General features: G+C 62.8%; 96 protein-coding genes and 1 pseudogene (1 of these 97 cut by a window edge). 65 read left to right on the forward strand and 32 right to left on the reverse strand.

Features of this window, described 5'->3' with window-relative positions:
* The 3 genes from ACFSNN_RS32320 to ACFSNN_RS32330 all read right to left on the reverse strand — a co-directional run.
* The coding region (locus ACFSNN_RS32320; protein WP_377779208.1) for a lipocalin-like domain-containing protein at positions 1-1,052 on the reverse strand (1,052 nt) is incomplete at its 3' end.
* Positions 1,053-1,537: 485 nt separating this feature from the next.
* A complete protein-coding gene (locus ACFSNN_RS32325; protein ID WP_377690428.1) occupies positions 1,538-4,111 on the reverse strand; it encodes an FtsX-like permease family protein in 2,574 nt (857 codons plus the stop codon).
* On the reverse strand, positions 4,098-4,835 hold the full coding sequence (locus ACFSNN_RS32330; RefSeq protein ID WP_134464881.1) for an ABC transporter ATP-binding protein: 738 nt from the start codon (positions 4,833-4,835) through the stop codon (positions 4,098-4,100). The genes ACFSNN_RS32325 and ACFSNN_RS32330 overlap by 14 nt, the downstream gene beginning before the upstream one ends.
* A 698-nt stretch (positions 4,836-5,533) precedes the next feature.
* Between ACFSNN_RS32330 and ACFSNN_RS32335 the strand changes: the two genes are divergently transcribed.
* The 6 genes from ACFSNN_RS32335 to cysS all read left to right on the forward strand — a co-directional run bounded on the left by ACFSNN_RS32335 (position 5,534) and on the right by cysS (position 13,004).
* Positions 5,534-7,090: an NADH-quinone oxidoreductase subunit M gene (locus tag ACFSNN_RS32335; protein ID WP_134464879.1), complete on the forward strand. Its 1,557-nt coding sequence runs from the start codon at positions 5,534-5,536 to the stop codon at positions 7,088-7,090.
* A gap of 368 nt (positions 7,091-7,458) precedes the next feature.
* Positions 7,459-8,358 (forward strand): ubiquinol oxidase subunit II, encoded by a 900-nt coding sequence (gene cyoA / locus ACFSNN_RS32340; RefSeq protein WP_134464877.1) that lies wholly within the window; start codon positions 7,459-7,461, stop codon positions 8,356-8,358.
* Positions 8,359-8,361: 3 nt separating this feature from the next.
* Positions 8,362-10,350, forward strand: coding sequence for a cytochrome o ubiquinol oxidase subunit I (gene cyoB, locus ACFSNN_RS32345; protein WP_134464875.1), 1,989 nt, complete (start codon positions 8,362-8,364; stop codon positions 10,348-10,350).
* Positions 10,350-10,955, forward strand: a complete 606-nt coding sequence (cyoC, locus tag ACFSNN_RS32350; RefSeq protein WP_012426886.1) for a cytochrome o ubiquinol oxidase subunit III — start codon at positions 10,350-10,352, stop codon at positions 10,953-10,955. Before cyoB ends, cyoC begins: the two co-directional genes overlap by 1 nt.
* The gene (cyoD, locus tag ACFSNN_RS32355; protein ID WP_134464873.1) at positions 10,956-11,288 is read left to right on the forward strand and encodes a cytochrome o ubiquinol oxidase subunit IV; all 333 of its coding nucleotides are present in this window, start codon (positions 10,956-10,958) and stop codon (positions 11,286-11,288) included.
* A gap of 327 nt (positions 11,289-11,615) precedes the next feature.
* The gene (gene cysS / locus ACFSNN_RS32360) at positions 11,616-13,004 is read left to right on the forward strand and encodes a cysteine--tRNA ligase (protein WP_134464871.1); all 1,389 of its coding nucleotides are present in this window, start codon (positions 11,616-11,618) and stop codon (positions 13,002-13,004) included.
* A gap of 108 nt (positions 13,005-13,112) precedes the next feature.
* On the opposite strand, the gene ACFSNN_RS32365 is transcribed toward cysS, so the two are convergent.
* On the reverse strand, positions 13,113-13,361 hold the full coding sequence (locus ACFSNN_RS32365) for a hypothetical protein (protein ID WP_134464869.1): 249 nt from the start codon (positions 13,359-13,361) through the stop codon (positions 13,113-13,115).
* Between ACFSNN_RS32365 and ACFSNN_RS32370 the strand changes: the two genes are divergently transcribed.
* Together ACFSNN_RS32370 and ACFSNN_RS32375 are read left to right on the forward strand one after the other, a co-directional pair.
* Complete coding sequence (locus tag ACFSNN_RS32370) at positions 13,360-13,509, forward strand: hypothetical protein (protein ID WP_166799374.1); 150 nt, start codon at positions 13,360-13,362, stop codon at positions 13,507-13,509. The two genes, ACFSNN_RS32365 and ACFSNN_RS32370, sit on opposite strands and share 2 nt — an antisense overlap.
* Before the next feature lie 173 nt (positions 13,510-13,682).
* Positions 13,683-14,075 (forward strand): carboxymuconolactone decarboxylase family protein, encoded by a 393-nt coding sequence (locus ACFSNN_RS32375; protein ID WP_134464867.1) that lies wholly within the window; start codon positions 13,683-13,685, stop codon positions 14,073-14,075.
* Positions 14,076-14,169: 94 nt separating this feature from the next.
* On the opposite strand, the gene ACFSNN_RS32380 is transcribed toward ACFSNN_RS32375, so the two are convergent.
* The 4 genes from ACFSNN_RS32380 to ACFSNN_RS32395 form a co-directional block, all read right to left on the reverse strand.
* On the reverse strand, positions 14,170-14,862 hold the full coding sequence (locus ACFSNN_RS32380; RefSeq protein WP_134464865.1) for an HAD family hydrolase: 693 nt from the start codon (positions 14,860-14,862) through the stop codon (positions 14,170-14,172).
* A 111-nt stretch (positions 14,863-14,973) separates the two neighbouring features.
* Positions 14,974-16,416, reverse strand: coding sequence for a cytochrome-c peroxidase (locus tag ACFSNN_RS32385; protein ID WP_134464863.1), 1,443 nt, complete (start codon positions 16,414-16,416; stop codon positions 14,974-14,976).
* 201 nt (positions 16,417-16,617) lie between these two features.
* Positions 16,618-18,384, reverse strand: a complete 1,767-nt coding sequence (locus ACFSNN_RS32390) for a phospholipase C (RefSeq protein WP_134464861.1) — start codon at positions 18,382-18,384, stop codon at positions 16,618-16,620.
* A 194-nt stretch (positions 18,385-18,578) separates the two neighbouring features.
* Positions 18,579-18,785, reverse strand: a complete 207-nt coding sequence (locus ACFSNN_RS32395) for a hypothetical protein (RefSeq protein WP_134464859.1) — start codon at positions 18,783-18,785, stop codon at positions 18,579-18,581.
* On the opposite strand from ACFSNN_RS32395, the gene ACFSNN_RS32400 reads away from it, so the two are divergent.
* From ACFSNN_RS32400 to ACFSNN_RS32430, 7 genes and pseudogenes are all read left to right on the forward strand, one after another.
* A complete protein-coding gene (locus ACFSNN_RS32400) occupies positions 18,784-19,104 on the forward strand; it encodes a YXWGXW repeat-containing protein (RefSeq protein WP_134464857.1) in 321 nt (106 codons plus the stop codon). The two genes, ACFSNN_RS32395 and ACFSNN_RS32400, sit on opposite strands and share 2 nt — an antisense overlap.
* A gap of 332 nt (positions 19,105-19,436) precedes the next feature.
* A pseudogene (locus ACFSNN_RS32405) lies at positions 19,437-20,024 on the forward strand (RNA polymerase sigma factor); the annotation flags it as partial.
* The gene (locus tag ACFSNN_RS32410) at positions 20,021-20,449 is read left to right on the forward strand and encodes a hypothetical protein (protein ID WP_134464854.1); all 429 of its coding nucleotides are present in this window, start codon (positions 20,021-20,023) and stop codon (positions 20,447-20,449) included. The pseudogene ACFSNN_RS32405 and the gene ACFSNN_RS32410, both read left to right, overlap by 4 nt.
* Positions 20,446-20,964, forward strand: coding sequence for a periplasmic heavy metal sensor (locus ACFSNN_RS32415; protein ID WP_134464852.1), 519 nt, complete (start codon positions 20,446-20,448; stop codon positions 20,962-20,964). Before ACFSNN_RS32410 ends, ACFSNN_RS32415 begins: the two co-directional genes overlap by 4 nt.
* Positions 20,965-21,037: 73 nt before the next feature.
* Positions 21,038-22,618, forward strand: a complete 1,581-nt coding sequence (locus ACFSNN_RS32420) for a DUF1800 domain-containing protein (RefSeq protein WP_134464850.1) — start codon at positions 21,038-21,040, stop codon at positions 22,616-22,618.
* A 5-nt stretch (positions 22,619-22,623) separates the two neighbouring features.
* Positions 22,624-23,772 (forward strand): DUF1501 domain-containing protein, encoded by a 1,149-nt coding sequence (locus ACFSNN_RS32425; RefSeq protein WP_134464848.1) that lies wholly within the window; start codon positions 22,624-22,626, stop codon positions 23,770-23,772.
* Between the two features lie 231 nt (positions 23,773-24,003).
* Positions 24,004-24,219: a YXWGXW repeat-containing protein gene (locus tag ACFSNN_RS32430; protein ID WP_134464846.1), complete on the forward strand. Its 216-nt coding sequence runs from the start codon at positions 24,004-24,006 to the stop codon at positions 24,217-24,219.
* 23 nt (positions 24,220-24,242) lie between these two features.
* Here the strand turns inward: ACFSNN_RS32430 and ACFSNN_RS32435 are convergent, their stop codons facing one another.
* The 3 genes from ACFSNN_RS32435 to ACFSNN_RS32445 all read right to left on the reverse strand — a co-directional run bounded on the left by ACFSNN_RS32435 (position 24,243) and on the right by ACFSNN_RS32445 (position 27,669).
* A complete protein-coding gene (locus ACFSNN_RS32435; RefSeq protein WP_134464844.1) occupies positions 24,243-25,487 on the reverse strand; it encodes an MFS transporter in 1,245 nt (414 codons plus the stop codon).
* Positions 25,488-25,537: 50 nt separating this feature from the next.
* A complete protein-coding gene (locus tag ACFSNN_RS32440; protein WP_134464842.1) occupies positions 25,538-26,083 on the reverse strand; it encodes a flavin reductase in 546 nt (181 codons plus the stop codon).
* 194 nt (positions 26,084-26,277) lie between these two features.
* Positions 26,278-27,669: an LLM class flavin-dependent oxidoreductase gene (locus ACFSNN_RS32445; protein ID WP_134464840.1), complete on the reverse strand. Its 1,392-nt coding sequence runs from the start codon at positions 27,667-27,669 to the stop codon at positions 26,278-26,280.
* A gap of 239 nt (positions 27,670-27,908) precedes the next feature.
* On the opposite strand from ACFSNN_RS32445, the gene ACFSNN_RS32450 reads away from it, so the two are divergent.
* Entirely contained in the window at positions 27,909-28,478 is a 570-nt protein-coding gene (locus ACFSNN_RS32450) for a helix-turn-helix domain-containing protein (RefSeq protein WP_134464838.1), read from the forward strand.
* 138 nt (positions 28,479-28,616) lie between these two features.
* Here the strand turns inward: ACFSNN_RS32450 and ACFSNN_RS32455 are convergent, their stop codons facing one another.
* The gene (locus ACFSNN_RS32455) at positions 28,617-28,979 is read right to left on the reverse strand and encodes a BON domain-containing protein (RefSeq protein ID WP_134465625.1); all 363 of its coding nucleotides are present in this window, start codon (positions 28,977-28,979) and stop codon (positions 28,617-28,619) included.
* A gap of 314 nt (positions 28,980-29,293) precedes the next feature.
* Positions 29,294-31,099, reverse strand: a complete 1,806-nt coding sequence (locus ACFSNN_RS32460) for an acyl-CoA dehydrogenase (protein ID WP_134464836.1) — start codon at positions 31,097-31,099, stop codon at positions 29,294-29,296.
* 269 nt (positions 31,100-31,368) lie between these two features.
* Here ACFSNN_RS32460 and ACFSNN_RS32465 point away from each other — a divergent pair, with 269 nt between their 5' ends.
* From ACFSNN_RS32465 to ACFSNN_RS32475, 3 genes are all read left to right on the forward strand, one after another.
* Positions 31,369-32,142 (forward strand): SDR family oxidoreductase, encoded by a 774-nt coding sequence (locus ACFSNN_RS32465; protein ID WP_134464834.1) that lies wholly within the window; start codon positions 31,369-31,371, stop codon positions 32,140-32,142.
* An 86-nt stretch (positions 32,143-32,228) separates the two neighbouring features.
* A complete protein-coding gene (locus ACFSNN_RS32470; RefSeq protein ID WP_134464832.1) occupies positions 32,229-33,926 on the forward strand; it encodes a long-chain fatty acid--CoA ligase in 1,698 nt (565 codons plus the stop codon).
* 171 nt (positions 33,927-34,097) lie between these two features.
* Positions 34,098-34,415 (forward strand): hypothetical protein, encoded by a 318-nt coding sequence (locus tag ACFSNN_RS32475; RefSeq protein WP_208949623.1) that lies wholly within the window; start codon positions 34,098-34,100, stop codon positions 34,413-34,415.
* Positions 34,416-34,548: 133 nt separating this feature from the next.
* Here ACFSNN_RS32475 and ACFSNN_RS32480 read toward each other — a convergent pair whose 3' ends face one another.
* Entirely contained in the window at positions 34,549-35,460 is a 912-nt protein-coding gene (locus ACFSNN_RS32480; protein WP_134464830.1) for a LysR family transcriptional regulator, read from the reverse strand.
* A gap of 113 nt (positions 35,461-35,573) precedes the next feature.
* On the opposite strand from ACFSNN_RS32480, the gene ACFSNN_RS32485 reads away from it, so the two are divergent.
* From ACFSNN_RS32485 to ACFSNN_RS32525, 9 genes are all read left to right on the forward strand, one after another.
* The gene (locus tag ACFSNN_RS32485) at positions 35,574-36,704 is read left to right on the forward strand and encodes a tartrate dehydrogenase (protein ID WP_134464828.1); all 1,131 of its coding nucleotides are present in this window, start codon (positions 35,574-35,576) and stop codon (positions 36,702-36,704) included.
* A gap of 102 nt (positions 36,705-36,806) precedes the next feature.
* Entirely contained in the window at positions 36,807-38,102 is a 1,296-nt protein-coding gene (locus ACFSNN_RS32490; RefSeq protein WP_134464826.1) for an MFS transporter, read from the forward strand.
* 130 nt (positions 38,103-38,232) lie between these two features.
* Positions 38,233-39,363 (forward strand): VIT1/CCC1 transporter family protein, encoded by a 1,131-nt coding sequence (locus ACFSNN_RS32495; protein ID WP_134464824.1) that lies wholly within the window; start codon positions 38,233-38,235, stop codon positions 39,361-39,363.
* A 434-nt stretch (positions 39,364-39,797) separates the two neighbouring features.
* On the forward strand, positions 39,798-40,976 hold the full coding sequence (locus tag ACFSNN_RS32500) for a quaternary amine ABC transporter ATP-binding protein (RefSeq protein ID WP_012426915.1): 1,179 nt from the start codon (positions 39,798-39,800) through the stop codon (positions 40,974-40,976).
* Positions 40,969-41,871: a choline ABC transporter permease subunit gene (gene choW, locus ACFSNN_RS32505; protein ID WP_134464822.1), complete on the forward strand. Its 903-nt coding sequence runs from the start codon at positions 40,969-40,971 to the stop codon at positions 41,869-41,871. Before ACFSNN_RS32500 ends, choW begins: the two co-directional genes overlap by 8 nt.
* 7 nt (positions 41,872-41,878) lie before the next feature.
* Positions 41,879-42,877, forward strand: coding sequence for a GlxA family transcriptional regulator (locus tag ACFSNN_RS32510; RefSeq protein WP_134464820.1), 999 nt, complete (start codon positions 41,879-41,881; stop codon positions 42,875-42,877).
* Between the two features lie 77 nt (positions 42,878-42,954).
* Positions 42,955-43,890 (forward strand): choline ABC transporter substrate-binding protein, encoded by a 936-nt coding sequence (locus ACFSNN_RS32515; protein WP_134464818.1) that lies wholly within the window; start codon positions 42,955-42,957, stop codon positions 43,888-43,890.
* Between the two features lie 320 nt (positions 43,891-44,210).
* Positions 44,211-46,679, forward strand: a complete 2,469-nt coding sequence (locus ACFSNN_RS32520; RefSeq protein WP_134464816.1) for a DUF6531 domain-containing protein — start codon at positions 44,211-44,213, stop codon at positions 46,677-46,679.
* Entirely contained in the window at positions 46,676-47,176 is a 501-nt protein-coding gene (locus ACFSNN_RS32525) for a hypothetical protein (protein ID WP_134464814.1), read from the forward strand. The genes ACFSNN_RS32520 and ACFSNN_RS32525 overlap by 4 nt, the downstream gene beginning before the upstream one ends.
* 102 nt (positions 47,177-47,278) lie before the next feature.
* Here ACFSNN_RS32525 and ACFSNN_RS32530 read toward each other — a convergent pair whose 3' ends face one another.
* Positions 47,279-48,361: a GlxA family transcriptional regulator gene (locus tag ACFSNN_RS32530; RefSeq protein WP_012426921.1), complete on the reverse strand. Its 1,083-nt coding sequence runs from the start codon at positions 48,359-48,361 to the stop codon at positions 47,279-47,281.
* A gap of 300 nt (positions 48,362-48,661) precedes the next feature.
* On the opposite strand from ACFSNN_RS32530, the gene ACFSNN_RS32535 reads away from it, so the two are divergent.
* The 7 genes from ACFSNN_RS32535 to ACFSNN_RS32565 all read left to right on the forward strand — a co-directional run bounded on the left by ACFSNN_RS32535 (position 48,662) and on the right by ACFSNN_RS32565 (position 57,318).
* Positions 48,662-50,056, forward strand: coding sequence for an L-serine ammonia-lyase (locus tag ACFSNN_RS32535; RefSeq protein ID WP_134464812.1), 1,395 nt, complete (start codon positions 48,662-48,664; stop codon positions 50,054-50,056).
* A gap of 111 nt (positions 50,057-50,167) precedes the next feature.
* Complete coding sequence (locus tag ACFSNN_RS32540) at positions 50,168-51,412, forward strand: sarcosine oxidase subunit beta family protein (RefSeq protein ID WP_134464810.1); 1,245 nt, start codon at positions 50,168-50,170, stop codon at positions 51,410-51,412.
* A 28-nt stretch (positions 51,413-51,440) separates the two neighbouring features.
* Positions 51,441-51,791 carry a sarcosine oxidase subunit delta gene (locus ACFSNN_RS32545; protein ID WP_134464808.1) on the forward strand — a complete coding sequence of 117 codons (351 nt, stop codon included), beginning with the start codon at positions 51,441-51,443 and terminating at the stop codon, positions 51,789-51,791.
* Positions 51,788-54,790, forward strand: coding sequence for a sarcosine oxidase subunit alpha family protein (locus ACFSNN_RS32550; protein WP_134464806.1), 3,003 nt, complete (start codon positions 51,788-51,790; stop codon positions 54,788-54,790). Before ACFSNN_RS32545 ends, ACFSNN_RS32550 begins: the two co-directional genes overlap by 4 nt.
* Entirely contained in the window at positions 54,780-55,436 is a 657-nt protein-coding gene (locus tag ACFSNN_RS32555) for a sarcosine oxidase subunit gamma (protein ID WP_134464804.1), read from the forward strand. The genes ACFSNN_RS32550 and ACFSNN_RS32555 overlap by 11 nt, the downstream gene beginning before the upstream one ends.
* Before the next feature lie 57 nt (positions 55,437-55,493).
* Positions 55,494-55,757 carry a hypothetical protein gene (locus ACFSNN_RS32560; protein WP_134464802.1) on the forward strand — a complete coding sequence of 88 codons (264 nt, stop codon included), beginning with the start codon at positions 55,494-55,496 and terminating at the stop codon, positions 55,755-55,757.
* 142 nt (positions 55,758-55,899) lie between these two features.
* Positions 55,900-57,318, forward strand: coding sequence for an MFS transporter (locus ACFSNN_RS32565; protein WP_377689591.1), 1,419 nt, complete (start codon positions 55,900-55,902; stop codon positions 57,316-57,318).
* A 45-nt stretch (positions 57,319-57,363) separates the two neighbouring features.
* On the opposite strand, the gene ACFSNN_RS32570 is transcribed toward ACFSNN_RS32565, so the two are convergent.
* The 5 genes from ACFSNN_RS32570 to betI all read right to left on the reverse strand — a co-directional run bounded on the left by ACFSNN_RS32570 (position 57,364) and on the right by betI (position 62,903).
* Positions 57,364-57,765 (reverse strand): cupin domain-containing protein, encoded by a 402-nt coding sequence (locus ACFSNN_RS32570; RefSeq protein ID WP_134464798.1) that lies wholly within the window; start codon positions 57,763-57,765, stop codon positions 57,364-57,366.
* 17 nt (positions 57,766-57,782) lie between these two features.
* Positions 57,783-58,949: a class C beta-lactamase gene (ampC, locus tag ACFSNN_RS32575; RefSeq protein WP_134464796.1), complete on the reverse strand. Its 1,167-nt coding sequence runs from the start codon at positions 58,947-58,949 to the stop codon at positions 57,783-57,785.
* A gap of 156 nt (positions 58,950-59,105) precedes the next feature.
* Complete coding sequence (gene betA, locus ACFSNN_RS32580) at positions 59,106-60,791, reverse strand: choline dehydrogenase (RefSeq protein ID WP_134464794.1); 1,686 nt, start codon at positions 60,789-60,791, stop codon at positions 59,106-59,108.
* A 12-nt stretch (positions 60,792-60,803) separates the two neighbouring features.
* Entirely contained in the window at positions 60,804-62,273 is a 1,470-nt protein-coding gene (betB, locus tag ACFSNN_RS32585; protein WP_134464792.1) for a betaine-aldehyde dehydrogenase, read from the reverse strand.
* A gap of 42 nt (positions 62,274-62,315) precedes the next feature.
* Positions 62,316-62,903, reverse strand: coding sequence for a transcriptional regulator BetI (gene betI, locus ACFSNN_RS32590; RefSeq protein WP_134464790.1), 588 nt, complete (start codon positions 62,901-62,903; stop codon positions 62,316-62,318).
* Between the two features lie 308 nt (positions 62,904-63,211).
* On the opposite strand from betI, the gene fdhA reads away from it, so the two are divergent.
* The gene (fdhA, locus tag ACFSNN_RS32595) at positions 63,212-64,411 is read left to right on the forward strand and encodes a formaldehyde dehydrogenase, glutathione-independent (protein WP_134464788.1); all 1,200 of its coding nucleotides are present in this window, start codon (positions 63,212-63,214) and stop codon (positions 64,409-64,411) included.
* A gap of 134 nt (positions 64,412-64,545) precedes the next feature.
* On the opposite strand, the gene ACFSNN_RS32600 is transcribed toward fdhA, so the two are convergent.
* Positions 64,546-65,541 carry a GlxA family transcriptional regulator gene (locus tag ACFSNN_RS32600; protein WP_012426937.1) on the reverse strand — a complete coding sequence of 332 codons (996 nt, stop codon included), beginning with the start codon at positions 65,539-65,541 and terminating at the stop codon, positions 64,546-64,548.
* Positions 65,542-65,983: 442 nt separating this feature from the next.
* On the opposite strand from ACFSNN_RS32600, the gene ACFSNN_RS32605 reads away from it, so the two are divergent.
* From ACFSNN_RS32605 to ACFSNN_RS32650, 10 genes are all read left to right on the forward strand, one after another.
* Positions 65,984-67,258, forward strand: a complete 1,275-nt coding sequence (locus tag ACFSNN_RS32605) for a serine hydroxymethyltransferase (protein WP_134464786.1) — start codon at positions 65,984-65,986, stop codon at positions 67,256-67,258.
* 18 nt (positions 67,259-67,276) lie between these two features.
* On the forward strand, positions 67,277-68,248 hold the full coding sequence (locus ACFSNN_RS32610; RefSeq protein ID WP_134464784.1) for a dipeptidase: 972 nt from the start codon (positions 67,277-67,279) through the stop codon (positions 68,246-68,248).
* A gap of 53 nt (positions 68,249-68,301) precedes the next feature.
* The gene (locus tag ACFSNN_RS32615; protein WP_134464782.1) at positions 68,302-68,838 is read left to right on the forward strand and encodes a DUF5943 domain-containing protein; all 537 of its coding nucleotides are present in this window, start codon (positions 68,302-68,304) and stop codon (positions 68,836-68,838) included.
* Between the two features lie 49 nt (positions 68,839-68,887).
* Positions 68,888-70,951, forward strand: coding sequence for an NADH:flavin oxidoreductase (locus ACFSNN_RS32620; RefSeq protein WP_134464780.1), 2,064 nt, complete (start codon positions 68,888-68,890; stop codon positions 70,949-70,951).
* A gap of 2 nt (positions 70,952-70,953) precedes the next feature.
* The gene (locus ACFSNN_RS32625; protein WP_134464778.1) at positions 70,954-72,867 is read left to right on the forward strand and encodes a (Fe-S)-binding protein; all 1,914 of its coding nucleotides are present in this window, start codon (positions 70,954-70,956) and stop codon (positions 72,865-72,867) included.
* A 4-nt stretch (positions 72,868-72,871) separates the two neighbouring features.
* Positions 72,872-74,050 carry an electron transfer flavoprotein subunit alpha/FixB family protein gene (locus ACFSNN_RS32630; RefSeq protein ID WP_134464776.1) on the forward strand — a complete coding sequence of 393 codons (1,179 nt, stop codon included), beginning with the start codon at positions 72,872-72,874 and terminating at the stop codon, positions 74,048-74,050.
* Positions 74,047-74,823 carry an electron transfer flavoprotein subunit beta/FixA family protein gene (locus ACFSNN_RS32635; RefSeq protein ID WP_134464774.1) on the forward strand — a complete coding sequence of 259 codons (777 nt, stop codon included), beginning with the start codon at positions 74,047-74,049 and terminating at the stop codon, positions 74,821-74,823. Before ACFSNN_RS32630 ends, ACFSNN_RS32635 begins: the two co-directional genes overlap by 4 nt.
* A gap of 73 nt (positions 74,824-74,896) precedes the next feature.
* On the forward strand, positions 74,897-76,210 hold the full coding sequence (locus ACFSNN_RS32640; protein WP_134464772.1) for an aromatic ring-hydroxylating oxygenase subunit alpha: 1,314 nt from the start codon (positions 74,897-74,899) through the stop codon (positions 76,208-76,210).
* A 33-nt stretch (positions 76,211-76,243) separates the two neighbouring features.
* Positions 76,244-77,491, forward strand: a complete 1,248-nt coding sequence (locus ACFSNN_RS32645; protein WP_134464770.1) for an FAD-binding oxidoreductase — start codon at positions 76,244-76,246, stop codon at positions 77,489-77,491.
* A gap of 137 nt (positions 77,492-77,628) precedes the next feature.
* A complete protein-coding gene (locus tag ACFSNN_RS32650; protein ID WP_134464768.1) occupies positions 77,629-78,486 on the forward strand; it encodes a glycine betaine ABC transporter substrate-binding protein in 858 nt (285 codons plus the stop codon).
* A gap of 96 nt (positions 78,487-78,582) precedes the next feature.
* On the opposite strand, the gene purU is transcribed toward ACFSNN_RS32650, so the two are convergent.
* Positions 78,583-79,458, reverse strand: coding sequence for a formyltetrahydrofolate deformylase (gene purU / locus ACFSNN_RS32655; protein ID WP_134464766.1), 876 nt, complete (start codon positions 79,456-79,458; stop codon positions 78,583-78,585).
* 136 nt (positions 79,459-79,594) lie between these two features.
* Positions 79,595-80,509, reverse strand: coding sequence for a choline sulfate utilization transcriptional regulator (locus tag ACFSNN_RS32660; protein WP_134464764.1), 915 nt, complete (start codon positions 80,507-80,509; stop codon positions 79,595-79,597).
* A 163-nt stretch (positions 80,510-80,672) separates the two neighbouring features.
* On the opposite strand from ACFSNN_RS32660, the gene betC reads away from it, so the two are divergent.
* The 3 genes from betC to ACFSNN_RS32675 all read left to right on the forward strand — a co-directional run bounded on the left by betC (position 80,673) and on the right by ACFSNN_RS32675 (position 84,632).
* A complete protein-coding gene (gene betC, locus ACFSNN_RS32665) occupies positions 80,673-82,211 on the forward strand; it encodes a choline-sulfatase (RefSeq protein WP_134464762.1) in 1,539 nt (512 codons plus the stop codon).
* Between the two features lie 51 nt (positions 82,212-82,262).
* The gene (locus ACFSNN_RS32670; protein WP_134464760.1) at positions 82,263-83,213 is read left to right on the forward strand and encodes a choline ABC transporter substrate-binding protein; all 951 of its coding nucleotides are present in this window, start codon (positions 82,263-82,265) and stop codon (positions 83,211-83,213) included.
* A gap of 270 nt (positions 83,214-83,483) precedes the next feature.
* Positions 83,484-84,632, forward strand: coding sequence for a porin (locus ACFSNN_RS32675; RefSeq protein WP_134464758.1), 1,149 nt, complete (start codon positions 83,484-83,486; stop codon positions 84,630-84,632).
* Between the two features lie 66 nt (positions 84,633-84,698).
* Here the strand turns inward: ACFSNN_RS32675 and ACFSNN_RS32680 are convergent, their stop codons facing one another.
* Positions 84,699-85,619 carry a LysR family transcriptional regulator gene (locus ACFSNN_RS32680; protein WP_134464756.1) on the reverse strand — a complete coding sequence of 307 codons (921 nt, stop codon included), beginning with the start codon at positions 85,617-85,619 and terminating at the stop codon, positions 84,699-84,701.
* 110 nt (positions 85,620-85,729) lie between these two features.
* Between ACFSNN_RS32680 and ACFSNN_RS32685 the strand changes: the two genes are divergently transcribed.
* Both ACFSNN_RS32685 and ACFSNN_RS32690 read left to right on the forward strand, forming a co-directional pair.
* A complete protein-coding gene (locus ACFSNN_RS32685) occupies positions 85,730-86,371 on the forward strand; it encodes a glutathione S-transferase family protein (protein WP_134464754.1) in 642 nt (213 codons plus the stop codon).
* Positions 86,372-86,404: 33 nt separating this feature from the next.
* On the forward strand, positions 86,405-88,453 hold the full coding sequence (locus ACFSNN_RS32690; protein WP_134464752.1) for a pyridoxamine 5'-phosphate oxidase family protein: 2,049 nt from the start codon (positions 86,405-86,407) through the stop codon (positions 88,451-88,453).
* A 27-nt stretch (positions 88,454-88,480) separates the two neighbouring features.
* On the opposite strand, the gene ACFSNN_RS32695 is transcribed toward ACFSNN_RS32690, so the two are convergent.
* A complete protein-coding gene (locus ACFSNN_RS32695) occupies positions 88,481-89,158 on the reverse strand; it encodes a TetR/AcrR family transcriptional regulator (protein ID WP_134464750.1) in 678 nt (225 codons plus the stop codon).
* Positions 89,159-89,228: 70 nt separating this feature from the next.
* On the opposite strand from ACFSNN_RS32695, the gene ACFSNN_RS32700 reads away from it, so the two are divergent.
* Complete coding sequence (locus tag ACFSNN_RS32700) at positions 89,229-89,873, forward strand: glutathione binding-like protein (protein WP_134464748.1); 645 nt, start codon at positions 89,229-89,231, stop codon at positions 89,871-89,873.
* Between the two features lie 79 nt (positions 89,874-89,952).
* Here the strand turns inward: ACFSNN_RS32700 and ACFSNN_RS32705 are convergent, their stop codons facing one another.
* Entirely contained in the window at positions 89,953-91,308 is a 1,356-nt protein-coding gene (locus ACFSNN_RS32705) for an epoxide hydrolase family protein (protein WP_134464746.1), read from the reverse strand.
* 322 nt (positions 91,309-91,630) lie between these two features.
* Complete coding sequence (locus ACFSNN_RS32710) at positions 91,631-92,119, reverse strand: Lrp/AsnC family transcriptional regulator (protein ID WP_134464744.1); 489 nt, start codon at positions 92,117-92,119, stop codon at positions 91,631-91,633.
* Between the two features lie 116 nt (positions 92,120-92,235).
* Between ACFSNN_RS32710 and ACFSNN_RS32715 the strand changes: the two genes are divergently transcribed.
* Positions 92,236-93,267 (forward strand): histone deacetylase family protein, encoded by a 1,032-nt coding sequence (locus ACFSNN_RS32715; protein WP_134464742.1) that lies wholly within the window; start codon positions 92,236-92,238, stop codon positions 93,265-93,267.
* A gap of 142 nt (positions 93,268-93,409) precedes the next feature.
* The gene (locus ACFSNN_RS32720) at positions 93,410-94,294 is read left to right on the forward strand and encodes a bifunctional helix-turn-helix transcriptional regulator/GNAT family N-acetyltransferase (RefSeq protein WP_134464740.1); all 885 of its coding nucleotides are present in this window, start codon (positions 93,410-93,412) and stop codon (positions 94,292-94,294) included.
* A gap of 200 nt (positions 94,295-94,494) precedes the next feature.
* Here the strand turns inward: ACFSNN_RS32720 and ACFSNN_RS32725 are convergent, their stop codons facing one another.
* Positions 94,495-94,740, reverse strand: coding sequence for a hypothetical protein (locus ACFSNN_RS32725; RefSeq protein ID WP_377689611.1), 246 nt, complete (start codon positions 94,738-94,740; stop codon positions 94,495-94,497).
* On the opposite strand from ACFSNN_RS32725, the gene ACFSNN_RS32730 reads away from it, so the two are divergent.
* Together ACFSNN_RS32730 and ACFSNN_RS32735 are read left to right on the forward strand one after the other, a co-directional pair.
* Complete coding sequence (locus ACFSNN_RS32730; protein ID WP_134464738.1) at positions 94,671-96,182, forward strand: sensor domain-containing diguanylate cyclase; 1,512 nt, start codon at positions 94,671-94,673, stop codon at positions 96,180-96,182. The two genes, ACFSNN_RS32725 and ACFSNN_RS32730, sit on opposite strands and share 70 nt — an antisense overlap.
* Positions 96,183-96,455: 273 nt before the next feature.
* Positions 96,456-96,941, forward strand: a complete 486-nt coding sequence (locus ACFSNN_RS32735) for an aminoacyl-tRNA deacylase (protein WP_134464736.1) — start codon at positions 96,456-96,458, stop codon at positions 96,939-96,941.
* Positions 96,942-97,159: 218 nt separating this feature from the next.
* Here the strand turns inward: ACFSNN_RS32735 and ACFSNN_RS32740 are convergent, their stop codons facing one another.
* Entirely contained in the window at positions 97,160-98,710 is a 1,551-nt protein-coding gene (locus ACFSNN_RS32740; RefSeq protein ID WP_134464734.1) for a bifunctional AfsR/SARP family transcriptional regulator/alpha/beta hydrolase, read from the reverse strand.
* A 118-nt stretch (positions 98,711-98,828) separates the two neighbouring features.
* Between ACFSNN_RS32740 and ACFSNN_RS32745 the strand changes: the two genes are divergently transcribed.
* Both ACFSNN_RS32745 and ACFSNN_RS32750 read left to right on the forward strand, forming a co-directional pair.
* Positions 98,829-100,211, forward strand: a complete 1,383-nt coding sequence (locus tag ACFSNN_RS32745; RefSeq protein WP_134464732.1) for an FAD-dependent oxidoreductase — start codon at positions 98,829-98,831, stop codon at positions 100,209-100,211.
* Positions 100,212-100,495: 284 nt separating this feature from the next.
* The gene (locus ACFSNN_RS32750) at positions 100,496-100,810 is read left to right on the forward strand and encodes a DUF3303 domain-containing protein (RefSeq protein WP_012426969.1); all 315 of its coding nucleotides are present in this window, start codon (positions 100,496-100,498) and stop codon (positions 100,808-100,810) included.
* A gap of 96 nt (positions 100,811-100,906) precedes the next feature.
* Here ACFSNN_RS32750 and ACFSNN_RS32755 read toward each other — a convergent pair whose 3' ends face one another.
* Positions 100,907-102,034: a formylglycine-generating enzyme family protein gene (locus ACFSNN_RS32755; RefSeq protein ID WP_134464730.1), complete on the reverse strand. Its 1,128-nt coding sequence runs from the start codon at positions 102,032-102,034 to the stop codon at positions 100,907-100,909.
* 56 nt (positions 102,035-102,090) lie between these two features.
* The gene (locus ACFSNN_RS32760; protein ID WP_134464728.1) at positions 102,091-103,743 is read right to left on the reverse strand and encodes a sulfatase-like hydrolase/transferase; all 1,653 of its coding nucleotides are present in this window, start codon (positions 103,741-103,743) and stop codon (positions 102,091-102,093) included.
* Between the two features lie 371 nt (positions 103,744-104,114).
* Here ACFSNN_RS32760 and ACFSNN_RS32765 point away from each other — a divergent pair, with 371 nt between their 5' ends.
* A complete protein-coding gene (locus tag ACFSNN_RS32765) occupies positions 104,115-105,815 on the forward strand; it encodes an AMP-binding protein (protein WP_134464726.1) in 1,701 nt (566 codons plus the stop codon).
* Between the two features lie 92 nt (positions 105,816-105,907).
* Here ACFSNN_RS32765 and ACFSNN_RS32770 read toward each other — a convergent pair whose 3' ends face one another.
* A complete protein-coding gene (locus ACFSNN_RS32770) occupies positions 105,908-108,610 on the reverse strand; it encodes a winged helix-turn-helix domain-containing protein (RefSeq protein ID WP_134464724.1) in 2,703 nt (900 codons plus the stop codon).
* Positions 108,611-108,794: 184 nt separating this feature from the next.
* Between ACFSNN_RS32770 and ACFSNN_RS32775 the strand changes: the two genes are divergently transcribed.
* From ACFSNN_RS32775 to ACFSNN_RS32800, 6 genes are all read left to right on the forward strand, one after another.
* Positions 108,795-109,565, forward strand: coding sequence for an enoyl-CoA hydratase/isomerase family protein (locus ACFSNN_RS32775; protein ID WP_134464722.1), 771 nt, complete (start codon positions 108,795-108,797; stop codon positions 109,563-109,565).
* Positions 109,566-109,592: 27 nt separating this feature from the next.
* Positions 109,593-110,834, forward strand: coding sequence for a thiolase family protein (locus tag ACFSNN_RS32780; RefSeq protein WP_134464720.1), 1,242 nt, complete (start codon positions 109,593-109,595; stop codon positions 110,832-110,834).
* A 26-nt stretch (positions 110,835-110,860) separates the two neighbouring features.
* The gene (locus ACFSNN_RS32785) at positions 110,861-112,003 is read left to right on the forward strand and encodes an acyl-CoA dehydrogenase family protein (protein WP_134464718.1); all 1,143 of its coding nucleotides are present in this window, start codon (positions 110,861-110,863) and stop codon (positions 112,001-112,003) included.
* Positions 112,004-112,327: 324 nt separating this feature from the next.
* Positions 112,328-113,509 carry a lipid-transfer protein gene (locus ACFSNN_RS32790; protein WP_134464716.1) on the forward strand — a complete coding sequence of 394 codons (1,182 nt, stop codon included), beginning with the start codon at positions 112,328-112,330 and terminating at the stop codon, positions 113,507-113,509.
* 13 nt (positions 113,510-113,522) lie between these two features.
* Complete coding sequence (locus ACFSNN_RS32795) at positions 113,523-114,722, forward strand: acyl-CoA dehydrogenase (protein WP_134464714.1); 1,200 nt, start codon at positions 113,523-113,525, stop codon at positions 114,720-114,722.
* A 15-nt stretch (positions 114,723-114,737) separates the two neighbouring features.
* Positions 114,738-114,907 carry the start of an acyl-CoA dehydrogenase family protein gene (locus tag ACFSNN_RS32800; RefSeq protein WP_134464712.1) on the forward strand. The gene runs 985 nt beyond the window's last position, so 170 of the gene's 1,155 nt are visible here — the first part of the coding sequence; its start codon is at positions 114,738-114,740; its stop codon lies beyond the right edge, outside the window.

Consider the following 114,907-nt stretch of genomic DNA (forward strand, 5'->3'; position numbering starts at 1 on the left):
AACGCGTTCGCGTAGCCCGTCAGTTCCAGATAGGCCCGTCCGACATCCACACCTTCGCGGCTTACCCGCACCGCGCCTTCCCAGTACACCGCGCCCGTCGATTGCCGCGAATCGAGCTCTTGATCGTCCATCAGCGGATCGAGTTTCCAGGTCAGCAGACCGGTCTTGACCGCCATCGAGACGGGATAAGAAGTGTTCGTGCGGGGCGAGCGCCATGTGCGAAGCGGCGTAAAGTCGACTTGATCGGGACCGAATGTCGTCACCTCGCCGTCGGGTTTGCGAAATGCCGCATGCGCCCAGACGGCATGTCCGTCGCGACTTCGCACCTTGAATGCCATCAGCGCAGAGCCGTCGGCGAGGTTGGCGCCCAGCCAATCCCAGCCTACCGCGTTGGCGTCGAGCAACGTGCTCGACCATTCGTGATCGAGCCAAGCCATTCCCGTTACAGCAGTCTCGCCACGCGACGGACCGCCTGCCGCGACCGGTCGAACCACGCCGCCCGTTACGCGCAATTGCGGCTCGCTGTAGTAATAACTCGCCTGCTCAGGCCGCGGACCTTTGCGTGAATAGCCGCGTTCGCCCTGAATCAACGGTCCCTGCGTCGGTGTCAACTTGAGATGCAGCGAAAAGCCGTTCGCATCCGCAACGACATCGTAGTGACCGTCGGCAGCCCGAATCATTTTCCATGCATCGAGTTTGACGTCGGTGTTGACCGGCTTCGCATACGCCAGACCGAAGCCTTGACGGGCAATGCGCTGCTCATGCGCAAGATGGCCGAGAGAGGGATCGCTTAACGCGGCATGGGCAACGATCAATTGCGAAGGCGCGAAAGCACTCGGATCGGCGGCATCATGCCCGGTTGCGGAACGGAAGAATGTGATCTGAAATCCGAGCGGCTGATTGTCCGGCGTGGTGAGCCAACCCGTCGTATACCACCACTCGGTGCGAAAGGCCGCGTGCGCACCGGTGTCTTGCGGCAGGGAGATTGCGTGATCGGATGTGACCGCTGCGAATTCGGGCGACGCGGCGAACGTGGGCGACGCACTCAGCATCAAGATGGACAGCAAGCCGCAAATACGCCGACCTATGCGCCGATTCGCCATGCGAGCGGGCTTAACCGGCGGCTTGCGTGCAATCGACATGCAGTCCGGCACGTTCCGGTCCGACGCCGCGCGCGTCAGCCGCGGCGCACGTGATCGCAGGGCGACATCCAATCCGCCACTGGCGACAGCCAGGCAAGCCGAAATCCATGACACTTCGCGCCCCATAGACCCGTCGCCCGGTACATTCTCCCCCCAAACCACGCCCATCATCCACAACTCACGCACCTGCAGAGCGACGCAATACCCGCCGCCAGAGGCCAAATCGAAGCGCGCTCCCGCCCAAGACACCTCGCGCCCAATCAACGCGTCCTTCGACGAATTCCCGTCCAAAACCACAACCACCATCCCCGACTCACGCCGCCGCAAAACGCGATCGAAGCGCGCCGCCACCGCCCGCATAACCCACCGCGTCAAATCGCGCGACAAAAACCGCATCACCAATCCTCCTTCACGGCGCGCACGGCATCCACCGATACCGCGCCGCGTCCCGCGATCACCGCCGTCGAACACGACGAAGCGAGCATCACCACCGCGACGGTAGCAAGCGCCATCCACGGCACATGCAGTGACATGCTCCAGTGAAACGACTGCGGATTGACGACGAACACCAGAATCAGACTGATCGCAAATCCAAGCGCGAAGCCCAGTGCAATGCCGCACGCGGTGAGCATGCCGCCTTCGAGCGCGAGAATGGCGAGCACCTGCGAGCGCGTCACACCGACATGCCGCAGCATGCCGAACTCGCGCGAACGAGCGAGCGTCTGCGCGGAGAACGTCGCTGCCACGCCGAACAGGCCGATCACGATAGCGACCGCTTCAAGAAGATAGGTGACCGCAAAGCTGCGATCGAAAATCACCAGCGTGCGCGCGCGGATTTCACCGGGTAGCGACAAATCCAGCGATGCCCCGAAGGGCAGTGCGCGCAACGCCGCGGCCACCTGATCGACACTCGTCCCCGGCTGAACGGTGACGGCGACATCGGTCGCACTCATGTCACCGGTCAAGCGCCGGAAATCGGCAAGCCGAATCTGAATGGCGCCGGTCTGCCGCACGTAATCGCGCCATACGCCTGCCACCACGAACACGTGGCCGCGTTCGCCGAACGGCAATCGAACTCGCTGAGCCAGCTTATATCGATACAGGTCGATCATTGCTTCGGATACCCAAACAGGTGTTTCGCCGGCGTGAAGTTCGGCAGGGGGCAGGACGGCTCCGGTCATCTGCAGATTCGCGCCTGGATCGGCCGCATCGATCTCGCGCGCGAGCAGCGCAATGTCCGGCCGCGCAGGGTCGAGCGTCAAATGCGAAGTGCGGGCGAATGCCGCTGTCTTGATGCCGGCAACGGCCGCGAGCCGGCTCTGTTCGTCCAACCGCAAACCGCCAGTATCGCCGTTCGGCGCCACGCGGACATAGAGATCGGCGGAGAGCAGATGAACCAGCCAGTCTTCGACGGAAACCCGGAAGCTGGCAACCATAATGGCCATCGCGACGATCAGCGCAAAGCTCGACAGCACGCCGCCCATGGCGATCGACGCATGCCCAGGCGCATTCGCGAGACGCGCGAGCGCCAGCGTGCCGGCCGCGCCGGTCCGGCGCCGCGCGGCGAAAGCACGGCTCGCCGTGCCGAAGACGAGCGCGGTCACGCGCGGCATCAGCGCAATTCCGCCGACCAGCAGCAATGCGACGGCCAGATAGCCGCCGATCGGCGCATCGAACAGCGGCGGCAACTGCGTGAGCGCTGCGGCGGCCAGCAGACACAGCAGGGCGGGCCACGGTGTGGCGAGCCGTGCCAGCGCGCCTTCTTCAGCGCCCGCCTTGAGCGCCGTGGCCGGCCGCGCACGCGCTGCTTCCAGCGCGGGGGCGAGACTGCCCAATACCGATACGGCCAGCCCGAGCATCAGAAACAACGCGCTCGCCAGCGGTTCGAAACCGACTTGCGGTTGCACGCCGGGAAAGTAGCCGCCGCCCAGATCGCTGCCGAAAAAATGCAGCGCGCCGCTCGCCATCGCGTAGCCGAGCGCGAGCCCCGCGAACGAGCCGAGCAGGCCGAGCAGCGCGCCCTCCATCAGGATCTGGCGCAGCAGTTGGCCGCGCGTCAGCCCAAGCACGCGCAGCATGGCGAATTGCGCGCGGCGTCGCACGACGCTCAGCGCCTGCGTCGAAAACACCAGAAACGCGCCGGTAAACAAGGCCACCAGCGCGAGCACGTTCATATTGATCCGATACGCCCGCGAAAGGCGATCGGTGCGGCTTTCGGCATCGCGCGTTTCGGCAATGATCCACTGGTTGCCGAGCCGCGCTTGCAGCTCACGTCTGAAACGCTCGCGATCGACGCCGCGTTCGAGTTGCACGTCGACTCGCGACAGCTTGCCCAATTTGCCGAATTTCCACTGCGCGGCGGCGATATCCATGACGGCGAGCCGCTGGCCCGGCCGTGTTCTCACGATGCCGCCCGCCACGCGCAAATGCACGATCGAGGTGCCGCTTCGCAGCGGCACCTCGTCTCCCGCTTTCACCTTCAGCCATTGCTGGGCCGCTGTCGAGAGAAATACGGTGTCGGCCGCGAGGCTGTCGAACGGCTTATCCGGCGACGGCACGCCGATCAGATCGGGCGCAATACGGCCCGCTTTGAAAACGTCGATGCCGAGCACCGGCAGTGCGGCGCTCCGGTTGGGTACGGTCACATCGAGTGCGAGCACGGGACTGGCCAGCGCGACTCCGGGCGCATTGGCGAGCAGCGGATAGATGGCTTCGTCGACTAACGGTTGGGCGCCGCGCACCTGCAGATCGGCTTCGCCCGACAGGCTGCGGGCCGCCGCGGAGAACTCACTGAAGGCCGCGCTGTTGATCAACTGCACGGCGTAACCCAGCGCAACGCCGAGCGCGATCGTTGCAATCGCAACCAGGGCGCGCCCGCGATGGCTGCGCCATTCGGCGCCCAGCAGCCAGCGCGCGAGAACACGATGGCCTCGCAAGCGCGGCAGAGGGCGAGAATCAGCGGACATCATCGGCGGAAGGCGTGCGGGTATGGGAGTTGAAGGTCGAGGCTGTAGAAGGAGGCGCCGCATGCAGACCGCCGTCGCTCAGGATCAGAATGCGGTCGGCGACGGCCGCGGCGGCTTCCGAGTGCGTCACCATGATCGTGGCCGCGCCCGTTGCCTTGCTTTGCGCGCGGAACAGGCCGAGCACTTCGTGCGCGGTATCGGGATCGAGGTTGCCCGTGGGTTCGTCGGCGAGCAGCAGTTTCGGGCGATGCACCAGCGCTCGCGCAATCGCGACTCGCTGCAATTCGCCGCCCGAGAGCTGACGCGGAAAATCGTCGCCGCGTCCGCCCAATCCGACCGCCGCGAGCATGTCGAGCGCGGCGGCTGTGGGCAGTTCGTTGAGCAGCAGCGGCAGCGCGACATTCTGCGCAAGCGTCAGATGCGGCAGCACGTGAAACGCCTGGAAAACAAAGCCGAGTTTTTGCCGTCGCAGGCGCGTCGCCGCGTTGTCGTCCAGATGCGAAACGGCGCTGCCGTCGATGATCACCTCGCCGCTGTCCGCACTGTCGAGGCCGGCCACCAGATTGAGCAGCGTCGATTTGCCGACGCCGGAATCGCCCATGATCGCGACGAACTCACCCGGTCCGAGTATGAAATCCAGTCGCGCCAGCACGATCCGGCCTGCGCCGTAGGTCTTGCTGAGCCCGCGGCACTCTAGAGCGGGAACGACGCCTTCGTCACGTAGCATGCGTTTTCCGAAAAGTGTGGCCGGCGAGGGCGGCGTCCGGGCGGGCGAAATGCGGACCGGCAAGCGGTGCACGCGTGCACGAACATCGGTCCTTGAATCGCCGAAGTATATTCGGCTTCTCTAAGGCACGCAGACGGCCACGTGCACAGGGTCCGGCCTAAAAAAACCGAACCTCGCTCAACCGTGCTCGGAAAAATTTCAGCGTCGCGATGCAAATTATTTAGAGCGCGCGATCAAAAAATTTTTCTGCGCGTCGACGAGGAAAATTTTCTCTGGACGCGTGAAACCCGTGCCTCCACAGCACCATACGTCAGCATGTTCCATTCCGAGCCAAGATGCTCACCGACGCACTGGCGCAACGGTTCCCAAATCATCGTCAATTGCGCGCTTTTTCGCGCAAAATTTGCCACTGCGAAACCACGCCGACGTGTTTGTGCATCTGCACATTTTTATCCATTTCGCAAGCGTGGGCGTCGCAACAATACATTGCCAGTGGCTTTGCAGCATTGTTGCGCTGCAAAAGTATTCTTATCTTGGTAATCTCCCACCCTTGGTCATTCGACTGCGGGTAAACGTGTAGCGGACAACCCCGACTCCACGTCAATTTCAGCGAAATCCAGCCTACATATCCATTTCAGCGCTTTTCATTTTGAAAGCGTTGATGCGGCGTTTTGTACTTCAAGTTTTCGATAGAGCACATGCCATTGCCTCTTCTTAGCCTTCTAATCTGGATTCCTATTGTCGCCGGCGTGGTGGTTTTGCGTGCCGGATCCGACGCGGCACGCAGTCGCACCCGGTGGCTCGCGCTGATCGGCGCGATTGCGGGTTTCCTGCCGGTGATTCCGCTGGTGTCGAATTTCCGTAACGACGTCACGTCGATGCAGTTCGTCGAGAACGCACGCTGGTCGCCCAGCTTCGATATCGCCTGGCATGTGGGCGTGGACGGAATCTCGCTGTGGCTCGTCGCGCTGACCGCGCTCACCACGATCATCATCGTGGTCGCCTCGTGGGAATCGATTACCGAGCGAACCGCCCAGTATTTCGGCGCGTTCCTGATGCTGTCGGGTTTCATGCAGGGCGTGTTCACCTCGCTCGACGGCATGCTGTTCTTCATCTCGTTCGAAGCGACGCTGATTCCGCTGTATCTGCTGATCGGCACGTGGGGCCAGTCGAACCGCTCGTACGCCGCGGTGAAGTTCTTCTTCGTGTCGTTTCTCGGCTCGCTGCTGATGCTCATGTCGATGCTGTATCTGTACAGCCAGACGCACAGTTTCGACCTCGCGCTGTGGCGTGAGACGCACCTCGGCACGTGGCCGCAGGTTCTGATCTTCCTCGGTTTCCTCGCCGCGTTCGGCGTGAAGGTGCCGATGTGGCCGCTGCACACGTGGCTGCCAGACGTCCACCTCGATGGTCCGACGGGCGCCGCCGTGATGATCGGCATGCTGAAGCTGGGCGGCTACGGTCTGCTGCGTTTCGCTTTGCCGATCGCACCGCAAGCCAGCCACTTCTTCGCGCCGATGATGATCACGCTCTCGCTCGTCGCTGTGATCTACGCGAGCCTGCTCGCACTCGTGCAAACCGACATGCGCCGCCTGCTCGCCTATTCGACGGTCGCGCACATGGGCCTCGTCACGCTCGGCCTGTTCGTGTTCAACCGCATCGGCCAGGCCGGCGCGATCGTGCAGATGCTGTCGTACGGCGTGGTGTCGGGCGCGATGCTGTTGTGCACGGGCATGCTCTACGACCGCACCAAAACCGCGTCGATCGCCGAGTACGGTGGTGTGGCCAACACCATGCCGCGCTTCGCCGCGTTCGTGATGCTGTTCTCCATGGCCAACATCGGCCTGCCGGGCACCTCGGGTTTCGTCGGCGAATTCATGGTGCTGATGGGCGCGATCCGCTTCAATTTCTGGATCGGCGCGATGGCGGCCACCACGCTGATCCTGAGCGCGGCCTACACGCTGTGGATGTACAAGCGCGTGATCTTCGGCGCGATCGCCAACGCGCGCGTCGCGAGCCTCAAGGATCTCGGCAAACGCGAGTTCGTGCTGCTTGGCGCGATGGCGCTGCTGGTGCTCGCCATCGGCATCAATCCGAAGCCGTTCACCGACGCGATCGATCCTTCGGTCGGCACGCTGCTCGCGCAGTCGGAGCGCTCGGCGCATCCGTCGGACAATGCGCCGGCTGATGGCGGTGAGCATCTGCAAGCCGCAGTGCCGGCACCGGCGGCTGCGACGGCCCGCTCCCCGGGCTGATCGAACGAGGATTGCGCAGGCGCAGCATTCACTCGGCGAATGCCGCGCCGTCAACGCGCTTTTCCCTTATGGATCAAGTCTCTGTGCACGCATGACACGCGGCGCGGCCACTCAGGCCGCGTTGCGTTTTCGCGCTTGTTTAAAGGGGTTTTTCGCGTTTCGTCGGCATTTCGATACTCGGCAAGTGGCATTGCAAACGCTCATCCGCGCGCGGCTATGCGGCAACGTGTCGCACGGTGCTGCGACGCAATAGATCGTTGCTAAATCGAGTGTTTATTACGGCCTTGCGTGCCCCTATTATGCGAGCGCTTACTATTGGAGAGCGGTCGAATGACGTTCGTTGAAGACGTAAAAAAGAGGCAATGGATATGAAAGGAAAGACTCTGCGAGGGTCGATGAGTTTCATTTCCGCGAGCCTCGTGTTGTTGCTCTCGGGTTGCAGCAACCTCGATATTCTGAATCCGAAGGGGAGCGTGGGTCTGGCGGAACGCGAGCTGATCGCCACGTCCACCTGGGCCATGCTGATCGTGGTCGTTCCGGTGATCGCGCTCACGCTGCTGTTCGCGTGGCGTTATCGCGCGTCGAATAAAGCTGCCGAATACCGCCCGGGCTGGGTGCATTCGACCGGTATCGAAATCGCCATCTGGACGATTCCGACGCTGATCATTCTGTTCCTTGCCGTGCTGACGTGGAAGACCACGCACGAGCTCGATCCGTACAAGCCGCTCGAGTCGCAGGTCAAGCCGATCAACGTCGAAGTCGTCGCGCTCGACTGGAAGTGGCTGTTCATCTATCCGGACCTCGGCATTGCGTCGGTGAACCAGTTGGCGTTCCCGGTCGGCACGCCGGTGAACTTCACGATCACGTCGGACACGGTGATGAACTCGTTCTTCATTCCGCAACTCGGCGGCCAGATCTACGCGATGGCGGGCATGCAAACGCGCCTGCATCTGATCGCGGACGAAGCCGGCAACTACGCGGGCGCCTCGGCGAATTTCAGCGGCAAGGGCTTCTCGGACATGAAGTTCCGCGCGCTCGCCACCTCGCCTGACGAGTTCAACGCATGGGTTGCGAAAGTGCGCGCTTCGTCGGACAACCTCAGCATGGACCGTTACCACACGGTGTCCGCGCCGACCGAAAAAGAGCCGGTGCGCTACTTCTCGAGCGTCGATCCGAAGCTCTTTCACAACATCATTGCCCGATACAACAACGGCAACGTCCTCGACAACATGAAGGACGCCAACTGTGCGCCAAAGGGCAAGGGGTAACGCATGTTCGGTAAACTTTCACTAGACGCGATTCCGTACCACGAGCCGATCATCATGGTCACGGCCGCGATGATCGCCATCGGCGGTGCGACGCTGCTGGGTTTGATCACCTATTTCGGCAAGTGGCGCTATCTGTGGACCGAGTGGCTCACGTCGGTGGACCACAAGAAGCTCGGTGTGATGTATATCGTCGTGGCGCTGATCATGCTGTTCCGCGGCTTCGCGGACGCGATCATGATGCGTCTGCAACAGGCGCTCGCTTATGCGAACCCAGGCTACCTGCCGCCGCATCACTACGACCAGGTGTTCACGGCGCACGGCGTCATCATGATTTTCTTCATGGCGATGGCGTTCATGATCGGCCTGATGAACATCATCGTGCCGCTGCAAATTGGCGCACGCGACGTCGCGTTCCCGTTCATCAACTCGCTCTCGTTCTGGATGACCGCGGTCAGCGCGATCCTGATCAACATCTCGCTGGTGATCGGTGAGTTCGCGCAAACGGGTTGGCTGGCGTATCCGCCGCTCTCCGAACTGCAATTCAGTCCGGGTGTCGGGGTCGACTATTACCTGTGGAGCCTGCAGCTCTCCGGTATCGGCACCTTGCTGACCGGTGTGAACTTCTTCGCGACGATCGTGAAGATGCGCGCGCCGGGCATGACGTTCATGAAGATGCCGGTGTTCACATGGACGGCGCTCTGCACCAACGTGTTGATCATGGCTTCGTTCCCGATCCTGACCGTGACGCTCGCGCTGCTGGGTCTGGACCGCTACCTCGGCATGCACTTCTTCACGAACGATGGCGGCGGCAACGCCATGATGTACCTGAACCTGATCTGGGCCTGGGGTCACCCCGAGGTGTACATCCTGATCCTGCCGGCGTTCGGTATCTTCTCGGAAGTCGTGGCGACCTTCGCCAAAAAGCCGCTGTTCGGCTACAAGACGATGGTGTGGGCGACCTGCGCGATCATGGTGCTGTCGTTCCTCGTGTGGCTGCATCACTTCTTCACGATGGGCTCGGGCGCGGACGTCAACGCGTTCTTCGGTATTGCCACCATGGTCATTGCAATTCCGACCGGCGTGAAGGTGTTCAACTGGCTGTTCACGATTTATAAAGGCCGGCTGACATTCACGCCGCCTATCCTGTGGACCATCGGCTTCATGATCACCTTCACCATCGGCGGCATGACCGGCGTGATGATGGCGATCCCGGGCGCGGACTTCGTGCTGCACAACAGCCTGTTCCTGATTGCTCACTTCCACAACGTGATCATCGGTGGCGTGCTGTTCGGTTATCTGGCCGGCTTCAACTACTGGTTCCCGAAGGCGTTCGGTTTCAAGCTGAACGAAAAGCTGGGCAAGGCATCGTTCTGGTTCTGGCAGATCGGTTTCTGGGTGGCGTTCACGCCGCTGTACGTGCTCGGCTTCATGGGCATGACGCGCCGTATCAACCACTATGACAACCCGCTGTGGCATCCGTGGCTGATCCTGGCCGCGGGCGGTGCGGCGCTGATCGCTATCGGTATCGCGTTGCAGGTGTTGCAGATCGTCGTCAGCATTCGCGACCGCAATCTGCCGCAGAACCGCGACGTCACGGGCGATCCGTGGAACGGCCACACGCTGGAATGGGCAATGAGCTCGCCGCCGCCGGTCTACAACTTCGCGATCATTCCGACGGTGCACAAGCTCGACGCGTTCACCGACATGAAGTCGCGCAAGGATACGCAAGCGAAGCCGGTGTATCGCGACATTCACATGCCGTCGAATACGTCCGCGGGTGTGATCGCCGGTCTGTTCTCGCTGGTGCTCGGCTTTGCCGGTGTCTGGCACATCTGGTGGCTGGCGATCGTCGGCCTGGTCGGCGCGATCGGCACCGTGATCGTCTATAGCTTCCAGAAGAACGAAGGCTATTACATCCCGGCCGCCACGGTCGCGGAAATTGAAGAGAAACGCTCTGGCGCTGGCGCGCGGGTCGCGTTGGAGGTGGATTGATGTTGACCAAGACTATGGATGCGCACTCGCATCACGACGCGGACCACGTACCGTCGCAATCGGTGTTCGGCTTCTGGCTGTATCTGATGACCGACTGCATCATCTTCGCGGCGCTGTTCGCCGTGTTCGCGGTGATGGGCCACCAGTTCGCGGGCGGTCCGAGCGGCAAGGATCTGTTCGAGATTCCGGGCGTCGCGCTCGAAACGACCATGCTGCTCCTGAGCAGCATCACGTACGGCTTCGCGATGCTCGGCGCGCACAAGAACCGCAAGGGCGTGCTGCTGTTCTGGCTCGGCGTGACCTTCCTGCTCGGTCTCGCGTTCCTCGTGCTGGAACTGCGCGAGTTCTCGCACCTGATCGCTGAAGGCGCCGGTCCGAGCCGCAGCGCGTTCCTGTCGTCGTTCTTCACGCTGGTCGGCACGCACGGCCTGCACGTCACATGCGGCCTGATCTGGATGGTGGTGCTCGCCATTCAGGTGATCAGCCATCGTGATCTGACCGAACGCGACATGATCCGCCTGACGTGCCTGAGCCTTTTCTGGCACTTTCTGGACGTCGTGTGGATCGGCGTCTTCACCTTTGTCTATCTCGCGAGCGTGATCTAAATGGACCATAGCCATAACGCCGACGCAGGTGAAAATCACGGCAGTATCGGCAGCTATACGACGGGCTTCATTCTCTCCGTCGTTCTGACCGTCGCCGCTTTCGGCCTCGTCATGACCGGCACGTTGACGGGCGAGAACGCGCTGCTCGCGATCGCGGGCCTCGCGCTCGTGCAGATCGTCGTGCACCTGATTTTCTTCCTGCATCTGAATACGTCGTCGGAGCAGCGCTGGAATGTGATGGCGTTCGCCTTCACGCTGCTGACCGCGATCATCGTGATCGGCGGCACGTTGTGGGTCATGCACAACGTCAGCATGCACATGATGTCGCGCTGAACGAACGAGCATTCCGTTCGAAGCGAAGCCCCGCAAGGCGAAAGTCCTGCGGGGCTTTTTTCATGCGACGAACGCGAGCACGCTGGCGGCCTGACGCGCGCTGAAGATTGACCGAACCGGCAAACCCGCGTTAGGATCGTTGCCATGATCGCTTCTATCCTTTCCCGCCTGCATTCTTTGCGCGCATGCTGTCACGGCCTGCCGAGGGGAGCTTGCGTCTAGCAAGTCGATCTGCGCGCATTCGCATCCCTGAGGCCACCCGTCACGCGACCGGTGGCCTTTTTGCTTTTGAACGCTTTTTGAACACCCGGCGCCTGGAGACATCACATGCCGCTTCGTCTGTACGACACCTGGACGCGCACCGTGCGCGAATTCACGCCGATTCATCCGGGTCACGTCGGCCTGTATTGCTGCGGCCCGACGGTGTACGACCACGCGCACATCGGCAATCTGCGGACCTACGTGTTCGAAGACTTACTGCGGCGCGCGCTGGTGTTGAACGGATATAACGTGCGGCACGTGGTGAATATCACCGACGTCGGCCATCTCGTATCCGACGCCGACGAAGGCGAGGACAAGATGGAGAAGGGCAGCCGGCGCACCGGCGAATCGGCGTGGGCGATCGCCGAGCGGTACACGGCGGCGTTCATGAACGACTGGCGCGCGCTCAATCTGCTGGAGCCCGCGCTCTGGTGCCGCGCGACGGATCACATTGCGGAGCAGATCGATTTCATTGCCGAACTCGAGCGCAACGGCTTTACGTACCGCACGGCCGACGGCGTCTATTTCGACACCAGCAGGCAGGATGACTACGGTTATCTGGCGCGTCTGGATGTGGCGGGCTTGCAGGCGGGCAAACGTGTCGCGTCCGGCGAGAAGCAGCGCGCGACCGATTTCGCGCTGTGGAAATTCAGTCCGCCCGGCGCCACGCGGCAAATGGAGTGGGACAGTCCGTGGGGGCGCGGCTTTCCCGGCTGGCATATCGAGTGCTCGGCGATGTCGGCGAAGTATTTGAGCCCATGGTTCGACATCCATTGCGGCGGCGAAGATCACATTCCCGTGCATCACAGCAACGAGATCGCGCAAACCCAGGCGCGCCACGGTACGCGTCTGGCCAACTTCTGGATGCACGGCCATTTCCTGTTGCTGGACGCCGGCAAGATGTCGAAGTCGGGCGGTGACTCCTTACGTTTGCAGACGTTGACCGAACGGGGCAACGACCCGCTCGCGTATCGCTATTTATGCCTGAGCGCGCATTACCGCAGCAGCTTGCGTTTCAGCGAGGCCGCACTAGATGCCGCGCAAGCCGCACTGGACCGTTTGCGCCGCAGCTATGCGCGATGGCCGCAAGGCGGCACGCCGGACGCCGCGAGCTTGGCGCGCTTCAAGGCAGAGGTCGATCACGACCTGAACCTGCCGCGCGCGCTCGCAGTGCTGTGGGACGTGGTCAGAAGCGATCTGCCGCCGGCAACGCGAAGGGCGAGCGTCGATTGCTTCGACGCCGTGCTTGGACTGGGTCTCGCCGATTGGAAGGACGTCGATACGCCCGAGCTTCCGGCGGAGATCGCGGCCCTCGCGGATCAACGCGAACGAGCCCGCGCCGCGAGGCAATGGAGCGAAGCGGATCGTCTGCGCGACGTGATGACGGCGGCCGGCTGGCTGGTGGAAGACAGCGCGGGTGGCCAGATATTGCGGCTGCGTGATCAGACCGGGTAGCACGAAAAAAAGGCGTGGTGAGCGCGTTCAGGCTTGCGCGCTCGCCACGCCACGGCGCAAACAGGCGGCGCCGTTTGCCTTTCGGCCTGCTGCGGCACTACAGCGGCACTACAGCGGCACCACCTTCAGTTCCTTGTGCGGAGGCAAGCCGTCCAACGGGAAGTAGACCGGTCCGCAGCCGAAATGAACCGGCGGGCATGGGCTCCAGCCGCGTTCGATGTGCATCGGCTGATCCAGTCCGCCACAACCGGAAGGCGCCTGGCGTGTCAGGCAGCCAGTGCCGCCGCGAACGGATAGCGATACCGCGCGGTCGAGTTCGTCGAGGCGGGCGAGGTCTTTGAGGACGAGCGTTTTCATGGTGGATCTCCAGCGGAGTGAGTGCATCGAGGTGGATCGAGGAGAGCGGAAAAATGCCGCGCTCACGTCGCCTGAATGCACGCACCATGCCATCGGCGCCAAAGCGGCGCGCCATGTGCTTTTCCGCGATTTCCCCGCCGTGGTGTGATGGCGAGCGGCCAACTCGGTGCATAACGAGTGTCGGCAATTCAGCGACATCCGTCTGCCGCGTCATGCAGTTGTGAGGCGCGCTGAAAACCACGTCACAATAGACCGCTACAGCGAACCGTGCACAAGGCGCGCAGGGTTCACGGAATCTCGTCAGCAAGGAAAGGAGAACGCATGAGCCAGCCCAAAGCCGTCGAATACGCCGCGGCGTCGCCGGAAGTCAAAGCCGTGTACGACGATATCAAGCAGACCCGTCAGGTCGACGACGTCAACAACTTCTGGAAGTACATTGCCCAGCATCCGCCCACTCTCGCGCGCACGTGGGACAGCCTGAAGGACGTAATGGCGCCCGGCGCGCTCGATCCGCTCATCAAGGAGTTGCTCTACGTCGCGGTGAGCGTGACGAACAATTGCGGCTACTGCGTGGCGAGTCACACGGCGGCCGCGCGCCGCGCCGGTATGACCGACGAGATGTTCGGCGAATTGCTCGCGGTCGTAGGTATGGCCAACGAGACGAACCGGCTGGCAGTGGGATACCGCGTGCCGGTCGATCCGGCTTTCGAGTAGGCGCGGCGGCAAGCGTCAGAGTCGGCGCGATATCTCCGCGCCGTCGTCAAAGCGGGCTGCGGCGCGCAGGCCAGCGCCGAAGTCGGCACCTTCGTCAGTGCGTTTGAGCGCGCCATTCCGCCAGCAAAGCGGGCAACGCGCCCATGTCCCTGAACACATGCGCGGCACCCGCGCCATGCAACGCGGTCGCGCTGCTGTGGCCGAGTTCGAGCGGACAATAACCGAACACCGTAGCGCCCGCAGCCACACCTGCGGTCGCTCCTGTCACGGTGTCTTCGATCACCGCGCAGCGGCGCGGATCCACATCCAGCGCAGCGGCCGCCGTCAGATAGACGTCAGGAAAGGGCTTGCTGCGAGGCATTTCATGGCCGCTGAAAATGCGTCCTTCGAAGCAGTCGAAAATGCCCGCCTTCACCAACTGCATTTCCACCTTGATACGATCCGCGCCAGACGCCACCGCAATGCGCCCGTTCAGCGCCGCATGAAGCGCGCGCACCGCATCCGGCGCGCCGGGAATCGCGACCAGTTCAAGATCCAGCGCCGCATTGCGTCGCTCGCGAAACTGCATGAGCCAGTCGGTCGTGATCGCGACGCCGGTGCGCGCTTCGATCAGCGCGGCTTCGTCCCGAACCGCTTTGCCGACGAAAATACGCATGGTCTCCTCGACGTTCAAATGCCAGCCCAGCTCGCCGAGCATGTCGGTGAGCACGCGGTTGGTGATGGGTTCGGAGTCGACGAGCACGCCGTCGCAGTCGAAGAGTACGGCGTCGAAGGGGAAATCGGCCATCGGGCAGGGGACGGATAAAGTTCGCGGAACCGGCAAGGATACCTCACCGGCTCGCGCGCCGCAGCGCAAAGGCCGCGTGTGCGGCCTTCGCAGCGCGACGACACACGCAACTCAGTTCCTGTACCCGTCGCTCAGCGTCTTCATGAACGCGATGATGTCCTGAATATCCTCATCGCTCATTGCCGGTTGATCGCCGAACTTGCGGTCGAACGGCGCATCGGCCACGTCCACGTTGGCGTGGTATTGAGCCGGCAGATCGTTGTACTTCTGCACCTTGCCCGACGCATCGCGCGGATAGATTTTCTCCGGCGACGTGTTGCGCAGATTGTAGAAGTCCATCACCTGCTTGAGATCGTGGTACACGCCGTTGTGGAAAAACACCTTGCGTTCAGCCGAATTCCGCAGCGTCGGCGTGAGGAACATGCCGCAATACTGTGTCTGTTTGGCGAGGTCGCCGCGGAACGGGCCGCACACGCCCATATCGAAGAACTTCGCATCCTTGTTGGCCGGAATCGCCGGATTGCGCGGCACGCCGAGCGCTTCGTATTGCGTGTCGGTGAACACCGGCGGCAAGCCGTCCTTGCTCGGCTGGCTCAAGTGGCAGCCGGCGCAGTTCGCCTTGTCCTTGTCGTTGAACAACTGCAAGCCGTGCAGCTCGGCGTGCGTCAAGCGCGCCTTGCCTTCGAGCCAGTAGTCGTACTTGCTGCTGAAAGCGTGGAACGACTGATCCTCGATCTGATAACGCCCCACGGCGAACATCGCCTCGGACACCATCAGGCTCGGATTGGTGACGATACCCGGTCCGAAGATCTGCTTGAATTGATCCACATATTTGGTCGCCAGCAGCTTGTGAGCGACATCTGCCGGCGTTGCGTTGGCCATTTCCACCGGGTTGGTCAAAGGTCCGAGTGCCTGGTCCTGCAAAGTATCGGCACGGCCGTCCCAGAACAAGCCGCCTTGCGGCACCATTGCCGGAGCGGCGGGCGCGGCGAGCGCCGTCTTCTGCGCGCGCTGCACGCCGGCGGCTTGCGTCGCCAGTTGCGTCATGTCCACCGGCACGTCGGTGTCGCCCTGATCCGGACCGATGCTGAACGGCGCCTGACGGTACAGATACGTGAGCGACGGCGGCGGACGATAACCGGCCTGGTTCATATGCGCGCCGCCGAGTTGCACCGGGAACGCGTTATCCGGCGCATACGAATGCTGCGGCGAGTGACACGAAGCACACGATTGCGTGCCCGAGGCCGACAAACTCTGGTCGAAGAAAATCTGTTTGCCTAGCAGCGCCACGGCGCTCAGCGGCGCATTTTGCGGACGCATCAACGCTACCGGATGCGGATTCGCGCCGGTGATTTCCTCGACGATCTCGCCGATAGCGGACGGCGCGCGCTCCGGGTACACGAGCGCATACGCGCAATAGACGACGATCGCGAGCACGATACCGGCCGCGCTCCACGCGAGCAGCCTGAGCCACGAGCGGCGGGTAATCACGGGGCCGGGCTCGCCGCCCGCGGGCAGATGCGAAGGCAAGGCGGCGTCAGAAGGATGGTTCATGGCGGTGATGACAGATGATTCGATCGGCTGCGATAAAAAAGCAAAATCGAGCCAGCACGTATGCACTGGCTCGACGCCCAACTACGACTCGGAATGCGTGACGCTTTTCACTGCGCGCCGTCGCGTTGCATGTGGCACGCATGCGACTCGTGCATCACGCAACGGCAAGCGGAGGAGAAGAGCGCCAGGCACGTCCGCGGATCAGATCGCCGGCGCGGCTGCCAGCTTGGTACCCAGGTTCTGATCCAGGAACAGCGTCGGATTGTTGCCGGAGCCCGTGAAGTTGAACATGTTCATGATGCTGCCCGCCGTCGCGTCGAACGAACCGCCGCCAAGACGTTGACCGCCCAGCCAGTTGTCCTCGATAAAGCGCACCACGGAAGCCTGGGTGATCGGCGTATCGTCGACGAAATTGACCTTGGCCCACGGCGACACCACGATAAACGGCGTACGCGTACCCGGGCCGCAACGGCCGTTCACCGCGCCGCCGTTCACGCCTTGCGGCTGCACCGCGCCCGCTGCCGTGCATTGACCCACGCCGCTCAGGTTGTCGGAGCCCGCCACCGACTTGCCGCCCGCGGATTGCGCCGTGGTCGAATCGAACGAGGCGCTCGTCGGTGCCTTGAAGCGGTGGTCGTACCAGCCGTCCGAATCGTCGTAGGCGATGATCACGGCGGTGTTCTTCCAGTCAGGCTGTTGTTGCAGGAAGTTGATCACCTTCGTCACGAAAGCCTGTTCGTCGATCGGGTCCGAATTGCCCGGATGGCCGTCGCCGATCGCCGGCGCCTTGAGGAAGTTGACGGACGGATAGTTGCCCGCCTTCACCGCGGCGAAGAAGTCGTCGGTGTCGTACTGGTGGTGCACCGGCGTTGCCGTGTTGTCGAGCGGATCCGTGGAGCCGATCACCGCCGCCGACGACGGACGCGTATGCGCCAGGTTGGCCGTGCTCGCGTAATACTGGAACCACGCGTGATGCTGCACGTAGTCGGCCTTGGTCGCGTTCAGCACTTGCGAGAAGGTCGAACGCGCGCAGCCGGTCGTGCCGTTGGCGTTGGTGGTCTGCAGGTTGAAGCCGCCCATGAAGCCGCCCCACGTCAGACCCTTCGCGTTGAGCAGGTCGCCGATGTTCTTGTTATTCGACGACATCACCGCCGTCGGCGAGCTCTTCGCCGCGATCGTGCAGACGTCGCCCGTCGGGTCGAGGTCGCCGATCATCGTGAAGCCGCCCGCGGAGTCCGGAATCGCGTTGGGCGAGGTGCCGCCCGTCACGACCGCGCCGTTGTTCTGGCCGGACACCACTTCGATCGCACCCGGCGTCGACGGACCATACGTGTCCGTGTACGCGTTCTGGTTCATCGCGAAGTTCTGCGCGTAGTTCCACATGGCCGTGACCGTGTTGCCGTCGAAGTAGCCGAGCACCTGGCCCTTCGTGGCGAACGCGCCGGTGCTGCCGGCGATGGTCGAGGTGGCTGCCGTGAACAGCGGGAACGCGTCCATCGCGCCGTTGTTATACGCGAGTTCTTCGGCGGCGTAGGCGTGGTTCTGGCTCGACGTATTGGCTTGCGAACGGTCCAGGCGGAACGGCAGCAGATCGGCTGCCGGCAAGCCGAGGCCCGCGATCGTCACGCTGCCGACCGTCCGGCCCGCCGTGTTCGGCGAGGTGGCCAGCGCGTTCGGGTTGGCCGTGATCAGGTTGTTGCTGCTGAGGTTGTTGACCGTCGGCGTGCCGGCGGCTGCCGCGAATTGCGGCTCGCCGGTCGGGTTGGACGCGTTCGGGTAGGTGCCGAAGTAGTGATCGAACGAAACGTTCTCGCCGAAAATCACCACCACGTGCTTGATCGGCGTGGCCGTGGCCACCGCGTCCTGTGCCGATACCACCGGCGCGGGCGAGTTCACGCTGTTGTTGCCGCAAGCTGCGAGCGTAAGCAGCGCCGCAAACGGGATGGGTAAGAGAGTTCTACGGAACATTTGAAAGGCTCCAGATTCGACTTCGCCGTTCAGCGTTTGCATCGACGCAGGTGTGGATGTTTCGCTGGGGATATTGTTAGAAATACAGCTGGTGCTGGTAGTCTCACCGCGACAAACTGCGCGCATTGGACCATTCGTTAATTAAGATTTCGGGGCGTGAACCTTACCGAAGCCCTTGTCTTTTATTCATTTGCCTAACCTTTGCTGTCGTTCTGCTGACGCCGCATTGCAATGCGGAACCGGCTGCGACGCTGCGCCTCGCGTTTCACCGCGGTTTTTCCCGCATCCTTCTTTCCTTTTTGATTTTTCACACCGCAGCAGCGACGGATTGTTGTCGCTGCTGCGTTCAACAGGAAACGGAGCCGCTTTCCGGCTTCGGCTTTAATGGGAGAAACCAACATGACATCCAACAAACCGGTTCGCCTGCTTACCGCCATGCTGACTGCCGCGCTGACCGGCGCCGCCACGTTCAGCGCCGCGCCCGCCTTCGCGCAGGCAGTGATCGTCGCGCCGATGGCGCCGCCGCCGGCGCGCGTCGAAGTGGCGCCCGCGCCGCGTGCGGGTTACGCATGGGATCCGGGCCACTGGCGCTGGGTGCAGGGCCGTTATGTGTGGGTGGGCGGCCACTGGCAGGCGGTGCGCGTCGGTCATCGCTGGGTGCCGGGACACTGGGTGGCGCGCGGTCCGAACTGGCGCTGGGTGGAAGGCCACTGGGCATGACCCGCGAGCGCCAAGGCGGTCGATTTTCTTCGACCCGCTGCGTTCTCCAACCAGGCAGACTGCTATGAAAACGCTCGTGATGATTTTGCTGGCGGCCACGCTCGCCGGCTGTGTGGTGTACCCGGCGCGGCCGGCCTACTATCGGCCGGCGGTCGTCGTATATTGATTGCGCTTATGCATGGCGAGACGCGCCGTCTTCGCCAACCGCGCGCACCGTTCGAACCGGTGCGCGTGCAACCATTCATGTGAGGTGTAGCCGGCATGAGAGGCATTGGAAGGAGCGGCTTGTGCGCGGCTGACGTCCGTCCCGCGGCGCGTTTCATGCGGCGCCACGCACTCGCGCCGAGGAGCGCCATGTCTTGAGCGAACGCGACCCCGACGCGCAATTGCTCGAACAGATCGGCCGGCAGGATCCGGCCGCCGTCCGCTCGCTCGTCGCGCGCAAGCTGCCGCGTCTGCTTGCGCTTGCCACCCGCATGCTGGGCGACCGCATGGAAGCGGAAGACGTGGCGCAGGAGGTGTTCGTGCGCATCTGGAAGCAGGCATCGCGCTGGCGGGAAGGCGAGGCGAAGTTCGACACGTGGATTCATCGCGTCGCGCTCAATCTCTGCTATGACCGGCTGCGCGGCCGGCGCGAAGAGCCGCGCGACGAGATGCCCGAGGAGGCCGATCCCGCGCCGCTGCCCGAGGCCGGACTCGAAGCGCGCGCCCAGGACCAGCGGGTTCGCGACGCCCTCGCCGCGTTGCCGGCACGCCAGCGCGAGGCGCTGGTGCTCAACTACTACCAGGAAATGTCGAACATCGACGCCGCCGCCCTGATGGGCATCAGCGTCGACGCGTTGGAAAGTCTGCTGGCGCGCGCGCGCCGCAATCTGCGCGCTCAACTGGCCGGCAGCGGCCTTAGCAAGGACAAGTCATGACGCCCGAAAGATTTCAGCAGATCGTCGAGGCCTACGGCGCCGAGCCGCGCCGCTGGCCGCAACAGGAGCGTGCGGCGGCGCAGGCGTGGGCGCACTCGCATCGCGCCGAAGCCGACGCGCTGCTGGCGCAGGCGGCCGGCGTCGACGCGTGGCTCGCCGCCGACAAGGTCGAGCCGCCGGGCGCGGCCCTGTTCGAGCGCGTGCTCGACAGCGCGCCGGTGCGGCAGCCGGTGGCGCCGCGACGCCGCCTGTGGTGGTCGGGCGCGGCGGTCGCGGGCGTTGGGCTGCTGGGCGGCTTAGCCGGCGCTTTTGCCGTGTCGTTCTTCGTGTTGACGGAGACCGCAGCGCAGGCACCGCTCGCGCATGAGTCGTCTTATTTGACTTCGAGCTTCGGTGGAGCATCTGCCGATTGGAGCGACGAATGAACGGCCGATCGTGGAAAGTGGTGCTGGTGGCCTCGCTGGTGCTGAATGTGTTCCTGGTGGGCGCGATCGTCGGGGGTGCCTATCAATGGTTTGCCGCGCGCGGCGCAACGGCGCCCGTGCTGGCGCAACAGCGCGCGCTGCGCTTCGCCGCGCAAACGCTGTCCGCCGAGCGCCAGAAAGCCTTTATCGACGGCCTGAAAGACGCGCGCCGCGACGGCCGGCAATACGCGCGCGAAGGCCGCGAAGGGCGTCGTGAAGTGTTGCGTCTGCTGGCGGCGCCGCAGTTCGACCGTGCCGCGCTGGACGCCGCGCTCGAACGCACGCGCGAGGCCGACAGCCATCTGCGCGCGCAGGTGGAAGGCAGTGTGGCCGACTTCGCGGCGACCTTGTCGCCCGAGGAGCGCGTTCAATTCGCCGACAGCCTGAAGCTGCGTGGGCAATGGCGCGAACCCGTGCCCGCGCTGAATGCAAAGAAGCCGGCGAATCAGGCATCGAGCGAGACTTCGGGCGAGTAAAAAAACTGCAGCAGCTGCGACGGAGTTTCGCGTGACAGCCGTTTAAGGACTATCCACAGCCGAAGAGGATGGTATGGCCAACTCACCGAACCTGAACGCCGCGGCGATTGCGCTGAACCGCTTCGGCCTGGGCGCGCGCGCCGACGACACGCCGCCCGCCGATCCGAAAGGCTGGCTGCTCGCGCAGTTCGAACAGTACCAGGCACGGCCGGCCGCGTGGGCGAATCAGCCCGACTCGGTGGCGCTTTCTACTGAACTCGTGCAGCAGCGCATGCAGTTCAATCAGCAGGCTCGTCAGAGTGGCGGTGAGGGCACGGCGGCGAGTCGCGCGAACGCGCAAAACATGGCCGTGCCTGACGGGCAAACCCGTGCTCAGGCAAACGCACAGGCAAACCCACAAACAAACGCGCAGGCAGACACGCCCAACTCAACGCAAGCGAACGCGCAAACCGCCAGGCAGGCCGAACGAAAAGCGATTCGCGGCGAAATACTCGACATGTACCGCTCATCGGTGAATGCACGGGTGACGAGTGCGCTGACCACGCAGACGCCGTTCATCGAGCGGCTGGTGCATTTCTGGGCCAATCATTTCGCCGTCTCCACCGAGAAGCCCGGCGTCGCGGCGCTTGCCGGTTCGTTCGAGGCCGAAGCCATTCGTCCGCACGTGCTGGGCCGCTTCGAAGACATGCTGGTGGCCGTCGAACGTCATCCGGCCATGCAGGTGTTCCTCGATCAGACGCGCTCGGTCGGACCGGACAGCACGGCGGCCATGCGCGCCGCGCAGCGCAACCCGGAGCGCAAGCGCGGTCTGAACGAAAACCTCGCGCGCGAAATCATGGAGCTGCACACGCTCGGCGTGCGCAGCGGCTACAGCCAGGACGACGTCACCGAATTCGCCCGCGCGCTGACCGGCTGGAGCGTCGTGGGCAATCCGGCCAACCCCGGCAATGCCGGCAACGCGGGCCGCCTGGCCATGCAGCAGAACGCCGCGCCGGGCACCTTCGTGTTTCGCGCCGCGCTGCACGAACCCGGTTCGCGGACCATCATGGGACGCCGCTACGATCAGCCCGGAGAAGAGCAGGCGCTCGCGATCCTGCACGACCTCGCTAGCGCGCCGGCGACCGCGCAGCACATCGGCGGCAAACTGGCCCGTCATTTCGTCGCCGACAATCCTTCGCCTGGTGTGAGCGAACATCTGGCCAGCGCGTTCGAGCGCAGCGGCGGCGATCTGCCGGCGGTCTATCGCGCGTTGATCGACATGCCGCAAGCGTGGTCGCCCACCGCCGTGAAATTCAAAACGCCATGGGAGTGGACCATTTCCTCGATGCGCGGCCTCGGCTGGCAAGACCTCGGCAGGCTGCAGACGGCGCCCATTCTCACGCAGCTCGGTCAGCCGGTATGGCGTCCCGGCTCGCCCGCCGGTTACGACGACATCGCTGCGAGCTGGGCTGCGCCCGACGCGCTAGTGCGCCGGGTCGAAGTGGCGCAGCGGTTCGCGTCGCAAGTCGGCGACCGGCTCGATGCGCGCGCACTCGGCCAGACCCTGCTCGCCGGTTCGCTCAGTGCGCCGACGGCCACGGCTGTATCGCGCGCCGAAAGCGCGTCGACGGCGATCGCTTTGTTGCTGGTCTCGCCGGATTTTCAACGGAGATGAATGCCATGCTGTCACGCCGCAAGTTTCTGAGCGTCGCCGCCGCGGGCGCGGGCGCGATGCTCGTGTCGCCGCACATCGCGTTCGCGAGCGTCGCCACCGAGCGCCGTTTCGTGTTCGTGATCCAGCGCGGCGCCGCCGACGGTCTGAACATCGTCGTGCCGTACGCCGAACCGGCCTACGCCACACTGCGCGGCGCGCTTGCCGTCGACACGTCGAACGCGCCGCGCCTGGACGGCAGCTTCGCGCTGCATCCCGCGATGGTCCAGACCGCCGCGATGTATGCGAACCATCAGGCGCTGTTCGTGCATGCGGTGGCGTCGCCGTATCGCGATCGATCGCACTTCGACGGACAGAACGTGCTCGAGACCGGCGGCATCTCGCCGTATCAGATGAAAGACGGCTGGCTGAACCGGCTCGTCGCGCAACTGCCCGCCACGCGTGAGAACGCGATCGCGTTCGCGCCGACCGTGCCGATGGCGTTGCGCGGGCCGGCGGCGGTGACGTCGTATGCGCCTTCGGCGCTGCCGCAAGCCCCTGACGATCTGCTCGCGCGCGTCTCGCAACTCTACGATCAGGACGCGCAGTTGCGTCCCCTGTGGGAGTCGGCGATGACCGCGCGCGGCCTCGCGGGCGACGCCGGCGCGCGCCAGGATCCGGCAAGCCTCGGCAAGCTCGCCGCGGGTTTCCTGTCGCGCGAGAACGGGCCACGCATCGCAATGATCGAAACCGGCGGCTGGGATACGCACAGCGCGCAGAACGCGCGCCTCGGCAACCAGTTGAAGGCGCTCGACACGATGCTTGCGTCGTTGCGCGACGGCATGGGCCCGCTGTGGAGCAAGACCACCGTGCTGGTCGCGACGGAGTTCGGCAGAACTGCCGCCGCCAACGGCACGGGCGGCACCGATCACGGCACGGGGTCGGTCGCGATGGTGCTCGGCGGCTCGGTGCAGGGCGGACGCGTGATTGCCGATTGGCCAGGTCTCGCGCCTCACAATCTGTACGAGGCGCGTGATCTCAAGCCGACTACCTCGCTCGACGCGTTGATCGCCGGCACCGCGAGCGAAAGTCTCGGGCTCGATCCGCAGCGCACGGCGTCCGCGCTGTTCGGGCAGACGTCGGCGGGGCGGCCGCTGAGCGGCATCGTGCGCGCGTAGTGGTGGCGCACGGACACTGAGCGGATGCAGCGAATCGATCCGCTTTCGTCCATGTTGCCGGGCATAGATCCGCCAACGGAGCGGTGCAAATGATGTCGTTCAAAGATCGGCAAAGCGAGCCGCTCACATGAAGTAACCGGCGAGCCGGCATGTTGCCGGGACACACGTTGTCATCCAGCGAGCGGGCAAGATGACCGGCTCACATCAAACGAAAACACTCAGGAGAGGAACTTGAAAATCAAATCGAACGTACGCGTCGCATCGCTCGCAGCTCTTTGCGCCGCACTGTTATCGGCCTGCGTGGTCGAGCCCGCGCGGCCACCGCAACCCGAGCCGCTCGTCGAGGTGGTGCCCGCCGCGCCCGCGCCCGGCTATCACTGGGTGAAGGGCCATTATCGTTGGGAAGGCAATCATTGGGCGTGGGTGCCGGGACATTGGAGAGGATGACGAGGCAAATAGCGGCCGGCGTTCTAACGCCGGCCGCCCGCAAGCCGTCGCGCATCCGGCAGGCGCCGTAACCGCGCCATCGCGATACAGCCGAGCAGCGGCCCGACGGCAAGCATGCTGAAGGCGCCGCGCCAACCCGCCAACGCGACGACGTCCGGTACCAGATGAATGCTCACGAGCGTCAGCAGAAAACCCGCGCAGGTCTGCGCGGTCAATAACGTGCCGATCGACGCCGGCTCGGCGAGCTCCGCAATGCTCGCCGAGAACTGCGCGGAATCGGCGATCACGGAAATCCCCCAGCACAGCGCCACGCAGCCGACCAGCCAGACCGGCGCGCCGAGCAGCCAGCCCATCAAGGCCGCGCACGCGCCGCTCACGGCCATCGCGCCGATCGTCACCGTGGTGCGGCCGAGCCGGTCCGCCAGCACGCCGCCGAGCCACGCGCCGAGCGCGCCCGCCGCGACCGCGCCGAAGGTGAGCCATTCGGCCGCCGCGCGCGGCTCTTGCATGCCGGCTGCCGCAAAGCTCGCTTGCAGGAAGACGGCGAGCCACGCCCACATCGCGTACAGCTCCCACATGTGGCCGAGATAACCGAGGTTCGCGAGCCGCAGCGCGCGGTTGCGCCAGGCGCCGGCCAGCGCGGACCATTCGATGCGCGTCGCGCGCGCCATATTCGGCCCGACGCCGCACAGCAGAATCGCGACGCCCGCCAGCAGCGCACAGCACGCCGAGATGCCATAGATCGCGCGCCAGTTCGAACCGCCGAGCGCCGCCAGCAGATGCGGACTCGCCGAGCCGAAGGTCAGCGCGCCGACCAGCAGTCCGATCAACAGACCGAGATCGCCTTTCGCCCACGTCGCCGCGAGCCGCATGCCGACGGGATAAACGCCGGCCATGCAGATGCCAGTCAGCAGCCGCAGCAGGATCGCGAGCGGGCTCGCGGGCGCGAGGAAGACGAGACACGCGGTGGCCGCGCCCGCCGTCAGCGCGCTGAGCATGAAGAGCCGCCGTGGATCGAAGCGGTCGGCAAGGGAGAGCAGGGCGCTCGTGACGGTGCCGGCCACGAACCCGGCCTGCACGGCGCTGGTGAGCAGGGTCGCTTGCATGGCGGACAGACTCTCGGCCTGCCTGACGATCGCCACCACCGCCGACGATGAAAACCACACGCTCATCGCGCCCACCTGGCAGAGCAGCAGAATCACGAGCGAACGCGTCTTGCCGGCTGCCGCGCGGCTCGGTCGATGCGGGTTTGCCGAGGCTTCTTTCATGCGAGTGTTGTGCGGGACATCGTGCGGTATATCGTGCGGTTCATCGTCCGTTAACCGGCCGATTCGGCAGCGAGCGCGTCGCTGGCCGCGGCCGCATGCGTCGCGTGCAGGGAGCGCGCGCCGACGCGGTGATAGCGGCGGCCGTAGTAGATCAGCGCGTCGCCTTCGACATGCGTATGCACGGCTTTCACCGCGCAGAAGAACACCGTGTGCGTGCCGACTTCGGTCACCGATTCGATCTCGCAGTCCAGCGAAGCGAGCGCGCCATGCAGGACCGGTGCGCCCGTCGCGAGGGTGTCCCATTGCGCGGCGGCAAAGCGTTCGGCTATCGGCAGCGTGCCGGTGGCGAAGTGCGCGGCGAGCGTCTGCTGTTCGGCGCTGAGCACGTTGACGCAGAGTTTGCCGTTGGCGCGAAAAGCGGCGTTGTTGCGGCTGCCGCGATTGATGCAGACGAGCAGCGTGGGCGGCTCGTCGGTCACTCCGCACACCGCGGATGCGGTGCAGCCGGCCCGACCCGCCGCGCCGTCGCTCGTGATGATGTTGACGGCGGCGCCAAGACCGGCCATCGCGTCGCGGAAGGTGCTCCTGTCAAGCATATGAGCCTCTGCGAAAAAATCGTTGTGTCGCTGCATGACTGGGCGGACGGCACGAAGTGAGAATCCGCATGACGATGCCATCGATAAGGATGACCAGGAACCAGTGCGGCGGCGTAAATAGGCAAGCGGCATCTCGCAGCTTTGCGCCAGGCAGTCGACCGCGCGTGACTGACGCGTGTCTCACGGCGCCGGTGTCAGGCATCGTATGAAATGGGCGCGGCGGCACAATCCGGCGAGCGAAATTTCGCCGCCGTATGGTTCGCGGGCAGACGCGCATGCCCGAAGAGTTTCTCGCGCAACGTGCCGTCACGATACGCATGCTTGTAGGCGCCGCGTTCCTGCAGAACCGGCACGACGTGCGCGATGAAATCCTCGAAGCATTCCGGCGCGACCGTACGCGATAGATTGAAACCATCCACGCCCGCTTCTTCGGTCCACGCGATCAGTTCGTTCGCCACGCGTTCGGCCGAGCCGACCAGCGGCGCCTGACGGCTGCCCAGCACCATCTGTTCGAGCAGCTTGCGTTTGGTCCACTGCGGGCCCGCCGCGCGCGTCATGGCCTCGACATTCGATACGATCGCCTGGCTCTTGCCGGTTTCGATCGGCTCGTCGAGGTCGTAGCGCGCGAAGTCGATGCCAAGCGACGCCGCCGCATGCACGAGCGCCGCCTCGGAGCTGACATAACGGCGGTACTCTGCGTACTTTTCTTGCGCCTCGCTGTCCGTGCGGCCCGTGATGACGGTTTGCCCGAGCAGTACCTTGATGTCGCCGGGATTGCGGCCGCCTGCCACCGCGTGCGCGCGAATATCGTCGACGATCGCCTTCACGGCCGGCCTCGCCTGGCCGTTGACGAACACGCACTCCGCGTGCGCCGCGGCGAACCGTTTGCCGCGCGCCGACGATCCCGCCTGATACAGCACCGGCGTGCGCTGCGGCGACGGCTCGCTCAGATGCATGGCGTCCACCCGATACTGCTTGCCGTGATGGTGGATCACGTGGACTTTCGACGCGTCCGCATACACGCCCTGGACTTTGTCGCGCAACACCGCGCCGTCTTCCCAACTGCATTCCCACAGTTTGTAGACCAGTTCCATGTATTCGTCGGCGAGGTCGTAGCGGTCGTCGTGCGCCATCTGGCCGGTCAGGCCGATCGCGCGCGACGCGCTGTCCAGATAACCGGTGACGATGTTCCAGCCGACCCGGCCGCGCGTCAGATGATCGAGCGTCGACATGCGCCGGGCGAACAGATATGGCTGCTCGACCGTGAGGTTGGACGTGACGCCGAACGACAGATGACGCGTTACCGCCGCCATGGCGGGAATCAGCAGCGTCGGGTCGTTGACCGGCACCTGCACGGCGCCGCGAATGGCTGCGTCGGGGTTGCCGCCGTAGACGTCGTAGACGCCGGCGACATCGGCGAAAAAGATGCCGTCGAACAGGCCCGCTTCGAGCATGCGGGCGTAGTCGGTCCAGTACTGCAGATCCGTATAGCGCGCGGACTGATCGCGCGGATGGGTCCACATGCCTTGCTGGATGTGGCCGACGCAGTTCATGTCAAAAGCGTTGAGAACGATTTCCTTCGGCATGGGGTCTTCCGGCTGGGTGGACGAATGCTCACGGCTGCGCGTTCGAGTCGCGTGCGCTTTTGCGGGTTGCAGTCGCGATCGTTCGTTTAATATAGTGGACGAAAAATCACTATGCAAGACATTGATTTCGGCTTTTAATGAGCGGCGAGGCGAGCGCGGACGTCAGCGCCGATGGCCGCACCGCCTCGATATAATTTGCGGGGCTCATTTTCCTCACTCTCCAACGCGTCCATTTTTCCATGTCCGAGTCCACTGCCATCGATCTGACCCAGGCAATCTCCTTGCGCGTGAAGACCGAGCGCGAGGCGCGCAACTGGTCGCTGAGCGAACTGGCGGAGCGCTCGGGCGTGTCGAAGGCGATGATCAGCAAGGTCGAACGAGGCGAGGCGAGCCCCACCGCGACGGTGCTCGGGCGTCTGTCAGGCGCGTTTGGCCTGACCTTGTCCACCTTGCTGGCGCTTGCCGAGCAGACTGGCGAACGGCTCGTGCGGCATGCGGACCAGTCGGTCTGGCAAGACCCGGAGACCGGCTACACGCGCCGGCGCATCTCGCCACCCACGGGCGGTGTGCTGGAATTGCTGGAGATCGAGCTGCCGCCGGGTGTGAAAGTACCGTACCCGCCGGATGCTTTCGTGTTCCAGCATCAACAGATCTGGGTGACGCTCGGGGTGTTGACCTTCCGGGAGGGCAAGCAGGTTTATCGGCTGGAGGCGGGGGATTGTCTGCAGCTCGGCGCGCCGCTCGAATGCGAATTCTTCAACGCGGGCGAAGACGTGTGCCGTTACGTGGTCGGCCTCGTTCGACGGTAGGCGCTTGCACGTAAGTTTCAACGGACGCTTCAATAAGCGCTTCAAATGCCAGGACGACAGGCAACGCCTCACGTTCGCATCGAGCGACGAGCGGCGTTGCCTGAGGTCACCGGCAAGTCATCAGGTGAAAGCGGGCGCTCAACCTCCGCCGCCGCCTTGCGTGCCGATGGTGAGCCTGTTGTTCACCGACTTCACGCCGGCCACACCTTTCGCCACTTCCTCTGCCTGCGGAATCTGCGCGCCGTCGGGCACCGATCCGGTGATCGTCACCGCGCCGCCACGGGCCCGGACGAACACGTTCGACACGTCAAAACCCTGCGCCTTAGCGAGAGCCTTGCGCACTTGCAGACCCAGCGCGCGGTCTGTCTTCTTGACCGTTTTGGCACTGGGCGCCGCCATGTCGCCGGACGCCATTGCGTCGCTCGCCTGCGCATAGGCGCTGGCCGCCGTTGCCAAACACAATGCGATGCCGAGCGCCTTCAAAAGATTGACTGTTTTCACGTTTTCTCCATCCTCGAAAAGTTGATGTCGCTTCGTTGCATGCAAAAAACCACGCGCTTGCGAGCCCTTTTCCGCCCACGAGGAGCACCCTGTCTTGTAGAAGAGTGATGCCGCGACGCTCCCGGCGCGCTTAAACAATACTCCAGCCGAAGCGCTCATGCTGGAAAAACTGCCCTGAACGCCGCATTGGGAGCCATTCCGGCAATCATGGCCAGGCTTGTGTTGCGCACGTGTGACGACGATGTTCCATATATCGGGTTGGCGGTTTGTCAATGCGCGTCAGTGCGTACCAAGGCGCGCATTGGCGGCGACGCCTAGAACCATTGCGGCGCCATGCCGAGCGTGGTGTCGTCCAGGGTGCGCAAGGTGGCGAGCATCAACGCGACGCGCGGCAGTTCCCAGCGGAAGAACCACTGGCACGCATGCAGCTTGCCGCGATAGAAGTCCGCGTCTGCTTCGCTATGCGAAGCAGGTAGCGCGGCGCTTGCGACAATCGCCTGACGCAGCCATGTCCACGCAATCACGATATGACCGAAGACTTCGAGAAACGCATTCGCGTTGGCGAGCGCGCGTTCGCTCTCATGGGTCAGCGCGGGCAGCAACGCCTCGATTGTGGCAGTCAGATCGGTCCATGCTGCGCCGAGCGCATCGGCGTGCGCGTGCAGTGCCGGATGCTCGCGCGCTCGACCGATTGTCTGCTGCATTTCGCGGGCCAGTTGTTTGAGCGTCGCGCCCTGTTTCATCGTCACCTTGCGGCCTAGCAGATCGATGGCCTGAATGCCGTGCGTGCCTTCGTGAATCATGTTCAGCCGATTGTCGCGATAGAACTGCTCGACCGGATATTCACGCGTGTAGCCGTAGCCGCCGTGAATCTGGATCGCGAGACTGTTCGCCTCCAGACACCATTGGGACGGCCAGGATTTCACCACCGGCGTGAGCAGATCGAGCAGCAGGACCGCTTCGGCGCGCGCGGTTTCGCTCTCGCCGGTGTTCTGTTCGTCGACGAGACGCGCCGCGTACAGGCACAACGCATAAGCGCCTTCCACGTAGGCTTTTTGTGCGAGCAGCATGCGGCGCACGTCGGCGTGTTCGATCAGCGGCAATTGCGGGTCGAGCGGATTCTTGTTGTCGGGGCGGCGTCCTTGCGGCCGTTCGCGCGCGTAATCAAGCGACGCGAGATAGCCGCGGTAGCCCAGCATGACCGCGCCGAGACCCACGCCGATGCGCGCCTCGTTCATCATGTGGAACATGTAGGCGAGACCGTGATGCGGCTCGCCCACCAGTTCGCCGATGCATTCGCCATGTTCGCCGAACGACAGCATGGTCGACGTCGTGCCGCGCCAGCCCATCTTGTGAATCAGTCCCGCAAGGGCGACGTCGTTGCGCGCGCCGAGGCTGCCGTCTTCGTTGACATGGAACTTCGGCACGGTGAAGAGCGAAATGCCCTTGACCCCCGGCGGGCCGCCGGGAATGCGCGCCAGCACCAGATGCACGATGTTCTCGCTCAACTCGTGGTCGCCGCCCGAAATAAAAATCTTGTTGCCGCGAATCGAATAGGTGCCGTCCGCATTGGGCGTGGCGCTCGTGACGAGATCCGACAGGCTCGAACCTGCTTGCGGCTCCGTCAGCGCCATGGTGCCGAACGCGCGTCCTTCAAAGAGCGCTTGCAGATACTTGCGCTTTTGCGTTTCGCTGCCGAAGCGCTCGATCACGTTCGCGTTCGCCGTGGTCAGCATGGCATACGACGCGGTCGCGATGTTCGCGCTCTTAAAGAGCGACAGACACGCAAACGAAATCACCGACGGCAACTGCATGCCGCCCCATTCGTAGTCCTTGCCCGCGGCGAGAAAGCCGGTGGCGCGCATGGCGTCGAGCGCGTCTTTCACCTGGGCGGGCAGGGTGACGCGTTGTCCGTCGAACTGCGGCTCGTGTTCGTCCGAGAGACGGTTGTGCGTCGCGAACTTTTCCACGGCGACCGTATGCGCGGTGTCGAGCGCCGCGTCGAAGGTCTCGCGGCTGTGATCGGCGTGACGCGCGCGGCGTGTGAGCGTCTGTGCTTCGAGTACTTCGAACAACTGAAACTCGAGATCACGTGAGTTGATGATCTGCGCATCTTGCATGAGAGAAGACCCGTGAAAAAGTAAGCCGCCATGCGGAACATTGACCTAAGGCAAAGCGTAAAAGCGCCCTCGAACATATCGGCTCGGTGCGGTTGAAACGCGCGGCGTTCGGGTAATTCCCGATGCTTCGCCACCCACTTATGCATGTCAGTTTATCTCGAAAGTGAATGATCGTGCTTTTATTTACACGCCGAATTTCGGCAAGTATTATGGGCGCAAAACACGGCATACCGATCTGCATAGCAGAACAAATCTGGAGGAGCGACGCAATGTCTGTGAAGGACCTGTTTCAACTGGACGGCAAGGTGGCACTCATCACCGGCGGCTCGCGCGGCCTCGGTCTGCAAATGGCCGAGGCACTCGGCGAAATGGGCTGCCGCGTCGCCATCACCGCGCGCAAGGCCGACGAACTTGCCGAAGCGAAAACGCATCTGCAACAACTCGGCATCGAAGTGCAAACGGTGGTCAACGATCTGCAGCGCTTCGAAGGCATCCCCGGTCTCGTGGATGAAGTACTGGGCGTGCACGGCCGCATCGATATTCTCGTCAACAATGCGGGCGCGACATGGGGCGCACCCGCCGAAGACTATCCCGACGAAGCGTGGCACAAGGTCATGAACCTGAACGTCAACGCGCCGTTCTTTCTCGCTCGCGAAGTCGGCAAACGCAGCATGATCCCGCGGCGCGCCGGCAAGATCGTCAATATCGCTTCGGTGGCGGGCTTGAAGGCTTCGCCACCGGGCATGAACACGATTGCGTACAACACCTCCAAGGCCGCCGCGATCAATTTCACGCGGGCGCTCGCGGCGGAGTGGGGCAAGTACAACATCAACGTCAATGCGATCTGCCCGGGCTTTTTTCCTTCGAAGATGACGGCGGGTCTGCTCGACAAGCTCGGAGAAACGATCGTCTCGCATACGCCCTTGCAGCGTTTGGGCGGCGAAGAAGATCTCAAAGGTCCGATCGTGTTTCTCGCGAGCGAAGCGTCGCGCCACATCACTGGCCAGGAGTTCGCGGTGGATGGCGGCGCGATCATCATCTGAGCGTCACGCGGGTCTGACGCGGCGCTGTGAATCAAGCGCGCGGCGGTAAACCAACGCGCACCGACAGTAAAAAGCTGGAGACACTGATGAACGAACGCCATCGCCCGCATTGGCCACCGCAACTGCCACTGCACTTGACGCTGCCCGAGACCAATCTCTTCTACAACGCCGAAGTCTCGGCGGCGCGTTATCCCAACAAGCCGTTCATCGTCTTCTACGACACTGCGATCACGTTCGCCGAGTTCAAGGACGAAGCCGAACGAATCGCGGGCTTTCTGCAACAGGAGTGTCGGGTCAAAGCCGGCGACCGCGTGCTGTTGTATATGCAGAACAGCCCGCAATGGATCATCGCCTACTACGGCATCCTGCGGGCGAACGCGGTGGTGGTGCCGGTCAATCCAATGAACATGACGGGCGAACTGGCGCACTACGTCGAGGACAGCGGCGCGACCACGATCATCGCGCCGCAATGCCTGTTCGCGAACGTCGAGCCGTTGATCGGGAGCGGACCTGGCAAGGGCATCGAGCACGCAATCGTCGCGACGTATAGCGATTATCTGAAGAAGACCTCGCCGATCCCCGTGCCTGAATTCGTCGCTGCGCCACGCAAGACGTTCGCGATTGCCGGCGTGACGTCCTGGCAGCAGATGCTCGATCGACACATTGCGCCGGGGCCGCTCACCACCGGTCCCGACGATCTGTGCGTGATGCCTTATACGTCGGGCACCACCGGCAAGCCCAAAGGCTGCATGCATACGCACCGCAGCGTGATGAGCACGGCGCTCGGCGGCTGCGTCTGGTTTTCGTCGCCGCCGGACGGCGTTTATCTGTCCGTGCTGCCGCTCTTTCACGTGACCGGCATGCAAGGCGGCATGAACAGCGCGGTCTTCTCCGGCGCGACCATCGTGCTGTTGCCGCGTTGGGATCGCGAGGCCGCCGCGCTATGCATGCAGAAATATCGCGTCACCGCATGGCAGTCCATCTCGACGATGATGGTCGATTTCCTCTCGAACCCGAAGCTCGACGAATACGATCTGTCGAGCCTCACCGGCACGCGCGGCGGCGGCGCGGCGATGCCGGACGCGATTGCCAGAAAGCTCAAGGCGCTGACCGGGCTCGACTATGTCGAAGGCTACGGCATGACGGAGACGATTGCCGGCACGCACATCAATCCGCCGCATCGTCCGAAGCCGCAGTGCCTGGGCATTCCCGTGTTCGACGTGGACTCGCGCGTGATCGATCCGGTTTCGCTGGAGGAACTGCCGCAAGGCGAAACCGGCGAGATCGTCACCCATGCGCCGCAAGTCATGCAGGGCTACTGGAGAAATTCGAAGGCGACGGCGGACGTGTTCATCGAACTCGACGGCAAGCGGTTTTTGCGAACCGGCGATCTCGGCCATATCGACGAAGACGGTTATTTCTTCATGACGGACCGTCTCAAACGTATGATCAACGCGTCCGGTTACAAGGTATGGCCGGCTGAAGTCGAGGCGCTGATGTACCGGCATCCGGCGATTCACGAGGTCTGTGTGATCGGCGTGAAGGACGAAAAACGCGGCGAGACCGTGAAGGCGCTGGTGGTGCCCGACGCCGCGCACGCGGGCACGATTACTGCGCAGGAGATCATCGACTGGGCGCATGAGCAGATGGCCGCGTACAAGGCTCCGCGCATCGTCGAGTTCGTGGCGTCGCTGCCGAAGTCGGGCAGCGGCAAAATCTTGTGGCGCACATTGCAGGAAGAGGATGCGGCGCGCGTGGCCGGCTCGCGAGATTCGTCTGCTTGATGCAACGCCCGCTCGTGGTGTTGAACTGACTCTTTTGATGGTTTGCCTGTAAGCTTTGAGCGCGAGTTCGTACTGAGTGTCGTGCGCGGCTCGCGGCGGTGAACAGAAGACTCACAGGCAAGCTTGAATGCGCCTGACTGCTATTGCCAACTTTCGAGAGGGGAATTGAAAATGAAGAGCTTTGCCATTAAACAGATCATGCTCGGCGTTGCCGTTATCGCCATGGTCGCCGGCACCATTCCGCTCGCCGCGGCTCAAAGCGCGAGCGACGCTGCCATGTCGGCCGCGCCCGGCATGGCGGCGAGCAGCGCGAAACCCACCAAGGCGGAGCGCAAAGAGGCGCGCAAACAAGCCCGGGCCAAGAAGAATGCCGAGTTGAAGAAACTCGAAGATGCAGGTTATCAGCCGGCTCAAAATGACCCGAACTATCCGGACAAACTGCAGAAAGCGCAGAAGAAGGCCGGCGTTGGAGCAGGCGCGAGCCAGTAAACGCCCAAACAGCCATCGCTCAGGCAGCCGCGCGGCAGGATTGAACGTCGCGCGGCTGCCGGTACGGATCGCCTTCGCGGGTCATGCAACGCGACTCTGCCCACTTCAGCCGCATCTACTCCACGACCCACACTCAACGCGTGCCGAGCGTCTCGACCAGCATGTCGACGAACGCCTTGACCCGCGCCGTCATCTGTAACTGATGCGGATACACTGCATAGATATCCGCGCCCGGCGTGCGGTAGTCGGGCAGAACATGGACGAGCCGGCCATCGGCGAGATATTCCGCGATATCCCATTCGGCGCGCATCAGAATGCCTTGGCCGTCCAGCGCCCACTTCACCGCGATTTCGCCGTCGTTGGTGGTCAGGTTGCCGCGCACGCGCACTGTCTCGGTCTTTTCCGCGGCGCCGCGTCCGCTGGTCAGACGCCAAACGCCGTAAGCGTCGCCGCCCTGGCGAATGCCGATGCAATTGTGCTGCGCCAGGTCCGCCGGACTGCGCGGCGCGCGCCGCTCGGCAAGATAGCGCGGCGAGGCGCACAGCAGGCGCCGGTTCGACGCGACCCGGCGCGCGATCACGCGGGCATCCGGCGGTTCGCCGAAACGCACGCACACGTCGAAGGCGTCGTCGCTGAGCGGCGGCGGATCGACCGAAAGCTGCAACTGCACATCCACCTCGGGAAAGCGCCGCACGAACCGCGAGATCAGCGGAGCCACGTGGCTGCGGCCGAAACCGAGCGTCGCGTTCACGCGCAGCAGGCCTTTCGGCGCCGCCTGCGAACCGCCGAGTAACTGCGCGAGGTCGTCCATCTCGCTCAGAATGCGCCGCGCGCGCGTCAGATACAGTTCGCCCTCCGGCGTGAGGCTCATGCGCCGCGTTGTGCGGTTGACGAGCGAGACGGCCGCCCGCGATTCCATCTGCGCCAGATGCTTGCTCACGGCCGCCGTGCTCAGTCCGAGTTCGCGCGCGGCCGCCGTGAGGCTGCCGCTCGCGGCGAGCGTCGAGAAAAAAGCGAGATCGTCCGGCTGGATCGACGAGGTCATGAAGCGGCCTATTGTTAACCTGAAGTTAAGGATGCTTTGAGTCTAGCAGCGTTTTTCCAGGCAGTGGACGTTCTACGATGCGCTCCATGCTTTCAACATCATGGAGATACCCAATGAAGACCTATCGCATCGCAACCATTCCCGGCGACGGCATCGGCAAGGAAGTCGTACCCGCCGGCCGGCGCGTTCTGGAAGCCATCGCCGCGCGCAGCGACGCCTTCGGTTTCGAGTTCGAGAATTTCGACTGGGGCGGCGACTACTACCGCGAGCATGGCGTGATGATGCCGGCCGACGGACTCGATGCGATTCGTCACAAGGACGCGATTCTGTTCGGCTCGGCGGGCGATCCGGATATTCCCGATCACGTGACGCTGTGGGGTCTGCGCCTGAAAATCTGCCAGGGCTTCGACCAGTACGCGAACGTGCGCCCCACGCGCATCCTGCCCGGCATCGACGCGCCGTTGAAGCGCTGCGGACCGAAGGATCTCGACTGGGTGATCGTGCGCGAGAACTCGGAAGGCGAATATGCCGGCGTGGGCGGCCGCGCGCATCAGGGCCATCCGATCGAAGTCGCCACCGATGTCTCGATGATGACCCGCGCGGGCGTCGAACGCATTCTGCGTTTCGCGTTCCAGCTCGCGCAATCGCGGCCCCGCAAGCTGCTCACAGTGATCACCAAGAGCAACGCACAACGTCACGCCATGGTCATGTGGGACGAGATCGCCGTGCAGGTCTCGAAGGAGTTTCCGGACGTGCGCTGGGACAAGGAACTCGTCGACGCCGCCACCGCGCGCATGGTCAACCGGCCGGCCACGCTCGACACGATCGTCGCCACCAACCTGCACGCCGATATTCTCAGCGATCTGGCCGCGGCGCTGGCCGGCAGTCTCGGCATCGCGCCGACCGCCAATCTCGACCCCGAGCGCCGCTATCCGTCCATGTTCGAGCCGATTCACGGCTCCGCGTTCGACATCATGGGCAAAGGTCTCGCGAATCCGGTCGGCACTTTCTGGTCGGTGGTGATGATGCTGGAGCATCTCGGCGAGCACGCCGCCGCACAGCAATTGATGGCGGCAATCGAGCGCGTCACGGCGGACCCGTCGCTGCACACGGGCGACCTGGGCGGCATAGCCACGACCATGCAGGTGACCGATGCCGTGTGCGCGATCCTGGCGGCGGGATCGCCGACCAATGCGTCTACGTCCGCACCAGCCGAACCGGTTGCGAGCGTCAAGGCCGCCTGAAGCCGGCTGCCACGCGCAAAGAGTCACGCAAAAACATAACGCCCGGACGAACGCGTCACTGGCGATCTCACTGCATCGAGCAGAGCTTGAGTGGAGACAGGTATGAACAATGAACTGCAGGCCCGAGTGGTGCGCAAGCTGACCTGGCGCATCCTGCCTTTCGTGATGCTGCTTTACTTTGTCAGCTTTCTCGACCGGGTGAACGTCGGCTTTGCGGCCATCACCATGAACAAGGATCTCGGCCTCACGCCGACCATGTTCGGGCTCGGCGGCGGCATTTTCTTCCTTGGCTATTTTCTGTTCGAGGTGCCGTCAAACCTCATCCTCAACAAGGTCGGCGCGCGCATCTGGATCGCCCGCGTGATGGTGACGTGGGGGCTGGTTTCGGCGGCCTCGGCATTCGTGGCGGGGCCGACTTCGTTCTATACGCTGCGCTTTCTGCTCGGCGTCGCCGAAGCCGGATTTTTTCCCGGCATCATCCTGTATCTGAGCCAGTGGTTTCCCGCTCGCCAGCGCGCCGTCGCGGCCGCCGCGTTCATGGCGGCCGCGCCGCTCTCGACGGCCATCGGCTCGCCGATTTCCGGCGCGATCATGCAGATGCCCGCATTGTTCGGCCTGAAGGACTGGCAGTGGCTGTTCGTCATCGAAGCGATTCCCGCCGTGCTGCTCGGCTTCGTGGTGTTGAAGGCGCTTACCGATTCGCCGGACAAAGCCAGATGGCTCGCCGCCGATGAAAAAGCGTGGCTCATCGCCACCTTGCGCGAAGAACGCATGGGACGCGAATCGCAGGCAGGCCATGCCGCCGGTGCGCTCGCCGCGCTGCTTGACTCGCGTGTGTGGATCATGTCGATGATCTATTTCGGCACCTCCGCGGGCCTCTACACGCTTGGCTTGTGGGCGCCGCTCATCATTCGCCAGTTCGGTTTCAGCGCGCTCGGCACCGGCGCGTTGAATGCGATTCCGAGCGTGCTGGCGGTACTTGGCATGGTGGTGTGGGCGCGTCATTCGGACCGCCGCGGCGAGCGCACGTGGCACGTGGTGATTCCTTGCGTGGCGGCGGCCATTGGGCTTGCCTGGGCCGGTCTCGCGGATACGGCGGTTGGCGTCGTGCTGGCGCTGGTGGTGGTGAACGTCGGCATCAGCGCGGCGAAGGCGCCGTTGTGGGCGATGCCGAGCACTTTTCTCTCGGGTGCGGGGGCCGCCGCCGGCATCGCCATGATCAATTCGATCGGCAACCTGGGCGGCTTCGTCGGACCGTTCGCGATCGGCTGGCTCAAAAGCGTGACGGGCGGCTATGCCGCCGGGCTCTATGTGGTGGCGGCGAGTCTCGTGGTTTCGGCTCTGCTTACGTTGGCGGTCGGCCGGCGCGGGTATCGGACCGCGCACGCGGCGCAATGATCCAGCGCGGTCGAATGGTCATGAGAAGCGTTGTCGTTCTCGCTCACGACGCGCTTTAGGGCTTTGATCTTTTGCGTATCTGAATCGATTACGCTTTGGTGCTGTGGACTCGATACGCGGGCACAGCATCATGGCATCCAGACGCGAAGTAAAACGATACAAAGCCAATCTCTCCGATGAACTGCACAGCGCCGCGCTGTACGAAACGCTCGCGAAGGTCGAGACAGACGGCACTCGCAAGCAGGTCTACAGCGAGCTCGCCAGATCCGAGCGCGATCATGCGCAAGTCTGGGCCAACAAACTGAGAGCCAACGGACTCGATCCGAAAGGCACCGGCCAGGCCGTCAAAACGCGTTTGATGAAAGGACTGGTCCGCCTGTTCGGTGCGGGCTTCGTGCTGCCCACGCTGGCGGCCGCGGAATATGCCGATCGCAACAAATACCAGGGGCAGCCGGACGCGGGCCGCATGTCGGCCGACGAACATCATCACGCCGCGATGGTGCAGGCGCTGGCTCACGGCGGCGGCGACGCGAGTCTCGCGCCGGGCGCGCGGATTGCCGCGGCCGAGTCGTGGCACAAGGGCGCGGGATCGGGCAACGACTTGCGCGCCGCCGTGCTCGGCGCCAATGACGGCCTCGTCTCGAACTTCTGCCTGATCATGGGCGTGGCCGGCGCGGGCACCGGCAACAAGGCGATTCTATTGACGGGACTGGCGGGGCTCATCGCCGGCGCGTGTTCGATGGCGCTGGGCGAATGGCTCTCGGTGACCAATGCGCGCGAGCTGGCCAGCACGCAGATCGCGAAAGAGGCGCAAGAACTCGAAGAATCGCCGGAAGCCGAAGAGCACGAACTTGCGCTGATCTATCGCGCCAAGGGCCTCGACGCGGGCGAGGCCAAACGGGTTGCCTCGCAAATGATGCGCGACAAGAGCAAGGCGCTCGACACGCTCACTCGCGAAGAACTCGGACTCGATCCGGCGGAGCTGGGCGGCAATCCATGGTCCGCGGCGGGCGTGTCGTTCTGCCTGTTCTCCGTGGGCGCGATTTTTCCGGTGATGCCGTTTCTGTGGACGCATGGGTACAGCGCGATCATGCAATGCGTGGTGCTCAGCATGCTGGCGCTTGCGTCGATCGGCGTGTTCACGTCGCTTTTCAACGGACGCAGCGCTGGGTTCTCCGCGTTGCGGCAGGTCGTGATCGGACTGATCGCGGCTGCGTTCACGTTCGGGGTGGGACGGTTGCTGGGCGTGTCGGTGTCGTGAGCGCTTGCCTTGGCGAGCGCATTTCGCCGTTGCATGGCAGGAATAACGGTTTTTTCGGCTGACGTTTCGGGTACGTGCGCTTGCTGCGCTGCGGCAACAAGGCTTGAAGACCTCCGCGAATAGCGTTTTTCTGCATCGGATGTCCTCCACTTGCTCGAACGCGACATGCCTCAGAACGCGCCTCGACATCCGCCAAACCCTTGCCCCACAAGGCTGTGCACTCCATCCGCCAACGCGCCCAAAAAACGGGTGTCGCATTTCCACATGTGCCTGTCGCAAATAGTCGGCTAGCGATACTTTTTTCTGGCAACTATGTATGCACAGCGCGGACGAGCGTTTGTCACCGCAACAACTATCTTGCATGGGGCCGAGTAAGTGTTTTTAGCTGTCGTTATGCTAAAGCGCCAACTTCGGTCGACATAGGAGAGTATTCAATGAATTCCCCCAAGGTCGTGGTCGAAGGGTTGTGCAAGGTGTTCGGCACCAACCCGAAACAGGCGATCGGCATGCTGGCAGGCGGCGCGACGAAAGAGGAAGTGTTCGCGCGCACCGGTCAGATTGTCGGCGTCCACAACGTATCGTTCGAAGTCAAGGAAGGCGAGATCTTCGTGCTGATGGGCCTGTCCGGCTCCGGCAAGTCGACGCTGATCCGCCTGATCAATCGCCTCGTCGAGCCGACGGCCGGCAAGGTGCTGATCGACGGCCGCGACGTGGCCAGCGTGCCGCGCTCCGAGCTGACGGCGCTGCGCCGCAAGGACATGAGCATGGTGTTCCAGTCCTTCGCGCTGATGCCGCAGCGCACCGTGCTGTCCAACGCGGCGTTCGGGCTCGAAGTGGCGGGCGTGGGTCGCAAGGAACGCGAGAAGCGCGCGATGACCGTGCTCGAGCAGGTCGGCCTCGCGCCGTTCGCGCAGAAGCTGCCCGCGCAACTGTCCGGCGGCATGCAGCAGCGCGTGGGTCTCGCGCGGGCGCTGGCGGTCAACCCGTCGCTGATGATCATGGACGAGGCGTTCTCCGCCCTCGATCCGCTCAAGCGCAAGGAAATGCAGAACGTGCTGCTCGATCTGCAACGCGAACAGCAGCGCACCATCCTGTTCGTGTCGCACGATCTGGAAGAGGCGATGCGCATCGGCACCCGGATCGCGATCATGGAAGGCGGCCGGGTCGTGCAGGTCGGCACGCCGCAGCAGATCATCACCAATCCCGCCGACGATTACGTGCGCGCCTTCTTCGAAGGCATCGACACCAGCCGTTATCTGACCGCCGGCGACCTGATGCAGACCGACGCCGTGCCGCTCATGCAGCACTCGCCGCAGATCGACGCGTCGAGCGTGGCCGCCACGCTCAACGGCAGCGCCGACTACGCGTTCGTGCTGGACAGCGAGCGCAAGATTCGCGGCTTCGTATGCCGCGACGCGATGGGCAGCGCCTCGCCGCAGGTCAACCAGATCGAATGCATCCGCCGCACCACGCCGCTCGACGATGTGGTCGAACTCGTGGTGGCGAGCCGCGCGCCGCTGCCGGTTGTCGAAGCCGACGGCTCCTACTGTGGTTCCGTCAACAAGACGAACGTGCTGAACGTTCTCACGCGCCATCGGAGTTCCCATGTCTGAAATCATTCCACTTGGCGCCTGGGTCGATCACGGCGTTCACTACCTGCTCGACCACGACGCAAAAACTTTCGATTCGATCGGCAAGGTGATCGAGAGCTTTGCCGCGGTGATCGAACACGGCTTGCAAGCCGTGCCGATGTGGGCGCTGATGGCGTTCTTCGTCGGCATCGGGCTATGGCGGGTGGGCTGGCGTTTCGCGCTCTTCACGCTGCTCGCCATGCTGCTGATCTACGGCACCGGGTTCTGGGATCAGATGGTGATCACGCTCGGCCTGACCTTGTCGTCGACGTTGATCAGTTTGCTGCTTGGCGTGCCGCTCGGCATCTGGACCGCGAAGAGCCGTACCGTCGAGATGATCGTGCGCCCCGTGCTGGATTTGATGCAGACCATGCCGGCGTTCGTCTACCTGATTCCGGCCGCGATGCTGTTCGGTCTCGGCCGCGTGCCGGGGATTCTCTCCACGGTGATTTTCGCCATGCCGCCGGCGGTGCGTCTCACGTCGCTCGGCATCAAGCATGTGAATCGCGAGATCGTCGAAGCAGGGCAGGCGTTCGGCTGCACGCCGTTGCAACTGCTCTACAAGGTGCAGTTTCCGAATGCGCTGCCGTCCATCATGACCGGCGTCAACCAGACCATCATGATGGCGCTCTCCATGGTGATCATCGCGTCGATGGTGGGCGCGGGCGGCCTCGGCAACGACGTGCTGGCCAGTATTCAGCGGCTAGACATCGGGCTCGGCTTTGAAAGCGGACTCTCGGTGGTGATGCTCGCGATCATTCTGGACCGCATCACGGAAAGCTTCGGCCGTTCGCCGGGCACGGCGCGCGCGCCGCTGCTGTCGGGCCTGCGCAGCGTCATGAAAGTGCGCCGCGAGCCGGCTGCGCAACACGGCTGAGCCGCCTATGAAGCGCGATGCGCTCACGCCTGTCGAGTCCGAGGCCGATTCTCCGCTGTCCGGGCTCGCGCACGTCGGCTTTCTGACGCTGCCGAACTTTTCGATGATCGCCTTCACCAGCGCGGTCGAGGTGCTGCGCATGGCCAACTACGTGGGCCGCGCGCAGCACTACCGGTGGTCGGTGATCACGCCGGACGGCGAGCCCGCGCGAGCGAGCAACGGCATCACGGTGAAGCCCACCACGACGCTCGCTGAAGCGGGCATGCCGGATGTGCTGATCGTCTGCGCCGGCTGGCACGTGCGAGACTACGTGAACGACACGGTGATCGCGCTGCTGCGCGAAGTCGCGGAAAAGGGCGTACCGCTCGGCGGTATTTGCACGGGACCGTATGCATTGCTGGCCGCGGGCCTGCTCGACGGCTATCGCTGCACCGTGCACTGGGAAGACATGTCGCCGTTGCACAAGAGCTACCCGCACGTGCGTTTCGCCGACGAACTGTTCGTGATCGACCGCGATCGCATGACCTGCACCGGCGGCACCGCGCCGCTCGACCTGATGCTGAAACTGGTGGGCATGCGGCTCGGTCAGGCGGTGGCGGCGCAGGTGTCCGAGCAGTTCATCGTCGAACGGATTCGCGGCTCGACCGATTACCAGCATATTCCCGTTGACGCGCGGGTCGGTTTCTCACGCGCGGAACTCGTCGAGGTGGTACGGCTGATGGAAGCGAATATCGAGGAGCCCTTATCGCTCGACGAACTCGCGCGGCTCGTGCATCTGTCGCAGCGGCATTTGCAGCGCATGTTCAAGATGTTCCTGAGCGTGTCGCCGACGCACTATTACCTGACGCTGCGATTGCGGCGCGCGCGCGAGTTGCTGCGGAATACGGATGCGTCGATTGCGCGCGTGACGACCGTGTGCGGTTTTCATTCGGCGTGTCATTTCAGCAAGGCGTATCGCGCGCAGTTCGGTCATGCGCCGAGCGTCGAGCGGCGCTTGTCCGCTTAGTGTTTGCGTAATGAGCGGCAAAAAAACAATCCGCTTCATCCAATCCAGTCAAACATCAATCACCCTGAGGGAACGCCATGAAACGTTTGTGGGCTGCGTCGTTGTGCGCGCTGTCTGTGTCGTCTGTGTTGGCCGCGGAACCTGCCACTTGCCGCGACGTGCGATTCGCCGACGTCGGCTGGACCGATATCGCGGCGACTACCGGGCTGGCGTCGACCGTGCTCGAAGGGCTCGGCTACAAGCCGACCAAGACGATCGCTTCGGTGCCGATCACGTTCGCCGGCGTAAAGAGCAAGCAGATCGACGTGTTCCTCGGCTACTGGTCGCCGACCATGGACCCGATGATCGACCCGTTCAAGAAGTCCGGTCAGCTCAGCGTGTTGCCGACGCCGAATCTGACCGGCGCGAAATACACGCTGGCGGTGCCGGATTACGCGTATCAGTCCGGCATCAAGACGTTCGCCGACATCGCGAAGAACTACGACAAGCTCGACGGCAAGATCTACGGGATCGAGCCGGGCAACGACGGCAATGCGTTGATCAAGAAGATGATCGACGCCAATCAATATGGGCTCGGCAAATTCAAGCTGGTGGAATCGAGCGAGGCGGGCATGCTGGTCGAAGTGAACCGCGCGATCCGCGACAAGAAACCGATCGTGTTTCTGGGCTGGGAGCCGCATCCGATGAACGTACAGATGAAGATCGATTATCTGTCCGGCGGCGATGCGGTGTTCGGCCCGAACTATGGTGAAGCCAAAGTGCTGACGGTGACGCCGAGCGATTATTCGACGCGCTGCCCGAACGTCGCGAAGCTGGTGTCGAATCTGCAATTCACGACCGACATCGAGAATCACGTGATGCTGCCGATCATGAATAAGACCGATCCGAACAAGGCCGCACGCGAATGGCTGAAGGCGAATCCGGCGGTGCTGGACAAGTGGCTGGCGGGGGTGAAGACGTATGACGGGAAGGATGGGTTGCCGGCTGTGAAGGCGTATGTGGCGGGGAAATAGGTGGGATTTGTAGCATTTGGCGGGCAGGGACGTTCGCGCAGAAATGTCTCTACGCCGCCTCGTTTGTTCTTGTGCTTGCAACCTCCCTGACGCTTAACCGGAAATTTGCCAGGCCGATGTCGGATCGGACATTTCCATAGAGTAGCTCGGCGTTGTCTGGTCATTGCGATTCAATGTTCCTTCAACGTGCGTCGGGCTTTTTCGACTCGCGTTAGAGTCGGCGCAAGCATGTTGTAATTTTAGGAGTTGTCGGATATTTCGGTTGTGCCTGTTCCTATAGGGTGCTTGGGCTTTACCAAGTACAACTAATAGGAGCAACGATGATAAGAAACAGAATTAACGAGAGTTCAGCGGGAATGGCGGCCCGCTTGCTGGCCGCGTTCATGCTGCTAATCATGGCGTTCGGGGCGAACGCCGCTGATTGTAATGCGGTGTGGGCGGCCACTGGCGCAAAGCCAGGTTCACCCACTTGCCGGTGGGATGCTTACGCCGGTGTACCTGGCGGCATACAGTACTACAACTGCGTGAGTTTGCCGCTGATCGACGCGTGGTGCGCGACACCGGCGGATGATCAGCCTGAGGCCAGTTGTCCGGTTGCTGACCCGGTATATCCCGGCAGCGGAGCAGTCACGTTGACGGAGGCCGACTTTGTCAGCGGCGACGAGATTCCGATGCTTTTCGCGCGGACGTATCGTTCAAAGTCGCTGACAGCATCGGCGACGGCGATGGGGCCGGTCTGGTTCCATAGCTGGCAGCGTAACCTCGGACTAGCGAATGCCAATAACGGCAGCACGTCAACGGTGCTGGTCTATCGGGAGAGTGGTGAGCCCATTACTTTCGTCTGGTCGGCTGGTACCTGGCGCACCAAGGCCTTCACCGGTTTGGCGCTGGCGCAGACCGGTTCTGGATGGACACTCACCGACCTCAGCACAGAGACCGTTGAATCGTACTCCGGCCAAGGTGTGCTCCAGACTGAACGCACGAAGACTGGCTTTGTTCGCACGCTGAGCTATGACGGTTCCGGTCTGCTGACCACTGTTACGCAGCATGCCGAAGGCACGGACGCCAACAAAGACATCACGCTTCGGCTTGACTACGACGATAAGCGTCGTCTGTCGCGTCTCAATGATCCACTGGGTGGTCTGACCCAGTACGGATACGACGCGAATGGCAATCTTGTTTCGGTCACGTGGCCGGATGGATACGTGCGCCGCTACGTCTATGACGACACGCGGTTCAAGAACGCATTGACCGGAGAGATCGACGAGTCGGGCAATCGCATTGCGACGTGGAGCTACGATGCTCAAGGTCGAGCGGTGGCGGTGACTCATCCGAATGCTGGACAGAACGTGCAGTTGGCCTACAACGCGGGCTCGACGATTATCACCGGTAGCAAGGGTTCCACCACGCTGAGTTTGTCGTCGATCGGCGGCATGCTCCGGCCTACCGGGAGCGCCTCGACCAAGGGCAATACGAACTCGGGGTGGGATGCATCAGGCAATTTGCTGAAAGACACTGACGCCAGCGGTGGCACGTCTGAATACAGCTACGACGATACCGGGCGGCCGGTTCGGGCGACGGTGAAGAGCACGGGCGGCACATCGATCACCACGATCCGTTACTACGACGCGAGCGGTCTGCGTCCGTCGATGATCGCATCGCCAAGGTTGATCCAGTCTTTCGTGTATGACGCGAACGGCAATGTCACGGGGATAAGTGAGACGCCGACTACCGACGCGACGGGCTCCAGCGCTTTCGATGCAACGAAGACCGATGGGGTGACTACCGCGTACGGCATGACCTACGACGCCTACAACCGGCTTGCGTTTGTGATGCAACTGGCGGACGGAAAGTCCGCGGCTCAGTGGAAGGTCAATCGTGACTCAACGGGTAATGTGTTCGCCATTATCGCGCTAGGAGACATCCCACAAGCGACTGAGTTCATCTCGCGCGACGCGGCACACCGCGTCCAGTACGGCTATAACCCAACGGGCGATTTTTATCTCCGTTATGACCGGCGCGGACGTATCGACAACTTCAAGTTCAATGAATATGCGAGTCCGGCGAACGGCGGAATTCGACGCGTGTTCAAGGCGAGATTCGGCTACTCGCCAGACGGACGGGTTGTATCGCGCACAGGTACGGTTGCGAAGGACGGCAGCGTTCTTGACCTGAACGATGGCACGGACATTCCGGTCTCCAGCGACGAAACCAATCAATGGATCGATAACTATAACTATGGTGACTCGCCGGTGGGGCCGCCTGCGAACCTTCAGGGCGCGCGTCGACTGCTGGGGGATAACTTCCTGGGCACGTCAACCGTATGCAGCGGCTGTCATTTTTCGGCTGGGCTGATCGACGGCACGGTCCGCGGTATCGCGATGGTCTATCGGCTGTTGCAGAACCCAGTTGTGCGCTATGGCATCGGTCAGGGAGCCAGAAAAGCTGCCGAAAACTGGGACCGCATCAAGCAGATGTGCAAGCCCGCTGCGGAGACGGAGGTGGATGGGATTCCGCCGGGGCGGATCAAATCCGAGTATGAAGATATAACGGTCGGTGACAGCGTTCGTAACATTGAAACCGACGTGGGCAAAGCGGAGTTTGAGGCAAACTTGCGCAATGACGGCTGGGAGCAGACGCTTAGCAAGGATGGCAAGATGGATATCTTCACTAAAGATGGGAATCGCTACGGCGTTCGTGACCAGTCGAACCAAGGCCAGCCCACGGCGGATTATTTTCCTGCAGGTTCGAAAGGTGCAACCGTCAAAATCCGCTTGGGGACTTTATGAGCAAGATTGATCACATCGACGACCGCGAGATATTCACGCCGCTTTGGCAGCGTGCACGTGAGTGTATGGAGCGGGTATCAGTCACCCCGGCATCGGAGTTGTTGCACTGTGACTCTTCTAACATTGCGACGCAGGTTTTCCACGATCTTGTCCGGAACATTGCGGCGTTCAATGGAACCGGAAAGTTCGCTGTTGTGGTTCTCAATCCGGACCCGTTCAGCTACTTCAATATGCATTTCGGCAAGTACCCGGGATTCATAGTCGAGCCGCAACATTCCGACGACGATTTCTTCGAAATACTGATGAAGGACCCTGGCGACAGTCCGGCTGATGCGATCGGTGTTTATTCGGAGCAGTATGCAGTCTTGCCGATTTCGGGAGAATGGTTCTTCTATGCCGATCGAGGATGGGACGGCGGAACCGGCGTTCTCGGTGGTCCTCCGGATGTCATGAAATTTGCTCGGCAACATTTCGGGTTTTACGAGAACCCGCGTTGAGTTTTTGATTTTTCGCCGTCGCGCGCGTGTCCCGATCAACAGTCCGTGACACGCGCGCATACCAGAGGCGTGTCTGGCAGTGCCATGGCGCGTGAGACAACCTCAAATCGCCTGCGCCCGCCCCGGAAACGTCTCGTCATAATCCCCACTATCCTCAGCTTCCGCCGCCGTGCCACGCTGCTCGCGATACATCATCGGCGGCAAACCGAATTGCTTGCGGAATTCCCGCCCCAGATGCGAAGCATCGGAAAATCCGCAACTCGAAGCGATATCCGCCACCGTCTTATCCGAACTCGTCAACAACCACGCGGCTGTCCGCAACCGCACCTGCTTCGCGTAGGCCTGCGGCGCCTTGCCCGTTTCCGCCTTGAAAAGCCGCTCCAACTGACGCGGCGAAAGATCGAGCTTGCCCGCTAGTTCATCGAGCGACAGCGAGCGCCCCACATGCTGCTCCATCAGCAGGATCGCGCGCTTGACCTTGGGATGCGTGGCGGGCGCGAGCCCCGGCGGATGCGGCTGCGGCGCGTTGCCTTTCTGCATGTCGTCGACGAGCAGAATGCGCAGCGCCTTCTGCACCGTGGCGGTTTCGAAGTGACGCAACAGGATCGCGGCGGCCACGTCGATCGACGCGCGTCCGCCGGAACACGTAATGCGCCGGCGGTCGATCACGAACAGCCGGTCGGCTATCAGCGCCTCCTCGTTCACCGACGGAAAGCGCTCGATGAAATCCCAGTAGTGAAACCAGCTCACGCAAATGCGGTAACCGTCGAGCACGCCCGCGCGCATCAGCGAAAACACGCCCGTGCACATGCCGACGAGCGTCGCATCGGTGGCGGCGGCGCGCCGGATGAACGCGAGCGTGGCGTCGTTCGCGGCCGGCCCGGAATGCAGGAGGCCGCCCACCACCACGACGTAATCGAACGGCTCGGCAGTGTCGAACGTCTCCCACGGCGTGATCTGGATGCCGCAACTCGCGCGCACCGGAGCAAGGGTTTCCCCTATCACGCTCCACGAGCAGCGCACGGGCTTGCTGAAATCGCCTTCATCGGCGGACAGACGCAGCAGGTCGACGAAACCCGAAAACGCGGTCAGCGTGAAGTTCGGCAACAGGATGATGCCGAAGCGGATGCGCTGCTTCGAAGTGCCGTCGATCGATTGAGGGGGAAGCGGTTCAGCGGAATTCATGCATGCAGCCAGCAAGGGAAAGGGTTGGATCAAGCATAGCACCGCGCCGGGTGCGTCCTGCGCCCGGCATCATGCAGCAACCCGGGCGGCAGCGCCAGCCATGCTCGCGGCGGCCCGCGCGAACTGTGGGCCTTTCGCAAATGCGTCAGGACTCGTCGTAAAAGCGCCGTGCCGCTTGGCGCGCGGCTTTGTTGACGCCACTATCCCACTGCCATGCCGTTTTTATTCTATCGGTTCAATTTGACCTGCGGTGCAATAGAGGCCAATCCACCCAAAGCATCGCAACGCACAAGGCACGCCATGAACGTCAGCGTCTTCGATCTGTTCAAGATCGGTATCGGTCCGTCGAGCTCGCACACCGTGGGGCCGATGATCGCTGCATGCCGCTTCGCGTCGCATATCGAAGACGCCAATCTGCTCGGCTTCGTGCGCGGCGTGAAGGTCGACCTGTTCGGCTCGCTCGGCGCGACCGGCAAGGGCCACGGCACGGACAAGGCGGTGCTGTTGGGACTCGAAGGCAATCTGCCCGATTCCATCGACCCGGACCTGATCGAGCCGCGCTTGCAAGCGATCCGCGCGACAAAACAACTGGTGCTGCTCGGCAAGCACCCGGTGAAATTCGACGAGCGGGAGCATCTGGGCTTTTTCCGCAAGCTGATGCCGGGTGCGCCGGGTTCGGGCGTCGTGCATCCGAATGGCATGCGTTTTCAGGCGTTTGATGAGAACGGCCAACTGCTGGTGGAGAAAGAGTATTACTCGGTCGGCGGCGGCTTCGTGGTGAATCGCGAAGGCGATCGCGTGAACGGCGTGCGCGCCGGCGCTGACGTGCCGTATCCGTTTCGTACCGGCGACGATCTGATGCGCGTGTGCCGTGAAACCGGATTGTCGATCGCGCAGATCACGTTGCGCAACGAATGCGCGTCGCGTCCCGAACAGGAAGTGCGCGAAGGCTTGCTGGCGATCTGGCGCACCATGTCCGCGTGCGTCGAACGCGGCTGCAAGGTGCGCGGCGAGTTGCCCGGTCCGATGCACGTGAAGCGCCGCGCGGCCGATCTGTGCGGACAATTGCGTTCGCGCTCGGAAGAGTCGCTGCGCGATCCGCTTTCCATGCTCGACTGGGTCAACCTCTACGCGATGGCCGTCAACGAAGAAAACGCGGCGGGCGGCCGCGTCGTGACGGCGCCGACCAACGGTGCGGCCGGCGTGATTCCCGCGGTGCTGCACTACTACGTGAAGTTCATGCACGCGTCGAACGACGAGGGCATCGTCAACTTCCTGCTGACGGCGGCGGCGATCGGCATCATCTACAAAGAGACGGCGTCGATCTCGGGCGCCGAAGTGGGCTGCCAGGGCGAAGTGGGCGTGGCCTGTTCGATGGCTGCCGCGGCGCTTGCCGCCGTGATGGGCGGCACGCCGACGCAAGTTGAAAACGCCGCCGAAATCGGCATGGAACACAACCTCGGCATGACCTGCGATCCGGTCGGCGGGCTCGTGCAGATTCCGTGTATCGAACGCAACGCGATGGGCGCGATCAAGGCGCTGAACGCCGCGCGCATGGCGATGAAGGGCGACGGCCAGCATTACGTGTCGCTCGACAACGTGATCAAGACGATGCGCGAAACCGGCGCGGACATGAAGACGAAATACAAGGAGACGTCGCGCGGCGGATTGGCCGTCAACGTCATCGAATGTTGAGAACGGAATCGCGAAGTAAAGCAGGGAAAGCCGCAAATAGTAAAGCAGGAACCTGAGAGGCAGCATCAGCACCAGCGTCAGCATTCAGCACAGTACCCACAAGGATCAACGATGAGCCGCTATTCGATATTCAGCCTGTTGCGCAACGGGATGTCGTATCACGAGAACTGGGAGCGACAGTGGAAGAGCCCCGAGCCCAAACGTGAATACGACGTCGTGATCGTCGGCGGCGGCGGGCATGGTCTTGCCACCGCGTATTACCTCGCCAAGGAACATGGCGTGCGCAACGTCGCCGTGCTGGAGAAGGGCTGGATCGGCGGCGGCAATACGGCGCGCAATACGACCATCGTGCGCTCGAACTACTTGTGGGACGAGTCCGCTGCGCTCTATGAAAAAGCGATGAAGCTGTGGGAAGGGCTCTCGCAGGATCTGAACTACAACGTCATGTTCAGCCAGCGCGGCGTGATGAATCTCGCGCACACGCTGCAGGACGTGCGCGACACCGAGCGCCGCGTGAATGCGAACCGGTTGAACGGTGTGGACGCCGAATTCCTCACGCCCGCGCAGATCAAGGAAATCGAGCCGACCATCAACTTGAATAGCCGCTATCCGGTGCTGGGCGCATCGATCCAGCGTCGTGGCGGCGTGGCGCGTCACGATGCGGTGGCCTGGGGCTTCGCGCGCGGCGCGGATCAGGCCGGCGTCGATATCGTGCAGAACTGCCAGGTCACGGGCATTCGCCGCAACGGCAGTCAGGTGGTCGGCGTGGACACCACGAAGGGTTTCATCAAGGCGAAGAAAGTCGCGATCGTCGCGGCGGGCAATACCTCGACCCTCGCCGACATGGCCGGCGTGCGGCTGCCGCTGGAGAGCCATCCGTTGCAGGCGCTGGTGTCGGAGCCGATCAAGCCGGTGGTCAACACGGTGGTGATGTCGAACGCGGTGCACGCGTATATCAGCCAGTCCGACAAGGGCGATCTGGTGATCGGCGCGGGCGTCGACCAGTACACGGGTTTTGGGCAGCGCGGCAGTTTCCACATTATCGAAGGCACGCTCGAAGCGATCGTCGAAATGTTCCCGGTGTTCTCGCGCGTGCGGATGAACCGCCAGTGGGGCGGCATCGTGGACGTCTCGCCGGATGCGTGCCCGATCATCAGCAAGACCGACGTGAAGGGGTTGTACTTCAATTGCGGTTGGGGCACGGGCGGCTTCAAGGCGACGCCGGGTTCCGGTTGGGCGTACGCGCACACCATTGCGAAGGATGAGCCGCATGCGTTGAACGCGGCGTTCTCGCTGGACCGTTTTTATACCGGCCACCTGATCGACGAACACGGCGCCGCCGCTGTTGCCCACTAACGTCACGCACTGGGACGAGGACAAAGAAATGCTAGTGATCGAATGCCCGTGGTGCGGGCCCCGCGCCGAAACCGAATTTTCCTGCGGCGGCGAAGCGGACATTGCCCGTCCGCTCGACACCGAGAAACTCACCGACCGCGAATGGGGCGACTACCTGTTCATGCGCAAGAACCCGCGCGGCGTGCATCGCGAGCAGTGGATGCACACGCAAGGCTGCCGCCGCTGGTTCAAGGCGCAGCGCGACACGGTGAGCTATGAGATCCAGGGCTACGAGACGTTCGAGCGTCCGTTGCTCGCCATGGATAGCGCCGAGGCTAACGCGCAAAACACGGCACCAAACAAGGCACAAAACACGGCACAAGAGGGCAAGGCATCATGAGCCAGAAAGACCGACTCCCGAACGGCGGCCGCATCAATCGCGCCATGCCGCTGACGTTCACCTTCAACGGCCGCCAGTACCAGGGCTATCAGGGCGACACGCTGGCTTCGGCGCTGCTCGCGAACGGCGAGCATTTCGTCGCGCGCAGCTGGAAATATCACCGGCCGCGCGGCATCGTCACGGCGGGCGTGGAAGAACCGAATGCGGTCGTGCAACTCGAAACCGGCGCATACACAGTGCCGAATGCGCGCGCGACCGAAGTCGAGCTGTATCAGGGCCTGGTGGCCACCAGCGTGAACGCGAAGCCGAGCATCGAGAAAGACCGCATGGCGGTCAACCAGAAGTTCGCGCGCTTCATTCCGGCGGGCTTCTACTACAAGACCTTCATGTGGCCGCGCAAATTCTGGCCGAAGTACGAAGAAGTGATTCGCGACGCCGCCGGTCTCGGCAAGGCGCCCGAACATACTGACGCGGACCGCTACGACAAGTGTTTTGCGCATTGCGACGTGCTGGTGGTGGGCGGTGGCCCGACCGGCCTCGCGGCCGCGCATGCCGCCGCGTTGTCCGGCGCGCGCGTGACGCTGGTCGACGATCAGCCTGAACTCGGCGGCTCGCTGCTGTCGTGCCGCGCGGAGATCGACGGCAAGCCCGCGCTGCACTGGGTGCAGAAGATCGAAGACGAATTGCGGCAGATGCCCGAAGTGAAGATCCTGTGCCGCAGCACGGCATTCGGCTATCAGGACCACAATCTCGTGACGGTGACGCAGCGGCTCACCGAACATCTGCCGGTGTCGCAACGCAAGGGCACGCGCGAACTGATGTGGAAGATCCGCGCGAAACGCGTGATTCTCGCGACCGGTGCGCACGAGCGTCCCATCGTGTTCGGCAATAACGATCTGCCGGGCGTGATGCTGGCGTCGGCCGTGTCGACCTATCTGCATCGCTATGCGGTGCTGCCGGGCCGCAACGCGGTGGTGTTCACCAATAACGACGACGGTTATCAATGCGCGCTCGATCTGAAAGCAGCCGGCGCCCAGGTGACGGTGGTCGATCCGCGCGCGAGCGAATCGAAGGGCACGCTGCCCGCTTTGGCACGCCGCTACGGCGTCAAGGTGTTGAACGGTGTCGTGATCACGGCGGCGCACGGCAAACTGCGCGTGGCGTCGGTGGACCTCGCGTCGTATTCGAACGGACAGGTCGGTGCGAAGCAGAGCGAACTTGCCTGCGATCTGCTCGCGATGTCCGGCGGCTGGAGCCCGGTGCTGCATCTGTTCGCGCAATCGGGCGGCAAGGCGCACTGGCATGACGAGAAGGCTTGCTTCGTGCCGGGCAAGGCGATGCAGCCGGAAACCAGCGTCGGCGCATGCGCGGGCGACTTCAAGCTCGGCCAGGGCATCCGTTTCGCGATGGACGCGGGCGCCGAAGCCGCGCGCGCGGCCGGTCATATCGTGGCTCGACCCAATCCGGTTCAGGTCGCCGAGATCACGGAAGCGAAGATGCTGCCGCTGTGGCTGGTGGGCGGCCGCGAGATGGCCACGCGTGGGCCGAAGCAGTTCATCGATTTCCAGAACGACGTGTCGGCTGCGGATATTTTCCTCGCGGCGCGCGAGGGCTTCGAATCGGTCGAGCACGTAAAGCGCTATACGGCAATGGGTTTCGGCACCGACCAGGGCAAGCTCGGCAACATCAACGGTATGGCGATTCTCGCGCAGGCGCTCGGCAAGACCATTCCCGAGACCGGCACCACGACCTTCCGTCCGAACTACACGCCCGTCACCTTCGGCACGTTCGCCGGCCGCGAGCTGGGTGAGTTTCTCGATCCGGTGCGCAAGACGGCGGTGCACGAATGGCACGTGGAAAACGGCGCGGCTTTCGAGGACGTCGGCAACTGGAAGCGTCCGTGGTACTACCCGAAAGCGGGTGAAGACCTGCACGCGGCGGTGGCGCGTGAATCGCTCGCGGTGCGCACGAGCGTCGGCATTCTCGATGCGTCCACGCTCGGCAAGATCGACATTCAGGGCCCCGATTCGGCGAAGCTCCTGAACTGGGTCTACACGAATCCGTGGAGCAAGCTGGAAGTTGGCAAGTGCCGCTACGGTCTGATGCTCGACGAAAACGGCATGATCTTCGACGACGGCGTGACCGTGCGCCTCGCCGACCAGCACTACATGATGACGACCACCACCGGCGGCGCGGCGCGCGTGCTGACGTGGCTCGAACGCTGGCTGCAAACCGAATGGCCGGACATGCGCGTGCGGCTCGCCTCGGTAACGGATCATTGGGCGACTTTTGCCGTGGTCGGTCCGAATAGCCGCAAGGTGCTGCAGAAGGTCTGCCAGGACATCGACTTCGCGAACGCGGCGTTCCCGTTCATGAGCTATCGGGAAGGCACGGTGGCGGGCGCGGCTTCGCGTGTGATGCGCATCAGCTTCTCGGGCGAACTGGCTTATGAAGTGAACGTGCCGGCGAACGTCGGACGCGCGGTGTGGGAAGCGCTGATGGCCGCAGGCGCCGAGTTCGACATTACGCCGTACGGCACCGAAACGATGCACGTGCTGCGCGCGGAGAAGGGCTACATCATCGTCGGCCAGGATACGGATGGCTCGATGACGCCGTACGACCTCGGCATGGGCGGGCTCGTCGCCAAGTCGAAGGACTTTCTCGGCAAGCGTTCGCTGACGCGCTCGGACACCGCGAAGGCCGGGCGCAAGCAACTGGTCGGCCTGCTCTCGGACGATCCATCGTTCGTGATACCGGAAGGCTCGCAGATCGTCGCGGGTCCGTTCCAGGGCGAGACGGCGGCGATGCTCGGCCACGTCACGTCGAGCTACTACAGCCCGATCCTGAAGCGTTCGATCGCGATGGCGGTCGTCAAGGGCGGTCTCGACAAGATCGGCGAAACGGTCACGATTCCGCTTTCGAGCGGCAAACAGATTGCAGCGAAGGTCACCAGTTCGGTGTTCTACGACAGCGAAGGAGCACGTCAACATGTGGAATGAAACGAGAGGGACGGCGTCGGTCGTGGATCGTGCTGTCGGCAAACAGACCGGCGTGTGGCAGGAATCGCCGCTGGTGGGCACGGACGCGTTGCTGAAGAAGCATCAGGCAACGGCCAACGCGGCGTTCAGATTGAACGAGCGGCCGTTTCTGGAACTCGTGAACGTGCGCGGCGATACGCGTGACGCCGCGTTCGTGCGCGCCTTTGAAAGCGTGCTCGGTTGCCGTCCGCCTGAGAAGGCGAACACCGTGGCGCGCGGCAACGGCTACGACGTGATGTGGCTCGGCCCGGACGAGTGGCTGGTGCGCTCGGCCACGGCGCACGACGCGACGCGCACCGCGCCGTTGCAGGCAAAACTCGGCGCGGCGTTCGCGGGTGTGTTCGCTTCGGCGGTGGATATCGGCAGCGGCTACACGGTGCTCGAAATCAGCGGCGCGCGCACGCGTGAAGTGCTGTCGCGCGGTTGCCCGCTCGATCTGCACCCCAAACTATTCGGCGAAGGGCAGTGCGCGCAGAGCCATTATTTCAAGGCATCAATGACGCTGCTGCCCACCGGCGCGAGCAGTTTCGATGTCATCGTGCGCCGCAGCTTCGCGGATTACTTCGTGAAGATGATGCTCGACGCGGCCGAGCCGCTGATGTCGTAAAGCGCGGCGAGTGGTCCTGTTCGAACCGCTCGCGCGTTTCATCCCTCGATATTCGCCATGACGTCGACACGTCTAGCCACCGCGCGTCTCACCGAGCGCGCGTGCCACGAAGGCGATGCCCATGCCGCGCTCGCGCTGCTCGATCAGAGCATCGTGCTGCGGCATCGGCGCATTGCGCTGATCCGCTATCTCCTCGCGCAGCAACTCGGCGCGCCGTTGCAGGCGCGTCACCATGAATACGTCGAACGGATCGCCGCACGGTTGAGCGCGGAGGCGCTCGCGCGCATTGCAAGCACCGCGCGGGCGCGTCTGCGGGCCTGAGTCTCACGATCCGCGCGCACGGAACGGCGCACCCGTTCCATCCCGATGACGTATTTCCTCTATGTCGCCGATTTATGTCGGCTTCTACTGAAAACACTCAGGAGTACCCACGCGGCACGCGCCGCATCCACCAGGGGATGACATGTCCACCGCCTATCCGCCGCGCGCGAGCGCAGCCGCCCGACTCGAACGGCTGCCGTTCTCCGGTTATCACCGGACCATTTTCATCATCATCGCCATCGCGTTCTTTTTCGATTCGGTCGATCTCGGCACGATGACCTTCGTGCTCGGTTCGATCAAGACGGAATTCGGCTTATCGACCGCGACGGCGGGGCTGGTGGCCAGCGCGAGTTTCTTCGGCATGGTGATCGGCGCGGCAATTGCCGGCTTGCTGGCGGACCGCTTCGGCCGGCGGCCTGTCTTTCAGTGGAGCATGGTGTTGTGGGGGCTCGCGTCGTATCTGTGCTCGACTGCGCACAGCGTGGAAGCGTTGATCTTTTATCGCGTGCTGCTCGGCTTCGGCATGGGCATGGAGTTTCCGATCGCGCAGACGTTGTTGTCGGAGTTCGTGCCGGCTGCGTCGCGCGGCCGTCTGATCGCGCTGATGGATGGTTTCTGGCCGCTCGGCTTCATTACTGCGGGCGTGGTGTCGTACTTTGTCTTGCCGACCTTCGGCTGGCGCACCGAGTTTGCGCTGCTCGCGATTCCCGCTGTATTCGTGTTGATCGTGCGCCGCGTCGTGCCGGAATCGCCGCGCTGGCTCGAACATCGCGGACGTTTCGGCGAAGCCGACAAGATTCTCGCCGAGGTCGAAGGGAAGGTAATGAAAGCGGCCGGGCTGAGCCAGTTGCGCGCGCCCGTCATGCTCGCGGAACCGCCGGCTGCCAAGGGCACGGGGGCGTTCCGCGAGATCTGGAGCATGGCTTACCGGCGTCGCACGATCATGGTGTGGACGCTGTGGTTCTTCGCGCTGCTCGGTTTCTATGGGCTGACGTCATGGCTCGGCGCGTTGATGCAGCAGGCAGGCTTTGCGGTGACGAAGTCGGTGCTGTACACGGTGCTGATTTCTCTCGGCGGGATTCCCGGGTTTATTTGCGCGGCGTGGCTGGTCGAACGTTGGGGACGCAAGCCGACTTGTATCGCGTCGCTCGCGGGCAGTGCGGTGATGACTTATGTGTATGGACAAACCGCGCTGCATGCTCAGACGCCGACCTTGTTGATCTGCGCCGGGCTGGCCATGCAGTTCTTCCTCTTCGCGATGTGGGCGGTGCTGTACACCTACACGCCGGAACTGTACGGGACCGGTGCGCGCGCGACGGGTTCGGGCTTCGCGTCGGCGATCGGCCGAGTAGGTTCGCTGATCGGACCTTACGTGGTGGGCGTGGTGTTGCCGATGTTCGGCCAGGGCGGCGTGTTCTCGCTCGGCGCGATGTGTTTTGTGATCGCGGCGGCGGCGGTGTGGATTTTGGGCATCGAGACGCGCGGGTTGGCGCTCGAGACGCTGGTGTCGGAGGCGGTTGAGACGGATGCGCGGGGGGTGTTGAGTCCGGCGCGGGAGTGAGCGCGTGGCTCAGGGTGCAGTCCATTGAACTGCACCCCTGGTCGTTCAATTCAGAGCGCGAACATTAAACGGCTTCCCAGGCACCCAGGCCCAAGTCGCCAGCACTTTCGCGCCCGCCGGTCCGGCGCTCGTCACGTGAACGACATTTGCCGGCATCCGGTAGCTCTCGCCGGCGTGAACGACTTGCGCCGGTCTGCCCTCGATCTGCACCGTGACTTCACCTTCGAGTACATAGGCGAGCTCCGGCCCGGTCGCCTTGTGCTTCGGTTCGGCGGCATTCGGTGGAAATTCGGCGATGCCCATGCCCATTTCGCGATCGGTTCCCGGAATGGGGACGCGTTGAAGCACCACTGTGTCTTTGGCGCCGGGCGCCTTTTCGCCGGCATTGGCCGACGGCAGATTGATGAGGACCGCAACGATCAGCGGCACGCAACGCAAGCTGTTCATGATCGAGTCGCCCCTATTCAATGCGCGGACCCGGCAAGCGCCGTCAGAATCTTATAAGCAGCAGCCACCCGATCGTCGTTCGGGAAGTTCTTGTTGGCCAGCATCACAATGCCCAACTGCTTCTCGGGCACGAAAGCCACATACGCGCCGAAGCCATTGGTCGAACCGGTCTTGTTGATCCAGACGTTTGAACGAGGCGCGAGCGGCGGCTTGATTTCGACCGCGGACGTCGCGTTCAAGACCATCGCCGATGAATTGCCCGCCAGCAATGTCTTCAGCGGGACCGGATACGCGTATTGCTCCCAGATCAGATCCTGGGTCAGCACGCCTGCCTTGAAGTAACCGGTGTGCGTGTCCGTGATCGCGCGCTGCAGTTTCGCGTCGAGTGGGACCAGATTCATGTTGGCCTGCATGAAGTGCGTCATGTCGGCGGCGGTGGATTTGACGCCGTAGGCTTCGGCTGACAGCACGCCGGGCGCCATACGGATCGGCGCACCGTCTTTCCTGTAGCCTTGCGCGTAGTCCGGGATCCGTGCTGTCGGGACGTCGATATAGCTGTTCTTCAACCCCAACGCGGGAAACATGCGCTGTTCCATCAACGCCGTGAAATCCTGCCCCATGCTTTTTGCGGTGATCAATCCGAGCGCGCCGATGCCCGGATTGGCGTAAGTCCGGCACGTGCCCGGCGCGCAACTGGGCTGCCATGCCTTGAAATACTGCATGAGTTGGTCGTTGTTATGGATTTCGTCCGGCACCTGCAAGGGCAGCCCACCGGGCGTATGCGTGCCCAGATTGACCAGCTTCACGTTGCCGAACCGGCTGCCCTGAAGAACAGGCAAATATTTGCTCGTCGTATCCGACAGGGAAAGATCGCCGCTGACCTGCGCATACGAAGCCAGCGTCGCCGTGAAGGTCTTGCTGATCGAGCCGAGTTCGAACAGCGTGTCGCGCGTAACGGGCTTGCCGGTTTCCGTGGACGCCACGCCATAGTTGTACACATAAGGCTTGCCCCCGACGATGACACCGACCGCCATGCCATGAATGCGGTCTTTCGCCATGAGCGGCTGGATCGCCGCGTCGACCGTATGTTTGATGCTGTCTTGCGTGGCATCGGCTGCGTGGCACATGGGAGCGGCCAACGCAAAGGCCACGGTTGCCGTGAGGCAGAGGGCTTTCAACTTCATCTCTCGCGTTTCCTTGAATGTCTGTCGGCAGAGGCGCTCCAAAAGGTTCTTTGAAACGCCTCGAGGCCGCACTATCCGGCTTTTGCCAGACACTGACAATCGACGATAAGTTGCGCGAGGGTAAAGAAAATCTTATGCGCGAACAAAGGCGTCAGGTCAAACCGTCGCGGTCGCCCGTTTTCTCGACGCCACGCCATTCGCCACGAAGTAGGGCGTGTCCACCCGCGCCAGCGGTTCGCGTCCACGAATCCGGTCGGCGATCTTCTCGGCCAGCATGATGGTCGGCGCGTTCAGATTGCCCGTCGTGATGCGCGGCATGATCGACGCATCCACCACGCGCAGCGCATCCATGCCGTGCACACGGCCCTCGTTATCGACCACGGCCATGTCGTCATAGCCCATCTTGCACGAACACGACGGATGAAACGCCGTCTCAGCCCGCATGCGCACGAACGTGTCGAGCTGTTCGTCGGTAGTCAGTTCCGCGCCGGGATTCAGTTCGCGGCCGCGATAACGGTCGAGCGCCGGTTGCCGCATGATCTCGCGCGTGATGCGAATGCCGTCGCGGAACTCGCGCCAGTCGAGCGGATCGGCCATGTAGTTGAACAGGATGCTCGGATGCGCGTTCGGATCGCGCGACGTGAGCTTCACGCGGCCGCGACTTGGCGAGCGCATTGAACCGACGTGCGCCTGAAAACCGTGCATCTTGATGGCGTTCGAACCGTTGTAATTGATCGCGACCGGCAGGAAGTGATACTGAATGTTGGGCCACAGATCGTCGTCGCGCGTGCGGATGAAGCCGCCGGCTTCGAACTGATTACTCGCGCCGATGCCCGTGCCTTTGAGCATCCATTCGAGTCCAATAGCCGGTTGATTCCACCACTGCAACGCCGGATAAAGCGAAACAGGCTCCTTGCACTCGTACTGGATGTACATCTCCAGATGGTCCTGCAAGTTTTCGCCGACACCAGGCAGATCGTGGACGAGCGGCACGTCGAGTTCGCGCAGCCATGTGGAGCGGCCCACGCCCGAGCGCTGCAACAATTGCGGCGACGCAATCGCGCCGCTGCACACCAGCACCTCGCGGCGCGCCAGCGCGTTCACCGCATTGCCATGATGCAGATACGCGACGCCGACCGCGCGCTTGCCCGAGAACAGCACGCGATCCGTCACGGCATGCGTGACGATGATGAGATTCTGCCGCGCCTTCGCACGATCCAGATAACCGCGCGCCGTGCTGGCGCGCCGGCCGTTCGCCGTGACCGTGCGATCCATCGGGCCGAAGCCTTCCTGCTGATAGCCGTTCAGATCGTCGGTGCGTGGAAAGCCGGCTTGCACGCCGGCTTCGACCATCGCCGCGAAGAGCGGATTGTTGCCGGGCTTGCTGGTGGTCACGTGCACGGGACCGTCGCCGCCGTGGTACGCGTTCGCTCCGGCATCGCGCGTTTCGGCCTTGCGGAAATACGGCAGGCAATCCAGATAGGTCCAGTTTTCCAGACCGGCGTGCGTGGCCCAGCCGTCGTAATCGAGCGCATTGCCGCGGATATAGCACATGCCGTTGATCAGCGACGATCCGCCGAGCCCCTTGCCGCGCCCGCATTCCATGCGCCGGTTGTTCATATGCGGCTCGGGGTCCGTTTCGTACGCCCAGTTATAGCGGCGTCCCTGTAGCGGAAAGGCGAGCGCGGCCGGCATCTGCGTGCGGAAGTCGAAGCGATAGTCGGGGCCGCCCGCTTCCAGCAGCAGCACGGTGACGTCCGCGTCTTCGGTGAGGCGCGAAGCGAGCACGTTGCCCGCCGAACCCGCGCCCACGATGATGTAGTCGTATTCGTTCGCAGCCATCGCGCGCTCTCCTTAGAACACCGGTTGATAGGGGCCGAGTTCGACCTGCACGGACTTGATGCGCGTGTAGTGCTCGAGCGTGGTGATGCCGTTTTCGCGGCCTACGCCTGACTGCTTGTAGCCGCCCACCGGCATTTCCGCGGGCGACTCGCCCCACGTATTGATCCAGCAGATACCCGCTTCCAGACGATGAATCACGCGATGCGCACGCGCCAAGTTCTCTGTGACGACGCCCGCGGCAAGACCATAAGCGGTGTGGTTCGCGCGCGCGACGGCTTCGTCTTCGTCGTCGAAAACGAGAATGCTCATCACCGGCCCGAAGATTTCTTCGCGGACGATGCGCATGTCGTCACGGCAGTCGGCGAACACGGTCGGCTCGACGTACTGGCCATTTGCGAAATGGCCCTCGGTGAGACGCTTGCCGCCTGCCACGAGCCGCGCGCCTTCCTGCCTGCCACTTTCAATGTAGCCCAGCACCTTCTGCAATTGCGCGGCGCTCACCAGCGGGCCGAAGTTGGTGGCGGCGTCGGTGGGCGCGCCCACGCGAATGCGCTTGACGCGTTCCAGCACCAGGGCCTCGAAACGTTCGAGCACGCCGCGTTGCACGAACACGCGCGTGCCGTTGGTGCACACTTGGCCGGAGCTGAAGAAGTTGCCGCTCATGGCGATGTCGGCGGCGCGTTCCAGGTTGGCGTCGTCGAACACGAGCAGGGGCGACTTGCCGCCAAGTTCCATCGTCACTTCTTTCAGCGACGACGCGCCCGCCATCGACATCACCTTCTTGCCCGTTTCCACGCCGCCGGTGAATGAAATTTTCTCGATGTCCGGATGCGCGGCGAGCATCGCGCCGACGCGTCCGTCGCCTTGCACGACATTGAACACGCCTGCGGGCACGCCGGCTTCGGTATAGATCTCGGCGAGTTTCAGCGCCGACAGTGGCGTGATCTCGCTCGGCTTGAAGATCATTGCGTTGCCGGCCGCGAGCGCGGGCGCCGACTTCCAGCACGCAATCTGGATCGGGTAGTTCCATGCGCCGATGCCCGCGCAAACGCCGAGCGGCTCACGCCGCGTATAGACGAACGACGTGGGCCGCAGCGGAATCTGCTGTCCCTCGATCGCAGTGGCGAGCCCCGCGTAGTACTCGATCACGTCCGCGCCGGTGACGATATCCACCGCGAGGGTTTCAGCAATCGGCTTGCCGGTGTCGCGCGTTTCGAGCGCGGCGAGTTCGTCGTTGCGCTCGCGCAGAAGCTCGACGGCGCGGCGCAGAATGCGCGACCGCTGCATGGCCGTGAGCGCAGCCCATTCGCGTTGGCCTTGCTGTGCGGATCGTACGGCGCGATCGACGTCGGCCGCCGCGGCCTGCTGCACGCTCGCGAGCGTTTCGCCGGTGGCGGGGTCGAGCGTGTCGAAGGTTTCGCCACTGGTGGCGTCGACATAGCCTCCGCCGATATAGAGACGTTGCGTTGCGAATACCGCCATGACTTGCTCCTTTCTGAAGATGTCGCCGGTCCGGCTACGTGCTTACTCGCGCGAGGCGAGGACCAGATCGATATAGTCGTTGGCCACGCGCAGCGCGGCTTTGGTGTCGAAGGGCTCGCCCGAGAGCGCGCCGCGCAGCCACAAGCCATCGATCAGCGCGGCGAGGCCGCTCGCCGCACGGCGCGCCGCGGCACGCGGCATGGCTTTGGAAAAATCCGCGCACAGATTCGAGTTCAGGCGGCGCGTGTTCACGTACTGCAGCCGCCGCAATGGCGGCTTGTGCATGCTCTCGGACCAGAACGCGAGCCAGGTTTTCATGACCGGGCCGCTGGTCTGCTCGGCGTCGAAATTCGCGGCGACCACCGCGCGTAACTTCGAACGCGGGTCAGCTCTCGCCGCACGGCGCCGGCGCGACGTGGCCTGCCACAGATCGCGCAGCACGTGACGCATGGTGGCTTCGAGCAAGCCGTCCTTGTCGCCGAAATAGTGGCTGACGATGCCGGTGGAAATGCTCGCGCGCTGCGCCACCGAAGCCAGCGTGGCGCCCGCGAGACCGGTCTGGTCGATCGTGTGGAGCGTGGCGTCGATCAACTGCGCGCGGCGGATTTCGCGCATTCCGAGCTTGGGCATGGTGCGGGCGCTAATAGCTGGGGTTGCTGTGGTTGGTTCCAGGCGGACTGCCGAAGACGAAAGCGGCCCGCTCAAATGGATTCGAACGGCCATGGTAGTTTTTTTATATTGAACGGTCAATCAATAAAAAGCCAAGTGCATCAGCGTGGACAAGGGCTGCGGCCGCCGTGTCGGTTCCGGCCAAACCTATGTCGCGTTCGGCACATGCGCTCGGTTCACTGGGCGCTACCCTCGTTGAACGGCGTGCTTAAACGGACTGGGCGAACCGGGTGAACCGGGCGCGCCGCTCACAGACATGGAGACAGACAATGAGCAGCAATCGCGGCGTCGTGTATCTAGGGCAGGGCAAGGTGGAAGTGCAGTCGATCGACTTTCCGAAGATGGTCGATCCGCGTGGCCGGTCGATCGGTCACGGCGTGATCCTGAAGGTGGTGAGCACGAATATTTGCGGCTCGGATCAGCACATGGTGCGCGGCCGCACGACCGCCGAAGTCGGCCTCGTGCTAGGCCATGAGATTACCGGCGAGGTGATCGAGGTGGGCCGGGACGTGGAAACGCTGAAGGTCGGCGATCTCGTCTCGGTGCCGTTCAACGTGGCCTGCGGACGCTGTCCGACCTGCAAGGCGCAACATACCGGCGTGTGTCTGAACGTGAATCCGTCGCGCGCGGGCGGCGCGTATGGTTACGTGGACATGGGCGGCTGGATCGGCGGCCAGGCCGAATACGTACTGGTGCCGTACGCCGACTTCAACCTGCTGAAATTCCCCGACCATGCGCAGGCCATGGCGAAAATCCGCGACCTTACGTGTCTGTCCGACATTTTGCCGACCGGCTATCACGGCGCGGTGATGGCCGGCGTGAAGCCCGGCGCTACCGTGTATATCGCGGGCGCGGGTCCGGTGGGCATGGCGGCTGCCGCTTCGGCGCGTTTGCTGGGCGCGGCCTGCACGATCGTCGGTGACATGAACGAGGAGCGTCTCGCGCACGCGCGCAAGATGGGCTTTCAGACCATCGATCTGTCGAAGGACGCCACGCTCGGCGAGCAGATCGAGCAGATTCTCGGCAAGCCCGAAGTGGACTGCGCGGTCGACTGCGTCGGCTTCGAAGCGCATGGCCACGGTAGCAGCGGTTCGCACGAGGAAGCGCCGGCCACCGTGCTCAACTCGCTGATGGAAATCACGCGGGCCGCGGGCGCGATCGGCATTCCGGGTCTGTACGTCACGGACGATCCGGGCGCCACCGATGCCGCCGCGCGCAAAGGCAGCCTGAGCATCCGCTTCGGTCTGGGCTGGGCCAAGTCGCACTCGTTCCATACCGGACAGACGCCGGTGATGAAGTACAACCACAATCTCATGCAGGCGATCTTGTGGGATCGCTTGCCGATTGCGGATATCGTCAACGTGACCGTGGTGTCGCTCGACCAGGCGCCTGATGGCTATCGCCAGTTCGATGGCGGCGCGCCGAAGAAGTTTGTGATCGATCCGCACGGGTTGTTGAAGGCGGCTTGATCGCGCCATGAGGTGGCGGCGGGACTGCATGCGCAGTCTCGCGCAGCGCTACAAAAAAAACGCGTTGAACGGAGAACCGCTCAACGCGTTTCTTTTTATGGCCGCGTATTCAACCTGTCAAGCGATCAGCCGCCTCAGGCCGCCAGCACCGGCACCGCAGCGAGCGACGGCGCCTGCTTGCGTCGTTCACGCGTCGGCGCCGTGCCGAACGCGTCGCGATAGCTCTTCGAGAAGTGGCACGCCGACTGAAATCCGCATGCCATCGTGATGTGCATGATCGACATATCCGTTTGCAGCAGCAACTCGCGCGCGCGCCGCAAGCGCAGGGTCAGGTAGTAATGCGTCGGCGTCATGCCCAGATGTTCGCGGAACAAACGCTGCAATTGTCGTTGCGACATGCCGGCGAGCCGCGCCAGTTCTTCGCGCGAGAGCGGCTCTTCGATATTGTTCTCCATCAGCGAGATCACTTCGAAGAGCGACTTGTTGGCCGAGCCGAGCCGCGCCACCAGCGGCATTTTCTGTTGCGCGCTGGTATCGCGCACATGTTCGACGATGAATTGCTCGGCGATCTGCGTAACGCGTGCCGTGCCCACGCGCGGCGCGATCAGGTTCAGCATCATGTCGAGCGGCGCGACACCGCCCGTGCATGTCACGCGATCGCGGTCCACCACGAACAGTTCTTTCAGAAAGCGCGTGTCGGGAAACTCTTCCTTGAGCGCCGACATGTTCTCCCAGTGAATCGCGCACGCATAACCGGCCAGCAAACCGGCGCGCGCCAGCGCATAGGTGCCGGTGCACAGGCTGCCGAGCACACAGCCGAGCCGGGCGAAGCGGCGCAGTGCAGAAAGATGGGCCGGCGTGGTGGCGCGTTGCACGTCGATGCCGCCGACCACGAACACGATGTCCGGCTGGCCGACACATTCGACCGGCCCCGTGTCGACCGACAAACCATTGCTGGCCATGACCGGGCCGCCGTCCGGACTCACGATCGACCAGCGGTAAAGCGTTTGGCCCGTGAGGTAGTTCGCCATGCGCAGGACTTCAATAGCGTTGGTGAACGCAATCATGGTGAAGTTGGGAACCGGCATGAATGCGAAATGCGACAACGACGCCGTGCGATCGGTGGACATGAGAGGAATGATTCCTTCGAATCTGTAATGTCACGTCGCCGTGGGGAGCAGCGACTTCTTCAATTTTGAGGACTAGGGCAACTACCGTGCCATCAGGCTAAACCCTCGGTTGGCCCGTCTTCGGCTCGGATAGCTAGACAAATGGCACCACGACGGCGCCGTAGCGGTCTGCTTGCGCACCCGAAGCGCGCACGAGGTACGCGTGCAGTGCAACATGGGCGCGAGTTCAGCACGATCGTTCGGCAGGTGGAGAGAGCGCGTTAGCGCCGACTTGTGAAAAAAGGACGTGTATGGCGGAAAAGGCAAAGAACGCGTCTGAATTCATAAATTGACCGGCGAGGCAAGCGTCAAGAATAGACGCAATGCACACCGGTAGCTGCAGGGGCGAAGCAAAGCCCAGACGCGGCTTCCGGCTTTCCGTCAACGACTCCACGGACCTTCCATGTCGAACCCGAATCCTTTCTTCGAAGCAACGCTCGCCACGCGCGACACGGCGGTGCGCGGCGCCATTCTGAAAGAGCTCGAGCGCCAGCAGTCGCAAGTCGAACTGATCGCGTCGGAAAACATCGTGTCGCGCGCGGTGCTCGAAGCGCAGGGCTCGGTGCTGACCAACAAGTATGCGGAAGGCTATCCGGGAAAGCGTTACTACGGCGGTTGCGAATACGCCGACGTGGTCGAAACGCTGGCGCTCGATCGCATCAAGCAACTCTTCAACGCGAAATTCGCCAACGTGCAGCCGCACTCCGGCGCGCAGGCGAACGGCGCAGTGATGCTCGCGCTGGTGAAGCCGGGCGACACCGTGCTCGGCATGTCGCTCGACGCGGGCGGCCACCTCACGCACGGGGCCAAGCCGGCCATGTCCGGCAAGTGGTTCAACGCGGTGCAGTACGGCGTGAATCGCGACACGATGCTGATCGACTACGAGCAGATCGAGGAACTCGCGCAGCAGCATCAACCCGCGCTGCTGATCGCGGGCTTCTCGGCTTATCCGCGAGCGCTGGATTTTGCACGGCTGCGCGCGATCGCCGACAGCGTCGGCGCAAAGTTGATGGTGGATATGGCGCACATCGCCGGCATCATCGCGGCGGGTCGCCATCAGAACCCGGTGGAATACGCACACGTGGTCACGTCGACCACGCACAAGACACTGCGCGGCCCGCGCGGCGGCTTTGTGTTGACGAACGACGAAGACATCGCGAAGAAGATCAACTCCGCCGTATTTCCCGGCTTGCAGGGCGGCCCGCTGATGCATGTGATCGCCGGCAAGGCGGTCGCGTTCGGCGAGGCGCTGGAACCGGGCTTCAAGACGTATATCGACAGCGTGCTCGCCAATGCGCAGGCGCTCGGCGAAGTGCTCAAGGCAGGCGGCGTCGATCTGGTCACGGGCGGCACGGACAACCATCTGCTGCTGGTCGATCTGCGGCCGAAGGGCCTCAAAGGCAATCAGGTCGAGCAGGCCCTGGAACGAGCGGGCATCACCTGCAACAAGAACGGTATTCCCTTCGATAGCGAGAAGCCGACGGTCACTTCCGGCATTCGCCTGGGCACGCCCGCGGGCACCACGCGCGGCTTCGGCGTCAGCGAGTTCCGCGAAATCGGCCGGCTGATCGTCGAGGTGCTCGACGCGCTGCGCGATCATCCCGAAGGCCATGCCGCCACCGAACAACGCGTGCGCCGCGAGATTTTCGCGCTGTGCGAACGCTTTCCCATCTACTGAGTACGCCTGGAGCAAACGATGAGCACATTGCACGACAACAGCATCATCATCGACGGTCTGAACATTTCGAAGTTCGAGCGCTCAGTGTTCGAAGACATGCGCAAGGGCGGCGTGACCGCGGTGAATTGCACGGTCTCGGTCTGGGAAAGCTTCCAGAAGACCGTCGACAACATCGCCGAAATGAAGCAGCAGATTCGCGAGTACGGCGAGATCCTCACGCTCGTGCGCACCACGGACGACATTTTGCGCGCGAAGAAGGAGAACAAGACAGGCATCATTTTCGGCTTCCAGAACGCGCACGCTTTCGAGGACAACCTCGGCTATATCGAGGCGTTCAAGGACCTCGGCGTGAACGTGGTGCAACTTTGCTACAACACGCAGAACCTCGTGGGCACCGGTTGCTATGAGCGCGACGGCGGTCTCTCGGGCTACGGCCGCGAAGTGATCCAGGAGATGAACCGCGTCGGCATCATGGTCGATCTCTCGCACGTGGGCGGCAAGACTTCTTCTGAGGCGATCGCGGCTTCGAACAAACCGGTGTGCTACTCGCATTGCTGCCCGTCGGGGCTGAAAGAGCATCCGCGCAACAAGAGCGACGAGCAACTGAAAGAGATCGCGGACGCGGGCGGTTTCGTCGGCGTGACGATGTTCGCGCCGTTTCTCAAGCGCGGCGCGGACGCGACCGTCGAAGACTATATCGAAGCGATCGAGTATGTGGTGAATCTGATTGGTGAAGATCAGGTCGGCATCGGCACCGATTTCACGCAAGGCTACAGCACCGAGTTCTTCGACTGGATCACGCACGACAAGGGCCGTTATCGTCAATTGACGAACTTCGGCAAGGTGGTGAATCCGGAAGGCATCCGCACGATCGGCGAGTTTCCGAATCTGACGGCCGCCATGGAGCGCGCAGGCTGGAGCGAAACGCGCATCAAGAAGATCATGGGTGAAAACTGGGTACGGGTGTTCGGCGAAGTCTGGAAGGTGTGACGTTCCAGCGCTGACGAAACCTCACTCGCACACATAAGAAACGGAGTCTCCACATGCAACCCCAACTGCCTATCGACGTCGATGCGAACACCGGCGTCTGGACCACCGACGCGCTGCCCATGCTGTATGTGCCGCGCCATTTCTTCACCAACAACCACACCGCCGTGGAAGAAGCGCTCGGCCTCGATACGTATGCCGAGATTCTCTACAAAGCCGGCTACAAGTCGGCGTATTTCTGGTGCGACAAGGAAGCGAAGCAGCACGGCCTTGCCGGCATGGCGGTATTCGAGCACTACCTGAAGCGTCTTTCGCAGCGCGGCTGGGGCATCTTCAGGATCACCGAAGCCGATCCGTCGAGCTCGCATGCGCGCATCGAACTGCATCACTCGTCGTTCGTGCTGGCACAGCCGGGCAAGGTCGGCAAGCTGTGCTACATGTTCGCCGGCTGGTTCGCGGGCGCGATGGACTGGGTCAACGACACCGCGCCGGACGCGTCGCGCAAGGGCCCGCCGTCGCATTCGAGAGAAGCGCAATGCGCGGCCGAGCATCACGACCACTGCGTGTTCGAAGTATCGCCGCTGGCTTCCTGACCGCGCACAGCACAGCGCAAAAAAGCACTCCATTCCGAGGTCGATCGCGATGCGTTACCCGAACCTTTTCAAGCCTCTCACGCTGAACAAGCTGACCTTGCGCAACCGCATCGTCAGTACCGCGCACGCGGAGGTCTATGCGGAACCGGGCGGCCTGCCCGGCGACCGTTATATCCGTTACTACGAAGAGAAGGCCAAGGGCGGCGTCGGCCTCGCAGTATGCGGCGGCTCGAGTCCGGTGTCGATCGACAGCCCGCAAGGCTGGTGGAAGTCGGTGAATCTGTCGACCGACAAGATCATCGATCCGCTCGCGCGGCTCGCCGAAGCGATGCACACGCACGGCGCGAAAATCATGATTCAGGCCACGCACATGGGACGCCGCTCGGCGTTTCACGGCGAGCATTGGCCGCATCTGATGTCGCCGTCCGGCGTGCGTGAGCCGGTGCATCGCGGCAACGCCAAGATCATCGAAGTCGAGGAAATCCGCCGCATCATCAGCGATTTCGCGGCGGCTGCGAAGCGCGTGAAAGACGCGGGCATGGATGGCGTGGAAATCTCGGCGGCGCACCAGCATCTGATCGATCAGTTCTGGAGCCCGCGCACCAACTTCCGCACCGACGAATGGGGCGGCTCGCTCGAAAACCGCCTGCGTTTCGGCACGGAAGTATTGAAGGCCGTGCGTGAAGCAGTCGGCGCGGACTTCTGCGTTGGCTTGCGCATGTGCGGCGACGAGTTCCATGAAGACGGGCTCGATCACGAACAACTGAAGGAAATCGCCCAGGCCATGAGTGAGACAGGCCTGATCGATTACCTCGGTGTGATCGGCTCGGGCGCGGACACGCATAACACGCTGGCCAACTGCATGCCGCCGATGGCGCTGCCGCCCGAACCGTTCGTGCATCTGGCGGCCGGCATCAAGTCGGTGGTGAAGCTGCCCGTCATGCACGCGCAAAGCATTCGCGACGCGGGCCAGGCCGAGCGCCTGCTCGCCAGCGGCATGGTCGATCTGGTCGGCATGACGCGCGCGCAGATTGCGGATCCGCATATGGTCATCAAGATCCGCGATGGCCGCGAGGACGAAATCAAGCAATGCGTCGGCGCGAATTATTGCATCGACCGCCAGTACAACGGACTCGACGTGCTGTGCGTGCAGAACGCCGCGACCTCGCGTGAAGAAACGATGCCGCACGTGATCGCCAAAACGCGCGGGCCGAAGCGCAAGGTCGTCGTGGTCGGCGCGGGTCCGGCGGGACTCGAAGCGGCACGCGTGGCAAAGTCGCGCGGTCACGACGTGGTGCTGTTCGAGAAGAACGACTACGTCGGCGGACAGATCATGCTGGCCGCGAAAGCGCCGCAACGCGAACAGATGGCGGGCATCGTGCGCTGGTTCGACATGGAAACGAAGCGTCTCGGTGTGGACCGGCGCCTCGGTGTCGCCGCCGACGAGAAAGCCATCATGGCCGAAAAGCCGGACATTGTGGTGCTTGCCACGGGCGGCTCGGCGTTCACATCGCAAGTGGCGGCATGGGGCGTCGATACAGGGCTTGCCGTGAGTTCGTGGGATGTGCTTTCGGGCAAGGTCGAGCCGGGCAAGAACGTGCTGGTGTACGACGGCGTCAGCACGCATGCCGGCGCGGGCGTGGCCGATTTCATGTCGAGCCGCGGTTCGAACGTCGAGATTGTGACGCCCGACGTGAAGGTCGCCGACGACGTAGGCGGCACCACGTTCCCGATTTTCTATCGCCGGCTCTACGCGCAAGGCGTGATCCACACGCCGAACTACTGGCTCGACAAGGTCTACGAGGAAGACGGCAAGAAAATCGCCGTGATCCGCAACGAGTACACCGAGGAGCAGGAAGAGCGCGCGGTGGATCAAGTGGTGATCGAGAACGGCAGCACGCCGAACGACGAGTTGTACTGGAAGCTCAAGCCGGAGTCGGTCAATCTCGGTCAGGTGGACGTGCATAAGCTGTTCGCCTCCGAGCCGCAACCGTCTTTGAGCGAAGAACTCGGCAATGGCCGCTTCCTGCTGTTCCGTGTCGGCGACTGCATTTCCATGCACAACATTCACGGCGCGATCTACGACGCGCTGCGCCTTTGCAAGGATTTCTGACGATGAGCCCCGTGTTTGTCATCACCGTCCTGCTGTGGTTGTCGGTGGCTGGTCTGGCGTTCGCGCTCCTCAAACGCGCCGCGTATTGGCGCGAGGGCCGCGCGACGGCGGCGGGCGCGTACGGCTGGACCAATCTGCTGTCGATTCCCAAGCGCTACTTCGTGGATCTGCATCACGTGGTGGCACGCGATCCGTACATCGCCAAAACGCACGTGGCGACCGCGGGCGGCGCGATCCTCGCGATGGCGCTGGTGTTCGTCAACTATGGGCTGGCGATCTATTCGCCGTGGCTCGACAAGCTGATCTTCCTCGCGGCGCTCGTGATGCTGGTCGGCGCGGTGTTCGTCTGGCGCCGTCGCCACGGCGCGAAAGCGGTGCCGGCCAGGCTCTCGCGCGGACCTTGGGATCATTTGCCGTTGTTGCTCGGTTCGTTCGCACTCGGTCTCGCGCTCTTCGTCGCGTTGCCGGCTGGCGCGATGTCGGGCGCGCTGGCGATCATCGTCGCGCTGCTGATCGCGGCGGGTGCGTTCGCGATGACGTTCGGCGCGGCGCGCGGCGGGCCGATGAAGCATGCGCTCGCCGGTCTGCTGCACCTTGCGTTTCATCCGCGCCAGGAGCGTTTTGCCGAGCGCAATGACACCGACGTGGTGCCGCCGACCGCATTGAAAGCGCCGCTGCTCGACGCGAAAGAATACGGTGTCGGCAAGCCGGTCGAGTTTCGCTGGAATCAGTTGCTCAGTTTCGATGCGTGCGTGCAGTGCGGCAAGTGCGAAGCGGCCTGTCCCGCGTTCGCCGCCGGTCAGCCGCTCAATCCGAAGAAGCTGATTCAGGATCTGGTCACCGGCATGGTGGGCGGCACGGACGCGCAATACGCGGGCAGTCCCACGCCGGGCATTCCGGTCGGCAAGCATGCCGGCGCGCCCGACAAGCCACTCATCTCGACGATGATCGAAGCGGACACGCTGTGGTCCTGCACGACCTGCCGCGCGTGCGTGCAGGAATGCCCGATGCTGATCGAACACGTCGACGCGATCGTGGATATGCGCCGCAATCAGACGCTGGTGGAAGGCAGTGTGCCGGGCAAAGGCCCGATCACGCTTGCCAACCTGCGCGAGACGGGCAGCTCGAACGGCTACGACATCGGCGCGCGCTACGACTGGGCCGTCGATCTGCAGGTGCAGGTCGCGCAGCCGGGACGTCCGGTGGACGTGCTGCTGATTGCCGGCGAAGGCGCGTTCGACATGCGCTATCAACGCACGCTGCGCGCGTTGGTCAAAGTGCTGAATCGCGCGGGCATCGACTACGCGGTGCTGGGCGGTGTGGAAACCGATACCGGCGACACGGCGCGGCGTCTCGGCGATGAAGCCACCTTCCAGCAACTCGCGCTGAAGCTGATCGGCACGCTCTCGCAGTACTCGTTCCGCAAGATCGTCACCGCCGATCCGCACGTGCTGCATAGCCTGCGCAATGAATATCGCGCGCTCGGCGGTTTCTACGAAGTGCAGCATCACACGGCGCTGATCGAGCAACTGGTCGCGAGCGGCAAGCTGACGCCGCGCGCGGTCGCCGCCTTCGCGGACCGCAAGATCACGTATCACGACCCGTGCTATCTGGGCCGCTATAACGGTGAGACCGAAGCGCCGCGCAAGCTGTTGAAGACCATCGGCATCAAGGTCGTGGAGATGGAGCGTAACGGCATGCGCGGACGTTGCTGCGGCGGTGGCGGCGGCGCGCCCTTGACCGATATTCCGGGCAAGCGGCGTATTCCGGATATCCGTATCGACGACGCGAAAACCGTCGGCGCGGAGATCGTCGCGGTGGGCTGTCCGAATTGCACGGCGATGCTCGAAGGCGTGGTCGGCCCGCGTCCGGAAGTGCTGGACGTCGCCGAACTGGTTGCAGCGGCGCTGGAGTAACGCGATGAACACTCTCAAACGAATCGATCCGCGCCGTCCGTTCACGATCACGGCCGACGGACTCAAACGCATCACGCTCGGCGTAATCGGTGCTGCCGGGTCAATAGAAACGGCCACGTACGGCGGCGCCTTACACCGCGAACACGCCAAAGCGCGCCGCACCACGGCGGCGCCGCAGCGCGTGATACTCGTGGCCGCGCATGCGGACCGCGGCGCATTGGACGATCACGCACGCCAGACGTTGGCGGCAGCGGCCTTGATAGCCGACGCCGCGACCGAAGTCGTATTGCTGGTATTCGGCGAGTTCAGCGGCGATGCCGCCACGCTCGGCGCCGACAAACTGATCGAGTTGCCGATGTTCGATCGCCGCAAGTTTGCGCCGCTGGACGAATTGAACGCGCTGGCTGCGTGCGTCGCGGCTTACGCGCCGGTGCATATTTTCCTGCCGGATAACGCAACCGGAGACGGCGATCTGGGCCGGCGTTACGCCGCCGCCGCGAATGCAAGTGTCGCGGCGCATGTCGTGGAGATCGATGCCGCGCATGTGGCCAGCTATGTTCAGGCGAATACAGCGTTCGCGGCGCGCGCCTTGCCTGAAGTGGTATTGCTCGCGGCCAATGCGGTGGATCCGAAGTTGCCGTTCATTGGCGCGGGCGAACGGGTGATGTGGCGTTTCGACGGAGATCCCGCTTCGCAGCAAGGCCAAGGCGCTGTACGCGATCTCGGCATCGAGGAAATCGACGCCGCGCAACTCGCGCTCGAAGAAGCCGACTTCATCGTCTCGGCCGGCAACGGCGTGAGCGACGTGCCGGCGTTCGAGCGCCTTGCAAACACGCTCGGCGCAGCGATAGGCGCGAGCCGCGTGGCCGTGGACGACGGCAAGTTCACCCGCGACAAGCAGATCGGCGCGACCGGCAAGACCGTCGAGGCGAGCGTGTATATCGCCTTCGGCATCTCCGGCGCGGTGCAGCATCTGCAAGGCATCAAGGATTGCCGGCATGTGATCGCGGTGAACCTCGACGCCAGTGCGCCGATCGCCAAACGCGCGAATCTCACGGTGATCGCGGACGCACAGGAAACCATCGCGGCACTCAACGAAGCGGCGGCCGCGGCGCGCTCCGCACGCGGAACCGGTGCGGCGCTGCTGAATTCAACGGCTGTCACCGAAGGAGCGCTCGCATGAAGATCGCCGTCCTCGTTTCCGTGGGCCGTCATCCGGTGAGCGGCACCGCGCGCTACAGCCGCAACGATGCCGCCGCGCTGACTCTCGCGCTCTCGCTTGCCCGAACGCACAACGCAACGCTCGACGTGTTGCATGCAGGCGATCCGTCTAACCCCGCGTTGAAGGAATATCTTGCGCTCGGAGCTCGCTCAGTCGAAGTGCTCGAAATCGCCACGACGCCTGACTTGCAAGCCGATGCAGCGGCGCCGCTGGCCGCGCGTCTGCGCGGCTACGACCTCGTGCTGACCGGCACGCGTGCTGAAGGCGCATTCGACAGCGGCATGCTGCCGTATCGCATCGCCGGCGCGCTGGAAATGCCGCTGGTCGGCGCCGCCGTCGACATCACGCTGCGCGACGGTTGCGCGGAAGTCCGTCAATTCATGCCGAAGGGTTTGCGCCGTCGCGTGGAAGTGCGGCTGCCCGCGCTGATCGCCGTGCATCCGCTCGCCAACGCCGCGCCGACGTACGCCTATGCGCGCCTGCGCGAAGGCACGATTCGCCCGGTCGCGACGCCCGCCGCCGCGAATCCCGACAACCTTGCCTGGACCGTGCGCCCGGCGGCCGCCAAGCCGGTGCGGCTCGCCGCGGCCGAAAAGCGCTCCGGCCACGCCCGCATGCTTTCGGCCACGACGACCGAGAGCCGGGGCGGCAGCGTCGTAATTGAAGGAAGTTCTGTCGAAAAAGCACAAGTGATTCTGGCGTATTTGCGCGAGCATCAACTCGTGGATTACTGATTTCCGGTTCGGGCCAGCACGCGACCAGGAGGGCCTGGCGCGGCGCCAGACGTGACATGCAACGGAGCACACAATGAAAGTTTCGGCAGACGTTCGTGCAATGATCGAACGCCGCAAAAAGAATTACACACTGGAAGCGCCGTTCTACACGAGCGAGGCGATTTTCGCGCTCGATATGGAGGCGATCTTCCGGCAGCACTGGATCCAGGTCGCGGTGGAACCGGACGTACCGGAACCGGGCGATTACATCACGGTGGAGGTCGGCAACGATTCGATCCTGATCGTACGCGACGACGACATGCAGGTGAGGGCGTTTCACAACGTGTGCCGCCATCGCGGCGCCCGCTTGTGCAATACCGACAAAGGCTCGCTCGGCAACATCGTGTGCCCGTATCACAGCTGGACCTACAACCTGAACGGCGATCTGATGTTCGCCGAACACATGGGCGATCAGTTCGACCGCTGCAAGCATAGTTTGAAGGCCGTGCATGTCGAGAATCTGGCGGGCCTCATTTTCATTTGCCTCGCCGACAATCCGCCGGCCGACTTCGGCGTGATGCGCGCCGCGATGGAACCGTATCTGCAGCCGCACGATCTGGCCAGCTGCAAGATCGCGGCCTCGATCGACATTATCGAAGACGGCAACTGGAAGCTCACGATGGAGAACAATCGCGAGTGCTATCACTGCGTCGCGAACCATCCCGAGCTGACCATTTCGCTCTACGAATACGGCTTCGGCTATCAACGCACGCCGGCCAACGAAGAAGGCATGGCCGCGTTCGAAGAGACCGTGGCGCGCCGTACCGCGCAATGGGAAGCGATGAAGCTGCCGTCGGCGGAAATCGAACGGCTCGCCGATCTGGTCACGGGTTTCCGCACGCAACGCCTGCCGCTCGATCGCGACGGCGAATCGCAGACGCTCGACGCGAAAGTGGCGTCGAAGAAACTGCTCGGCGGATTCGAGCAGGCCGACCTCGGCGGACTGTCGTTCTGGACGCAGCCGAATTCGTGGCATCACTTCATGAGCGATCACATCGTCAGCTTCTCGGTGATTCCGCTCTCGGCGGGTAAGACGCTGGTGCGCACCAAGTGGCTCGTTCACAAGGACGCGCGCGAAGGCATCGATTACGACGTGAACAACCTTACGGCCGTGTGGCGCGCCACCAACGACCAGGATCGCGCGCTCGTCGAATACTCGCAGCGCGGCGCGACCAGCAGCGCGTATGAGCCGGGTCCGTATTCGCCGTTCACGGAAGGGCTCGTCGAAAAGTTCTGCGAGTGGTACATCGCGCGCATGGCCGATTACAGCAATGCGCCCCAAACCCATGACGCCGGCGATACCGCGCCGGCTTCGCATGGCGAAAAAGTCGTGTCCTTCATGCGCTGAGCGCGACGCAGCAACCAGAAGTCGGAGAAAACAATGATGCGCGATCAGGCGACGTTTCAACTGAGCCCCGAACCGGCTCCAGATCACGCTGCGAGCCGCGTCACGCAGCCGCGGTTCTGGGAGACGTTGCCGCCACGCTGGAATAGCGATACCGACGACACGCTGGTGTGCTGCCAGGTTCGCCAGGAAACGCACGACGTGAAGAGCTTTTTCTTTCGTGCGCCGTCCGGGCGGGCGTTCGTGTTCGAGCCGGGGCAATTCATCACGCTGGAACTGGAGATCGACGGTGAATCGATCAACCGATGCTATACGATTTCTTCACCGCCCACCCGTCCTCACACGATCTCGATCACGGTGAAGCGCGTGCCGGGCGGCAAAGTGTCGAACTGGCTGCACGACAATCTGCATGCGGGCGCCGAGGTTCGTGTGCTGGGGCCGTCGGGCGAATTCACCTGCGCGCGGCATCCGGCGCGCAAGTTCCTGTTTCTGTCGGCCGGTTCAGGAATCACGCCGCTGATGTCGATGAGCCGCGCGCACCACGAACTCGGTGAAGACAGCGATATCGTGTTCGTGCACAGCGCCCGCACGCCGGACGACATCATCTTCGCGCGCGAGCTCGATCTGATTGCATCGAATCAGGCCCATTTCCGCGCGGCGTTCGTTTGCGAGCGAGTGGGCGCGCGCACGAACTGGCTTGGCGTGACCGGCTTTCTGACCTTGCCGTTGCTCAAGCTCATCGCCCCGGATTATCTGGAGCGCGAGGTTTTCACGTGCGGCCCCGCGCCGTATATGCAAGCCGTGCGCAATCTGCTGGACGAAGGCGGCTTCGACCGGCGCCATTATCACGAGGAAAGTTTTTCCTTCGAGACAGTCAGCGAAGTGGCCGCGCAATTGACCACCGCGCATGTCGCGGATGCATTGCAGAACATTGACGCGCCCGTCACCGCGGACAGCTTCGTCGAGGCGCGCGAGGAAGCGCCGGGCTTCGCGCCCGCGCCCGTTTCCATCGAAACCGAAACGCGCTTCAAGGTGAGTTTCGCCAAAAGCAATCGCGAAATCGAATGCGGCAGCGGCCAGCACGTGCTCGACGCGGCGAAGAAAGCCGGCGTGCGGTTGCCGGCGTCGTGTACGCAAGGCATGTGCGGCACCTGCAAGGTCAAGCTGGTGTCGGGTGAAGTCGCGATGAAACACGCCGGCGGGATTCGCCAGCGTGAGATCGATCAGGGCATGGTGCTGCTGTGCTGCAGCAAGCCCTTGAGCGATCTCGTCGTGGATAAGTAAGACTAGAAGAAGATGGGTCCAGTGGCGCGAAGTCGCGTGCGGACAACTGGATGTCGGAAAACAACGCTACCCGGTAATTCTGGCTGGCGATTCTAAATGCTCATTGGGTTGTTTTGACGGCAAAAGGGAGAACGGCGATGAGACTGATCAAAAAGATATTCGTGTTGAGCGCCTTGGGCGCGGCGCTGGCGGCAAGCAGCGTGAGCGTGTCGGCCGATAGCAAGCCGACCATCAAGATCGGCTACGTGGAAGGCTGGGACGATAGCGTCGCGACCTCGAACGTGGCCGCGCGCGTGATCGAAAAGCGCCTCGGCTATCAGGTCACACTCGTGCCGGTTGCGGCCGGCGTGATGTGGCAGGGCGTGGCGCGCGGCGACCTCGACGCGACGCTGTCGGCGTGGCTGCCCGTCACGCACGGTGCGTACTGGAACAACTTCAAGGACAAGGTGGTCGACCTCGGGGCGAACTTTAACGACGCGAAGATCGGGCTGATCGTGCCGGATAACGTCGACGTGAAGAGCCTGGGCGATCTGGAAGCGAAGAAGGCGGAGTTCGGCTCGCGCATCGTCGGTATCGACGCTGGCGCGGGCGTGATGCAGAAAACCAGCGAGGCGATCAAGGCCTATGGACTCGACTATCAGTTGATGCCGAGTTCGGGCAGCGCAATGACCGCTGAGCTGGCGCGTTCGGAAGCGGCGAGCAAGCCGATTATCGTGACTGGTTGGAAGCCGCACTGGATGTTCGCGAAGTACAAGCTGAAATTCCTCGACGACCCGAAGAAGGTGTTCGGCGAAGCGGAGCACGTGGATACCGTCGTGAATCCGGAACTCGAGAAGAAGGCGCCGCCGGTCGTCGCGTTCCTCAAGAAGTTCCAATGGAAGCCGGGTGAGATCGACAGCGTGATGCTGGCGACACAGAACGGCGAGAAGCCGACCGCCGCGGCCGATGCGTGGATCAGTGCGCATGGTGACCGGGTGGATAGCTGGGTGAAGTGATCCTGCTGCACGTGCCCGTGCGAAAGCGTTGCCGCTTCGATGAAGCGGCAACGCCTGATTAACCAGGAACGCCGCTTTTGTAGCGGCGTTTTTTGTTTACTGCAGCACGACAGTCCGATCGCCGTTGATAAACACGCGCCGCTCGATAAACGCCTTGACGGCCCGCGCGAGCGTAATGCACTCGACGTCGCGCCCAGTGGCAAGCAGACGCTCCGGGCTATACGAATGATCCACGCGCTCCACCACCTGTTCGATGATCGGGCCTTCGTCCAGATCGTCGGTGACGAAATGCGCGGTCGCGCCGATCAGTTTGACGCCGCGTGCATGCGCCTGGTGATACGGTTTGGCGCCCTTGAAGCCGGGCAGAAACGAATGGTGGATATTGATCGCTCGCGCGGCCAGCGCACGGCTCGTTTCGCCGGAGAGAATCTGCATATAGCGCGCGAGAATCATCAACTCGGCACCGGAAGTCTCGAACAGATCGAGCAAGCGCGCTTCCTGTTGCGGCTTCGTGTCGGCGGTGATCGGCAGATGGTGGAAGGGCAGGTCGTGCTGCTGCGCCAACGGTTCGAGATCGCGATGATTCGAGCCGATGCCGACAATGTCCATTTTCAGCTCGCCCATGCGCCAGCGGAACAGCAGATCGGCGAGACAGTGTTCGAGTTTCGACACCATGATCAGAACCTTTGGCCGCGTGCCGACGTCGTGCATCGCCCATGTCATGCGAAAACGCTCGGCAATCGGCTCGAATTCGCGCTTGAGCGCGGCGACCCGCAGCGTCTCCTGACTGTCGACGCCATGAAACACGCAGCGCACGAAAAAGCGCTCGCTGAGGTCGTCGTCGAAAACGGTCAGTTCGTCGATATAGCAATGATGCCGGTCGAGAAAGCCGACGACGGCGGCAACCTGGCCGGCCGCGCTCGGACAGGCGACGGTGAGAACCAGCTGATCGGGACGGGAATCGACGGACATGCGCACTCCACCTGGAAGATAGGACGCTGCCGCGGGGCGCGGCATGCTACTTCGCAGTAGAGCAAATCAGGCGGCACGCGGATAGAAGCTAACCGCCGTCGCGCTGGAACGGGAGCGTCAGGCCGGCCCGCACGCGTTATTCCGCGTCGAGCCCGCATTCGCCGAGCAGCCAGTGGCGAAAGGCGCTGAGCACGGGTGTCGCCGTGCGTTGCGTGACGAGCAGATAGCCTCGCTCCGTGACGACCGGCGGCTCGAACAGTTCGACGAGTTGCCCGGTGGCAAGCAGTTCGTCGACCAGCGGCGCCCAGCCCAGCGCGACGCCCTGGCCCATGATCGCCGCGTGGGCGACCAGCGTAAAACTGTTGAACGTGATGCCGCGATGCGCGGCGGGCGCATCGAGTTCGTGGGCGGCGAACCAGTCGGCCCATGACAGCCAGCGCGCTGGCTGGGTGGGCTCGAGATGCAGCAGCGGCAGATTCGTCAGATCAGCGGGCGCGCGCAATGACGGGTGCGCCGCGAGAAACGCCGGGCTGCACACCGGCGTGACGCGCTCGGGGAACAGCTTGACCACGCCGCGCGCGGTCCAGTCCGCGTGTTCATCGCCGAATGCAATGGCGATGTCCGCCTGATCGTGCGACGGATCGAACACGCTTTGCGACGTGATGATTTTCACGTCGACGTCCGGCATCAGCGCCTTGAACTGCGATAGACGCGGCATCAGCCAATAGGTGGCGAAGCCGAAGTCGGTGGAGAGTGTGAGCGTTTGCGGCGTGCGCCGCGCGCGGATTTCGCTGGTGGCGAGGCGAATCGTGTCCAGCGCGTGGCGTACCGCCTGGAAGAGCCGTTCGCCGTCTTCGGTGAGGGTGACGCCGCGATGGCCGCGCTCGAACAGCGGCGCGCCCAGCGCTTCCTCCAGTTGCACGACGCGCTGACTCACCGCGGGCTGGGTCGAACCCAGTTCGCGCGCGGCCGCCGTGAAGCTGGCCAGACGCGCGGCGGACTCGAACATCGTCAATGCCTGCATAGGCGGCAAGCGGTCCTGTCTCGACATAACACCCCCTTATAGGCACATAACGAATTGCCGTCTTCACAGCGGCGAATTGGACGGCAATAGTGGTGCTCATGGCGGGCCCGGTACGCCGGCAGCCCGTTGGCCGTTGCATCCATCACGGCATCTGCATCGACACTTGCGATTCTATTCGAGGCACGCACTCATGCTTGACAGCAAAAAGAATATTCTCATCCTGATGGCCGACCAGATGACGCCGTTCGCGTTGGCCGCATACGGGCACCGTCTGACGAAGACGCCCAATCTCGATCGCCTCGCGAAACAGGGCGTGGTGTTCGAATCGGCATATTGCGCGAGTCCGCTGTGCGCGCCTTCGCGATTCTCTTTTTTATCGGGCAAGCTGCCGTCCGCAATCGGTGCCTATGACAATGCAGCGGAATTTCCGTCGCAAACGCTGACATTCGCGCATTATCTCCGCGCAGAAGGCTACCGAACCATTCTGTCCGGCAAGATGCATTTCTGCGGCGCCGACCAGTTGCACGGCTTCGAAGAACGGCTCACCACCGACATCTATCCCGCCGATTTCGGCTGGACGCCCGACTGGGACAATTTCGAGGCACGTCCCACGTGGTATCACAACATGAGTTCGGTAATCGACGCGGGCCCGTGCGTGCGCACCAATCAACTCGACTTCGACGACGAGGTCACGTTCACCACTCGCCAGAAACTCTTCGACATTGCGCGCGAACGTCATGCGGACAAAGACGCACGGCCGTTTTGCATGGTCGCCTCGCTGACGCACCCGCACGACCCGTACGCGATTCCACAAAAGTACTGGGACATGTATCGCGACGAAGACATCGATATGCCCGCGTTTCGCGATTCATTCGAAGACGCCGACCCGCACTCGAAGCGCCTGCGCCATGTCTGCGAAACCGATCGCACGCCGCCTACCGATCAGCAGATCCGCAACGCGCGCCGCGCGTACTACGGCGCGATCTCCTACGTCGACGACCAGTTTGGCGCCATCCTTGAGGCGCTCGACCAGGCCGGGCTCGCGCAAGACACGGTGATCGTGGTGACGTCCGATCACGGCGAGATGCTCGGCGAGCGTGGGCTCTGGTACAAGATGACTTTCTTCGAAGGCGGTTGCCGCGTGCCGCTAATCGTGCACGCGCCGCAGCAATTCGACGCGCATCGCGTCAAGGCCTCGGTCTCGCATCTCGATCTGGTGCCGACGCTGGTCGAACTGGCGCGCGGCGAACAGCCGGCCGTGTGGCCCGATTCGCTCGATGGACAAAGCCTCGTGCCGCATCTGCTGGGCAAGCAAGGCGGTCACGACGAAGCGATCGGCGAATTTCTGGCGGAGGGTGCGATTGCGCCGATTGTGATGCTGCGGCGTGGGCGGTTCAAATTCATTCATACACCTGCCGATCCCGATCAACTCTATGACGTCGCAGCCGATCCGCTTGAACGAGAGAATCTTGCCGCGCGTAGCGAATATGCATCACAGGTCGCGGCATTTCGGGAGGAAGTCGCGCAACGCTGGAATCTCGCCGCGCTGCACAATGAAGTGCTGCAAAGCCAGCGGCGCCGCCATTTTCACTTCGCGTCGACGACACAAGGCACGGTCGAATCATGGGACTGGCAGCCGCTCGTCGATGCGAGCCAGCGTTATATGCGCAACCACATCGATCTCGATACGCTCGAAGCGATGGCGCGCTTTCCCGCCGTCGCCCGTTGATCCTCACGCTGATCACGATCCAATCCACCCCACCAACAGGAAGCCGACATAATGAAAAAGCTCTTCAAACAGGCGGTAACCGGCGCAGCGCTACTGTGCGCGGCAGCCACTTTCGCGTCGGCTGCCGAGCCGCAGTCATGCACGCAGGTCAACATGGCGGGGCCGGGATGGACCGACATCGACGCGACCAATGCAATGACCGGAGTACTGTTGAAGGCGCTCGGCTATAAGCAGAATGTCGCGAACCTGTCGGTGCCGATCACTTATCAAGGCCTGAAGAAAGGACAGATCGACGTGTTCCTCGGCAACTGGATGCCGGCGCAGGCGCCGGTCGTCAAACCGTTCGAAGAAGAAAAGTCGATCGAGGTCGTGCATCCCAATCTGAGCAACGCCAAGTTCACGCTGGCCGTGCCCGACTATGTGGCGGCTGCCGGCATTCATTCTTTCGAGGACCTCGCGAAGAATGCCGACAAGTTCGACAGCAAGATTTACGGCATCGAGCCTGGCGCGCCGGCCAATCAGAACATCAAGAAAATGGTCGACGACAAGGCGTTCGGCCTCGGCAGCTGGAAGCTCGTCGAATCGAGCGAAACCGGCATGCTCACGCAAGTGGAGCGCGCGGTGCGCGACAAGAAGTGGATTGTCTTTCTCGCGTGGGAGCCGCATTTGATGAACACGAAGTTCAAGCTCACCTATCTCGACGGCGGCGACAAGTACTTCGGGCCCAACTACGGCGGCGCTACGGTCAATACGGTGGAGCGCAGCGGCTATGCCGCGCAGTGTCCGAATGTCGGGCGGCTTTTCAGGCAACTCACTTTCAACGTCGATCTGGAGAATGGCGTGATTACCGAAGTACTCGAAAAGAAAACCGGCGTGGATGTCGCAGCCACGGAAGCGCTCAAGCGCCACCCCGAATTGTTGAAGTCGTGGCTCGACGGCGTGAATACCGCGAGCGGCGCCAATGGCCTGCAAGCGGTGCAAACCGCGCTTGGCGTGAAATAACCGCCGTATTCCTAACAATGAGGTCGCGGTGCGACAGATTTATGTCGCATCCGGTCGAATCCTCATAAATCTGGACCCGTATTCTTGATCCGGCGATGCGAACACGAGTGCTTATTGCATGCATCGTAGATAGCTTCAATTCGTTTCACTCGGTCTCAGCCGGTTTCTGAACTGCCCGTCATGCGAGAAGCGCCGCGCGTTGGTCAACAGCACGCAGCAGGGATCGCTTTATCCAACGAAATACGCAGGCAAAGAGCAGGGGAGAATTAGATGAAGAAGAAAAATGCCGTCAGCCTTTCGGCACTCGCTATCGCGGCAAGCGCTGTATGCACGCCGACGGTTGCCCATGCACAGAGCAGCGTCACCCTCTACGGCATTCTGGATGCCGGCATTACCTACGTGAACAATGCCGGCGGGGCTCACCAGTTCAAATTCGATGACGGTATTTCATACGGCAACCGGATCGGCTTCAAGGGCGTCGAGGATCTCGGCGGCGGCTTGCAGGCAGTGTTCGTGCTCGAATCGGGTTTTCACGTGGGCAACGGGCAATATGCATTCGGCGGTGCCGAGTTCGGACGTCAGGCTTATGTGGGCCTGAAGAACAACTGGGGGCAACTCTCGCTGGGCAATCAGCTCGACATGACCGAGGAGTTCGTCTACCTCTATAACATCTCGGCGTGGGCAAGCGGTTACGCGATCCATCAGGGCGACTTCGACCGGATGAACGGCGACCGGCTGCCGAATTCGATCAAGTTCCTCTCCAACGATTATGCAGGCTTCTCGTTCGGCGGCATGTACTCGTTCGGCAATACGGCCGGTGACTTCCACAACAAGAGCGCGTGGAGCGTGGGCGCGCGTTACGAGCACAGCGCGTTCAACATGGGCGCGGCCTATACGCAGTTGAACAATCCGAACGGCATCTATGCATTCGACCCGTACGCGATGATCGGCACACGCACGTTCCTCGGCAAGCCGACCGTGTCCGTCGATCCGGCAACCGGCGCGGTGACGGATCTGTACAGCTCGTCGGCGTTTCCGGTCGACAAGCAAGGGGCATTCGCAGTCGGCGCGGCCTATACGATCGGCAAGGTCATGTTGAGCGGCGACTTCACCTACACGACGATCAAGGGACTCGGCGAGACCTCGCATATGCAGGTGTATGAAGCGGGCGCCTCGTACACCTTCACGCCCGCGTTGATGCTGTACGGCGGTTATCAGCATACGCGCTTCGAAGGCAATCACTGGAACCAGGGCTCGCTCGGGCTGCATTACCTGCTCTCCAAGCGCACGGACGTCTATATCTCCGGCGACTATCTGCGCGCATCGGATGGCGTGAATGCGGTGATCGGCTACAGCTTCACACCGTCCACGTCGAACACGCAGACCGATGTGCGGATCGGCATGCGGCATTCGTTCTGACACGTTGATACGCTGATATGCGAAGGCTTGCTGGCGTGCCGGTTCACGAGACACCAGCAAGCGCCGTTACGCGGCGCGCTCAAGCTGCTTCTTGAACGTCTCGATCAGCGCCCGCACTTTGGGCGGAGGATGACTGGTGGGCGGAAAGATAGCCTGAATACTCGCGGGCTCGGTCGCCCATTGCGGCAGCAGGCGAATCAGCCGGCCGGCCGCGATGTCGCCGCCGATCGAGAAGTCCGTCAACAGGCCGAAGCCGCCGCCGGCGAGTGTCGCTGCACGGCAGGCGTCGGCGGTGTTCACCAGCAACGCGTTTTCACAGCGCACGCTTTCGGCGTCGCCATCGCCCGTGCCGCCATTGCGTTGCAGGTCGAGCGTCAGCGGACGCGGCAACACCGTCAACGCGCAAAAGGGCATCGCCGACAATTCAGCGGGTGTCTGCGGCTGCCCCCATGTCTCGACGAAATCCGGGCTCGCCACGAGCCATTTGACAAAGCTGCCGAGTTTCACCGCGCGGAAATTGGAATCGGCAAGCCGGCCCAGGCGAATCGCGACGTCGATACCGTCCGCGATCAGATCCACATAGCGATCGGTGCACAGCAACTCGACATTGAGTTGCGGATGCGTGCGGCGCAGTTCGACCAGCACCGGCGCCACTGCAAGCGAACCGTAATCGATTGGCGAGCTCACGCGCAACGTGCCGCGCACGGGCGCCGTTTCGCCGCCGATCGCCGCGAGCGCGTCTTCGGTGGCGCGAAGGATTTTCACGCTCGCTTCGTAGAACGCGCGGCCGGGCTCGGTCAAGCCGAGCCGCCGCGTCGTGCGCACCAGCAGGCTCGCGCCGACCTCGGCCTCGAGCCGCTGCATGTGCGTGCTGACCATCGTCTTGGCGAGGCCCAGGCGCGCTGCCGCGGCAGTCAGCGAGCCCGCCTCGACGACCGCGACGAAGATCGCCAGCCGGTTCAGGTTTACGTCGCGTACGTCGGCCATGGTGGATTGTCCATCTTCGATTGACTGTGTTTCCCGGATTATCAGGCTTCTGCAAGGTGGCGCGTGCGGATTATGCTCGCTCCATCCCTTCACGCTTTCCGGAACCTGTCATGCCCGCTGCCCGACCCGCCCAACCGATCCGCCTCTATACGACCCTGCTTTCCGGCCACGGCCATCGGGTGAAGCTGTTTTTGACCCTGCTGGATCTGCCGTTCGAAGTGGTCGAACTGGATATGAAGGCCGGCGACAACCGCAAGCCTGACTATCTGGCGCTCAACCCGTTCGGCCAGGTGCCGACGATTCAGGACGGCGACCTCACGCTGTTCGACTCGAACGCGATTCTGGTGTATCTGGCCAGGCGCTACGGAGACGCCTCATGGCTGCCGGCAGACCCGCTCGGCGCGGCCGCGGTGCAGCGCTGGCTGTCGCTCGCGGCGGGTCAGATCGCGTACGGGCCGTGCACGGCTCGGCTTGTCACCGTGTTTGGTGCGCCGCACGATCACGAGACCGCGAAGAAGCTGGCGGTGAAGCTGTTCGACGTGCTCGACCGCGAACTGGCGGACAAGCCGCTCGCGGCGGGCAATCAGGTGACGATCGCCGATATCGCCGCGCACACCTACATCGCGCACGCGCCGGAAGGCGGCGTGTCGCTCGACCCATATCCGAACATTCGTGCGTGGCTGCGCCGCGTCGAGGCGTTGCCGCGGTTCATCGCGATGCCTTCGACAAAAGCGGGGCTGCTCGCCGAATAAGCGGCTGATCCTTCACGACACCGGAGTCCGGTCATGTCCACCGTTATCCCTCTGAATGGCTGGGGCGTCGACACCTCGCCGTTTCATGCCGCGGAAGTCGCCGTCCAGCAGCGCGTGGGCGTGAGAAGCGTGGCGGAAGCGTCGGGACGCCGGGGGATCCGGCGCTACATGCCAGACCAGCATCGCAAGTTCTTTGCCGAACAGCCGTTCATGGTGATCGGCGGCGTCGATGCGCACGGGCAGCCGTGGGCGACGGTGCGCGCCGGCCTGCCGGGCTTCGTGTCGTCGCCGGATGCGAAGACCTTGCGCATCGAGGGCGGCGCATTAGCCGGCGATCCGCTCGCGGATAGCTGGCAGAAGGGCTCGATGATCGGCGGCCTCGGGCTGCAGCCGCAGACTCGCAGGCGCAACCGGATCAACGGCATGGTGACGTCGGCGGACGGGGCGGCGTTGACGCTCGAGGTTCATCAGAGTTTCGGCAACTGCAACAAGTACATCCAGAGCCGTACACCGACCTGGGCGGAGCCGAGTGCGTCCGGGGCTTCCATGCCGCCGGAAATAGCGGCGGAACTCAGCGATGCCGACCGCGCGTTTCTGGCGCGGGCGGATACGTTTTTCATCGCGAGCGCGAATCTTGCAGATGACGCCGATCTCGCGCGCGGCGTCGACGTTTCGCATCGCGGCGGCGCACCGGGCTTTGTGCGTGTGGACGATGAACACACGCTGACGACCCCCGACTTTGTCGGCAACAACTTCTTCAACACGATTGGCAACCTGATCCACGATCCGCGCGCCGGGCTGTTGTTCATCGACTTTGCGAGCGGCGATTTGCTGTATATCGCGGCGCGCGCGGAAATCATCTGGGACGGCGCGGAAGTGGCGGCCTTCGAAGGCGCGCAACGGCTCGTGCGTTTTCACGTGCTGGAAGTTCGGCGCAGCCGGAGCGCGCTACCGTTTCGCTGGTCGGACGTCGAGTACGCGCCGCAGTTTGCTGCGGCGGTGCAAAAGCCGGTGGCTGCGTCGCCGTGGCACAAGCTGAAGGTCTCGGCGGTGGTCGAGGAGACTGCGTCGATCCGTTCCTTCTATTTTGAACCGGTCGACGGTGTGCCGTTGCCGTCGTACAAGCCGGGGCAGTTTCTGCCGATTCGCGTGCCTGTGAAGGGCTCAACCACGCCTTTGTCGCGGACGTATACGCTTTCCGATGCGCACGATCCGCAGCGGTATCGAATCAGCGTGAAGCGCGAAGGCGTTGCATCGAAATGGCTGCATGAGCATCTGGTTGCCGGAGCGCAGATCGAGGCGATGAAACCGCGCGGTGCTTTCGTTTTCGATGATGAGAGCCCACGGCCCGCCGTGTTTCTCTCGGCGGGCATCGGCATCACACCGATGATGGCGATGCTTCGGTACGCGTTGGCAGCTTCTTGCACTGAGGGGGCGGTGGCGAAGCGGGTGTTCTTCTTTCACGGCGCGCGTAGCGATCGTGAACGTCCGTTCAGTGCGCAATTGAAAGAGCTTGCCGCGCGCAATCCGGCGCTTTCACTGCATCTTTTCGATAGCACCGCTGATGGAGTCGCCGAAGGCGTGTCGGCCGGTCGTGTGAGCATCGACGCGTTAAAGCGCGCGCTTCCGTTCGATGACTACGACTTCTATTTGTGCGGCCCCGAGCAGTTCATGCGCGACCTGTATGAAGGTCTGCGCGGATTGAACGTTGCCGATGAACGGATTCGTTTCGAAGCGTTCGGTCCGGCGAGCGTCAAGCGCGCGGTTGCCGTCAAGAGCGAGCCAATGCCGGCGGATACGTCGGCACTAGACGCGGGCGCTGTGCCGGTCACGTTCGCGCGCTCGGAGCGCACGATTCAATGGCTGCCGCGCGACGGCAGCCTGCTTGAATTCGCCGAGGCGCACGGTATCGACGCGCCGTCGAGTTGCAGGTCGGGTATGTGCGGGACGTGTTCGACGCGTTTGTTGTCGGGCAAGGTCAAGTACGACGGCGAAGTGGAGGCGCAAATCGAACCCGGCGCGGCGCTGGTTTGCATGGCGCATCCGGTTGCGGGCGACGCGGGTGTGACGTTGGATCTGTGAGCGACGGCCTCTGGCGTTCCGTAAAACCTAGGACTTCGATTTGCGGCGCGCGTTTGGTGGCGGAGCGGCCGGGGGAGCGTCGCGCGTGCCGCAGATCAACGCGACGCCAGCCTCGGCAGTCGCTCGCAACGAATCGATCGAGTCGCCCGCGCGCGAGCGCAGCGCGATGCTGTGAAGGATCGCCGAGGCGATTTTCGCCAGCATGACCGGATCCGACGCGGCACTGAGTTCGCCCTGCGCTTTGGCACGTTCGAGCCGTCTCTCGAATACCTGATCATAGATAGTCAGGCCGCCGAGGAGCTTGTCGCGAACCTCGGCATCGGTTCTCGATTCCACGACTGCCGTGCCGATCAGGAAACATCCGCGAGGCGTCTCGCCGGGCGGAAGATATATGGCGAGCGCGGCGTCATACACCGACTGCAATGCCTCCGCCAATAGGCGATCTCCGGCCAGCGCGGCTTCCATCCCCTGACGCCCAAGTTCGATGTATTGATCCAGCGTGTTCAGATAGAGCGCATGTTTATCCCCGAACGCGCCGTACAGACTGGGCCGGTTCATGCCGGTCGCGTCGCTTAGCGAGTCGAGTGACGTGCCGGAATAGCCGCCCTGCCAGAATGCGTCCCGCGCGTCGTGCAGCGCCTGCTCCGAATCGTAGCCGCGAGGCCGCCCGCGCGCACGCTTTTCACTTTTTGTACCGGTATGCATAAAATTATATGGCTGCGTTGGTTTTTATACACTATAGTACAAAAATCATCCCACGACCGGAGATATCAGCATGCAGCTTTACTTCTCGCCGCTCGCCTGTTCGCTTGCCACACGGATTGCGCTCTACGAAGCCAACGCCGACGCGCAGTTCATCGAAGTCGATACGAAGTCGAAGCAGTTGCGTGACGGCTCCGATTTTTACCCCATCAACCCGTTGGGGCAGGTACCTGTCTTGCGTACCGACGACGGTTGGCTGCTCAGGGAAAATACCGCGATCCTGCCGTACGTCGCCGACGCATTTCCGGCAGCGCAGCTCGCGCCGGCAGTCGGAACCGCGGAGCGCGCGAAGTTGCAGGAATGGTTGGGCTTCATCAGCACCGAACTGCATAAAGGCGTATTCGTGCCGCTGCTCGATCCGCATGCGCCGGCCGATGTGCAGATCTACACGCGCAAGAAAGTCAGCCTCCGGCTCGGCGTGCTCGAAGAACATTTGCGCGGGCGGGAATTTCTCATCGAGCATTTCACGGTGGCGGATGCTTATCTCGTCACCGTCCTCAATTGGGCGCAGCACAGCGGTGTCGACCTTGCCGAGTGGCCTTCCGTTGCGGCGTACTACAAGCGAACGGTGCATCGTCCGCAGGTCGCAAAGGCATTGGCCGAAGAGGTGGCGCTTTTTGTCGAGGAACAGGCTCGGCGGCGTGTGAATGCTGTGTGAGGATGTGGCCGCTTCATACGCCGAACCCGGACCCTCGCTGCTCGTTGCGATTAGTGGGCCGGGTCCGGCAGGCTCTCATTTATGTCCGCAGCGGCCTCAACCCCACGCGGACCTCTTCGGCGAATAGTTGCGGTTGCTCCCACGCCGCGAAGTGTCCGCCTTTGTCGAGCCTGTTGTAATAGATCAGATTGTGATACGCCCGCTCTGTCCAACTGCGCGGCGCCTGATAGTTCTCGCGAGGAAAGACGCTGATCGCAGCAGGCACGGATACGTCGGCGGCGGCCAGGAAGTTGAAGTGCGACTCCCAGTAGAAACGCGCTGCGGAAATTCCCGTATTCGTCAACCAGTAGAGTGTGATGTCGTCGAGTACGTTGTTGCGCGTCAAGTCGCCAGTGGATTCCCCGTTGACCGGGTGCCCGAACACCGCCGAGGTCAATGCCGCCGCCGGCTGCTCATACCCGTCCCCGTGATCGAGAAGCCAGCTCGCGAGGCCGACGGGAGAGTCCGACAGTCCAGTGAGCGTTTGCGGGCGTGTGCCCATCTCCAGTGCGTACGCGCGTCGCTTCATGGCCGCTGAACTCAGTTGCTCGTAAGCGTGCTTTTCGTCGGCGGAGAGGTTGGCGGGCGGTGGATCGCCAGCCTGGAGCGCCTTGGCGATTTCGGGCGGAAGCGTCGCGGGGAAATTGACATGGATGCCTAACAATTCAGGCGGCGCCTGCTTGCCCATGACGTTGCAGACAATGCCACCCAGATCGCCACCTTGCGCGGCGAATTTTTCGTATCCAAGGCGCTTCATTAAAACGACCCATGCTCGCGCGGTACGCTCCGGACCCCACCCGGTCGTGGTCGGCTTGCCTGAAAATCCATAGCCCGGCAAAGACGGGATGACCAGATGAAACGCATCGGACGCACTTGCGCCATAGGCGGTCGGATCGGTCAGCGGACCGATGATCTTGAACTGCTCGATCACCGAGCCTGGCCACCCATGCGTGACGATGAGCGGCATCGCATTTTCATGTTTCGAACGGACGTGAATGAAATGAATATCGAGTCCGTCGATCTCGGTCACGAAATTCGGCAACGAGTTGAGCTTCGCTTCGCACTTTCGCCAGTCGTAATCGGTCGACCAATGGCGCGCGAGTTCCTGAATCATCGCGAGCGGCACGCCTTGCGAATTGTCGGTGACGGTCTCCCGATCAGGCCATCTCGTCGCCTTGATGCGCCGGCGCAGGTCGATGAGTTGCGAATCCGGCACATGCACGCGAAGCGGGCGAATGGCGGTCTTGTCGCTGCCCGTCGCCGGGGCAACTTCAGTAATGGCTTGATTCGTTTCGGCAAACGCGAGCTGGCTCAATGAGCCGGCAGCGACGGCCGCCGCTGCCGCGCTGACAAAACGGCGGCGCGAGAGCGATTGGGGAGGGAGCTTGTCTGACATAAATTCTCCGATCGGCGATGAAGCCAGGCTTACCCATCAACGACGACATGATTTAACGATTTCACGCGCCGTCGCGAGGCGGTGTTCGACGTAGGGTGGACGTATTGGAGCGTGCGGAGGTATCACGCATGTGTCGGAGAAGGGCGGGTTTTGTATGCGCAGGTGTCGCTGCATCCGGGAGATACGTTGCGATACAAAGTGGGCCGTGTAGGAGAAACTCAGTCGCGCCTCACGGTAGGGACGTAACGGACTGAACCCGATTGCGTCCCGGCCGTTTTGTGTCATGGAGCGCGGCGTGAAGATGTTTATCCAGCGGATCTTTTCAGGCGTCAGGAATTGGAACCCGGGACGAAAACTTCACCTCGCGTAGCGCAAGACTCGACTGTATCGACGCGATGCCCGGCTGCCGCCGTAGCACCCGCTCGACAAATTCACCGTATGCATCCAGATCAGCGGTGACCACCTGCAGAATGTAGTCCGCATCGCCTGTGATCTTGTGGCACGAGAGAACTTCCGGTCGACCGCGGATAACGGCTTCGAAGTTGTCCGCGGTTTTGTCCGAGTGCACATTGAACCGGAGATGCACGAACGCAAGAAGATTCAGGCCGACCGCGCGCCGGTCGATGTTCGCCTGGTAACCGGTAATCACACCTTCGTCTTCCAGATGCTTGCGCCGTCTCCAGCATGGCGTGACGCTCAGCGAGAGCTTCTCCCCGAGTGCGGCATTCGATACGGCACCATCGTCCTGAAGCAGGCGCAACATCGAGCGGTCGATTGCGTCCATTTCTAATTTTGGACGATTTGTGCTCATTTTTTGCTCCTGTTAGACAAATTTACCAAAATACTAGGCTTTTCCGCATTCAAAAGCAAAACCGATGCGGCAAGCGCTCGATAAACTGTTGGCTATCTTCAACGCGGTAGACAATCATGCTCACCATCTACAGTAGCGATCATCGCTTGCATCATGGGGTCGAACTCAAGGACGGCGCCATCTCCGATTCCTTCGAGAAGCCCCTGCGCGCCGAGACGGTACTTGCGCAAGTGAGGGCAACCGGACTCGGCGATGTCATCAGCCCGAAGGCCTACACGCGAGCGGACTATGCAGGCGCGCACAGCCAGCGGTACGTCGACTTTCTGGCAGGAGCGTGGCACGAGTGGCTGGCGACCGGCAGAACCTGTCAGGCGCTGCCGCTCGTCTGGCCCGTGAGGGGATTGCCGGGTAATGAGTTGCCCGAGTTCATCGATGGCAAGCTCGGCTTCTTTTCGATGGACGCCGGTTCCCCCATCAACGCGGGTACGTGGGCCGCGATCAGTTCCAGCGCCAACTCGGCATTGACCGGCATGGACGCGCTGGCGAGCGGCGCGCGCGCCGCATTCGCGCTGTGCCGTCCGCCCGGCCACCACGCCGGCCGTGAATACATGGGCGGCTATTGTTATCTGAACAATGCGGCGATTGCGGCCCAGCATTGCATCGATGGCGGCGCAAAGCGCGTAGCCGTTCTCGACATCGACTTCCATCACGGCAACGGCACGCAGGACATCTTCTACGATCGACCGGATGTTCTATTCGTATCGACTCACGGCGATCCAACGGTCTCCTATCCATATTTCTCGGGGCATGCCGACGAGCGTGGCGTTGGCGCCGGAGAGGGGTTCAATCTGAACCTCCCGCTTCCGAGGGGAACGGCCTGGGAAGCCTTCGAGCACGCGTTGCGCCACGCCGGCGCGGTGATCGGGCGGCATGCACCCGACGCTCTGGTCATTTCTCTCGGGGTCGACACGTTCGAAGACGACCCTATCAGCCACTTCCGCTTGCGCACGCCAGACTACCTGCGCATCGGCGAAGCGATAGCAAGCCTTGACGTCCCCACGCTTTTCGTCATGGAGGGCGGTTACATGGTCGATGAGATTGGAATCAACGCGGTTAACGTTCTGTTGGGCTTTGAAGGCAGAGCCTGATGTCGTTCTACCGATTCGTCGCGGCGCAATCTGCCTGTCGCCTGCGCACAAGGAGCTAAAAGCATGACGCGATATGTCGATGTGAAAGATGTTTCCCGACTCCAGGTTGACGGAATCCATATCTCTGACTAAAGTCAGAGATATGGACGCATCCGACATTCTCCAGGTTCGTAGCTTTAACCGCGTAGTCGCCGAAAGCATTGGCGCTATCGACGATCATTTCCTCGGCCGGGGCCGCCAGATGGGCGAATCGCGCCTACTATGGGAGATCGGAGCCGAAGGCGCGGACATTCGTACCCTTCGCGCGCGGCTAAATCTTGATTCAGGCTATATCAGCCGCACGTTGGCGTCTCTTGAACGGCAAAAACTTGTCGCTGTCCTCGCCCATCCTGACGACCGCCGGGTACGCCGGGCTTGTCTGACTCAGAAGGGCCTCATGGAAAGGGCCGAACTCGAACGGCTGTCCGACGCGGTCGCGCTACGCGCGCTCGAACCGCTCGGCGATGAGCAGCGCCGCAGACTGGTCGCAGCGATGTCAGAGGTCGAGCGTTTGCTGCAGGCATCTCTTGTGCGTTTTGCGGTTGAACAGCCGGATAGCGACGACGCGCGGTGGTGCTTCGAACAGTATTTCAACGAACTTGATGAGCGCTTTGACGCCGGATTCGACCCGTCCATGAGCCTGTCGGCGGACGCCCATGAACTGACGCCGCCGGAAGGCGCGTTGATTGTGGCGCGACTGCATGGAAGGCCGGTCGGCTGCGTCGCGCTGAAGTTTCATAAGAAGTCTCCGGCCGAACTCAAAAGGATGTGGGTGAGTCCCTCCGCTCGCGGGATGGGTGTAGGCCGCCGGTTGATCGTCGAGGCGGAGAGACGCGCCCGTCAGGCCAAAGCGCGCGTTATTCGGCTGGAAACAAATCGAACTTTGCGCGAGGCGATTTCGCTATACCGGCAGTGTGGATACGTCGAAGTCGAGGCGTTCAGCGCGGAACCGTATGCCCATCACTGGTTTGAAAAGCGACTGGTCTAAGATGCTGGCCGTTCGATAAACGCGGCGCGTTGTGATTCTCGGATACCATAGCGATCGGTCGCAATGAAAGTACTCCCAATCGCGACCGCTGCCTCATGCGGGTAAACTCAGTCGGCCCAGCCGTCCAGCCGGCGGTGACCCGGCGCGTGCCGCCTCGAATATTCGAAAAGGCGAGAATGCGTCTTTGGCTTTCCATTGAATTACTCAAGTAATGATTTTGTCAGACCCTGGGCGGCGATAATCGCATTCATTTCAGCGGTTGCATGCTTCGAGAGGAATAGCGTTAGCCGGTTAATCGCCTGGCAGCATTCGCTGCCCCCAAGAGCCCGGCGATGTTGTTTCAGGCCGTGTGTATGAATTCGTTTCATGAGGCTCCATGCGTTCGTCACTACCGCTTTTTGTGCGGCGATCCATTTCGTCATCCGCGTCGCGGGTATTGTCGCCATCTGGCGTGATCGTTTGTGGCGTTCTGCTGATACTGTTCACGTGCAGTCTTTGCGCGTGGGTGCTTTTCGAGTCGCGTAAAGATGCCTACAACCGCGCTGTGGAAAACGCACGGAATCTGATGCTGGTTATCGAGCGGGACATCGCTCGCAACATCGAACTCTACGATCTGTCGCTGCAGGCGGTGGTGGAAGGAGTTGCGGATCCGCAGGTGATGGCGCTCCCCGCGAAGATCCGCAACGGGGTGCTGTTCGACCGCGCCGCTTCGGGCAAGTACCTCGGCTCCATCTTCGTGATGAATGAGCGTGGGGACATCACCCTGGACTCCGGATTCTTACCGGCGCGAGCGGGCAATTTCAGCGATCGTGACTATTTCCGCTTTCACCGCGATAGCGCCAATACCGGCCTCTACATCAGCAAGCCCTACGCGTCACGACTGCGGGACGGGGCGCTCACGATTGCCCTGAGCCGTCGGATTGCGCATCCGGACGGCTCGTTCGGCGGTGTCGTGGTCGGCACGCTAAGCGTCGACTATTTTCGCGCTTTGCTGGACGGCCTGTCCGTGGGGCAGCGCGGCACCGCGGCAGTGATCGAGACTAACGGCGCCATGATCACGCGTTTGCCCTACGATCCGAAGGTGGTCGGGCGCGACATCCAGAACGCTCCGGTTTTCATTCAGGCAATGTCGACGAACGAAGGTGCCTTCATGGGCACCGCCTCGATCGATGGAATCCGCAGGCTCTACGTGTACAAGCATTTGCCCGGGCTTCCCATCATCGTCGACGTGGCGCCTGCGGAGAGCGACGTTTACGCTGAATGGCGACGCCGGGCCTTGCGCCTCGAGATCGTGATGGCGGTGTTCAGCATCATTCTCGGGACGGGATCCTTGCTGCTGTCGCGCGAACTACGGCGGCGGCAGCGTGCGGAATCGAAACTGCAGCACCTGGCGCGTACGGACGCGCTCACGGGGTTGAGCAATCGCGGCACCTTCGACGATACGCTGCAAAAGGAGTGGCAACGAGCCAATCGCTCGGGCCGTCCGCTCTCGTTGCTGTTCATCGACATCGATCAGTTCAAGGCTTACAACGACTACTATGGCCACCAGGCGGGCGACGAAGTGCTGAGAGCCGTTGCCCAGTGTGTGGGCCTGTGCGTTCTACGATCCGCGGACCAGGTGGCCCGATATGGCGGCGAGGAGTTCGTGGTGACTCTTCCGGATACCGACGCGACCGGCGCTACAAATGTCGCCGAAACCATTCGGCGCGCCGTATTCGATCTGAATCTCGAGCACGTCCAAAGCCGGTATGGCCGGGTGACCGTGAGCATCGGCCTGGTGACCTCCGACGAGCGGGTCGCCCACGATGGCGCAACGCTGGTGAACATGGCCGACTCGGCCCTATATGAAGCGAAGTCAACCGGACGTAACCGGATCTGCGAGGCGTAGAAAAGCGATCTCATCCGCGGATCGGCATAACCAGGTCGGGCCGCATACCGCCTGGCAATACGGCGCCTGATTCAGGACGAGTCAGGCATCGAGATTTGCATTTGAATGGCCGCTATGACCGTATCAAAGCCGATCTATCTTCATTCGAAATCAACTCAACAACTTTGCAGACAGACGCTGCCGTGCGCATGTTTCTCACGCGCTAGCGAAAGCGAACTATTCTTAAAGGATCTTGCGAAAGCATTTCCGGTCTGCTTCCAGTGGAGGTGTGTCATGTCAATGTCAGCCACGCTCCAGGACTGCCTGCGCAGCAAAGGCTCGCAGTACGAAATCGTGCATCATCCGTACAGTCATTCCAGCGTCGAAACCGCGTCGGCAGCGCATATTCCCGGCGATCGCCTCGCCAAGACAGTGCTTTTCGAAGACGAGCATGGCTATGTGGCAACGGTGTTGCCGTCGACCTACGCGGTGCGGCTGTCCGAGCTTTGGGCAAAGACCGGACGCCACCTCCTGCTAGCCAAGGAGACCGATTTGCGGGAGTTGTTCAAGGATTGCGACGCGGGAGCGCTCCCGCCGGTTTGTACGGCCTACGGCATGCAAACCTATCTCGACGAGAGCCTCGCCCTGCAGCCCGACGTGTATTTCGAGGCCGGCGACCATGAAGCGCTGATTCACATGGGCACGGATCAATTCCTGGATTTGATGGACCGAGCCGAGCGGATACGCTTCGCCCGGCGCATGCAGGGTATGCCGATGTGACTGGCGTGGTTTGCGCAGTGCCGCATAAGGCGCGCTGCGTCAAACACTGCATGTGCGGTCCGTCTCCCGAAGCATGCGATTTGGCGGTGCAAAACGCCGGTGCGCTGCACGAAGGCACACATGAATATCGGGCCATTCGCGCGCAGTCGATGTGGCTTATTCCCTCTGAACCGCGCTCTGCGCGAACGGACGTCTTGTGCCGCATCTGCTGGTCGCGATTACCCAGCGAGACTGCCGACAAATTGCCTGATGTGATCGAGGACGGGTTGCTGATCGCCCGCGAAGGCCCAATGATCGGCGCCGTCGAGTTCGACGAATCGCGCCTGCGCGATATGGCTGGCGAGATGTCGGCCCGCGCCGATGCGAACGGCGCGATCGTCGTGACGATGCAGCACCAGGGTCGGCACGGAAATTCGGCCCAGCAGATGCCGCACATCCATGTCGCGCAAAGCCTCGAGCACACCCTTGATGGCGCCCGGGCTCGACGCGGCCCGCAGCAAGCCGGCCCACCAGGTTCTTGCCTGTGGGTCGCCCGACAGGCTCGGCGCGAATGTCTCGATGCCCGTGGGGCCGCCCCAGGCTGCGATGAGTTGCTGCAGCCAGATGTCGTACTGACTGGCGTGAAGTGCGTGAGGATAGTCGCGCGTTGCGGTTCCCTTCGCCAACGAAGCAAACAGAATGAGACCTGCGACCCGACAGGGGTGATCGACGGCAAACCTGATGCATGCCGGTCCGCCTTCTGACGCGCCGAACAGCACGACCCTCCGGCTGCAGGCGGCATTCAGCACGGTGCCGATGTCCTGCGCGGTCGCGTCGACGGCCGGGTTGAACCCGACCCGGTCGGACAGCCCGACGCCGCGTCGATCGAGCAGGATGAGGCGGCCCATCCCGGCAAGAGAGGAGAGGAAGGCCCGGCAGCGAGGCTCCTCCCACACTCGTTCGACGTGAGACACGAAACCGGGCAGCACCAGCACATCGATGCGGCCGGCGCCGTAGGTCTGGTACGCGAGATGGACGCCGCCACCGCTGACGTAGCGCGTCGACGGCGGGTCCTCGAAGGGCAACGCCGCGCCGGCATCGAGCAGGGCGAGGGTCTCGGATTCGGGCGCCACATCGAGCTCGTCGCGAAGCCGTTGGGTCAGGGCCGCGAGGTGCCGCTGGGCCGTGGCCCGGTCTCCGGCGAGCATAAGATTGCGGACGAGGTGCCGCCCGTACACTTCGCTGAACGGATCGAGCTCGACAAGACGGCCGGCGTGCGCGGCTGCGGCCGTGTAGTCGCCGGCGGCGTTCTTGTCGTGCACAACTCGCTCGAGTGCCTGGATCGCCCGGCTTCGCAAAGCCTCCCTGCGAAAAAAAGCCCACTCGTCGAACTGCGGGCAGTCGCCGGGCGAAAAACCCTCGAGAAAGTCGCCGGAATAATGGCGGCACGCCCGCTCGAAGTCGCCACGATCGCAGGCTTGCTCGAACAGTTGGGAATCCACTTGCAGACTGATCGCCGCCGACCATCGGACGGTTGACCGGTCTGTCGCGAGAACCTCGTCGCCGAGCGTGTGCTGGAGGCGATGCAACAGACGCCGCAGCCGCGCCCGTACAACCTCGTCGCCGCCTTCGGGCCACAACATCGCGGCGACGGCATCGCGCGCGACCGGGCCATTCGCTTCGGCCAGGTAGACCAGCAGGGCCAGGCCTTTGCGCAAGGGCAACGGGCAGAGCCGGCCGTCGCGGCGGATCTCCGGAAAGCCAAGCGTCCGCAGGCTGAACAGAGCCATGGCGAGTCGACTCTCAATGATGGCGTCCGGGGGACGCTCAGGGGACGAGGCAATCCTACCATTCCATGTAAGCGATGGTCACCGGACGCATCGCGTTGGATTGAACTGGAGAATTGCCATGAAGAACCTGGGCGAACATGCAATCGTGATCGGCGCCAGCATGGGCGGGCTCCTCGCCGCCCGCGTCTTGTCGGATTTCTTCACCACCGTCACCGTGCTCGAACGCGATGGGCTTGCGGCAACTGACCTGCCGCGCAAGGGGGTGCCGCAAGGCCGTCATACCCATGGGCTCCTTGCGCGCGGCAGCGCGATACTCGACGAATTCTTCCCCGGATATAACAACGAGGTTGTCGCGCAAAGCAACGGGTTGATCGGCGATGTCGCCAATGACGTGATCTGGATTGGCCGCAACGTCAGGCTTGCCAACGGCGCGAGCGACCTGACCGGTCTGCTGGCGAGCCGCCCCGTGCTCGAAGGTCATTTGCGCCGGCGGCTGTCGGGGTTGACGAACGTGCGCGTCGTGGAAAATTGCGCTGTTCGAGGTCTTGCCACCGACCCCGCTCGCAGATGCGTGACCGGTGTGCGCGCATGTGTCGAGGGCAGGACCGAAGAGACCATCGAGGCGGATCTTGTCGTCGATGCGACTGGCCGTGGCTCATCCAGTGCGCCGTGGCTCGAGGAGCTCGGCTACCCGTCGCCCGCCAAGGAGGAGGTCGAGATCGGCATCTGCTATATGACCCGTACCTATCGACGCCGGCCGACTGATCTCGACGGTAAGCACGGTATCGTTGTCGCCGGGAGTGCGCCGAACTGGCGCAACGGCGTCGTGCTTGCGCAGGAAAACGATAGCTGGATCGTCAGCACCGGCGGTTTTCTCGGCGACGATGCACCCGGCAACGACCCCGGCTTTCTCGCCTATCTGGCGACGCTGCCGACCATGGAGATTCACGACCTGGTCGCAAGAGCGGAGCCGCTCACCGACTACAGGCGCTATCGCTATGTCTCCAATCTGCGTCGGCGGTACGAGAAGCTCGCACGCTTCCCGCGAAATTATCTGGTTTTCGGCGATGCCATCTGCAGCTTCAACCCTGTCTACGGCCAGGGCATGACGGTCGCGGCGGAGGAAGCGCTGGCGCTGCAGCGATGCCTGCGCACGGGTTCGCAAGATCTTGCGCGCCGATTCTTCAGGGCGGCCGCGAAGATCGTCGATATTCCGTGGGACATCGCGGTGGGCAACGACCTCCGCCATCCACAAGTCAAAGGCGCGCGCCCGCCGATGCTGCGTTTCATCAACTGGTATATCGGCAAGCTTCACCGTGCCGCCACGCGCGACAGCACGCTGGCGATTGCGTTTCTGAAGGTCGTCAATCTGACGACGCCGCCGGCGTCGCTGCTCAGCCCTGCGATCGCCTGGCGGGTCTGGCAGGGCAACCGGAGGGCCACGCTACCGGTTGCCTCGCCTGCCATCGAAGCAGCGCGGCGCAATAGCGCGTCGTCTTGAGCTGGCGCCGGCGCGTTGCGTGCCTGGTCGATAGTAGCGGTGAATAGCAGGTAATTGGCCGTGAACCACCGCTCGCAGTGACATCTCCCTCGAATGTCTTTTGCCGTGAACTAAGCTACTTTAAACATGTAAAACGACCCTCACTGACCGCTTCGAAGCGGCACATAAGACGGGCAACAGCAATGGGCATTCGTCGCCGCTGCTCCAGTTGTGGTTTGCTGATTCGCTAGCCCGACCAAACGGCGAGCTTTCTGGCGACATCGATATGTAGAAGGAGGATGGCCATGAAGTACATCATTAGCTGGTTCGAACGCACACAAGGTTCGCCTTTGGAGTACGAGAATGCGCAGAAGCGAATCCTTGATGTCTTTGGTCAGTGGAAAGCGCCAGAGAACTTCAAGATTGAATTTTTCGTGGTGCGTGTCGGGGAGTGGGGTGGCCACATGCTGGTCGACTGCGACGATCCGTTGGCGGTTCACAAGGTTTGCTCGACATTCCCCGCATTTGAATTTCGGGCGCACCCCGTTGTTGCCGTCGAGGACGCAGTCCGGGTTGAACTCGAAGCGATCGCCTGGCGTGATGGGTTGAAAAGTAAATGAGATCCGGGAGGACCTTGTCGCCTTCGCAGCAAGTGAACCCGAGACACCGTTTTCTTTTTCGAGGTGCCCGGAATCCAGGCAGGCACCAGCGTCACCTCAATGGCGCGACTTCCGCTTCCACTCGTCTTCGTCCATCGCCAGCCGGAAGCCGAGATGCGACATGCCATTCATCGGGTCCGTGCCGCGGCGCGCGCTGGTTCGGTAGCTGATGCAGTAAGTTTCACTGCACAGGAACGAACCGCCGCGCGTCACGCGTTCAGGAGCCGCGGCGGTCGGACCGTTGTCGGGATCGTAGCTCGAGGCCGGGCCGTGAGGATCGCTAACCACCTGTCCGGACGCCGCCTCGACGCGAAACGCGTCCGCGCGATACCAGTCGGCGACCCATTGCCAGACGTTGCCAGCCATGTCGTAGAGACCATAGCCGTTCGGCGCGAAACTGCCCACCACGCTCGTCCCCACTTGAACCTTCTCGTGGTTGTCACGGTCCGTAGTGACGGGGAACGGGCGGGCTGCATCGTCCCAGGTGTTCGCCATCTTTTTGCCGGCTGGCGCGAACTCGTTGCCCCACGCATAATCGGCCTGCTCGAGGCCGCCGCGTGCCGCGTACTCCCATTCTGCTTCGGTCGGCAGCCGCTTGTGCGCCCAGTGCGCATAAGCGAGCGCATCCTCGTAGGAGACCTGCACGACGGGATGATGATCCATGCCGGCGATGCTGCTGCCCGGTCCACCCGGATGCCGCCAATTGGCGCCGGGCACGAATTTCCACCAGCGCGAGTAGTCGTTCAGCGCGATGGGCGCGTCGCTGCCGGTGAAGACGAGGCCGCCGGGGACGAGCGTGTCGTCGGCGGGGCGCGGTGTGCCGGGCGGCAACTGAACCGCCAGATCTTCCCAGCGCGGCTTGCGTTCGGCTGTCGTGACATAGCCGGTCGCGGCGACGAAACGCGCGAATTCCATGTTGGTGACATCGTAGCGGTCGATCCAGTAGCCATGAACCTTCACCTCGTGCGCGGGCCGCTCGTTGGGCAGTGCGCGCGGATGCTCGCTGCCCATCATGAAATCGCCGCCCGCGATCCACACCATGTCTTTCGGCCCGGCCACGCCGTCGCCGACGGCAAGCGGTGCGGGGCCCTTGACGTGCTCATACGCGGCGAGAGCGGTGCCGGCGATGACAAGAGCGATCGCGACCGCGGCCGCCCCGTACCAATGCTTGTTCGCTAACTTCATTGCTGTTTCCAATGCCAGAAGCGCCGACATCGGACGGGACGTCGGCGCGGTCAAGCCTACTTCAGCGAGGCCTGGGTTTTCGGGGGGTATTTCTTGAGCACCTGCTGATAGCGGGCGAACTCCATCACGAGCGGCACGCTGACCGGAATATGGCGGATCGCGATCGACTCCTCTTCCTTGGGATCCGTGTAGAGGTTGAAGACCAGCGCGGTCCACGCATTGCCGAGCATTCCCGAGAAGCCGCCGTTGTAGCCTTTCTGCGTGACGGCGTCGGGAAGCTGAAACTTCTTCATGAGCTTGAACTCGTCGACGCGCACAGCCGAAAGCTCGTCGTTCCAGAAGTAAAAAACGCTGCGCCGGTTGGAGACGCCTTTGTCGGCGAGCAGGAACGAGGTCTGGTCGATGCCGTCGAGATAGGTCGTTGCCGGGACCAGCTTCGCGATGCCCGCGCCCGGCGTACCGGACAGCGCCACCGACGTGTTGAACATGTCGGCGAAGTCGAACAGGCCGTCCGAGCGGCCCGGTTCGATCATTCCCTTCCAGTAGACGAAGAACGGCGAGCGCACCGCGCCTTCCCAGGTCGAGCCCTTGCCGCCGCGGAACATCGAGCGGGCAGCCGGCTGCACCTCCTGCTCGGGGCCGTTATCCGATGCGAAGAAGACGATCGTGTTGTCCAGCTCGCCGTTCGCCTGCAGCGTGTCGATCAGCTTTTTGAATATGTCGTTGACCTGCACGATGCAGTCGCCATAGTTCGTGCGTGCTGCCGAACGTCCGCTGTAGTATTCGTTCGGATAGTTGTCGAAGTGGCAGGCACGCGGAGCGTAGTACAGGAAGAACGGCTTGGTGGCGTTCTTCTGCCGGTCGAGGAAGCCGACTGTGTAGTCGAGCCACTTGGTATCGAGATCCTTGATGGTGTCGGTGTTGATCTCGTACAGGCTTTCGATCTGGCCGCCCTTGACGGCGTGCACGTCGCTCTTGTTGAACGGCAGATTGAGGATGTAGCGATAACGCTGCGGGCTCAGTGCGATCTCCGGGTTGTATTGCGGGTCGCGCCACTCGGTGTACATGTCGGACACGGAGAGAAAGCCGCGGAAGTCGTCAAAGCCGACGTTCTGCGGCTGCGAGCCGGAGTTTTCGCCCATGTGCCACTTGCCGACGGCCTGCGTCGTGTAGCCGGCGCGCGAGAGCAACTGCGGCAACGTCGTCAATCCTGCGAGGCCGCCCGGCTGGCCGTACATGGGTGGAATCTGGATGCCATGGTGGGCCATGTTCTGGCCGGTCATGATGGTGGCGCGGGTCGGCGAACAGCTCGGCTGCGAGTACGCCGAACTCAGGATAAGACTCTGATTCGCGATGCGGTCGATGTCGGGCGTGGCGTTGCCCACCGCCTCGCCGCCGCCGTTGAAGCCGAAATCGCTATAGCCGACGTCGTCGAGCAGGAAGATCACGACGTTGGGGCGCTTGCCGGTTTTCTTCTGCAGGGCTTCCAGCTTGCGGACGGCCTCCTGCTGCTGATCCGCGTGCGCGATGGCCGGTTCCATATTGTCCGCGAGCTTGACCGTGCGGGCCGCCAGATACTGATTAGGCTGGTCATAACCCGCCAGCCCCGGCTGCTTCGTGGGTTCGGTGATCGTCTGCGCGCCGGCCAGGTGCGAGATGGCCAGCGCCGCTCCTGCCGCCAGAAGCAAGGCTGGGATGATACGTTTCATGTCGTCTCCTTCCATGGTGGAGATGGGCGGCGACGGTACGGTTGACGGCCGCAGGACGAATCATGGTCTGAACACCGCTCGAGCTGCCGTCGGGTTCGCACGATAGACGCCAACATTGCCTCGAACGCGCCGGTCCATCATGGGCGCAATATTCGTGTCGGCGTGCCGCGCAGTCACCCCTAATTACGGGGGGGAGAATTTGTTGCCCGGATCGCTTATCGTGCCTTACCCTGCATCTGAATGTTGCATAGAGAAAAGGCGCTGGTCGATGCGGCGGTTCGCGGCGGACTTGAGGCGCCGGCAACCGGCGGCCCGGAAAGGTGCAACTGCCGGCATGGCGCCGGACCGCAGAAAAATATATGGAGACTGAGATGAGCGGTACGAATTCGGACACCCTGATTCATCGCTTTGTGCACTGGGAGCGTGTGCAGCCTGATACACCCTACCTCATCGAGTCGATGCCGGGCGGACAGGTCGTCGAGTACACCTGGCAGGAGGTCGGCGATCAGGCCCGGCGCATGGCTGGGTATTTGCAGTCGTTGCAACTGCCGCCGCGCAGTGCGATCTCGATAGTCGGGAAAAATAGCGCGCACTGGATCATCGCGGATCTGGCGATCTGGATGGCCGGTCACTTCTCCGTACCACTCTACACAACGATCAACGCGGACACCGCGCAGTACATCTTCGAGCACTGCGACGTTCGTTTGCTGTTCGTCGGCAAGCTTGACGGCAAGACCGACGGCTGGAATGAGATTCGCAAAGCAGTGCCGCCGCATGTGCGGTTGATTGGCTTGCCCATGTCGCCCGTGCCGGAGGCTCTTCACTGGGACGATATCGTCGCGAGCCAGGCGCCGTTGCGAGACATTCACCTGCCGGCTCCGGGCGAACTGGCGACCATCATCTACACATCGGGCACCACCGGCCGTCCCAAGGGCGTCCTGCACAGCTTCGGGACGATCTTTGCCTATGCGGCGCAGGCAGGTGAATTCTGCGGCTTCACTCCGGCAGACCGTGTTCTGTCCTATCTGCCGCTCGCACATACGGCCGAGCGTTCGTTCGTCGAATCGAACTCGCTTTGCCACGGTTTCCAGGTTTTCTTCAACGATAGTCTTGCTACCTTCGTTCAGGACTTGCATCGCGCGCGGCCGACCGTATTCATTTCAATGCCGCGACTGTGGACCAAGTTCTATCAGGGCGTCTGCGCGAAACTACCCGCGAGCCAGCAGTCCTTGCTTGACACGGCGAGCCCCGAAGCCACGGTCATCAAGCAGCAGATCCTCACGATGCTCGGGCTCGACGCGACAAGGATCGCCTTTACCGGCTCCGCGCCGCTGCCTGAGGAAATCACGAACTGGTATCGCATGCTCGGCCTGGAGTTACTGGACGTATACGGCATGACGGAGAACTTCTCGTACTCGCATTACAGCCGTCCGGGGCAAGTGCGGTCGGGCTATTCCGGCCAGGCCATGCCGGGTGTCGAATGCCGGATTGCCGGCAATGGCGAGATTCTGCTCAAGGCGCCGACCATGATGCTCGGCTACTACAGGGAGCCGGATTTGACCGCGCAAAGCATGACCGAGGACGGCTTCTTCAAAACCGGCGATTGCGGCGAACTTGACGAACTCGGCCGTTTGAAAATTACAGGGCGGGTGAAAGAAAACTTCAAAACCAGCAAGGGGAAATATGTGGCTCCCGCGCCCATCGAGAACAAGCTGAGTCATCCAAAAGTTGAAGCCGTGTGCGCGACGGGGCCGGGGCTCGCCCAGCCGTTCGCGCTGTTGATGCTGTCAGCCGCCGCGCGAGGCGAGCTTCAGAACGCGCCTGCGTACGATGCCTTGCGTGCCGATCTGCGCGGCATGCTCGACAAGGTCAACGACACGCTTGAAGATCACGAAAAGCTCGCCTTCGCCGTGGTCGTCGCGGATTCCTGGACGTCCGACAATGGCTTGCTCACGCCAACCATGAAGATCAGGCGCGGCGCGATCGAGAAACGTTATTTGCCGATGGCCCAGGCGTGGGCTGAACTCGGACAACCCGTCATATTCGAAACGCAGTCCGTCGAGACGCAATGATCCATTAACAAAGAGGGTATCCGCTATGGCCGATACCCGATATCTCCGGTTCGATCATGCGCGCCGGTCTGGGCAGACCGGACGGATCGAAGCTAGCGGATCAGCTCCTGCTTGCGAGCCCAGACCATCGCGTCATAGCGGCTCGACACGCCGAGTTTGCTGAAAATATTGCGCAGATTCCACTTCACCGTCTCGATCGTAATGTCGAGCGCGAGGGCAATGCGTTTGTTCGACATCGCCTGGCCGACGAGACTTAGAATCTCGAGCTCGCGCTGAGTGAGCACGGGCTGCAGTTTCGATGCGCCCGTACGGCGCGCATTGCCTGCCAGCCCCTCGGAAATCGCGCTGTCCGGAAACTTCTCGAGCAGGCCCGTTGCATACTGCAGCGTTGCTCCCTCCAGCTTGCCCTCGCGCACCATCTTTGCGAGCAACCTGCCGGCGGCCGCGCCTTCATCCACAAAGGTACGCACGAGACCCAAGCGCTGCGCTGCCTCCACGGCGCGGGCGAAGCATGCCTGCGCGTCGTCGTCGCTGCGTTGCTCGGCGAAGACGATGGCCGATAGCAGATCCGCAAGTGCGGCAAGCCTGCCCCGGCCAAATGCCTCGGCATGGCGGCGGGTGATTTGCAGTGCCCGCAGCGCTTCCTCAGGTTGGTCGTGGCGCAACACGCGCGCCCGCGCGAGTGCTGCAATTGCAGGAATTTCCGCCTTGGAGCCTTGTTCGGCGGCATGAGCCTCGGCGATTTCATCGAGTAGCGTCAGCGTTTCGAGCGCGCCCGCGTGGTCGTGTTTGAGGAGCAGGATTTTGACCTGTTCGGCCAGCATGTGCGCGACCGCGCGGATCTGGCGCATGCTGCGCAGGTGTGCGGTCTGCTGCTGCACGAAGTCGAGCGCCGCGTCGGCGCTTTCCTGAAGCAGGTCGAGACGCGCCCGGCAGAGCGACGTGTGAATCAATACGTCGGGGCCGGAAGAATGAAGCAGGCCGCGACGGTTGGCAATGGTTTCGCGGGCCACGTCGATGCGGTCGAGTTCATAACAGGCATCGGCCAGCACGCTCGCGCAAATGTTGGCGCTGATCGAATGGCGGCCCACCGCCTGCACGGAACGGGTGAGCAGGCCCGCGCTCTCGCGTTCCGCCTCGCGCGCATTGCCTTCGAGCAGTATCGTCGACGCACGGGTCGCCTGTGCGACGAGCGCCATGTCGTTGTTGCGCTCGGCCGGCGGGACTGGGTGCAGATTGAAGAGGCGCCGCGCTTCAGTAAAGCGGCCCGCCGCGGCGTAGGCCGCGCACAGTTCGGCGACCAGCAGATACTGCAGAAAGGGATTGTCGAACGTGTCGCCGCGATGGGGTTCGAGCAGCTCGATCATGCGTTGCGTGTCGTCGTGCTGGAACGCGATGGCGGCATGAACCAGCGGCAGGCTGCTGGCGATCTCCGGGTCCGCCGACGCCGCGGTTGCCTGCAGGTGCGCGAGCCATGCCTTCGCCTTGGCCGGGCGTGTGGTGAGCGCGACCGTCAGGCATGCGATGAACAGCAGCCGTTGATGGCTAAGCAGGGTTTGTTCCGGCAACCGTTCAAGCAGATGGAGCGTGGGGCCGAGATATTCGACGCTCCACGTGGCTGGCGCCGCGCGCTCGATGACCGACGCGGCAAACTCGACGTCTTCGCCCGCGCTCGCGTGGCGTACCGCTTCGGCGAGCAGCCCGTGCGCGGCGAACCAGCGGCTCGCGCGCCGATGCAAGTCGCGCACGGCATCGCCTTCACGACGCGCGAGGCGGGTTGCAAGGAACTCCCCGAAAAGCGGATGAAAGCGATACCACGCGGTCCGGTCGTCCGAGTCGACGCGGGTGATCAGCAGGTTCTCGTCTTCCATGCGTTCGAGCAGATCGGCGGCGCGTTCGTTGCCGGTGACCTCACGGGCAAGTGGCGCGCTGAAGCGGCGAAAGATCGAGAGCGCTACGGCGAATTCGGACAGCTCGGCGGGAAGCTGCGCCATGACCTCTTCGCTCAGATAAGCCTGCAGGTCGCTGGAGCGCCAGATCAGGTCGCCGAGCGCGGCCCGCGCATCGGGCCGGTTTCTGAGCATGATGATGATGAGCTGGATGCACGACGGCCATCCGCCAGTCAGTTCGTGAATGAGCGTGAGTTCGTCGGCGTTGATCTTGCCGGGGCCGAGGTTTTCATCGACAAAGCTGCGTGTCTCCGCGAGATCGAAGGGCAGACCGTCGCTGTCCAGTTCGACGATCTGGTCCATCATCCGCAGGCGGCTCAGGCTCAGCGGCGGCGTGAGGCGCGAGCCGATCACGAAATGCAGATTGCCTGGCCCCTGATCGACCAGTTTCTGCATGAACTTGTGCGCGAGCGGCGCCTCGACGTACTGATAGTCGTCGATCATCAGGTACAGCTCTTTGGGCAATCCGACCGCCGCTTCGACGATGGCCGCAATGGCTGCATCCATGGCCGCTGCGCCGGCTACTTCGAGCGACAGGTCCGTCGCCACCGAAATGCCGATGCGCTGCATCGCGGCGAACAGTGCAGTGGAGAAATCGGCGTAGCCCTTGTCGTCGGCAGTGAGCGCGAGCCACGCGACCTCGGCGGACGCCTTCAGGCAAACCTTGCGCCATTGCGCGAGCAGCGTTGTCTTGCCATAACCCGCGCTGCCGGTGACGAGCGACAACCGGCAATGACGCTTGCGTTGCAATTGCGCAAGCAGATCCACGCGAGTGATGTACTTCGCGCCGATACGCGGCGGGGAAAACTTGGTGGAAACGAGATGTTTGGGCGTCGGTGTATTCAAGGCGTGACCCAGTCCGGGCGATACGGCATGTGAAGGCGGGTGCTGAACACCGTTATCTGCACCTTCGCAAATATGTGCCTGCGGGTGGCCCCCTCACAACGAGGGGTGCTATCCGAAGTTGCGAAAACTAACTTACCACAACCGAAGCGGCGATCACATTCGTTCGCAAGATTCCGGAGGGGAGATGAGTTATTCGCATGTAGTGGTGGACTCGGTCGGCTGGTTGACGTTGGACCGTCCCGCAGCCATGAACAGTTTGAATCGTGAGATGACGACGGGCCTGATCGCGCAGTTGAATGCGTGGCGCAACGACGATGCCGTACGGGTCCTGGTCGTAACCGGCAACGGCCGCGCTTTCTGCGCCGGTGCCGACCTGATCGAGGCCGCCGAGGCCGCGCAGCCAGGCAAGCGGGAATTCCTGGAACTGATTGTCGAGTTTTTCGACACGCTGCGCGCGTTCCCGAAGCCGGTGATCGCCGCGGTCAACGGCCTTGCGCTGGCGGGCGGTCTCGAAGTGGTGCTCGCGTGCGACGTGGTGCTCGCCGCCGAGTCGGCGCGTCTTGGCGACGCGCACTCGAATTTCGGCGTTTTCCCTGGTGCCGGCGGCGCCGCGATTCTGCCGCGCAAAGTACCGGCGAACGTTGCGCGCTACCTGCTTTTCACGGGCGACGCGATGAGCGCCGCCGAGCTCAAGGGCTACGGCCTCGTCAACGAGGTACTGGCCGACGCGGATCTCAGGCCTCGCGCTCAGGCGCTCGCCCACAAGTTCGCGAAGAAGAGTCCGCTCGTGCTGGCGCGTATGAAGCGCGTGGCCAACGAGACCGCCGACAAATCGGCAGCGGACGCACTGCGCCATGAGTTGCTGGAGCTGCGCAACCATCAGCGCTCATACGACGTTCAGGAAGGCTTGCGCGCATTTGCGGAAAAGCGCGAACCGCAGTTCAAGGGCTGCTGAACTCTACACGAAGCTATCGGATACACAATGGAAAACATCTACATCGTCGGCATGGGCATGACCCCGTTCGGTCGTCATCTCGACAAATCGGTCAAGCAGCTTACGGCCTGGGCGGTCGAAGACGCACTGAAGGACTCGGGCTGTGAGCGCGGCTGGGTCGAAGCGGCCTATTTCGGCAACACGACGCAGGGTCACATGCAGGGCCAGCACATGATCCGTGGCCAGGTGTCGCTGATCCCGCTCGGCTTCGGCGGTATTCCAATCCACAACATCGAAAGCGCGTGCGCGTCGGCAAGCAGCGCATTTCACCTCGCCGTGACGCAGCTGCGCGCGGGCATGGCGGACGTCGTGCTGGCCGTTGGCGCGGAGAAGATGTACTCGAGCGACAAGGCGCGTATGTTCTCCGTGTTCGACTCCGCATGGGACATCGAAACGGCCGAAGCCAACGTGGCGCAGATGGTCGAATTGGGCAAAGGCGTTACGGTGCCGCAGGGCACGCAGTCCGACAAGCCGTACAGCGTATTCATGGATGTCTATGCCGGCATCGGCCGCCAGCTGATGTCGCGCTACGGCATCACGCAGCGCCAGTTCGCCGCCGTGTCGTCGAAGAATCACGGTCATTCGGTGCACAACGAGCGCTCGCAATATCGCAAGCCGATGTCGATCGACGAGATTCTCGCGGCGCCGCCGATCACGTTTCCGCTTACGTTGCCGATGTGCTCGCCGATTTCCGATGGCGCCGCCGCCGCGATCCTGTGCACGGAATCCGCGATGAAGCGATATGGCTTCGACCGCAATCGTGCGGTGCGCGTGCTTGCGACGATCGTGCGCTCTGCCTCGGCGCGCGCAGGCGAGGATCTCGCCAACCACATCACGGTTCATGCGGCGAAGCTCGCCTATGAAGAAGCCGGCATCGGGCCCGAAGACATCAATGTAGCCGAACTGCACGACGCGTCGTCGATCGGCGAAATCGCGCTGTGCGAGAACCTTGGCCTGTGCAAGCCGGGCGAGAGCGGCGTGATGGCCGAGCGCGGCGAGAGCACGATTGGCGGGCGTCTGCCGATCAACCCGTCGGGCGGCCTCGAATCGAAGGGACATCCGATAGGCGCGACGGGCCTCGGACAGATCTTCGAGCTGGTCGGGCAACTGCGCGGCGAATGCGGTCCGCGCCAGGTCGAAGGCGCTCGCTTCGCGATCCAGGGCAACGGCGGCGGGCTGTGGGGTGTGGAAGAGAGCATCGACCACATCGGCATCTTCGGTCGCGCCTAACCAGAACCATTCAGGGAATACATACCATGCCGTATCAACTGCCCACGGAAGAGCAGAACCTCGCCGTCGAGAGCTTTCGGAAGTTTCTGCAAGCGGAAGTCAAACCTGTTGCCAAGGAGTATCGCGACCGCTTCATTCCGAAAGAAAAGATGCGCGAGCTCACGGAGCGAATCGCCGATTTCGGTCTGCCTGGCTGCACCATCCCTGCTGAATACGGCGGCATGGGCTGGTCGTTCACCACCCAGGGCATGCTTTTCGAGGAACTCGTGGCCTGCTCGTGCGATATCGCGCTGTGCGTCATGCTCAACATGGGCCTCGCGGCCATGCTGACCAACGCCCGGCCGGAAGTGCGCGAGCGCTATATGCCCGGCGTGCTGGCCGGCAAGATCTTCGGCTCGATCGGCATCAGCGAGCCGGACGTGGGCTCGAATGTGGCTGAACTGAGAACGCGCGCAGTGCGCGACGGCGACCACTTCATCGTCAATGGCGAAAAGACCTGGATCACCAACGGCGTCTATTCCGACGTACTGATCTGCACCGTGCGCGGCGAAAAAGGTCTCTCGCACATCCTCATCGACCGCAAGGAGCATGGCTACGAGTCGCGCAACATCGACAAGATCGCGCTCGGGTCGCAGTCCACCGCGCAGATCTTCATCACCGATGCTCGCGTGCCGGCCGCCAACGTGATCGGCGAGGAAGGAGAAGGGCTGCGCAATACGATGAAGGTCTTCGAGAACGCGCGCGCGCACGTGGGCACGCTCTCGGTCGGGATCATGCGCGCCGCGCTGGAGGAGTCCATCGCCTATGCGAAGGAGCGCAAGCAGTTCGGCAAGGTGATCGCGGCGCATCAGCTGATCGCGGCGAAGCTCGCCGACATGGCGATCATGGTCGACGCGTCGCGCCTGATGTGTCAGCGCGTGTTCGGCCTGATCGACGCGGGCGTTCGTTGCGACATGCAGGCTTCGATGGCCAAGGCGTTCGCCACTGAAGCCGCCGTCAAGGTGTGCCGGGACGCCGTGCAACTGCACGGCGGCAACGGGATCACGAAGGAGTTCAACGTCGAGCGTCTGTTGCGCGAAGCGATCATCATCCCGATCCCGGATGGCACGACGGAGATCCAACAGCTCATCATTTCGCGCGCGCTGACCGGAGTGGCGGCGTTCGTTTGACGGGGGAGTGCGTGGCCGGCAGCTTTTGCGCCGGCCTGTTCTGTGGCTCTTCGCGCATTCGCGTGAAGAGCCTTCTTTCTTTTTTGGGTCGCGTTCTTTTTTGCTGTAGCAGATGGACATCTGCTCGACTATTCGGGCAAAGTTGATGATCACTTCGTCGATCTCCGCGAGACGTTTGCCGGGCGCGGGCAGACCTCGGGTGGTCCGCGCCGACGCGAAGCACGCACCCCTTGAAAGGAGGGGTGTCGGCCCTGCAGCCGTCTGCCTATGATGAGTCAGTGCTGATCGATCCGATCAGCGATCACAACAACTGAAGGAGATCGTATGACGCGCAATGTCGTCGTCGCGGGCGTGGGGATGGTCCCGTTCCGGAAGCCTGGTGCCAGCGAAACTTATGACCTGATGGGCGCCGAGGCGGCGCGCCTCGCGCTGACCGATGCCGGAGTCGCTTATCGGGCGATCCAGCAGGCGTACGCGTGCTTTGTCTATGGCGATTCGACCGCTGGTCAGCGCGCGCTTTACCACGTCGGCATGACCGGCCTGCCGATCATCAACGTCAACAACAATTGCTCCACCGGTTCGACGGGGCTCTTCCTCGCGCGCCAGGCAATCGAAGCCGGCGCGCTCGACGTCGTGCTCGTACTCGGCTTCGAGCAGATGAATCCGGGCGCACTCGGCAGCTATTTCAACGACCGGCCGCTGCCTTCCGAACTGTTTCTCAAACAGTGCGACCGCCTCGGCGTGCCGCCTGAAATTGCGCCGGCCCTACGCATTTTCGGCGGCGCGGGCATGGAGCACATGAAGCGCTTCGGCACACCGCTCGAAAGCTTCGCGAAGATTCGCGCGAAGGCGAGCCGTCACGCGGCCAACAACCCGCACGCGGTGTTCCGCAAGGTAGTCACAACCGAAGACGTGATGGCCGACCAGGTCATGTGGCCTGGCGTAATGACGCGCATGATGGCTTGCCCGCCGACTTGCGGCGCGGCTGCCGCCGTGCTGTGCAGCGAGGATTACGCGAAGAAGCACGGCCTCGACACGCGCGTGTGGATCGCCGCCCAGGCGCTGACGACGGACGGCCCCGAATCGCTCGAAGGGGACGACTTGCGTGACGTAGCCGGCTTCAGCATGGCGAGAAACGCGGCGCGCCAAGTGTACGAGGCCGCGGGCATCGGCGCCGAAGACGTGAACGTGATCGAACTGCACGATTGCTTCGCGCACAACGAACTGATTACCTATGAAGCGCTCGGACTGTGCCCGGATGGCGGCGCGGCGAAATTCATCGACGACGGCGACAACACCTACGGCGGGCGCTATATCGTCAATCCGTCGGGCGGCCTGCTTTCGAAAGGACACCCGCTCGGTGCGACGGGTCTCGCGCAATGCACGGAACTGGTTCAGCAATTGCGCGGCACAGCCGCTGAGCGGCAGGTCGAAGGCGCGCGCGTTGCCTTGCAGCACAACGTGGGCATCGGCGGTGCGTGCGTGGTGACCATGTACCGCAACTGACCAGGAGACGTAGATGGATTTTCAACCTGATGCGGGGCTCGAGGCATTCCGTGAGCAAGTGCGTGCATTCCTGCGCGAGCACCTGCCGCGTGATCTTGCAGGCAAACCGGTGGGCAGCGTCCGCTCCATGCGGCCCGATCTCGTGCGCTGGCAAAAGATCCTGAATCAGCAAGGTTGGGGCGCGCCGCACTGGGCACAAAAGGACGGCGGCACGGGCTGGTCGGTTCTGCAGCGGCTCGTCTTCGATGAAGAGTGCATCGCGGAGGGCGCGCCGACCCAGGACGGGTTCGCGCAGAAGCTGCTCGGTCCCGTGCTGAACGAATTTGCGTCGCCGGAACAGAAGGCCGAGCATGTGCCACTCATTCTCGCCGGTGAGCGGCTTTGGTGCCAGGGTTTTTCGGAGCCGGGCTCGGGCTCGGACCTCGCGTCGCTGCGCACGCGCGCCGAGCGCGATGGCGATCATTACATTGTCAATGGCCAGAAGATATGGACGAGCTACGCGCATGAATCGGACTGGATCTTTCTGCTGGTTCGCACCGACACCGAAGTGAAGAAGCAGGCGGGCATCAGTTTCCTGCTGGTGGACATGAAGACGCCGGGCATCACGGTGCGTCCGATCCGCAGCATCGACGACTGCCATCACCTGAACGAGACTTTCTTCGACAACGTACGCGTGCCGGTAGCGAACCGCGTCGGGGCGGAAGGCGCCGGCTGGACGATCACAAAGTTCCTGCTCAATAACGAGCATGCTAGCGCAGCCGACCTGCCGATCCTACGGCGTTATCTGATGCAACTCCGCACGCTCGCGGCAACGCAGCGCGTGGGGTGTGAACCGTTGATTGCGCAGCCGGCCGTCGCGTTGCGCCTCGCGCGCCTCGAAGCCGAAGTGAGCGCGGTCGCCACCATGGTCAAGCGCGTCGCGGCGATGGAGCAGGACCACAGTCCTGCCGCCCATGCGATGGGATCGATCCTCAAGGTGCGCGGCACGGAGCTTCAGCAGCGCATCAGCGAGTTGATGGTCGAAGCGCTCGGCGATTACGGCGCGGTGGCTTACCCCGAACCGCACGACGCGTGCAAGGCAGAACCCTTGCCGCACCAGGACGTGGCGCGTGGCATTGCCAACGAGATGTTCTTCCGCCGCGCGTCGACCATCTACGGCGGCACGAGCGAAGTCCAGCGCGGCATCATCGCCAAGATGCTGTTTCAACTCTGAGTCGTCGGAAGGATCATGAACTTTACTCTCAGTGCAGAGCAGCAGTTGCTGCAGGATAGCGTCCGGCGTTTTGTCGACAGGGATTACAGCTTCGAAACGCGCATGGCGCTCGTCAAGGCAGGTTCGACGTGCAGCGCAACGCATTGGCAAACTTTCGCGGACAACGGCTGGCTCGCCGCGGCGTT

It is taken from the genome of Paraburkholderia dipogonis (assembly GCF_042680985.1).
Lineage (GTDB): Bacteria > Pseudomonadota > Gammaproteobacteria > Burkholderiales > Burkholderiaceae > Paraburkholderia > Paraburkholderia phytofirmans.

What these genes read in the sequence shown, in the direction of transcription:
- ACFSNN_RS32325 (WP_377690428.1), bottom strand. Translation starts at nt 4,111, where the DNA reads ATGATGTCCGCTGATTCTCGCCCTCTGCCGCGCTTGCGAGGCCATCGT.
- ACFSNN_RS32330 (WP_134464881.1), bottom strand. Translation starts at nt 4,835, where the DNA reads ATGCTACGTGACGAAGGCGTCGTTCCCGCTCTAGAGTGCCGCGGGCTC.
- ACFSNN_RS32335 (WP_134464879.1), top strand. Translation starts at nt 5,534, where the DNA reads ATGCCATTGCCTCTTCTTAGCCTTCTAATCTGGATTCCTATTGTCGCC.
- cyoA (WP_134464877.1), top strand. Translation starts at nt 7,459, where the DNA reads ATGAAAGGAAAGACTCTGCGAGGGTCGATGAGTTTCATTTCCGCGAGC.
- cyoB (WP_134464875.1), top strand. Translation starts at nt 8,362, where the DNA reads ATGTTCGGTAAACTTTCACTAGACGCGATTCCGTACCACGAGCCGATC.
- cyoC (WP_012426886.1), top strand. Translation starts at nt 10,350, where the DNA reads ATGTTGACCAAGACTATGGATGCGCACTCGCATCACGACGCGGACCAC.
- cyoD (WP_134464873.1), top strand. Translation starts at nt 10,956, where the DNA reads ATGGACCATAGCCATAACGCCGACGCAGGTGAAAATCACGGCAGTATC.
- cysS (WP_134464871.1), top strand. Translation starts at nt 11,616, where the DNA reads ATGCCGCTTCGTCTGTACGACACCTGGACGCGCACCGTGCGCGAATTC.
- ACFSNN_RS32370 (WP_166799374.1), top strand. Translation starts at nt 13,360, where the DNA reads ATGGTGGATCTCCAGCGGAGTGAGTGCATCGAGGTGGATCGAGGAGAG.
- ACFSNN_RS32365 (WP_134464869.1), bottom strand. Translation starts at nt 13,361, where the DNA reads ATGAAAACGCTCGTCCTCAAAGACCTCGCCCGCCTCGACGAACTCGAC.
- ACFSNN_RS32375 (WP_134464867.1), top strand. Translation starts at nt 13,683, where the DNA reads ATGAGCCAGCCCAAAGCCGTCGAATACGCCGCGGCGTCGCCGGAAGTC.
- ACFSNN_RS32380 (WP_134464865.1), bottom strand. Translation starts at nt 14,862, where the DNA reads ATGGCCGATTTCCCCTTCGACGCCGTACTCTTCGACTGCGACGGCGTG.
- ACFSNN_RS32385 (WP_134464863.1), bottom strand. Translation starts at nt 16,416, where the DNA reads ATGAACCATCCTTCTGACGCCGCCTTGCCTTCGCATCTGCCCGCGGGC.
- ACFSNN_RS32390 (WP_134464861.1), bottom strand. Translation starts at nt 18,384, where the DNA reads ATGTTCCGTAGAACTCTCTTACCCATCCCGTTTGCGGCGCTGCTTACG.
- ACFSNN_RS32400 (WP_134464857.1), top strand. Translation starts at nt 18,784, where the DNA reads ATGACATCCAACAAACCGGTTCGCCTGCTTACCGCCATGCTGACTGCC.
- ACFSNN_RS32395 (WP_134464859.1), bottom strand. Translation starts at nt 18,785, where the DNA reads ATGTTGGTTTCTCCCATTAAAGCCGAAGCCGGAAAGCGGCTCCGTTTC.
- ACFSNN_RS32410 (WP_134464854.1), top strand. Translation starts at nt 20,021, where the DNA reads ATGACGCCCGAAAGATTTCAGCAGATCGTCGAGGCCTACGGCGCCGAG.
- ACFSNN_RS32415 (WP_134464852.1), top strand. Translation starts at nt 20,446, where the DNA reads ATGAACGGCCGATCGTGGAAAGTGGTGCTGGTGGCCTCGCTGGTGCTG.
- ACFSNN_RS32420 (WP_134464850.1), top strand. Translation starts at nt 21,038, where the DNA reads ATGGCCAACTCACCGAACCTGAACGCCGCGGCGATTGCGCTGAACCGC.
- ACFSNN_RS32425 (WP_134464848.1), top strand. Translation starts at nt 22,624, where the DNA reads ATGCTGTCACGCCGCAAGTTTCTGAGCGTCGCCGCCGCGGGCGCGGGC.
- ACFSNN_RS32435 (WP_134464844.1), bottom strand. Translation starts at nt 25,487, where the DNA reads ATGAAAGAAGCCTCGGCAAACCCGCATCGACCGAGCCGCGCGGCAGCC.
- ACFSNN_RS32440 (WP_134464842.1), bottom strand. Translation starts at nt 26,083, where the DNA reads ATGCTTGACAGGAGCACCTTCCGCGACGCGATGGCCGGTCTTGGCGCC.
- ACFSNN_RS32445 (WP_134464840.1), bottom strand. Translation starts at nt 27,669, where the DNA reads ATGCCGAAGGAAATCGTTCTCAACGCTTTTGACATGAACTGCGTCGGC.
- ACFSNN_RS32450 (WP_134464838.1), top strand. Translation starts at nt 27,909, where the DNA reads ATGTCCGAGTCCACTGCCATCGATCTGACCCAGGCAATCTCCTTGCGC.
- ACFSNN_RS32460 (WP_134464836.1), bottom strand. Translation starts at nt 31,099, where the DNA reads ATGCAAGATGCGCAGATCATCAACTCACGTGATCTCGAGTTTCAGTTG.
- ACFSNN_RS32465 (WP_134464834.1), top strand. Translation starts at nt 31,369, where the DNA reads ATGTCTGTGAAGGACCTGTTTCAACTGGACGGCAAGGTGGCACTCATC.
- ACFSNN_RS32470 (WP_134464832.1), top strand. Translation starts at nt 32,229, where the DNA reads ATGAACGAACGCCATCGCCCGCATTGGCCACCGCAACTGCCACTGCAC.
- ACFSNN_RS32475 (WP_208949623.1), top strand. Translation starts at nt 34,098, where the DNA reads ATGAAGAGCTTTGCCATTAAACAGATCATGCTCGGCGTTGCCGTTATC.
- ACFSNN_RS32480 (WP_134464830.1), bottom strand. Translation starts at nt 35,460, where the DNA reads ATGACCTCGTCGATCCAGCCGGACGATCTCGCTTTTTTCTCGACGCTC.
- ACFSNN_RS32485 (WP_134464828.1), top strand. Translation starts at nt 35,574, where the DNA reads ATGAAGACCTATCGCATCGCAACCATTCCCGGCGACGGCATCGGCAAG.
- ACFSNN_RS32490 (WP_134464826.1), top strand. Translation starts at nt 36,807, where the DNA reads ATGAACAATGAACTGCAGGCCCGAGTGGTGCGCAAGCTGACCTGGCGC.
- ACFSNN_RS32495 (WP_134464824.1), top strand. Translation starts at nt 38,233, where the DNA reads ATGGCATCCAGACGCGAAGTAAAACGATACAAAGCCAATCTCTCCGAT.
- ACFSNN_RS32500 (WP_012426915.1), top strand. Translation starts at nt 39,798, where the DNA reads ATGAATTCCCCCAAGGTCGTGGTCGAAGGGTTGTGCAAGGTGTTCGGC.
- choW (WP_134464822.1), top strand. Translation starts at nt 40,969, where the DNA reads ATGTCTGAAATCATTCCACTTGGCGCCTGGGTCGATCACGGCGTTCAC.
- ACFSNN_RS32510 (WP_134464820.1), top strand. Translation starts at nt 41,879, where the DNA reads ATGAAGCGCGATGCGCTCACGCCTGTCGAGTCCGAGGCCGATTCTCCG.
- ACFSNN_RS32515 (WP_134464818.1), top strand. Translation starts at nt 42,955, where the DNA reads ATGAAACGTTTGTGGGCTGCGTCGTTGTGCGCGCTGTCTGTGTCGTCT.
- ACFSNN_RS32520 (WP_134464816.1), top strand. Translation starts at nt 44,211, where the DNA reads ATGATAAGAAACAGAATTAACGAGAGTTCAGCGGGAATGGCGGCCCGC.
- ACFSNN_RS32525 (WP_134464814.1), top strand. Translation starts at nt 46,676, where the DNA reads ATGAGCAAGATTGATCACATCGACGACCGCGAGATATTCACGCCGCTT.
- ACFSNN_RS32530 (WP_012426921.1), bottom strand. Translation starts at nt 48,361, where the DNA reads ATGAATTCCGCTGAACCGCTTCCCCCTCAATCGATCGACGGCACTTCG.
- ACFSNN_RS32535 (WP_134464812.1), top strand. Translation starts at nt 48,662, where the DNA reads ATGAACGTCAGCGTCTTCGATCTGTTCAAGATCGGTATCGGTCCGTCG.
- ACFSNN_RS32540 (WP_134464810.1), top strand. Translation starts at nt 50,168, where the DNA reads ATGAGCCGCTATTCGATATTCAGCCTGTTGCGCAACGGGATGTCGTAT.
- ACFSNN_RS32545 (WP_134464808.1), top strand. Translation starts at nt 51,441, where the DNA reads ATGCTAGTGATCGAATGCCCGTGGTGCGGGCCCCGCGCCGAAACCGAA.
- ACFSNN_RS32550 (WP_134464806.1), top strand. Translation starts at nt 51,788, where the DNA reads ATGAGCCAGAAAGACCGACTCCCGAACGGCGGCCGCATCAATCGCGCC.
- ACFSNN_RS32555 (WP_134464804.1), top strand. Translation starts at nt 54,780, where the DNA reads ATGTGGAATGAAACGAGAGGGACGGCGTCGGTCGTGGATCGTGCTGTC.
- ACFSNN_RS32560 (WP_134464802.1), top strand. Translation starts at nt 55,494, where the DNA reads ATGACGTCGACACGTCTAGCCACCGCGCGTCTCACCGAGCGCGCGTGC.
- ACFSNN_RS32565 (WP_377689591.1), top strand. Translation starts at nt 55,900, where the DNA reads ATGTCCACCGCCTATCCGCCGCGCGCGAGCGCAGCCGCCCGACTCGAA.
- ACFSNN_RS32570 (WP_134464798.1), bottom strand. Translation starts at nt 57,765, where the DNA reads ATGAACAGCTTGCGTTGCGTGCCGCTGATCGTTGCGGTCCTCATCAAT.
- ampC (WP_134464796.1), bottom strand. Translation starts at nt 58,949, where the DNA reads ATGAAGTTGAAAGCCCTCTGCCTCACGGCAACCGTGGCCTTTGCGTTG.
- betA (WP_134464794.1), bottom strand. Translation starts at nt 60,791, where the DNA reads ATGGCTGCGAACGAATACGACTACATCATCGTGGGCGCGGGTTCGGCG.
- betB (WP_134464792.1), bottom strand. Translation starts at nt 62,273, where the DNA reads ATGGCGGTATTCGCAACGCAACGTCTCTATATCGGCGGAGGCTATGTC.
- betI (WP_134464790.1), bottom strand. Translation starts at nt 62,903, where the DNA reads ATGCCCAAGCTCGGAATGCGCGAAATCCGCCGCGCGCAGTTGATCGAC.
- fdhA (WP_134464788.1), top strand. Translation starts at nt 63,212, where the DNA reads ATGAGCAGCAATCGCGGCGTCGTGTATCTAGGGCAGGGCAAGGTGGAA.
- ACFSNN_RS32600 (WP_012426937.1), bottom strand. Translation starts at nt 65,541, where the DNA reads ATGTCCACCGATCGCACGGCGTCGTTGTCGCATTTCGCATTCATGCCG.
- ACFSNN_RS32605 (WP_134464786.1), top strand. Translation starts at nt 65,984, where the DNA reads ATGTCGAACCCGAATCCTTTCTTCGAAGCAACGCTCGCCACGCGCGAC.
- ACFSNN_RS32610 (WP_134464784.1), top strand. Translation starts at nt 67,277, where the DNA reads ATGAGCACATTGCACGACAACAGCATCATCATCGACGGTCTGAACATT.
- ACFSNN_RS32615 (WP_134464782.1), top strand. Translation starts at nt 68,302, where the DNA reads ATGCAACCCCAACTGCCTATCGACGTCGATGCGAACACCGGCGTCTGG.
- ACFSNN_RS32620 (WP_134464780.1), top strand. Translation starts at nt 68,888, where the DNA reads ATGCGTTACCCGAACCTTTTCAAGCCTCTCACGCTGAACAAGCTGACC.
- ACFSNN_RS32625 (WP_134464778.1), top strand. Translation starts at nt 70,954, where the DNA reads ATGAGCCCCGTGTTTGTCATCACCGTCCTGCTGTGGTTGTCGGTGGCT.
- ACFSNN_RS32630 (WP_134464776.1), top strand. Translation starts at nt 72,872, where the DNA reads ATGAACACTCTCAAACGAATCGATCCGCGCCGTCCGTTCACGATCACG.
- ACFSNN_RS32635 (WP_134464774.1), top strand. Translation starts at nt 74,047, where the DNA reads ATGAAGATCGCCGTCCTCGTTTCCGTGGGCCGTCATCCGGTGAGCGGC.
- ACFSNN_RS32640 (WP_134464772.1), top strand. Translation starts at nt 74,897, where the DNA reads ATGAAAGTTTCGGCAGACGTTCGTGCAATGATCGAACGCCGCAAAAAG.
- ACFSNN_RS32645 (WP_134464770.1), top strand. Translation starts at nt 76,244, where the DNA reads ATGATGCGCGATCAGGCGACGTTTCAACTGAGCCCCGAACCGGCTCCA.
- ACFSNN_RS32650 (WP_134464768.1), top strand. Translation starts at nt 77,629, where the DNA reads ATGAGACTGATCAAAAAGATATTCGTGTTGAGCGCCTTGGGCGCGGCG.
- purU (WP_134464766.1), bottom strand. Translation starts at nt 79,458, where the DNA reads ATGTCCGTCGATTCCCGTCCCGATCAGCTGGTTCTCACCGTCGCCTGT.
- ACFSNN_RS32660 (WP_134464764.1), bottom strand. Translation starts at nt 80,509, where the DNA reads ATGTCGAGACAGGACCGCTTGCCGCCTATGCAGGCATTGACGATGTTC.
- betC (WP_134464762.1), top strand. Translation starts at nt 80,673, where the DNA reads ATGCTTGACAGCAAAAAGAATATTCTCATCCTGATGGCCGACCAGATG.
- ACFSNN_RS32670 (WP_134464760.1), top strand. Translation starts at nt 82,263, where the DNA reads ATGAAAAAGCTCTTCAAACAGGCGGTAACCGGCGCAGCGCTACTGTGC.
- ACFSNN_RS32675 (WP_134464758.1), top strand. Translation starts at nt 83,484, where the DNA reads ATGAAGAAGAAAAATGCCGTCAGCCTTTCGGCACTCGCTATCGCGGCA.
- ACFSNN_RS32680 (WP_134464756.1), bottom strand. Translation starts at nt 85,619, where the DNA reads ATGGCCGACGTACGCGACGTAAACCTGAACCGGCTGGCGATCTTCGTC.
- ACFSNN_RS32685 (WP_134464754.1), top strand. Translation starts at nt 85,730, where the DNA reads ATGCCCGCTGCCCGACCCGCCCAACCGATCCGCCTCTATACGACCCTG.
- ACFSNN_RS32690 (WP_134464752.1), top strand. Translation starts at nt 86,405, where the DNA reads ATGTCCACCGTTATCCCTCTGAATGGCTGGGGCGTCGACACCTCGCCG.
- ACFSNN_RS32695 (WP_134464750.1), bottom strand. Translation starts at nt 89,158, where the DNA reads ATGCATACCGGTACAAAAAGTGAAAAGCGTGCGCGCGGGCGGCCTCGC.
- ACFSNN_RS32700 (WP_134464748.1), top strand. Translation starts at nt 89,229, where the DNA reads ATGCAGCTTTACTTCTCGCCGCTCGCCTGTTCGCTTGCCACACGGATT.
- ACFSNN_RS32705 (WP_134464746.1), bottom strand. Translation starts at nt 91,308, where the DNA reads ATGTCAGACAAGCTCCCTCCCCAATCGCTCTCGCGCCGCCGTTTTGTC.
- ACFSNN_RS32710 (WP_134464744.1), bottom strand. Translation starts at nt 92,119, where the DNA reads ATGAGCACAAATCGTCCAAAATTAGAAATGGACGCAATCGACCGCTCG.
- ACFSNN_RS32715 (WP_134464742.1), top strand. Translation starts at nt 92,236, where the DNA reads ATGCTCACCATCTACAGTAGCGATCATCGCTTGCATCATGGGGTCGAA.
- ACFSNN_RS32720 (WP_134464740.1), top strand. Translation starts at nt 93,410, where the DNA reads ATGGACGCATCCGACATTCTCCAGGTTCGTAGCTTTAACCGCGTAGTC.
- ACFSNN_RS32730 (WP_134464738.1), top strand. Translation starts at nt 94,671, where the DNA reads ATGCGTTCGTCACTACCGCTTTTTGTGCGGCGATCCATTTCGTCATCC.
- ACFSNN_RS32725 (WP_377689611.1), bottom strand. Translation starts at nt 94,740, where the DNA reads ATGGCGACAATACCCGCGACGCGGATGACGAAATGGATCGCCGCACAA.
- ACFSNN_RS32735 (WP_134464736.1), top strand. Translation starts at nt 96,456, where the DNA reads ATGTCAATGTCAGCCACGCTCCAGGACTGCCTGCGCAGCAAAGGCTCG.
- ACFSNN_RS32740 (WP_134464734.1), bottom strand. Translation starts at nt 98,710, where the DNA reads ATGGCTCTGTTCAGCCTGCGGACGCTTGGCTTTCCGGAGATCCGCCGC.
- ACFSNN_RS32745 (WP_134464732.1), top strand. Translation starts at nt 98,829, where the DNA reads ATGAAGAACCTGGGCGAACATGCAATCGTGATCGGCGCCAGCATGGGC.
- ACFSNN_RS32750 (WP_012426969.1), top strand. Translation starts at nt 100,496, where the DNA reads ATGAAGTACATCATTAGCTGGTTCGAACGCACACAAGGTTCGCCTTTG.
- ACFSNN_RS32755 (WP_134464730.1), bottom strand. Translation starts at nt 102,034, where the DNA reads ATGAAGTTAGCGAACAAGCATTGGTACGGGGCGGCCGCGGTCGCGATC.
- ACFSNN_RS32760 (WP_134464728.1), bottom strand. Translation starts at nt 103,743, where the DNA reads ATGAAACGTATCATCCCAGCCTTGCTTCTGGCGGCAGGAGCGGCGCTG.
- ACFSNN_RS32765 (WP_134464726.1), top strand. Translation starts at nt 104,115, where the DNA reads ATGAGCGGTACGAATTCGGACACCCTGATTCATCGCTTTGTGCACTGG.
- ACFSNN_RS32775 (WP_134464722.1), top strand. Translation starts at nt 108,795, where the DNA reads ATGAGTTATTCGCATGTAGTGGTGGACTCGGTCGGCTGGTTGACGTTG.
- ACFSNN_RS32780 (WP_134464720.1), top strand. Translation starts at nt 109,593, where the DNA reads ATGGAAAACATCTACATCGTCGGCATGGGCATGACCCCGTTCGGTCGT.
- ACFSNN_RS32785 (WP_134464718.1), top strand. Translation starts at nt 110,861, where the DNA reads ATGCCGTATCAACTGCCCACGGAAGAGCAGAACCTCGCCGTCGAGAGC.
- ACFSNN_RS32790 (WP_134464716.1), top strand. Translation starts at nt 112,328, where the DNA reads ATGACGCGCAATGTCGTCGTCGCGGGCGTGGGGATGGTCCCGTTCCGG.
- ACFSNN_RS32795 (WP_134464714.1), top strand. Translation starts at nt 113,523, where the DNA reads ATGGATTTTCAACCTGATGCGGGGCTCGAGGCATTCCGTGAGCAAGTG.